This is a genomic window from Halobacteriovoraceae bacterium (assembly GCA_020635115.1).
Classification (GTDB): Bacteria; Bdellovibrionota; Bacteriovoracia; order Bacteriovoracales; family Bacteriovoracaceae; genus JACKAK01.
The window spans coordinates 288,358-403,700 of sequence record JACKAK010000002.1; the positions used below are offsets into that span (position 1 = coordinate 288,358).

Consider the following 115,343-nt stretch of genomic DNA (forward strand, 5'->3'; position numbering starts at 1 on the left):
CTTTTTTAAATTTTCTATTTTCTTTTTTGTCTCATTTGAAATTTCTTCAATGGTCACTTCTTCAATAGAGGGACGAATAGTGTTCTCTGGAGGAAGAGGGATACTCTTTACTCCACAGCTAGAACAAAAAATTAAAATAATCAATAGATTAAAATTCAAGAGTGAGTCCCGCGCTAATCATATCTATACCTACATCCCCTCTAACATACCATCCTGGCACTAGACGTCTTAACACTGAGGCCCCAAAAATAATATCTTTTTTTTCAATACTGTTAAGAATATCTGCTGCGGTATTGAGTTCAGCAGTTGTGGTTGCATTTTCTTCATAATTTGCACTTGCAACAACAACTCTATAGCCAAAATAAGGTTGCAAAATAAAATGAAACGGTGCTTCAACAGTGTATTTAATTCTCCCACTATAAGAAAATATGATAGTGTCGATATCAACAAGTGGAGTATCTCTGTGAATCCCTCTCGCGACTTGGGCCTCAATAAACGTATTGTCGGTGAGTTGATAAGACCAACTACCAGTGAAAATCATAATGGACTCAGCTGTATTTGTAGCATTAATTGAGCTAAAGTATGCAATTCCTCCATAGATGAGGTTATCATTTTTTACAACTCTATTCTTATTATCATCGAGTCCAATATCATCTTCAAGGAAGTTTATATCGTCGTAGAGATCTTCTTTTGAAAGAATGTCTTTTATTTCTTTTTCTTCTTCTTTGTTAGCTTCTTCTGCAACTTGAGGTTTGGATCGATAATAACTATCATCTCCTCTTAATATTTTTATTCGGGTTCCTCTTCTGAGTTTATCCCAAAGTTCCGTATTATAAATTTTTAAAATCTTAATTCCTGCCTTATTATTAAAAATTTTTGCACAGAGTGCTCTGGCCACAAGTTCTTTATTTAATACTAAGCTAATGTAGTCACCAGATGAAAATCCTTCAGAGTCGTGAGTGAGGATGAAAATTCTCTTATCTCCATCAATTGAGAATATGGATTCTTCAGGAAGTTCTGTTTCTTGTGTAACAATATTGCTAGAAGAATCGAGGGATTCAATAATAGATTGAGCAAATATGTCTGGAATAATCAAAAAAATAAAAGCGAGTTTAAGTATATGCATTAAATCTTCTCCCAGTACTTACTTACTTTTAAGTTTTCCCACCATTCATCATACATATAATTTTTAATGCAAACAATGGGGTAAAAAAATCAAGTATAGGTAAAAAATGTCATTATTTTTTTTTATAATAATATTATAAAAAAAATTAAATATTGAAACTCCTGACCCGACAAGTTTGTTGCAATAAAAGTGATGCGAGGAGAATTTTATGAAATTGAAGAAACTTTTGCCATTATTATTAATTTTTGTTTTTGTCACTGCGTGTTCAAATAATGAAACTAAAAAAGCTGGCGGAGATAACACGGCCTCAGAAGAGGCAGATTTTGTGGTTGATTCAGAAGGCGAACAGGATCTAGAGTTTGAGGAAAGTGAAGATGGCGAAGAAGATATGGCCATGAATGAAGAAAAAAGTGACGAAGGCGAAGCAGATAAAGGTGGTGAAGAGATGGCCCAAGCTAAAGACCAAAGCGAGGCCATGCAAGATGAAGGATACAGCGAAGCACCTGTTGCTATAGATGGTGGTTCTGTTTCATCCTACACTGTTAAAAGAGGCGATACTTTAATGCTAATTGCATTTAAAAATACTTGTGACTATGACAAGTGGAAAGAAATTAAACAAATGAATGGCCTATCGGGATCTAGCATTAGTCCAGGGCAGACATTAAAAATACCAACTGCTACATGTAATTTTAACCCTGAAGGATTACCTTACTTAATCATGAGAGGAGATACTTTAGGTAGTATATCTCAAGATAAATATGGAACAAAAAATAAATGGAGAAGTATCTTTAATAATAATAAACCAATGATTAAAAATCCAAATTTAATATTTGCTGGTTTTACACTATATTATTTACAAGACACTAGAGATATAGCTTCAGAATAAGTATTTCTTCAATTTTATTGCAATATAGATGCAAGGGCCCAAATATAGGGCCCTTTTGTCGTTTTCAAGAAGCTTGTGGCCTGCTAAAATCTGGACATGAAATTATTAATCTTATTAAGTGCATTTATAATAAATTCTTGTTCATATTTTAAGGCCATAAATGATATTCCGGCCTATACAAGACATGAAATACTTTCAAATGAAGATTATATTAGAATTTACAATAATTTAAGCGATGTATACAAAAGTGGTGTTAAAAATAGAATAATACCTCTGAGTAAGAAATCAAACTATTTCTTGGACAAAATATATAGAAGAATAGTTGAGAGAAATAGTAAAGCGCTTAACCTAAGTATCACGTCTGAAATTAAAGTTATTTCAGACGTGATACCCTATATATTTTCTCTTCCAAATGGTCGTATATTTTTTTCTTCTGGCCTAATAAACAAATATTTAAAAAATGAGGAAGTTTTTGTTGCAGCTCTTGCCTTTGAAATTTTCAAATCTCATCAGCTCATTTTTAGAAAACAATTTGTTATTCCAAAAGGAAATGTAACTTCTGATAGAATTTTGAGATTAGTTTCTATTGATAAAGAACAGAAATTAAAAATCAATGAATGGTGCTATAATCTTCTTATGAGATCTGGATATGATCCTTTTGTCTATTTAGTTTGGTTACAAATTCAAAATAAAAATGCATTAGATTTCTCGATGATGAACAGTTCAGAAAAGTTTATTTCAACAGAGGAGTATTCTTATAAAAAATTATTGACTCAAACAGGTAGAAATTTTGAATATGAAAGTGATGAGAAAATAAATTCATCTCAAGAATTTTATTATTTTGTAAGAGAAGTAGAAAAAAAGGCCAATGTAAATGAAACTAGAGCAATCTGAAAGATTATTTGTTGAAACTTTAATTACTGAGAATATGCAAAATATTCAAATTGATGATATTCAGAAATTAACAGGAGATGCTTCGACAAGGCGTTACTATAGAGTTTATACAAAAGCGGAAAATTTTGTAGCATGTTTAGACTCACCTATAGAAGAAGATATAGATCCTAACTTTGTTGTTTTACAGAAAGTACTTAAAGAAAATAATGTAAGAGTTCCAAATATTTTTTTTCGAGATAACAAAAAGGGTTTCATCTTAGAAGAAGATTTAGGCGATGAAACTTTTTTGTCTAGACTTGCAAAAATAAAAACATTATCTGAAGAATTAGAACTTTATAAAAAGGCAATTGATTTATTGGTTGATATCCATAGTATTGAGACTAATAACTATGAAAAAGATTCATTTGTAAGACTTAGATTTGATGAAGAAAAACTAATGAGTGAAGTTCGGTTATCAAATGAGTATTTTTTAAGAAAATATTTAAATATTACAGATGAAATTCTCGTCAAAGAAATCGAAGATATATTTAAAAACATTTGTAAAAAAATACAAGAAAAACAGGTAGTCTTAACTCATAGGGATTACCATTCCAGAAATATTATGATGTCACAGAATCAATTCGTCGTGATAGATTTTCAAGACGCAAGAATGGGAATACCTCAATATGATTTAGTCTCTCTTTTAGATGATTCATACTACAGAATTGATCCCACCAACAAATCAGAATTGAGAGAATATTATTGGAAATTAAGAGAAAAGAAATTGTCTTCGTTTAAAAGTGCTCAAGAATTTGAGCAATTTTATAATTACATGATGCTTCAAAGAACTTATAAAGCAATCGGTAGTTTTTGCTATATATTCGAAAAAAGAAATGATGCTCGCTATTTGAAATATATAAGTTGTGCTTTTGAAAACATTAAATCTGTTCTTTTCAAATTGGATGAATTTTCAGATTTGAAAACACCTCTTTTTAAGTTGTATTATGAAAGCTGAAAATTTTTTCATTCTATCAGCAGGTCTCGGCACGAGAATGTATGAAATCGGGAAGATACTTCCAAAAGTTGCTTGGCCCATTTTTGAAAAAACGTTAATTGAATTGCAAATTTTATATGCAAAAAAACTTGGTGCAAAAAAAATATTTATAAATTTACATGCAAACTGTGAATTACTCAGACAACTCATTTTAAATAAATTTTCTGCTGACAAATCAATATATATTCTCCATGAAAAAATTTTACTTGATAGTGGAGGAGCTTTTCATAATTTAAAAAAAAATTATGATCTAGGAAATGGTTTAGTATTTATAATGAATGCAGATATTTTTAATTTCTCTAAAAATCTCTCAAATAATATTGATTTGGGAGATGGAAAAGCATGTTTGTTTTCTAAAAAAATAACAAAAAAAAATAAATATAATAAACTATTGATTAAAGGAGATTGTCTCAGTGGAATTCTAAGCTCATCATCTCTTGAAGGAGAATATACATATAGTGGTAATGGAATAGTTGATATGAACCAAGTTGAGATTATAGAAGGGCCTTCAAAATTTTTTCAGAGTGTTTGTAATCCTGAAAAAGATAAAATTATTATTAAGCATTTAGAACAACAAGAATATTGGGATTTTGGAACATCTGATCTCTATTACGAAAATATTCAAAAACTTTGTCATATTGAAAATGTTCAAAATTTGGCCTTATTTGATTTCTTAAAAGCTTCTAAGGCCATAATAACTAAAAATTTTCAAGAGAATAGTTATTATAGTGAAAATTTTAAAATTGCAGGGCAGAGTATTTACCTAGATGGGAATGACAAAAGAGAAAAAGATACAGGGATATATTATAAACATGTGTTTAATCACTATCCACATTGATAAGCTTTATACAGTTTACTGGACAAATATGGATACAAATACTGCAAAGGGTACAGGCCCATTCTTCAATAAGATAGTTTTCTTTAATTTTTAAAATGGCATTATCAGGGCACAGTAGTCTACATGCGTCACATGAAATGCATCGGTCATTTATTTCAAGATGTGGTGTCATATTCTTTCCTGAAAGATATCTTATTAAAGATTATAAGGTATTTCTTTAAGAGAGTATTTAGAGTAAAATTTTTACCGCTCTCTAGTTGAGGTGAGAATATGAGACTTGAATTATTTCATAAAAGTATTTTAATGAAAAACTTAATTATATATTTATTGATTTCACCATTTTTTTTGCACATTATCTCTAGTATAGATAGTGGTTACAGTGCATTTGATGAAAATCATTTCAAAGAATTTTTTTTCTCATATTATTGGATATTTATACTTTCAATACTAACAAGTCGGATGGTTTTTTTAGCAAGATCTTATTCGAGAATTTTCATTTTCTTTCACTCACTTGCCATTTTAGGATTAAGTGTTAGTTTTTTTTGGGGAAATTTCAACAAATTTATTCTGATTCTTATTTTTCTTTTTACTCTGTTTTCTTTTCTCTTTTTTCTTCTGTGGAAATTAGAATTAAATGAACCCTATCTAAGACCAAACTTTGATATATACCAAATAGGAGATAAATCTCTCATTAAAATAAATTGTATTCTTAAAATGAAAGAAGTTAGCTATGTAGGACATTTAACAAATTGGGATCAATTAGGGTGCTTCATGTATATTTTCAATCCGATTACTGAACTTTATCAAACCGCTATTTTGGAAGTTGAGTTTGAAGGTCAAATATTTTCTCAGAACTGTACGATAGTTTCAAAATATGAAAATGCGGTGGGATTAAGATTTATACTCCAAAAAACAAACAGTTTTTTTGGGCATGAATGGCCGGATTTTTATGCTATAATTGCCCACAGAGGATACTTGCCAGGATAGCATCCAAAGGAATTGAAAATGTTTAGAAATTTGTTGGCCCTTTTATGTATTATTTTGTTGAACTCATGCCAAAAAGAAATAAAAGCGCCCGATGATGTTCTCAAGGAGTTTATCAGATACCGATTTAAACCAGGGCAAATCGCGAATAAACAAGATTTTCAAAGATATTTAGATGGAGAAATGATGGCCATTGTAGAATCTCTTGATGAGTCACAATTTAAAAAATTCACTGAACTTGAAGGTATGAAGCTCAAAGAACTTGATATAAATAATCAAACTTGCGAAGAAAAAAGATGTTTCATAACTTACACAGTCTCTTATGAACAATCTAATAATGGTAAGGCCTCCTACCTAGTTGATACAAAAAAAATTGCCAAACTTGTATTAAATAACGAAAAAGAATGGAAGATCGTTTCTGTCACAAATATAAAATCTTATCTAGATAATCAGCAACCATTACCACAGTAAAATATTAATTTTAGAATTTCATTTGTTAACCGATAGAAATATCGTGAGTACAAAAAATGACTTAATAGATTTAATGATCCAGGAAACTTTTGCCAATACTATAGATGATAGTACAATAGTTGATGATATCAATGATCCCATAGTCGAAATTCTTTCGAGACTTACGGTTAGGTATTATTTGGGAACATATATCCCAAAATTTAAAATATTCAATTTCAATTTTGGAGAAGACAAATTAATGAGCTTTCCTGAAAATTGGGGAATATTTAAAGAATTGAGAGGCCTAGAAGGTGATCGACCATATAAATGTCGGACTGTACTATCTATAGATGAAGATCACCTTGGCGAAATATTAAACCAGTATTTTAATACCGATACTAACTTTCTTTTTATTCACTTTTATGAAAAATATTTTCTCTGCCTCTCAGATGATATATCTGAAATTCAGGAAGCAATAAACTCTCTCTTTGAAAGAAAAGTTGCTTAGAGCGAGAGATAGTAGTCTTTAAGCATCTTTGCGTCTTTTTCTAAATTTGGACTATTACAGACCACATAACCGGCCGCATTCTTTTCCTTAAGAGCTTCCATAAGCTCCTTCCAGTTAAAGTCAGAGCTTCCAAGATTAAGATGCTTTAAGTCTCCCTTAGAGTTTGATGAAATTCCAGAGATATGAATGTGCATATTATCAATCGAATCTCTACCTATTTCACTTTCTAAAAAGTCGAGTATTTCAATAAACTCACTTTTCGAGTTATACTTTCCTGTTCTTGCATAGAGATGCGAGAAATCCATACAAGGAGAGCAAGAAGGAACACTTTTAGTTAAGCTAATAAGCTCTTCTAGTGAACCAAATTGAGATGTTTTACCAGTGAGCTCAGGGCGCAATTCGATTTCAATATCAAGTCGACTTAGTCGCTCTTCAATGACATTTAAACTTTTTTCAACCAAATCAAAAACATCAAATGGGGAATCTTTCATGTAAAAAGCAGCATGAAAAGTCATTGACTCTGCTCCACATAAATCTGAAATTTTTGCTGTTTGTATGATTCTTTCAACAGAAGAGTCAATTTTATCTTGTTCTCTGGCATTGAGATTGATGTAGTAGGGGCCGTGACTTGTGAGTGGAACTCCTAGTTCATAAGAAATTTTTCTCAGTCCAGATGATACTTCTTCTTTCATTCTTACGCCGTGAGCAAACTCTAATTGCATGCAATCCAGCCCAAGTCCATGAATTTGTTTCACACCCTCAATTGGGTTGTTCTTTTTGGGTGTTGAATTTGGAACACCAGCAGTACCAAAAAGTAAACGTTCAAAATGCATTCGGTCGCTCCCGTGGTAATAATAGCTAAAAGATCTGGCACTATAGCAGTAATTGCGCATGAATTCAAAAACACTGCGCGTCATCAATATTTCAGTCTTATATAGCCTGGTAGCTGATTATTGTCTATAATTTAGCGACTCTATGTAATATATGGTGTTGTTTATAGGCATATTTTGTGTAAAGGAGTGAGGGATTAAATTAATATTAGTGATGATTATTTGTACTTGCTCCATTGTTTTGCCCTTTGAAGTTTTTTCTTTTTTTTTATTACCGATAGGATTTAAACATTTTGGTCTTTTATTTGGCGTTTTAATTTGCTTGGTGCATCTTTCAATAATAGATAAATATTTATTATTGAAAATGTGGAGCAGACCTATAGAAAAAAGTTCCAAACTTAATCAGATACTCCAAAACCTTATTGTAAGAGGTGATATCGAAAATGTTGATATATTTATATCTTCAAAATATTCAGTTGGAATTCTACTTCTTGGGGGTGTATTCGGTAAAAATATCATTGTCGTAGGGCATGAGACTGAAAAAAGTCTTTCATCTGAAGAATTGAGATCTCTTATCTGGGCCGCACTTTTAGAAACAAAGAAAATCTCATATAAATTTCGCTTGATTGCTGGCTATTTGTATGCGCCAATTCTTTTTCCTCTTGCCTTTATCAAAAATAAAAAAGTTGGTCTATTTATAATTGGCTACACTTATTTTTCATTACCTTATAAAATCTTACTTACTAAACTAATTGCTAGGCCATGTATTAATGAAAAAACTTTTTATAACTATGGTTCAAAAGATATTTCATATAATCATTTTCTTTCTGCCTTAAATAAACTCAAATCTCGTGGGGCCCAAGAAGAAAAAATTTTTATTTCAGAGCTTGTAGATGTTTTTCAATTTTATGAAACACCGTTTTCATACTTTTCTTCACGTTATTATCTTTCAAAAAATAGGGCAGAAAAATGTTAAAAAATATCTCACGTTTAGCAACGATGACATATTTATATCCAATTGTTTTTACCTTATTTTTTTTAATTCTATTGATGCAGTACAATTTTTCAACTATGGAGAGTTTTCTCTATGATCTTAGAGCTAAATTAGATTTTAACGTAAAATATTCTAACAATATTGTTGTTGTAACTTTAGATGAAGAAAGTGATGAATTTTTGGGAGAATCACTCCCTTATACATTTGCGACATATAATAGACTTTTAGATAGAATCTTGCCTGAAAAACCCCTCATAATCAGCTTTTTAAGCTCTTATCAAAACATTAGCGAAAAGAATCTCTTCCATTATGAAAAATTTATCGAGAAGTTAAAACAGTTCCAAGAAAATGGGGGAAATATTAAAATTGGAGTAGAAAAATATAGAACATTTAATTATTTTCTACCTAAAAAAATTGAAGATTTTGGAATAAGTGAATTTCAATTAAGTGAAGACAACTTTGTATTCTCTAAAGATGATGTTGTAAGAAGAGTTGCAATTAATTTTTCAGGTGAAGACTCATTACATTTAGAAATTGCAAATACTTGGAGAAAATTAAATGGTTTAGTATCTCTAGATTCGTCTTCAATAAACGGTAGCTATTATTCTAAAGAAGATGATTCGATTAAAACAATTTTTAGATATATGACAGATCCAATTGAACGCAAAGGTAATATAATAAATATCCCTTTTCATAGAGTGATTGTCGGAAATTATCCACCGGGTACATTTGAAAATAAAGTGATACTAATTGGTTCAAAATATTTATCTAATATAAGAGATTACGTGCTTACACCTTTTAATAGTGAAGACTATATTACACCAAGAATTTTTGTAGACGCACTCCAAATTGATTCCCTCATACAAGGGAAAACGATTTCAAAACTACCCAGACACTTATCAATGATACTGTGTATTGCTTTGGCATTTTTACTCTCTTTTGTCATTTCACAAGCAAACCCGATCAAGGGACTCATTATTACTGTAAGCACTTTTTTTGGCCTTCTTGGCGTCTCGCATTTACTTTTTTCAGTCTTTGGACTTTGGCTTTATTCTGTACATATTATGCTTACAATTTTTGTCATCTATTATATTTGGGTTCCCTATAGAGCAATCGCTGAATATCAGCAACGATATGCTATTCAAGAAGAAACAAAACTCCTTAAAAAAGTTGAAGGTTTGAAACAAAATTTTATTTCACTAATGTCACACGATTTAAAAACGCCAGTTGCAAAAATAGCAGGCATTGTAGATATTTTAAAAAGAGAACACAATGTTGATGATAAGCTTAAAAAATATCATGAAATGCTGGCCGACTCTACACAGGAACTCAATAGGTTCATTACATCAATTCTTGATCTTACTAAAATTGAGTCTAATAATCTCAAATTACAAATTATTTCAAGAGATGTAAATTCAATTATTGAGACTGTTGTCGAAGACTTAAAATATGAAATTAATGAAAAGCAAATGAACGTTTCTTTAGAACTTGGACCTTTGTACCCCATTAATATTGATGTCATACTCATAAAAAGAGTTATATCTAATATTGTTGAAAACTCATTAAAATATGCAGGTATTGGAAAAAATATCTCTATCAAAACTTGGGATGATGAGCAATGGACCTATATTGAAATTTCAGACAATGGTGTTGGAATTAAAAATGAAGACTTAGAACACATTTTTGAACGATTTTACAGAGTGAAAAATGATGCAAATTATGAAATAAAAGGCTCAGGTCTTGGTTTATATCTTGTAAGATATTTTATAAGATTGCACGGTGGAGATATCGCTGTTAAATCAGAAATTGAAAAAGGAACTAGTTTTTTAATAAACTTGAAAAACACTTAGTTGAGGAGAATCATTATGCACAAAGTATTAGTAGTTGATGATGACACAGTTTTGCAAGAGTCTGTTAAAAACGCATTAGAATACCATTATTTTAAAGTTGATGTTGCAAACAATGGAAAAGAGGCCATAAATGCTGTTACAAACGCTAAATATGACCTTGTTGTAATGGATGTTAACATGCCTGAAATGAATGGTATTGAGGCCCTTACACATATTAAACAATACGATCCTTCTATCATCGTTCTTATACTAACTGCTTATTCAAATGTTAGTGACGCCGTTAAGGCCGTAAAAGAAGGAGCTTACAATTATCTTGAAAAGCCAATTTCTTCTGAAAATTTAGTAGCGCTTATTAAAAGGGCCCTGAAGGCCAGAAGTCTAGTCGAAACTTCCTTTTTCTCTGCTCCCTCACTCTCACTTGGATCAGAAAACTCTGATAAATTTGTAGGCGAGTCAGATGAAATGAAAAAAGTATTTAACATCATTTCAAAGCTGGCACAAGTAAACACTCCTGTTTTGATTCGAGGAGAATCCGGAACTGGTAAAGAACTTGTTGCAAAAGCAATTCATTACAATGGGCCAAGAAAAGATGAAAAATTTATAACTGTTAACCTTGCGGCCATTCAGGATGAACTTATCGAATCAGAACTCTTTGGCCATGAAAAAGGTGCTTTTACTGGAGCAACAGACCGTAAGATCGGTAAATTTCAATATGCTGATGGAGGAACATTATTTCTAGATGAAATTGGTGATATTTCTCCATCAATGCAAGTAAAACTCCTTAGGGTATTGCAGGAAAAACGATTTACTCCTGTTGGTTCTAATAGAGATATTGAAATAGACGTAAGAATTATCGCTGCTTCTCATAAACCTTTTGAAGAAATGATTAAAAATGGATCATTTAGAGAAGATCTTTTCTATAGATTGAATGTCTTGCCAGTCTATTTGCCACCATTAAGACAAAGAAAATCAGATATTCCTCATCTCGTTGACTACTATATTCGATATTTTAATAATGTTCACGGACTTAATATCCAAGGTCCAACACCTGAAGCAATGGTGGTATTGAAAGATTATAATTGGCCAGGTAATATTCGTGAACTAAGAAATGTAATAGAACATGGATTTATTATTGAATCATCTGACTACATAAGAATAAATTCACTTCCTGAAACTTTGAGAAAATCAAAAGATGGGCCAGAAGAAGAGCGAAATGATGTCATTGATTTTCAAGGAATAATGAACTCAGTTTTAGATGAGGGCGAAAATTCTAAAAATATTCCTGACGCTGACGATTCGTTTGTGTTCAATTTTGGAGAAGTGAGTAAAGATAATGAAATAAAATTAGATTTTCAAATGGCAAAAGACAAATTTGAAAATGAATTTATCATACAAGCACTTAAACTAAATCATGGGAAAATAAATCAAACTGCATTAAAAGCAAATATTCCCAAAAAAACTTTGCTAAGAAAAATTGAAAAATATTGTATTAATCCAAAAGACTATTATTAGGGTTTATAAATGAAAAATATATGGATTGTTTCACTACTCGCAACGTTTATTATTTTAGTTGATCAATTTACCAAAGGTATTATTCAAGCAAAATTCGCTTTGGGAGAATCTATTAAAGTTATAGATGGATTTTTTAGTTTTACTTATGTGAGAAACGCAGGTGCCGCTTTTGGTATGGCCGCAAATTATAACGAATTATGGAGACTATTATTGCTAAAAATTGGGCCCGTTATAGTTGTGTTCATTCTTATATACCTTATCTATACCCACAGGAATAAATCATTATGGATTTGTGTATCTTATGGGCTAATCACATCAGGGGCCATAGGTAATTTAATCGATCGTTTTTCCATGGATTATGTTGTCGACTTTTTGGATTTCTACATTGGTTCATCACATTTTCCTGCTTTTAATGTTGCTGATTCCGTCATTAATATTGGTGTTGCAATGATACTGATAGAAGAACTAATTCTAAAAAAGAATGATAAAAAGACTAAAATTAAAGAGGTGTAGTAATTGCTTCCTTTCATATTTGAAACCAAGTATTTTATTCTCTATACCTATCCACTTATTGTAGGGATCGCATGGGGGGTATCTTATGATTGGACAAATTCAGTTCTAAAAAGAAACGGAGTTGAACCAGTCAAAATCAAAATTTTATTTTTTGGTTCATTTTTAAGTGCTTGGTTTGGTGCAAAGTTGTTTTTTCTTTTTTATTCAGCAGGAAATTATCTTCAAAAACTTTCCTTAAGTTTTTCTTTTTGGGTAGGTGGAGGGATGGTTTTTTATGGAGGATTAATATTTGCAACTCTTTTTGTTTTCGTATTTTCAATATATCTCAAAAAAATTGAATTTAAAAAAGTGTCTTTAACTTTGCCAATTCTCGCCTTTTGTCATGGCATCGGTAGACTCGCTTGTCTAGCAGCTGGTTGTTGTTATGGAAGTGAGACAAATTTCCCCCTGACGATTCATTTACATAATGCAAATCGGCATCCAGTGCAACTTTATGAATCAATTTGTTTGTTTGTTCTTAGTTATATTCTTTTTCAAATAGTTAAAAAAAAATCATCAACGTCTGAATTGGTTTTAACCTATTTTATTGGGTACTCAGTAATTAGATTTTTATTAGAATTTTTACGTGGAGACAAAATTAGAGGGATACACGCCTACAATTTATCTACTTCTCAAGGATTGTCTCTTTTCATTTTTTGTCTATCAATTACTTTTATTATCTTTAATAAAAATAGCCTCAAATTTAGAAGCTATTAATTTAAAAATTTCCGACGTTTTTCTTCATTGTATCAACTGAATCTTCAGATACGTAGAGTTGCGACTTTAGAGTTTCTTCACCCCACGCTAAAAATGCATGTTCGCTATTATACATATTTATAGTTTCCCAGGGACAATCTTGGGAACAGTTTTGGCAACCAATACATCTGGCCAGGTCAATTTCTACCATTTGTCCATATTCTGGATTTTCAGGAATTGGCCCTGGAACAAGTTCGATAGAATCTACCGGACATCCTGCAATACAGACCTCACACCCTGTACAACCACTTTGGTGGACGACTGCTAAAAGCTTAGGTGGTTTTTTACCTTTTCTCACTGGCTTTAACCTGGCCGTATGAAAAGGGTTTTCCACTATAATCTGTCTTTCATCACTCATTTACTTTAACCCGTTAGATAGTATGTTACATGTTTTGAATATAACTGATTTTTTTCATTCATTCAAAGAGAGAAGTACTATCCATGAAAATAACTTAGTGCAATGTACTGATTTTATTTCTAGAATAATTGTTGTATAGTCCTGCAGTCCTGCACTTGGAGTTGAATATATGACGTCTTTAAGATTTGTTACGGCCGCAAGTTTATTTGATGGCCATGATGTGTCAATTAATATTATGCGTAGACTTTTACAAACTAAGGGTGTCGAGGTTATCCATCTAGGACATAATCGATCTGCTAAAGAAGTTGTTGACGCTGCTATAATGGAAGATGCGCATGCCGTAGCATTAAGTTCCTATCAAGGAGGGCATAACGAGTACTTCACATATATTAGAAAGCTACTAGATGAGCAGGGTGCGAGTGAAGTAAAAATATTTGGAGGAGGGGGAGGAGTCATCACTCCAAGTGAAGTTAAACACCTTGAGTCCAATGGTATTACAAAAATCTATACACCAGAAGATGGTATGAAATTAGGTCTTGAAGGCATAATTGATGATATGATCCTAAAGGCCAGTTATTCCACATTAGATAATTTTGAATTTAAATTTCAAAAAAATCCAAGCTCAAGAGAAATTGGTAAAGTAATAACATATATAGAGAATTGTAAAGTAGAACCTTTTAGTTTCCCATTGGGAAAGACTCCTGTTATGGGTATCACTGGAACAGGTGGGGCCGGAAAATCTTCTGTTATTGATGAATTATTATTTCGTTTTCATAGATATTTTCCTGAAAAAAAAATTGGATTAATATCTGTAGATCCGACTAAGAAAAAAACAAAAGGAGCCTTGCTAGGGGACAGAATCAGACTTGGAAGTGCTAGTTTTGAGAATTTTTATATCAGATCATTGGCCACACGTGATTCAGGAACAGAATTAAGTCCTGAAATAAGTAAATGTGTGAACTATTTAAAGTCTCTAAGTTTTGATCTTATCATTGTTGAGACTTCAGGTATTGGTCAGGCCTCTGATGAAATCACTAAAGTTTCAGATTTTTGCGCTTACGTAATGACTCCCGAATTTGGGGCCCAGACACAACTTGAAAAAATTGAAATGTTAGAACAAGCAGATTTCATTATTTTAAATAAATTTGAAAGGCCACGTTCTGAAGATGCACTTAGAGATATTCGAAAACAATATAGGAGAGAACATAAACTTTTCGCAAATCATCAAAATTCTCCTGAAGATAACGATTTACCTATATATGGAACAATGGCATCTAAATTTAACGATTCAGGAATAAATGCTTTATTTATAGATATATTGAAAAAACTAAATTTTAAGAATAATGAATTAACTAAATTACAAATTGATAAATCTCCTACAAATAAAAAACAAATTATACCACCAGACAGAGTAAATTATCTTAGAGAAATTTCCAAAACAGTTAGAAATTACAATCAGAAGACTATATCAAATATTGAACTTTTACGAGATTATGAGGCCTTGGAAATTGTATGTGGAATGAAAGAAGCTGAAAGTTCAATAAAAAATAAATTTAATGAAATCAAAAAAGAAATTTCAAGCGAAGTTTTTAAAGATATTGAAACATTTGAAGAAACTGTTAATCAGTTTGATAGTGGTCTTTTTACATATATTGTAAGGGATAAGAAAATTGAAGTTCCAACAAAATTCACTTCATTATCTTTTCAAAAAATTTCTAAAGTGGCCTATCCAAAATACATTTCTTTAGTTGAAAAATATAAATTTATAAAAAAAGAAAATCTTCCAGGGTATTTTCCATATGCTCAAGGTATTTTTCCATTCAAAAGAAAAGATGAAGATCCTAAGAGGATGTTTGCCGGAGAAGGTGGGCCAGCTAGAACGAATAAACGTTTTCATTATCTTAGCTCCAATGATCTTGCAAAAAGACTGTCCACTGCTTTTGATAGTGTTACACTCTATGGGGAAGATCCTGGAGATAGACCTGATATTTTTGGAAAAATAGGTGAAGCTGGAGTAAGTATTGCAACACTTGATGATATGAAGCTCCTCTATAATGGATTTGATTTGACTTCCACGGCCACCTCAGTTTCCATGACTATAAATGGGCCGGCACCAATTATTTTGGCCATGTTTATGAATACTGCAATATCTCAAAAATTGGTTGATAAAGATTATTGGGATCAGAAAAAAAGAATCGAAATAATGAGACAAGTCAGAGGAACAGTTCAAGCTGACATTTTAAAGGAAGATCAGGCCCAGAACACTTGTATTTTTTCTTTAGAGTTTGCTCTTAAAATGATGGGAGATATTCAAGAATATTTCTCAAATAATAAAATAAATAATTATTATACCGTCTCAGTTTCCGGTTACCATATTGCAGAGGCCGGAGCAAACCCAATTACTCAATTGGCGTTGACTTTAAGTAATGGACTAACTCTCGTAGAATATTATCTCTCTCGTGGTTTGAAAATTGATGATTTTTGCCAAAATCTTTCTTTCTTTTTTAGCAATGGACTTGATCCTGAATATACAGTAATCGGAAGAGTTGCCAGGAAAGTATGGGCAATAATTATGAGAGATCGTTATGGGGCAAGTGAGAAATCTCAAAAATTTAAATATCATATTCAAACCTCTGGTCGTTCATTGCATGCACAAGAAGTTGATTTTAACGATATAAGAACAACATTACAGGCCTTCTTGGCCATTAGTGATAATTGTAATTCGTTGCATACCAATGCCTATGATGAGGCCATCACTACTCCAACGCAAGAGAGTGTAAGAAGAGCAATGGCCATTCAGATGATCATAAATAGAGAATTTGGACCTAATCAAACTGACAATCCTCTTCAAGGTTCTTTTTTAGTGGATGAATTAACTGATCTAGTTGAAGAGGCCCTACTTTGCGAATTTGAGAGAATTTCAGATAAAGGAGGTGTTCTAGGTGCCATGGAGAGCAATTACCAAAGATCAAAGATCCAAGAGGAATCGCTTTACTACGAGGGACTTAAAGATTCTGGTAAGCTACCTATCATTGGAGTCAATACTTATATTGCTGACAATATTGAAGAACAACTCAATCAAGAAATTGAAATATCTAGATGTACAGATGATGAAAAGCAAGAACAAATTGACCGACTAAATAATTTCAAAGGAAAAAATAAAGATAATTCTCAAAAAGCAATAAAAGATTTAGTTGATGTTATTTTGAGCGATGGAAATATATTTGAAGAACTATTATCAACTGTCAATTATTGCTCTCTTGGCGAAATTACAAATACTCTCTATGAATACGGCGGTAAATACAGAAGGAATATGTAATGAATAAAATTTATACTAAAAAAGGAGATCAAGGAAGTACATCACTAGTGGATGGGAGTATTGTTTCAAAAGGTGATCATCGTATCAAAATATATGGATCGATAGATGAGTTGAATTCGCATATTGGTCTTGTCGTGTGCGAAGTACATCTTATTTTACCCGAATTTCTTTCAATATTAAAGAAAACTCAAAATGAACTTTTCAATATTGGAAGTAATCTTGCTTGCCCTGAAGAAAAAAGAAGAAAATTTAATCTTCCCCAATTAGATAAGCAAATTATTAGTGATTATGAAAATAATATTGATGAAATGACAAAAGATTTGCCTGAGCTTAAAAATTTTATATTACCTGGTGGACACCGTGCTGCATGTGTTTCTCATATAGTAAGAACAAAAATTAGATCAATTGAGCGAGATTTAGTTACATATAAACGAGAACATCCAGATGAGATTCCACCTGAATATATTAAACTCTTTAATAGGATGTCTGATTTTTTCTTTGTTTTTAGTAGGTATATTAATTTGCATCAAGAAATTTCTGAAGAAAAATGGGCGCCATAGCCGTTATTCATTTTCCTCGAATTCTTCATCTTCTTTATTTTCTTTTTTCTTACCAAAAGGATGAAGTATCTTTTGAAGTAGGCTTGGTTTTTCTTCTTCAACAAAGCTAGGCCTTCGAATTCTTGTTTTTGTTTCAATCATCTCTTTTCGAATATTTTTCATAATTTGAGAATCACCTTCTCTTTTCATACTATCTTTAGTGATTTTTGTTTTCGGTCGATTTGAATGCAAAAGCATCTCTTCTTGAGTTAGTGACTCTGTATCAATAGTCAGCGAAGTGTTTCCAATTGTGATGACATCTTCAAGATGAATCCTGCAGGCCTCGATAGGAGACTCATTTAAAAAAGTACCGTTTGTAGTACCAATATCTGAAACAGATGCCTTTCCATTTACAAGTGTTACAATGCAATGTTTGCCAGAAACAAGAGAATCTTTTATTTGAATATCACAACTTTTAGATCGTCCAAGAATAATAGATTCTTCGGAAAGTTCAAATTTAAAGTGTTGATCTTCATTTTGCACTATTAGTTTTATGGCCACAACCCCCCCCACCTTTTAATAGTATCGAAGGGTTTAGTATAGAGATATAGGGGTAAATATTTCTTAAAGAGTATGAATAGATTCAAAAATTGAGCGATAATGTATGATATTTTCAAACCATTCTATTTCACTCTTCCATGTCTTCAGCTTTGTGTATAGTCCAAATGAGCTCCTATCGAGAAGAAATAATTCTTTTGCAGGAGATTTTCTATTTTTCATATCAATACTTTTTAAGAATTGAGTAATTTTATGAACAGGATTTTCATCAATTACTTTAAATTTCCCAGATTTTGTATAGGGCCCATAGATATCTTTAATTAAATTAAAATGTTTTAATAGATGTTCCTCTTTTTCACTAGGCCTAACAAGACCTAAATCTTGTGCAGCTAATTGATAAAGAATGAAATCGTTTTGTTCTACAGATTTCAAAAGTTTTATATATGATGAAATAAAATGTGGTGAAAAACTTCGGGTTGAACCGTAATCTAACAAAATGATTTGGTCTCGATTGAAAAGGTAGTTTCCATTTTGCGGGTCTGTATGCAAAATATTATGCACGTAAAAAGAATATTGGAAAGATCTATAGAGAATATCTCCAAGAAAGTCTCTTTCTTCTTGAGAATATTTTAGAGTATCCTCAAAAGTATCACCTTCCATGAATTCCATCGTAAGAATTTCTTTCGTTGAAAAAAGAGGGAAAGCTTTAGGCACTTTAATATTGCTAAAATTTTGATAAATATATGCAAAATGATTCATATTTTTTATTTCATTTTCATAATCACATTCAGTGATGATACTCTCAGCGATTTCATCTATAATACTTTTAATATTTGGTACATTGGGAAAGATAAGTTTAAATAAATGATAAATTTTATCAATATTTTTAAAATCATTTTTTATTGCTGTGACAATTTTTGGATATTGAACTTTGATTGCAACCTTTGTTCCATCTTTTAAATAACCACAATGGACTTGACCAATTGAAGCTGAAGCAATTGGTTGGTAATCAAAATCTATAAAAATATCAGTAGGTAGTTTCCCAAAGTTTTTTTTAAATATTAAATTTACTTCACTCTGAGGCATACTGGGTGATTTGGTTTGAAGTCCATTGAATAAAGCGCTGATTTCTTTTGGAAGGATAAGATCTTCTGAAATCGAAATCATTTGACCAATTTTCATCAAAGCACCCTTGAGCTCTCCCATCGTCTCAATGATTTCTTTCGTCGCAGCAATCTTAGCACTTAGGTTTTTTATATTTTCATTTTTATCAATAATATCAGAGGTTTTATTTCTTGCGGTTCTTATTGCATATTTTCCAGTTGCTTTGAGGATCGATGTTCCAATACCGGTTAACCTACTGATTTTTCCAGATTTAAAGTTCTTTGGCATAAATCATTCTCGTTTATAGACTATTGTATAATCCTGTTTAATACTATAATAAGATGTATGGAATAAAAAGCTAATCATATAGACACTAGAGGGTACATATGTCAGTAATTGAAAATGGTGAAATAATAAATATTACGCAAAAAGCTGTCACACAGATACTCACAATTTTTAAAACTGATTCAAATTCAAAAGGTAAAGGCCTGCGAGTTGGAGTTGTAGGAGGTGGCTGTTCAGGTCTATCTTATAAAATTGATTTTGATGAAAAACGCGAAAAAGATAACGTTCTATCTTTTGATGGTGTCGAAGTTTATATTGATCCAAAATCTTCTGTATATCTTAAAGGTGTGATTTTAGATTTCAAAGATGGATTAAAAGGAAAGGGTTTTGTATTTGATAATCCATCTGCTAAAAATACTTGTGGTTGTGGAGAGTCCTTTTCTGTATGAATTCTTTTTTTGCGGATCTTTTTTTCAATATTCAAAATACATATATCAAATCAAATCAATTTGATCATATCATAGTCTCAGGTCCCGATGCTAAAAACTTTCTTCAGGGTCAAGTGACACAGAATGTTTTTAAGATAAGTAAATCTGAAGGTTTGATCTCTTGTCGTTTGAATCGAACCGGACTAATACAATCTTCGTTTTATCTTTGGGGTGAAAATGAAGTATTTAATATTCTTATTCCTAAAAAATTATCTTATGATCTTACGGAGGATTTAAAAAAATATATTATTATGGAAGATGTCACTCTAGAGTTAATTAGATCTCCATTAATATATTTTATTTTTTCTCATGAACAAATTTCAAATTCTGTTTCTATCCCTTTATATGGAATGAATGTCAGATTATTATTTAATTTTGAAATGAGTGATTCTTTTAAAGAGCTTGAAAATTTAAAAATAAAACATCTTGAATTTGTCAGTACATGGCCAGAAAATTTTGGAGAGGGAGATAAAAATCTCTTAGTTAATAACTCCGTATTTAACGATATAGGAGTTGATTACTCCAAAGGTTGTTTTTTAGGACAAGAAACTGCTTCTAAAATAAATAATAATCGAGGGGCTTCAAAGAAGGTTGTTATTTTTAAGATCAATGACTTTATGAATTTTGATTCCAATTCTTCGGTATTGCTTGGTAATAAGCAAATCAAATTTGAAGGATTCTTAAATATTGAAAATATCACTTATATCTCAATCAGAGTTGGTAGAGAGTTTATGGTGATTGGAAAGGACTATAGAATAAATATTGATGGGAAAGAGTTTTTTGCTCGATGTAATGATCCTTTTAGTTATGCAAATCTTAATTTAGATTCAGTTTCTGAAGTGTTATATGATCGTGCGTTAGAATTATACCATAGAGAAGACTATATTTTAGCAACTTCTTACTTAGAATTACTATTAGAATATAACCCATTTTATTATGATGCTTATGAAATAATTGGTGTTATATACGGTCGGTTGGAAAAATACCAACAGGCCATTGATTGGATGGATAGACTTTTAGAAAAAGTACCTAACTCTGTTATGGGCCATACTAATAAGTCACTTTACTACATGAAAATTGGTGAAATTGAGAAGGCCGAGGAAGAAAAAGCATTGGCAACAATCGCTAGTTTCGAAGAAAATGGTGAAATTGCTAAGAAAAAGAAAGAAGCAATTGAAAAAGTAAATCGAGATAAAGAGGAATTGCAAAAAAGAAAAACAATGTTTGAACAGGTTTTAGATATTGATCCTGATGATCAGCTTGCAAATTACGGCCTCGCTGATATTGCCTTTACAAATAATGAATTTGGCCAGGCAAAAAATTATCTCGAAAAAGTATTGGAAGTTGATGAGAATTACTCTGTCGCGTATTTAAAGCTTGGGGAAACATTGATTGCTCTAAATGAATCATCTCATGCCAAGAAAATTTTTAAAAAAGGTATAGAAGTAGCTGTAAAAAAAGGAGATATGATGCCTGCTAATAAAATGCAGTCTCTTTTACACAAGCTCTGAATATAACTTGTCTTGTTCTTTTTTAAAAATTTGATACTTCTCTAAATTCAATTCATCTAAAGAATCTTCTTTTATTGAGATTTTCAGATTAAGTTGCTGGATGGTATTTTCACATTCTTTTAAAAACTTGATACCAGGTGATAGTATTTTATCTAGTTGAGCAGATCTCATAAGTTCTTTGTAACATAGCTCAAGCATGTAATTTTCTTCGAGATATCGGCGTTTTGCTTTTTGGTAGAGATTTTGAGGTAAATCAATTGAGTTATTTGAAATTAAAATGCTACTAAAAAGTCGATGGGCCCAGGCAAATGTTAAATAGGCATGAAAAATTCCTCTAATTGGGCGCAATGATTTTCGCCAAGGACTGTAAAATATTTTTTCATCATCTTCATCAATCAGCTCTTCAATATTTAAATGATAATTTAAGAAATGATGACCATTTTCATGTAGAAGGTCATCGAGTAGATCAAGGTTATCTCTTGTATAAAAATTTATTGTACTGACAAATGGTAGCTCTTGTTGAGAAAAGCTTACAATATCAGCAGCATCTGTGGAGACAAAGATTTTTGTACATGATTGCAAAGATTCATAAAGAGAATGGTCCAAAATATTAATGTCATTCAATGCATTTTTTATTCTATTGATAGTTTTACTTGCAGTATCTTTGTCCTCGGAAGCATTTGCTCTGAATTCAAAACCTGAAAATACGTTTGTTTGAGGGATTTGCTTTATTTCAACAACGATTTCATGATCCCCACTTGAATAGGTGAACAGATTGTTTCTATAATCAATTTGTTTTATACATACACTTGGAAGTGTTTCAGGAGTTTCGTCAAGAGTTACAAAGTGGCCTTGCTTTAAATAAATTGTCTTTTCATTTTCACCAAGTTCAGAGATTAGATTATAAATAAGATCAAATTTTCCATCGAGTCCTTCTTTGGAAATCTTTGTGAAGTAAAAAGACAAAATTTGATTTTTTAGAATTTGTACAAATTCAATTGAAATTTGTAGTAGATTCTGGCCGTCCTCTATAAGCTCAAAAAGTCCTTCTGCAAGTTCCGTATTTTGCCAAAAATGAAAAAGTTCATCCTCGCATTCACTTCTTTCTTCACTTGATAAAGTCTTATTTTTTTCAAGTTCATCTATTGATTCTAATATAAAAAAAGTATTTTCAACTAAATTGATTAAATAGAAATTACTAGCGTTAAAATCCGTTAGTTCAGTAGTAAAAATAATTTTATTAAACAAGCCAAAGAAATCACTGTCAACTTTAGATAAATCTTTAAGTCCATTTGAAGTGAAATCTCTGATGTCGGTTAAACGTTCAGCAAAGGCAATTTGGTTTTTATTCAGTAACTTTTTCAAACATAGATCCTGTTGGTAAGTAAATGTCATAATGTGAAATTTCAGTGTTTTCAAAATTTTCTTTGAAAGTGAAAACAAAGCGTTTTAAATCTTGCAATTCATAGGGACTAATAAATTCATATTTGTAATTTGGGCAATTTCGATTGAGAAAATCAGAAGAATTTTCAAATTGTTCAATGTTTTTCATCACAAGAGTTTCGTCAGCTCCTTGTTCAGAATTTGTATCTCCGATAAAGTTTCGAGCAGTATAATCTAACAATGTAATGTAGTTTCTAATAGCATCGGAATAAATATCAATTGATGTGAGAATTCTCTTTTCACTTTCAGAGAGTGCCATCTTCCCTGTTTCAAACGTGAGCGCCTCGAAAAGTAAATAAAAAGTTAAAATCGTAAAACTTGAAGGAAGAATTTTTTTCTTAATCATATCTCCCAAGTGTCTTAGCCTTTTAAATCTTTTTTCCTTTTTAACTTTATCAGTTGCATCTTCGGCCTTATTTGCGGCATTACTTGAATTATTATTATCATCATTTTCTTTTTTTTCTTTTTTCTCTAAATACATTCGATATGAAATACTCGCCACAAGTGTTGCCATTGCTCCAAATATTAATGTTCTAATATCTTTACTTAAGTCAGGAACAACTCTATGGGCATTGATAATTTCTCTAATGTCATTTGGGGTACTACTTTCATTTTCAATAATAGCTTTAGCAGTATTGATATCCATAACAAAGTCATTACTTCGTTCACTCATCTCAAGAGCTTCTGAATCAAGCCCTAACTCTTCATATAATTTTATATTTGCATTCTTAATACTAGTAAGAGCTGTAATTTCTTGAAGAGACATTTTTAAATGCAAACTAATTGAGTTGAAATTATTCATATCATTAATTCTATTCATAAGAACTGTAGCATAATAGTCAGTTCTTAATTTGTATTCTTCACAAACTTGGGGAGTGGCCGGAATGTTTTGCTCGGAATTAGGGTTTGAAATAGGGGACTTTGGAAGACCATCTGCTGCCTGTATTGGTGAAAGAATGGCAGAGTAAAGAAAACAGATAAATGTAAGTATTCTCATATAATTTTCCTTTGAACAACATTGCCATTATAACTATTTGATTTCATTTAATATATCAAGTCTGTATCTTTTACGGCCCTGTTTGCTTTCTCATCACTAGTCAACTATCTAAAAATACGTTGTAATGTGCCGATAAAAGGATTATGAATTTGGACAATGCAGTAAGTATTTTGACTTTATTTTGTTTATCTTGGATTTTCGCTTGGAATGCTCCTATAGGACCAGTAACTCCTACCGCAAGGTGTCCTGCTTCTAAACTTGTAGACTGTATGACTTCCACTAAAAACCTTTTATTAGTACTTCCAAAAAAATCTTTTTCAAAAGTTTCTCGTTATTTCGAAACTCTTAGTGCCACTAGTTTTAATAATCCAGAATATTTGCTTGAACGCAAAAAAATGTTCGTTAGTTATGAGCACGGAGATTACACTCCCTTTTATCCTGAGAATTTAAAGACTCCTGAGCAGTTTTTATCCTTCATCAGTATTGCCCTTGAGCAAGAAGGTAAAACTTTGGATATGAAGCTCTCCAATATGAACCTATATAGACGTTGGAGAGCAAACGTAAATATGAAGCAATTGATTAATGGAGAATTTGATCGATCTGATTATGAGCTTTACCTTATGATCTTTCTTGAACATTTAAATAACGGAAAGTTTTCTTTTTTAAATACATTAACGAAAAATCCATATACTTCAAAGGGCCAACAGAAATTATTAGAACATTTGGCCGAAGAACAAATGCTCTATGTCTTCCTTGAAAACTATAGTGAAGTATTTGCTAAAAACGGCCCTATTAAAAGGTTACAAAGTAAAATCGGTAAAAACGTTATGCCTGTACCAAACTTCACGATTAACCTCTTTTTTAATGCATTAATTTGGGACTTTTTACCTATTAAATACCCGTTAATAGCTTATTTTTATGATGCCAATAGGCCACATCTGATTAATGGAAACTATGGAAAAATAGGTGCAAGGGAAAGATATAACTTTTGGAAAACATATGTATCGCCGGCAATGTTTATTTATTTCATGTACTCTCTGTCAAACCCTGATGAACAAAAGGTAGAAGAAATTGAAGAGCAAAATAAAATCTTTGAGTCAGCTGGGCAAAAAATAGAAGAGAAAATAAGAGGAATGGAAAAACTTACTCAAGAAATGGAGTCCATTATTAAAAATGAAAATGATGATTGGGCCTTTAAATGTAGCTTATTTGTTAAATGTTTAGAACTTCATAAAAATAGTCTGGATGAACTTCCAAGTAAGGATGATGAATCTTTTAAAAAATGTCTGACTTGGCTTATTCCAGAACTGCGTCCTTTTTGCTCGAACTTTTAAATCTCTACGTAAAATTATTAACTTATAAACTTTATGATGTTTAAATTTTGGACAGTTAGAATACTCGCTTTGTAAATTCTTCAATGACCCTACAGCAAAATAAGCTTATTTGATAAAACAATATATATTATTGAAAAAAACTGAGGTGTTTTATGAAATATAATTTACTTACAAATGTCACATTAAGTTTGCTTACTCTACTTGTTAGTTGTGGTGGCGAGAAACGCCAAGTTGATCATTCTCCAAGAAACGTTAATCAATATACTGAACAATATTTAGAAAGCTTAAGTTACTCAGAAATTGAGGAATTACAAACATTAGAAACACTTATTGGAAAAGATGTGAGAGTTAGTGTTAGAGATGAAAATGTTTTTTTGGAAACAAGACAAGGTGTATGTGAGTTTAAATATCCAGCAAATCTATCACAAACAAAAGGTATTAGAGGTACATATTTTTCTCAAGGTGTCAGAATTAAAAAAAATAATATCGTAGAAGATTTTGTTATCAATAGAATTAATGATATTAGTGCAACTTTAGGAGGGAGAGTTGAAAGCTCTAAAGATGAAAACACTATTGAACTAAAAGATGATTCGGCCGCAATAAAAATTGAGAAACGTTTATGTTCTGAAATTAGTTTATCTGTAAATTCTTTGAAAAATTTTACTCAAAATACAGTCGTATTTAGCTTCAGTGGTTTCAATATCGCTAATCCAAAAATTTTCACAATTAATCCATTTGAAAAATTTATAATTAGTTCTCCTGTAAAGAAAATGAGTACTCCGCTTAATATAATTTACAGAAGTGAAAATAGAACAATTTCCATGAGTGAGAGGTTAAATTCTAATGACAGCGATGTTAGAAAATTTGAAAAATCATTTTCAAATATACCCGTTGAAGTTTCATTACAAAAAGTAATGTGGGCCAGTTATATAAACACTTCAACTCTTTCATTCAACTTTCAAAAAGGTGATAAATACTTTAGTGCTTTTGGAAAATTTAATACCGAAGAAATATTTGATCGTAGTCTAAAACTTAAATTTAATTATAAGGCCAGAAACTATGAAGTAGATGGAATCAATACCATTCTATTTTGGAATAAATTTGCAAAGTATGATCTTGAAGAAGTTGAAGTTTACTTGAAACAAGAAACTCTTGAGGCCTATATGGTTGGTCTAAGCGGTGAAAAAATAACTATTAAAACAGATGATGAAGATTTAAATGCAACTTTTATCCTAAGATAAAATTAATAAAGGAGAGGACATTTCCTCTCCTTTATTAATGTTTCATAATTTTATCAAGCTGGTCAGTTTTTAACTTAAAGGTTTTTTTCGATATAATTTCAATTTCTAATTCACCAGTTTTCTCATTTTTAGAAATTACTTTAACTTTTCCTTCCTTTGAATTTACCTTTCCTGAAAAATCAGAATCATTACAACCCGCCTTTTTGTAAAAGTAGTCTACAAGTAACATTTCTTCATCTGTACCAACAAGAGCGACTCTTTTTGATCCTGAATCAGTATTTTGGCAGTTGAAAAAATGTGCAATATTATTTGAAAGTTCAACGCTATAAAGTAGCTGAGGTGCACAGAATATTAGAATTAAAATGAAGGAGCGATAGAGGTTCATTATTCAATCCTTGGTTTAGATGGTGGGTGAGTCAAATAGAAGAATATCATGTAATAGAACCTAATACTTGTTTGAATATGTGAAGTTTTATTCGTAATTAATAAGTTTCAGATAATTCAAAGGAATAATTAAAATTTTCTTAAAACTTAAAGTGAGTAAATTGTCTCGAAATTCTTTAAGTTTAGATGTTTAATCTTTTCACTTAAAGTAAGTCTAAAGATGCATTAAAATTAACTCTTTTATCCATAATTTTGTATTTATGATATTATGTTAACACATACTTTAAAGGAGTTTGTTTATGTCTAACGAACAATTGATTAGAATGTTTGCTGGAAGTTTTATATTAATCGGGCTTCTATTATCTCATTTTGTTCATTATTATTTTATCGGACTAGTATATTTTGTTGGTCTCAATCTCTTGCAAAGTAGCTTTACTAAATTTTGCCCATTAGAGAAAATTCTCATAAAGTTTAGAGGTCCCTCAACATAGAAGTGATAAAAAATATCGTTAATAAAATTTTTAATATCTTGAGAACTATCGTTCATTTTGAATCTGAGAAAAATCTCTTTTTAAGCATTTCAGTTTCTGCTAAAAGTTTTTTTTTGCTTAAGCACTCAAACATTAATGCAATTTCTTCTTCGTTTATTAGACCAAGTTCTTCCATATAATTGTTTTGATGGTCTTTTTTGAGAACTTTGTTTTGCTTTGAACCTCTAATGTTTCTTAATATGTTTTAACTTTTGAGTATACATGAACATGTGGCGCTCCGTGTTCTCTAGGAGTTGAATAGATCTTGATTTTCCATTATTATTCTCTATAGCAGTTCCTTTTGTCATACATATACTCCAATATACATTAGTATGATTATTAATATGGGCGCTGTATGTATATGATAAAAAATATAGTGATCATATGTAATCACAAGAGATCATATTAAATAAAATTAAGTAACAGAAAGTTAGGATTAGCCGGGTTGGAGTGGCCCTACTATAACACTGGAATTATTAATAGATTGGAAAATCTAACTACTAATCTGCCCTTTTATTCTTTATGGCCTCAACTAAGAGCTGTCTTACTATACTGGCCTTTGAGTTGGCCTGTAATTTAGATAAAGATTCAATTTCAGCTGCAAGCCAAGTTGGAATAGAAATAGGTGGTAATTTTACTGTTGTTGATAATCCTTCATTAACAATTCCTTCAGAAAAATCAATTTCGACGTCGCCATTATCAAACTCTATATCAAAGTCCTTTAGATTTTGCTTTTTGTTTTTCTGCATTTCTAGATCTCCTTACAGAAATGATTCTAATTTTATCATCTCTTATTGTGAAAATACCTGTGTAGTATTTGCCATTGTATTTTCCTATAATTGCATGCCGTTGTTCTTCTTTATCATAGGCCACATTCATTACTGTTATATTTCTATCTTCAAAAATATAGTCTCTCGCTTCTTCGAAGCTAATTCCATGTTTAGTTTTATTTGAAGTACTTTTGTGCTCATCCCATGCGTACATAGTTATATCATATCACAATGAATATTATATTCAAGAGATATGATTTCAATATAAAAATGATATAATTACTTTAAACGGACTTCAATAGAGCTGTGTGATCACTTGATATCACTAGAGATCATATAAGATGACGTTAAATAGCAGGAAGTTAGAAATGGCTGGGGTGGAGGGATTCGAACCCACGACCAATAGATTAACAGTCTACTGCGCTAACCACTGCGCCACACCCCAATCGTGAATTTAGTGTATCGTTTATAGTAAATTTAGAGGTGCTCTGTCTATAGCAAAATTGTGGATGAACTCAAAAAAAGATGGATGCGGAACGCGTAATTCTTTGAAATTAAATGAAATTAATTAAAATGCTCAAGTATTTGATACAATGGACGATAAGATTATTGGAGATTTATAATGGACAATCGTCTCGGAGAACAAGTCATTCATAATCTTCTCAGTGTCATGACTCTAGAGCTGATTGAAGAACTAACGACTGCGTCAATGGGTGTAGAGAAAATGTCACTCACTCAGATGATGGAAGGTAAGTTCTCAGGCGTTGACCTCGATCCCTTTAGTAAAAAAAACCGAGCAAAAATATTACCATTTGAATCCAAGGAAGAGGACATAGAAGAAATTGCTAGTGATTCAGTAGTTGTTCAAACTGCTGTAGGGGATGGAATATCTCATTCAGTACCAGTCACACAAGAGCTTTCAAAAGAAATAGATTCTCAAAAATTTAAAGATCCTCTTTACATTGAAGAACCCCCTGAAGAAGTTAAGTATGAGCATAGTACTTCAGATTTTATTTTAATTGAGAAAGAAAGATTGAAAATTTCTCAAGATAAACTCAAAAAGAAAACAGTACTTGAAACTTATCATAAAGTCTCATCAGTTGACCTTGAGCAAGAAAAGGCAAATAAGGATAACCTAAAGAACTCTGCAAATAGCGGAGTTCTCATTAACAAAAGACAATTTTAGCTTAGTCCTGGAATATTATCCAAATCAACTTCTCCCATAGTTGTAACTTCTAGTGATGACATTGGATACACACATGCATCTATAGTAGAAACAGCTGCAGGCCTGTAATTTCCTGAATTTTTAACCCCTCCAAAAGGTAGTTGTGAACTAGCTCCGACTGTTGATCGATTATAATTTAGCAATCCAGTCTCTATTTCCTCTACACATTTATTGTAAAGAGATTTGTCCGCAGTATAAATAGCACTGGCCAAACCATATTCAGTAGAATTCGCAATGTTTATTGCCTCTTCAATATTTTCATAACTGATAAATGTACAATTTGGACCAAATAACTCATTGGTTAGAAATATACTTTTGTGATTAAAATGATCAGTGTAATGGATTGAGGGAGTAACATAATGGCCTCGATACTTTCTTTCGATTGATTTTCCACGCATTATTTCTTCGATACCTTCACGTTTGGCCATCCCTACAAAATTTAAATAGGTATTCACTGCAGATTCATCAATAAGGGGTCCCATAAAAGGCATTTTTTCATGATCGATAGGATGATCAATGATAATTCTTTTTGCGAGTTTGTGAAACCTTGAAATAAATTCGTCCTTAATATCGTTATGAATTGCAACGAGTGCCGTTGATGTGCACCTTTGTCCACTAGTTAAAAAACTTGCTTTTAATAACTCTGATAGAGCAAAATCAATATTTGCGTCTTTATGAATAATGGAAGTATTTTTCCCTCCTAATTCGAGGCATACTAATTTAGATAAATCAGAGTATGTATTTTCTAGTATTTTGAGACCAATTTCTTTTGAACCAGTAAAGAAAATACCTTTTAATGGCCTAGATTTTGTGAGCCTAGAAGCGACTTCACCATCACCTTGGATTAAATTGATAACCCCTTTAGGAAATTGAGCTTGGTGAAAACATTCAATTAAAAGTTGAGCACTGTAACAAGTTTTTTCAGAAGGTTTAAAAATAACTGAATTTCCAGCAATGAGCGCACTTAAAATCTGTCCATTCGCGAGATGACAGGGAAAGTTAAATGGCCCTATCACAAGAGATGGCCCTATTGGCCTATAAAAAACATGTCCATTTGCATCAGGGGTTATATTTTCTATGTGCTCATCTCTAACTCTGGGAAGTGAATCGTTTATTGTTACATCAACTTTTGAAATAATAGCAGCTGATTCAGTAAGTGCTTCCCATAATGGTTTACCAGTTTCTAAGGCAATTGCTTTTGCAATTTCTTCTTTTCTACCGAGGACTTGTTCTTGATATTTTTTGAGGTAACTGATTCTGTCTTCGATTGCAGTTTTCTTCCAAACTTTAAAACCATTTACAGCTGATTCAATGACATTATCGATTACATTATATTCTATAGGACATCGCCAGAGTGTTTCGTCAAGATTTGCAGGAGATTGTTTTACTATATATTTTTCTACTGCGTGTAAACCTTCTGTTGCAGGAAATACAAATTCTCCATTAAAATAATTTCCCTTAAGTTCAAAATTCATATCTATCTCCTATAAATAGATTGCGCTAATTTTTATTGTATCATTAATATCAAGATCTACTAAAAATTTTTGTTCAGGCACAATTTTGAGTAAATCCCTATCATTTACAATATTAACATTCATTTTATATGCCTGAAATAAATTTTGACCATTATCTATTTTTGCCAAAATAGTTCTACTTTGCTCAGGATCAAAATTTGACTTGGTATCAATAATTCCATGAATCATATTTTTTATAGGAAGTATGTCCTTTGTTAAGCAACGATAATGTGGCCCTCCATCAAAAGGATCAACTTCTTCAGCATATTTAAAACCTATACTTTCAAGCATTTTCTTTACCGGAAGTGTGTCTTTTCCGACTTCTCCAATTGAGTTTCTGGCCTCAATTGGTAGTAGCGTTTCGTAGATAGTTTCAGATGGATATAAAGAAAGAATGAATTCTTTATTTGTTCTACTGAGAATGTCAGCATCTTGATAATCCATATTTAAAAATCTCCTTCCAATTGCTTCCCAAAGGGGAGAATTTCCTTTTTGATCAAGTGGAGGCATCAATTCAGAGTGAACAACTTCTTTAAAATAATCTAGATGTAATCCAATATATAAAAATCTGACAAAAGAAAGCAATTTTCCAAGCTTTTCTTTATGTGATCTGTAATCCTCTCTTAAAATTAATCCACCAATCTCAGTCGGGCCATCAGTTTCATAATCTAGTTTTAATGTGCCATGAATGAAGCCAGTGTTGAGAGTTTTTGAATATTTATGCTCTCTACCAACTGAGAGATAAAAATGTGGCTCAACTTCTGTTCCATGTTGTGCATGGATCATAGAGGCACCAATTACTTTATCTAACTCTCGATCTTCAAGGACAAAAAGGTAGAGTCCATCAAATATGTTTTTATTTAAACCTTTAAAGGATTTGATGGATTTACTTATCTTATGTTGAATGATTTCTCTATTGGGAGGTAAGTTTATAAATGTAACAGAGCAACTTAGATCATAAAGATCTTCGAGGTCTTTTTCTTCTACTGCACGAATTAAAAACATATTTATTCCTTAAATTCTGTAATTGTTTTTCTTATAAGATCAAATATTTCAGAAATGTGTTCATCATTTAATGAAAGAGGTAATAACATCCTTATACGACATGGATTACTTCCGGCCATAAAAGAAATAATTCCGTTTTCGAAGAGTTGCTGGATAAACTTGGTTGTTTTATCTTTTGATTCGTCCTCAATACCAAAGGCGATCATTGTTCCGATACAACCTATATAGCTTATCACTCCTTCTGATTTTTTGAGTTCATTTAATTTTTTTATAAAAATATTTTCGAGTTGTTTTACTCTACCTTCTGGGCCATAAAAATTACCTTTTTGTAAATAATCAAGAGTTTTGCTCCCACAAATCAGAGCAGATATCGAACCATTAAATGTACCTGCTATTAGACCAGGTTTGGGATTTAAATCTTCTGTGTAAAGAGTTCCACATGCTTGAAGTGCTTTCCCAACTGTGACGACATCTACAAATTCATCTAGACCAAATTTTTGAAATGCAAAAAGTTCATCTGTTCTGCCAAAAGTTTGCACTTCATCAACCCAAATATATAGCCCTTTAGATTTTGCCCATTTGAAAATTTCTTTATAGTAAATTTCGTCACCAAAAATGATGCCCCCTTCTCCTTGGACAAGCTCAAGTGTGATAGCACAGTGTTGATTTGGATATTTCGCTGTCACTTCTTCTAGGGCCTGCATTGTTTTTTCTAAAGATGTATCTGGATTGTATTGATCGAAATGTGGAACATGGTCTACTTCAATCATTTGAGGCATGTTTTCTCTGTAAGCAGAGTTTTCGGTGACTTCTTGCATTGCTATACTTCTTCCTGCAAAGGATTTCTTAAAAGCAATGAGTCTGTATTTTGGAGCAGTTTTTTGCCATATTATTTTTAATGCTGTGTCGTTTGCAAAACTTCCTGATCCTGCAAACCAAAAATGCTTTAATCTACTTTTTGAAACTGCCCCCAATATTTTCTTTGTTAAATCAATTGCAGGTGTATATGTCTGAAGATTTCCACACATAATCGTGTCGTATAATGCGGCCTCAAGATGAGATTTAATATAGAGGGGATGTCCATGTCCAAGAAGATTAACTCCTATGCCTCCGATAAGATCAAATTTTACTGAACCATCCATCAATTCACAAAATGGCCCATATCCTTTTCCTTCAGAAATATAATTGAAGAAAATATTTCGACCTTTCATACTTATATATTTCTCTAGAAGCTCCTTTTGAAACTTGCTCTTATCTTTGTCTGAAGATTTTATTTCTGTATAAATATCTTGAGATTCCAATATTGCACTGAAAAGCTGATTTTGTAGGTTTTGAATTAAGTCACTATGTGTCATGCTATTGTTCCTTTTTTTTGAGATAACAACTTGATTTCTCCTAAGGCCATGAAGATAATGGGAAAATGATCAATCAAGATAATACAATTAATAGCACATTAAAGTCATTAGAGGATCTCTACCTTGAAAAAAAGTATGACGCACTAATAGACAACCTCATCGAACATAAGAATGTTTTTTATACCGGGCATTTTCATTACAATTTGGGAACTGTTTACCTTAAAAAAGGAAACTATCCAGCAGCTCGATATCAGTTTGAGATGGCCCTCAAAAGTAATTTTAAAAGGCAGGAAGTTTTTCATAATTTAAAGTTCGTTGAAGAATCTTTGAAAAAGTCTAAGGGTGCAGATGATTTAATAATTCATAAGGAAATACAAGAAGTCGTTTTTGATTATGTTGAATCAGTACCGTTTTCATACTATTTAAGTCTAAGCTTATTTTTTGTAGTTGTATTTTTGATTTTAAGAAAAATTCGTATTAATGCAGGACTAACTTTAAAAATATTCTTCACATTTTTAGTTATTTTCCCTTTAGGTTTATCATACTTTTCCACCAACGATTTAGGTCATGCAATCTCTTTAAAAGAAGTTTCAGTAAAGGAAGGCCCTTCAGATATTTATGAAGAAATTTACCGGATGTCGCCAGGAACAAAAATAATGTTTAATAAGGTAAAAGATCAGTGGCTATATATTTCTAGACCTAGTGCACTTGCGGGCTGGGTAAAAAAAGAAGATCTTGCAACGTTTTGAGGTATTATGAGCTATGAGAAAGATATTTTACAATCTATCCAAGATGGGGAGTCCCTTCCGCAAAAAGTTGATCTAAACATTCTGAAATATTTTTGGCAAGCATCTCCTGTATTTGGAGCAAAGAAACAAAATATTCCCAAATTTTTAAGAGCGATTGATGTCTTTAAGAACTTTACAGACAATGAGCTCAGAATTTTATGTCGACATTTTCATTTAAGAAAGTTTGATTCCAAGGAAATTATCTTTAAACAACTCGATCTTGGGGTAGGATTTTATCTTATTTACTCAGGGACAGTTGATATAATTGTGGAAGACAGTAACAGAATTGATGAAGAAGATGAGAAGACGCCTAGACTTGTAGTAAGCTTGGATTCTGGAGATTATTTTGGTGAACTTGCACTCTTACAAGAAAATAGTTTGAGAAATGCTTCTGCTATTTCAAGAGACAACACCCTATTATTGGGTATTTTCAAGCCAGATGTAGAAGAGTTAATTAACATACATCCAATCATTGCGACCAAATTACTCCAATCTATTTCAATAATCATAGCAAATAGATTGTATTCATTGACCAAAGAGGCCAGATCGATGAAGCAAAAATTATTTGAACTTGAAAAAGAATTGGAAGACAAACAATGACTTCAAAAAGTAAGTCTTTAAGTACGCTTAAATCATCTAGATACATTTTTTTCTTTTCAATATTTGTTCTCGTATTTGTTGTTTTATATTCAATGCCCAGGTTGTCAGTGCCTCTTGGTGTGGCCTATGTCTTTTATCTTGTTTTAAGTCCAATCGTTCCATTTTTTGAAAAATTCGGAGTAAATAGAGGGGCCATTTTAGGAATAGTATTAACTCTTTTTCTGTTTTTTTCATTTTACCCTATTATCAAGGTTTCAACATCAGTATTTAATGAAGCACAAAAGTTTCAGTACTATCTTCCTAAAGTTGAAAAATTTCTTACAAGTAACTTTGAATATATCTCCACCATGATAGAAGATAAGACCGGCTTTAAGTTAGATACAACATACATTGATAACTTCTTATCAACTTCAAAAAATACAATTGGCAGTTTTATCTATAAAATACCTAATTACCTGGCCTCTGTCGTAGAGTGGGTCTTTCTCGTTCCATTATTTCTTTTTTTCTTCCTAAGAGATGGAAGAAAACTAAGAAATCTCTTACTCAACATGACTCCTAATACTATGTTTGAAAGGTTTTATTTCTTTATCTATCAATTTAATAAAAAACTAGGTGGCTATATTTTTGCAAAATTTGTTGAGGCCAGTTTGATTGGGTTTATTATCACTCTTGGGCTTCTGATTATGAAAGTGCGCTTTGCATTTCTTTTGGGAATCGTTGCTGGACTAACAAATGTTATACCCTATGTAGGCCCATTTTTTGGAGCAATTCCGGCCCTCATATTTGCTGCCACTGAATACTCAATGAATGATCCAAAATTTAGTGGAGTTATATTTTTGTACGTTATTGCAAATGCAATTGATATTGCTCTTATATTTCCTATTCTGGTTTCAAGAATTGTAGATCTTCATCCAATTGTAGTTGTCATTAGTGTTGTTCTAGGCTCTCAATTGTTTGGTGTTGTCGGTATGATTATTTCTATTCCCATGGCCGTTGCCATTAAGCTTATCTTCTCCGAAATCTATCATGAAATTTATGCTTCAAGGCATTAAAATACTTTGATTTTCGAATATTATTTTGCTGGATAATCTCCAAAATGCTAAACTCTAACGAATTTTATGGAGAGCGTTATGTTGAAAAAGTTGTTTTATATTGCTGTAGTTTTGTTTTTATATTCATGTGCAACAGAAAGACCTACTGGCAACACAGAGGCCGAAGTGATTTACAAAGAGGCACAAGAGCTAATGGAAGGTGGTCGATATCTCTTAGCAATTGAAAAGGTTAATTTAATTAAAACTCAGTTCCCTTACAGCTTTTATGCGAGTTATGCTGAACTACTTTATGCCGACATCCTTTTCGAACAAGATAATTTTGAAGAAGCTGCTGGTACCTATATCTTGTTCAAAGATTTTCATCCTAAACACAAAAAGGTAGAGTACGTACATTACAGAATTGCAGAATCTTATTTCAGACAACTTCCTTCTACTTTCGATCGAGATTTATCTGTTGCAGATCAGGCGATATCATTTTATGAAGATCTTGTTCAAAAATTCCCAAATACAAATTATAAAAAAGAAGCAATAGAAAAAATCAATAAATGTAAAAAAATGAAAAGAGACAGAGAGCAATATATTGCAGACTTCTATTTTAAAACAGAAGTTTATGATTCTGCTGTCTATAGATATAATGAAATTCTTAAAACCTATAGGGAAAAAGATCTTAGGGTTCATTCAATAGTAAGACTCGTTCAGAGTTTTGCATTTCTAAAAAACAAGGAAGAGTGTCATAACAACTTTAACCTCTATCAGAGCGAATTAAGTGGAAAACGATTAGATGAGCTTAAAGAAGTTGTAAAAACTTGTAAATAGGAAGCATAATGGAAAAACTAACAGAAAAGACCCTCGTAGAAAAAGGGATACAACTTTATAAAGATGGGGAATTTAAAAAATCAAAAAAAGTTTTTAGTGAACTCATTGAGATAAATCCAAAAAGTGTTGATGGTTTTTTCTATTTAGCAAATATTTTCCATATTCAAGGTGAAGTTGGTAAGGCAATAAAGGCATTTAGCAAGGTTTTAGAGATTGACCCTTCACATACTGATGCTTCAATAAGTTTATCTGTTCTTTACAACGATATAGGGAAATATGAACAAGGAAAAAAAATCTTTGAAATGGCCAATGAAAGAATAAAGGTTAATAAGGCCAATTCGACAATTGAAGATAATCATATAAACAAAAAATTTTCTTTTAAACATTACGAACTTGCTGATCTCTACATGACTTACAATCGATATGATGAAGCTCTATTTGAGTTTAATAAGGCCTTTAATTTAGATCCTGAAAATTTAGATGCGAGAATAAAAATGGCCAAAGTATATGCAAAAAAAGGTTTTATTGGAAAAGCATTTGACGAGTTAAAAAGGTTAAAAAATGAACAACCCCACTATATACCAGCGAAGATTGCTCTAGGAGTATTATACTACGGAAATGGTCGGGTAGTAGAGGCCCAGAATGAATGGGAGAAGGTTCTTTCACAAGATCCTAATAATAAAGAGGCCGGTATGTATCTAAATCTTTCACAAACTGCGACAGAAACTACCCTGTAAAGTTATTTTAGTTTCATTCCTATTTTGTCGATAGGCATGAATGTTGAGAAAAATAAAAATATTTGACTGTGCATTGGTTCGACTGAATTCTTTTTTACAAAATAGATATTCTGATTCTGAATCAAAACAAATTTGCCTGAATTTTGAGTCTCATCTTGCAGTTGTATTATCAACAGGCATATTGATGTGGACTTATGCTTTCATAGCTCTTTTTGCATTTAAAAATCCAATTCCTGCGTATGTTGGTTTTGGTGCTTCGGTCATACATCTGCTGAGTCCATTAACTTTTCTTGTAACAAAAAATACTTTTATTACAAGTTTATTTGTCCTTATTCCAGGTATCGTTCATCAATCTACGTTTGCTTATTATTCGGGTGGAGCAAAAAGTGATATATTACTTTGGTTCAGTGTTCTTCCCTTAGTTGCTGGAATTTTATCAAATATTGCCACCGTAATATTTTGGTTTATAACTTGTTCTGTAATATCTTTTTTGTTTTTATATGCGCAAGGCACAGGATATATATTCCCGATGGAAATAAGTACAGAAGGGTACTATCTTTCAAGGAACATTCTTATGTTTGGGAATATATTTCTGTCAACGATTCTCATCTCAGCTTATTTGAAATTTGATTCATTGATTAAAAAAAACTTAGAATCAAAAAATTTAAAAGTACATAATCTCTTGCGTATTCTACTGCATGATATTTCAACTCCGATCTCTATTATTAAAAATTCATCGAAAAACTTAGTAAACAGTAAACGGGATCAAAAAGAACAAAAAAGTTTTGATAAAATTATGAACTCGATGAATATAATCGAAACTATACTCTCTAGTGTCAGACAAATGTATGCCGTAGATATTGGTAAAACTCAACTTACACTCAAAAAATATTGTATTAGTGATATTAAAAAATTTCTCGAATTTATGTTTGATCAGAGATTAAAAGATAAAGATTTAATGTTCAAATTTAGTTTTAATAATCTTGAAAATGAAAATATTTTTGTGGATAAGGTTATATTTCAGAACCAAATTCTGGCGAATATTGTTTCAAATTCAATCAAATTCTCTCATCACAAAAGCTCTATCGATATTGAGGTTTATAAATCTCAGAATGCTCAAAATATGGTTCACATTAAAATTTCCGATCATGGAATTGGAATGAATGCAGAACTCATTAGCAAAATATTTGATCCAAAGTTATCAACATCACGATTGGGAACATCTGGAGAAAAAGGTACTGGCCTAGGAATGGTGATTGTAAAATCTCTTATTGGAAAAATGGATGGAGAAATTGAAGTTCAATCTATTGAGGGCACCGGTACAACGTTTATATTATCCCTGCCTGCCTATGTAGGAAGTGAGTCTTTTAGTGAATCTGAAGTGGCCTAAGCGTTCTGTTCAGGTAATTTAATTTCAGCGTTTTCAGTAGTGGTTTCTTCTATTGTCGTTTGAGTTCTTTGTCTTTGGACGTTGGTTCTTTTGGTATCATCAGAAGAAAATGAAACAATGTACTTTTTGAGATCAGTGTACATTGGGTGTTTCACTTCAAGTTTGCTATCTTGAAGAACAATTTGTCTAGCAATTTTCTTTTGATTGTTAATAACAAGTGGAGCTTTCAAATTAGCAGACATGTCTGTGACATTCTGAGGTATAGTTAAAATCGAGTAAATACTCGCTTGGTTTAAGTTTTCAAGTTCTAGAGAGGCCATTTCTGCAGGCAATAAATTGACCTTATAATCATGAACAAAAATTCTTGGTTCTAAAATAGGGAAAGCAATCTCTGGCCTTTCAGTTGATTGAAGCCATAAAATGAGCGTTTGGTCATTAGGGTCGACGATAAAGAAAGAAGTGAGTTCATCAAATCCTAGTAAACCCTCTTTCAATCTAATGATATCCTTTTTGTCGACTTCAAGTTCTCCAAATCTCGTCGTATTTACTTTCACTTGCATGGCCTCCGTTGCAATGGCCTTTCTTGGCCCCTAAGGTCTAGATTAGACCTTCGAAGATTGTAGCGGCCAGAGGACTGTGTACGCAAGAAGGAAATTCTTGCATTGAAGTAGAAAAATTATTGAAATATGTAAGGAAATATTGGGCGTTTAGTCGTTTTTCTTGCCAAGTTCTTCTGCTAGTTTATGAATTCCTTCCATATCCGTTTGAGAGGCCTCTGTATTTTGCTGCTGAATTGCCTGATAAACTTCTTCTCTATGTATTTTAGTTTCTTTAGGCGCTTTAATTCCTAGTCTTACCTGTTTACCTTTAATTTGAACAACAACTATCTTGATATGATCATCAATTGCAATGCTTTCCCCAAGCTTCCTTGTTAAAACTAGCATATCTACCTCAGATTTTGGCCCTTACTGCGCCGTCTCTAGTCACTTTTATGTAGGTCATCGTATATGATCGTCCCCAAAAAAAGGCAAGTAAAAAATGTAAGGTTTCCCTAAAAATCTTACTCAAGATATACAATTGACTATAGAAAATAAAGGTATAAAAGCGAGAAACTTTTTTACCTTAAAAAATCTAATAGTTTTTTGTTGAGCATATTCGAGCCCGACTTATAAGTAGTCTCAAGTATATCCTTTTGCCTTGATATTTCAGAAAATAAATCAACAATGTCCGCGTCTACTAATTTGCTCTTTCTTTCTGCTGTATTTAATTTATTGACCTCAACACCTTCTTGCGCATTTTCAATTGAGTTGATTATAGAACCAACTCTTGTGCGCAGAGTAATTAAATTGGTAATAGACCTATCAAGACGTTCGAGCAAATCTTGAACGACTTGTGGTTCATTGTTTTCAAGTGCTGAGACAAAATTTGAGAGTTGAGCAAAAATATTATCTTTTGTCGTGTAGGCCTGTTCTTCAATGGAATCTTCACTCGCAAGATCTCTTTCGATCATTCTGGATTGCTTTTCTTTTCCAAGTTTAAGCTCAGGAATATCTTTTAAAGGGTGGCTAGATTTATTAATATTTAAATCTGCTCCATAAAAAACTTCTTTTCCTGTCAAATTGATAGGAACAAAAAAATCTTTTGATACTTCAAGGTTGATTTTACCATTACTACCTAAATACTCCCCATCAATATCAAAGGGCCTTGAGAGTGTTGAATGACCAGCAAATATAAATCTTTGCCCAACACGTCTGTTTGCAATTGCTAGGGCCTGATTTCTTAATTGTATAACTTCATTTGAAACATTTGACCTGACATTCTTATCATAGAAATCAGATGATTGCTGAATGGCAAGTTCTTTGGCCTTAACGAGTATATTTGTGATTTGTTCTAAGGCCTCTTCTGTTGTATTAAGTTGCATAAGAGCATATGATGAGTTTCTTAAGTACTGCTCATTATCCTTTTGAACTGAACCAAGAGATAATGCTTCAACATTTGCAACAGGATCATCTGAAGGTTTACGAATTCTTTTAAGTGTAGAACCCTTAAGTTGCAAATCTTCCATTTTTGCCTTTGCTTTTTTTATAGAATTTTGCAATGCATTTGTAGCACTATTTTCTGATACTCTCGTCATATATTATCCAAGACCTCTATTTTTTGAGCGCTAATACCGTTTTAAACATATCATCAGCTGTACTCATTACTTTTGCTGATGCTTCGTATGCATGCTGAAATCTCACAAGGTTTGATGTTTCTTCATCAATGGAGACTCCTGACACTCTTTCTTTTATAGTCTGACTCTGGGTAAGCAATCCTTCGGCCTGCTCCTGATCTAGTCTCGACTTTCCTGTCTCCATCCCTACATTTCCGATAGATTGTAGATATTTTTCTTCTAGTGTCGTTGTGCCATTATCTAGAATTTTTTCATGTTGTAATTTTGAAATGGCCAATGCAATACGGTTATCCCCTGGAGAATTCACATCAAGAGCTGTAATAATATTGCTTAAATCTTCCTTAACTTCATAGGAGAGTTCAATTTTCTCTGCCGCTCCTTTAACATTTTTAATATCTTCAAAAAAATTAATTTGCCCTGTTGGCCCTCGTCGATCAAACTTTACTGGTTCTTCACCATCTATGATGTCAATTTCTCGGTTTACAAATCCTCTTCTATGAATAGCGTTAACCGATTTAGTTGTGTTGTAGGCAATTTGATCAATTTGTGACTTTAAAGCATCTAAATCACCATCTCTGACAGATATAAGTGCCCCAATTTTTCCCCCTCTTATTTTTGAAGTGACGGGAAAAGATTTTCTATCTTCAAAAAAAATGTCAATAGAGCCCTGATTATTTGGTGCTGTACCATCTGGATTAGTTCCAAAATTTAATGACTGCACCTCTCCTGCAGCAACAAGAGTCCCAACACCTTGAATAGAAACGACAAAACGATTTTTTTCGTCTTGGTAAGTATGAACATCAAAATATTCAGCAATTGTCCGAATATGTTGATCTCGTTTGTCTCTTAAATCACCCGTTTCATCTCCAGATGCTTCCATGGTGGTAATTTTTGTATTTAACTCTGCGATATGTTTGGCGGCAATATTCACTTCGTCCAAACTTTGAATAATATTTCGATCTATATTTTTTGTGAGATCACCTAATGTTTCACGAATTCTTTTAAAATCTTTTACGATTAATTGAGCATTATCTCTTACCACAGATCTAATGGTTTCATTTTCTGGTTGGTTCGCTAATTCTCTAAAAGAATTAAAAAAACGATTGAGTATTTTATTTAAACCCTCATTGTCGATTTCATTAAAGATCATTTCAACTTGTTCTAACTGTCCTGTTCTATTTTCGAAGTATTTTGAACTTGATAGGTTGGAAACTAATCTTTTTTCAATATAAGGATCATGAATTCTATTTATATCTTTAACACGAACGCCATTGCCTTGATTCAATCCAGATTGGGTGACAGGAGAAGTTGATTGCAAATTTATCCTTTGCCTAGTGTATCCCTCAGTATTTGCATTTGCAATGTTATGACCAGTTGTCTCAAGGGCCTTTTTGGCCGCAAATAATCCAGAATTTCCAATGTTAAGTAAGTCCGCCACCTTAAAACCTTTAAGTAAAAAGTATTCATAAATAAATTATGCGTGTAGCGGTACAAAGAACCATTTATTTTGCAGTGGTTCTTCCGGCCTCATTGTAAGTTGCATACTTTTTCTCACCCATTACATCTTGTCTGATTTCTTTGAGTGATAGTATCGCTTTATTCAAAAACAACTGATTCTTCTTATTTTGAAGTTGAATCTTCTCAATTATATCAATTAAAAGTGAATTAAATCTAGATAGGTGACTTTGTCCTATGCTGTCTTCAAATTTTCGCATTAAACTAAGTAAATCATTTACTGAACTCACTTTTTGATTTGAATAGTTTTCATTAACCTTTTTGATGAGATCCTGACGAATTTCTTCAAGTGTTCTTATATTTTGGACTACTTGATCTTTTTTAGAAATGACTCGCTCTAAATCCTCAATTTGAGAATCTAAAAGCAGGGCATACTCTTCACAAGTTAGATCTAAAAGAGTGTTATGTTCTTCACAAAACCTTTTCCAAACATCGATAATTTGGAAATATGTCAACATCATTTCTTTATTTTCCATATTTAGCTCTTTCTTCATTGCAGTATTCATTAGAACTCACTCTCTAGAATTTTATCCGCTAGTTTTTCATAATCTATAGCATACTGACCACTATCAATTTGCTGTTTTAATGCTTTTACACGCTCAGAATTATCAATTTCGGGCGAAGCGTCAACAGCTTTTTTAATCCGTGAAAAATCTTTAATCGCACTAGAGATATCTACTTTAGAGTCTCTTTCACTCATTTCTTCTAGCTCTTTCTTTCTTTCTTCATTGTTTCTTCTAAGCAAGGAAGGGTCTAGTTTTTTAGAGGCCTTAGTGTATTGCGTTTTATTTCCTGGAAAAAAAGGTGATCGATTATCAATATTGTTACTCATAGACTTTCTCCTTAAGTCTTATTTGTTCTTTAGAATCTTTAGTTTGTGGTTCTAAATCTATATTTTTTATAAGTTGACCCTTGTCTTTGTTAATTTGTATTTGTTTATTTCTCTGTGAGATTTTTTGTAAGGCCTGCTCATTGGCCATGTAACGTTTATAATTTTCCTGTGTCCTTTGATTTTTAGGATATATTTGCTCAAGAATCAACCGTTGAAGTCCCAGGCCCCCGTCTTTTTCTGTTAGGATCCTTGCTCTTTCGCTATCTTGTAATGATTTATAGAATTGTTCACCTGATGATTGAGTTTCATCTCCAACAGTTTTGTTCATTTGTTGAATCATAAAATCTGCAAATTGTCTTTCCATGCCAGCCGCAACTTTTTTATACGGATCAGGAACTAAATGTAGATTATCAAGCTGATTGAGGGTTTGGCTTCGTTTAATTGGTGATTTGACCATTTCACCTAAATTACTTGCTTTTATTGACATCCTACATCCTTGTAAGTGACCGCCAGAATCATTCTAGCATCTATATTTTTTCAATCATAGATATTTTGACCTATCTATAAAAAATACTTAGATTAATTCTATTTCACCAATAAGTGCTCCATTTTTTTGAAGTGCTTGAAAAATTGAAATCACATCATCAGGTTTAGTGCCTAGTGCATTTAGTCCTTTAACAAGATCTTGTAGAGTTGTGCTTTCTGGCATGAAGTAGAGATGTTTTGGCCCAGCATTAGCTCCTGCTTGAGGATCCTCTCCTCCTATTTGGATAGTGAGATCACCATGTCCAATGGCCACGGGATTGATTTTAACATCTCCTCCAGCAACAATTGTTCCTGTTTTTTCGTTAATTACTATTTTTGCTTTGAGATCTTGATAAACTTTAAAATTTTCAATTATGGCGAGTAAGGGGACAATTTTTCTTTTGTAGTGCATAGGTATAATGAGATCAACAGTGGTGGCATCTTGAGCACTTGCATATTTACCACCTAATTCCTGATTGATCACCTTTTCTATTCTGGCCGCCGTTGTAAAATCTGGTCTTTTTAAACTTAACCTTAGACTATTTTTTTTGTTAAATTGCAAATCTAACTCTTTTTCAATAGTCGCTCCTCCATTTATAAGACCTCTTGTCGGAAAACGTTGTCCTGTAGTAATACCCCCTATAGATACTGGACCACTTGCAACTGCATAGATATTTCCATCACCACCCTTAAGTGGTGAAACTAAAAGTGTACCGCCGGCCAGCGATGAAGCATCAGCAATAGAAGAAACGGTGACATCAACTTTTTGTCCTGTTCTCGCAAATGGTGGAAGATTTGCAGTGACAACAACAGCTGCTACATTTTTAGAGCTAATTTCATTTTGGGGATTTAGTCCAAGTTTTTGAAACATTTTTTTTAGTGAATTATTGGTAATTTCTCCACCTGAATCTCCTGTTCCGTTTAATCCAATGACGAGACCATATCCAATAATTGGATTTGATCGAACACCTTTTACATCAACCAAATCTTTTAGCCTACTTGGAAGAGGGTAAATATTGAAACTGAGTAAGAATAAAAGCAGATATTTCATAAATTACCTCAATACATTGATTGTTGACTCTAATATATTCTTTGATGAGATTTCATCATTATCATTAATGTCTCTTCTATTAACAAGTGCATGTACTTCTACTGTGCGCTTCTGATTTTTAAAGAGTACTTGTTTTCTTCCCTTAACCAGTAAATGATTTTTATTAATTTCTTCAATAACCACGGCCGAAATCTTATCGATTACTTCTTGCTGAGGAGCTTGAGGTACTTGGGATGGAATTTGTGGAGAAGGAGGAGTACTGGACACTTTCTTCTTTTCTCCTTCTTTATTCTCTTTTGGCTTTTCTTCTTCCTCTTCTTTGTCTTTCTTTGGAGGATCTGGAAACGCTCTTTTTAATTCAAGTGAAATTTCATTTTTAAGTTTATCAAAAACATTAATGAGTACAATATCTCCTCTTTGCTTAGATGTATCAGTTGAGAAGAGAAAATTTTCTTTTCCGGCCACGGCCCAAATACTTCCTGAAGTATCATTATCCAAAAGATCTTCAGCTCTATATCGCTTTCTTGACTGTTGCGCGGGAACGTATTGTCTTTGAACATTTGGTGGAAGATTTTGTGTTGTTTGAGTTGAAGTTCCAGAATACCTGGAGTTATTGTCATTATTTTGGAGAGGATTTGAAGAATGGTTAAAAGAACTTTCGTTAGTTTGGTCATATGGTTTTCTATAGAGATCAAATTTATCATTATTACTTATCGTCTTTTGATTGTCTTTATCTAAATCATCATAAAATCCATCAACCATTGATGAACAAGATGTGAATAATAAAATAGATAAAAAATAGATGTATGAATTGATCACAAGTCCACCTCTGCCTTGTTAAAATTGGTAACTTTTCCATATATTATTCTTTTATTATCAAGAGTTCTTAATCTTATAATGTCACCAAGTTTTCCATGAGACATTGGAATAACCTTTGAAATGACATTTAACCTTCCCTTTTTATACTCTAACGTAAGAGGAGTTCCTGCTTTAACGAGGTTTATTTGAGCAATATCGTTTAGTTTGAGATAATCATTTGCTTTGAGATTTCTAATTACTTTATAAAATTGTATATTTTCCAAATCTTGAAGATATATTTCGGGAGTAGATGTCTTTAACTTCACAGAAATAAATTGTGATTGGTTTAAACTTGGAGTTAATGGATTAATGTTGTATTTCAATTTAATTGCGCTAATTTCACTAAGGATATTTACCTGGATAAAATATTTCTCTATGATACTATTGTTTCGAACATGGTTAATTTGGATTGTGGTTTTTCCTAGCTTTTCGCAAGAAGAACAGATCGTTTCAAGATGATCATTTTTTTTCAAGCTAATGGCCGTTTTTTTTGGAAATTTTAAGACTGAAAAATGATATTGCTCAGAGATTTCTTTTCTTATGGTGTCGTTCAAAGTGATGATATTAACATTGTCATTTTTAACGATAATTTTTTCGCTTGGAAAATCTTCATTTATAAGTGACTCAATATATTTTCCATTCACAATACCAATATATTCTAATATTCTCTCATTAAATTGATTTTTGATTAATTCATTACAATTGGAATTTATGATTACATCTTTGGATTTAACTTCGATCATGTCTCTTAAAAGATAGATTGATTGACCAGTCTCAACCTCACAGGCATATGCATATTGTATAAAAATAAATATGAGTAATGAAATGAACTTCATTTTTACCTTATATTATTTACTGTTTGTAACATTTGATCTGCTACAGTCATTACTTTCGAATTCATTTCATATGCTCTTTGTGCTTTTATTAAGTTAGTCATTTCATTCATAATGCTTACATTTGAGAGCTCAAGTGCTCCTTGCTGTATAAATCCTGAACTATTTTCACCGGCCACATTTTGAAAAGCTTCTCCACTAGAAGCTGTTTTTAAAAATAAATTTTTCCCTGCAGATTTAAGCCCAACTGGATTTGTAAAAGTAAATACTGGAATTTGCCCTAAACCAACAGGTTCTGTTTCTCCTGAAACGAAGGCATCTACATCACCTTTTTCTGAAACACTGACACTTTTTGTATTAGGAGGGAGTTGAATTGCAGGAAATATTGCATGGCCATCTTTAGTGACAATTTTACCAGTATTATCCACGTTAAAAGCTCCATCTCTAGTATACCTAACTTCACCATTTGGCATTATAATTCCAAAAAATCCCTCACCATTGAGCATCAGATCAAAAGGATTGTTTGTAATCTGTGGACTACCTTGAGTAAATTCCTTTCTCGTTGCAGAAACCTTTGAACCCGATCCTACTTGAATACCCACGTTTCTGATCGTATTATCAGATGTTGCAGCTCCAGGTTCATCTATTGTTTCATAATAAAGATCTTCAAACTCTGTTCTTGATTTCTTAAAACCCACTGTGTTTACGTTTGCAATATTGTTTGAAATATTATTTACATTTTCATCTTGTGATTTCATTCCTGTAGCTGCTGTATTAAGAGCTCTTATCATTATTGTCTCCTAGAATTTAATAATTTCGTTCACCGATTTATTTGCGATATTATCATATGTTTTAATAACCCTCTGAATAGATTCAAATTGTCTATTTGCTTTTATAAGTTCTGACATTTCTTCAACAGCATTTACATTGGATTCCTCGATAAAACCTTGATGTACAGTACTCGCAATCTCTTTTGTTTTTAAATTTGAAATATTACTATTTATATATAAAGAGTTTCCTTGCTTCTGTAAGTTATCTAAATTTTCAAATTCAACAATTGAAAGATCTCCAAGAGGTGATCCATTTACAAAGATCTTACCTTGTATATTCACTGATAAATTACCAGAGGGAAGTTGTATTATTCTTTCTTCTGGAGTCGGTAATGGTTTATCTTGAGCTGTACTTTCTTCAGGCAGATCTAAATGCTTTAGAACTTTGTATCCATCAGCAGTTATTAATTCGCCTTGATTGCTAATTGTAAAAGACCCATTTCTAGTGTATCGCAGCCCTTGTGGAGTTAAGACTTCAAACATTCCTTTGCCATTTATAGCAAAGTCAAATAAATTTGAAGTTGGTCGAAGCTGGCCTTGGATAAATTTGGTGTGTGAACCACTAACTTTTACAAACGCATGCTCGGCACCATAAGATTTGTAAAAATCCTCAGGTGCCCACTCTTTTCGTGGAATATCGATATCAAGATCTTTACCAGTCAGAGCTGATAAATGTTCCTTAAAAATTAAGTGATCTTTCTTAAATCCGGGAGTATTTGAGTTCGCAATATTATTTGCGATTGTGTCAACTTTTTTTTGTTGAGCAATTGCCCCTGAAAGGGGAACCCATAATTCCTTCATTTCACCCTCCTGGTGGGCGTTACTATTTAATGCTACCAGTTAGGGTGCCATATTTTCCACACGGGCAAAATTGACCAGGTATATCTTGCCTATTTATGGATACTTTTTCTTGATAATTCACCAAAAACCTTCAGAATTTAGAGCAATTAGGTTAAAGTCTTAAAAAGATGTGTCAAATAATAGACAAGGTTAAATGTTGGTTTAAAGAGTTGGAAATTTATGCCCGGTGAAAATACATTTGAAAATACACTAGAAGAACTTGAAAAAATTGTTGGGGAACTAGAAGCTGGAAACGTGGGCCTTGATGATGGTCTTAAACTCTACGAAAAGGGTGTCAATCTATATAAAATTTGTAAAATCAAAATAGATAAGGCCGAGAAAAAAATTCAAAAACTTGACGATGACCTCAACGAGGTTGATATTGAAACAGATTAGTTTTTTCATTATAGTTTTTATTTTATTTAGCTGCGCTAATGTACAAAATAGAAATGAAGTTTCTACAATTATAGTTAATGATGAAACAGAGGCCATTCCAACGGCCAAGACAGAAATTGCCCAAGAAGCGATTGTCAAAGATACATATGATGTACCTGTCAGCTCAGATTATTTTTATGAAAATGAATTAGAGAAACAAGCAAAAAATGTAATTGGTATTTACTTTTCTGGTGGTCTGTACAACACTTTTTATCATCTCGCCGTGTTGAAATATCTAAATGAAAATGGGATTGTTCCCCATGTTGTTAGTGGTGAGGGGAGCGGACTGTTTATAGCAGCAATGTATGCAGCAGGAAAAACAGTTGATGAAATGGAGTGGGTATTTTTTAAACTTAATAGTATGATAGAAAAAATTGAAGATAAAAAAGATTGGCTAAATCTTATTGCAAAATATGTTATTGATTCTATTCCTAATAAAAGTATTCAGATTTTTGAGAAAACTTTTTTTATCAATGACAAAAAGATGCGAAAAAACATACTATCAGGTAATATTGATGAACTTTTGAAAGAATACACTCTAGATGAAACTCGTGCTGAAAGATATTCCTTACGGGAAATGTATAAAGAGTTTGGAGTTGATCTTGTATACTTATCAAGTGTGGTTCCAACAAGCAATATCATAGACTTTGATGTCAATATAAAAACAAATAGCTATGATCCAGAACTCAATATGTCGAAAAAGGCAAATTTGCACTCAATAATGAAAGAGTTAATTATAGAAAAAAATAAGGTAAAAGATGAAGTCAAACATTATTAAGGTATTCATCGTATTGATTGGACTTGGGGTTGTTGGTGTGGCCATCATTGGGCTTGCAATTGGTTATTACTCATTAACTTTACCAAAAATTAGTTCTTTGGCCGATTACCACCCTCCTATTCCATCAAAAATTTTGGCAAAAGATGGAACAGTTCTTACCGAAATTGGTATACATAATCGAGTGATAGCAAAATTTGAAGAGATTCCAAAACGAATTGTAGATGCTTTTCTTTCGGCGGAAGACAGCTCTTTTTTTGAACACACTGGAGTGGATTATTTAGGCGTATTAAGAGCTCTATATGCAAATATTAAGGCGGGTAAAGTCGTACAGGGTGGTAGTACTATCACTCAACAAGTTGCAAAATCTTTACTATTAACTTCTGAGAGATCTATAAGTCGAAAAATTAAAGACTTTTTATTGGCCCAAAAAATTGAGAAAAAATTTTCAAAAGAAGATATACTCTTTCTCTATCTTAATCAGGTCTATTTAGGAGGTGGATATTACGGAGTTAAATCAGCATTTAGAGGTTATTTTAGAAAAGAATTAAGTGAGGCCAGTGTGGCCGAATCTGCTATGATTGCAGGTCTACTTGTTGCTCCAGGAAGATATTCTCCCTATAGAAATCCACTGTATGCAAAAAGAAGACAGGCCTATGTTTTAAAAAGAATGTTTGAAACAGGAAAAATTTCTGAAAGTGAATATAAATTGGCTTTACAAGAAAAAATCAAATATTTCACTAGAGAAGGAAGTGTTTTTAAAGCACCTTATTTTACTGAATGGATTCGTCAAAAAGTTGTTGATATTGTAGGAGAAGATAATTTTAAGGAAAATGGATTTATTGTTCAAACCACCCTGGATTGGGATCTGCAAAATAGGGCAGAGATAGCAATTGCTCAAGGTGTTAAAGAAATTGATAAACGACAAGGTTTTAAAGGTCCGTTACAACATTTAGAAACTGATGAAGAAATTGAAAAATTTATTATTGAATATAGAAAAAATTTACTCGAAGAGAAGTCTGAATACTTCATATTGGATGGAGACAGTAAAAAACAATATGAATTTGAATATAATGAAGAAGAATATTTAAAAGTTAAAAATGATTATTTTTCAAGTATTGAGAAAATTAATTCAAATGATTTTGAATGGAATTCAAATGATCCAATGTTAGATTTACTTGAAGTAGGTAAAGATTATAAGGCCGTTGTAATAAAGGTACATGATTCATCTAGGATGGTTTACGTAAACCTTGCTGGAGTTCATGGGATGATACCCTACGAACAGTTTAGATGGGCACATGAAAGAGTACTTGATTCAGAGAAAAATTTTTGGAGTTATGTCGTTAGACCTTCTCAAATATTAAAAAGAGGGGACATTGTCTATGTACAAATCGAGAAAAAAAGTGAATCATTGAGCTTTAGATTGTATAAAGATTTTAAAGATCCTTTTTTCAACAGAAATAAAAATAGAAAAGAATTACTAGAAAAATTAAAAACTGAAAAAATGCCTCTCTTGAGACTTGAACAACAATCCGATGTACAAGCAGCGCTATTTTCAATTGATCCTCTGAATGGAGAAATTATTTCTTTCGTTGGAGGAGCCGATTTTAACAACTCAAAGTTTATTAGAACGATTCAATCAAATCGTCAACCAGGGTCGGCCTTTAAACCATTTATATATGCAGCAGGATTAGAAAAAGGCTTTACTCCGGCAAGTATAATATTAGATTCTCCAGAGGCGCTTAGTGGAGTAGATGAGTCATTGAATTGGAAACCTAGAAATTATGATGGGGAGTTTAAAGGACCCATGACTTATCGGAACGCACTAGAACAATCTAGGAACGTGCCTGCCATAAAACTTTCTGAAAAAATTGGTCTAAGTAACATCAAAAAATTTGTTGATAGAATAGGGCTGAATGTAGAACTTGGTGAGGACCTAACATCTGCACTTGGATCATTTGGTGTCAATTTGAAAGAACTCGTTTCTGCTTATGCGATATTTCCTAATGGTGGAAGGAAAGTAAAAGTAAAATTTATAAAATCTATTATCGATAGATTTGGTACTACTTATCCGACAGAAGTCAATGAGTTAGATGAAAAATTGAAAACTGAAGAAAAAGGGGCTCCTTTACTTAAAGCTGCGGAAAATGAGGAAATTGAAAAAAAAGAGATTCTACCTGAAGAACCAATCAAATCAAATCCTTATCTTGATTCTCTTGGAGGAGATCAAGTTTATGACAAAAGACTTGCTTACATAATGACAAACCTTTTAAGAGGAGTTGTGTTACATGGAACTGCAAAAAATGCAAAAGAAGTAAGCACGTTTTTAGGGGGCAAAACAGGGACAACTAATAGTTTCGTCGATGCTTGGTTTGTAGGGTTTACAAGTAACATCGTGGCAGGAGTATGGACAGGTTTCGACGATAATCAAACATTAGGTTACGCTGAAAGTGGATCTCGAGCTGCTCTTCCTATTTGGAAAGATTATATGTCTGAAGTTGTTAGAAAATATGGAGAAAGTGAATTTGTAATTCCTGAAGGTGTGACAAATATACTTATCGATAAGGAGACTGGAAAGTTGGCCAATGACCAAACTAAAACGACTTTTATGGAAACTTTTGTCAGCGGTACAGGCCCTGTTGAGGAAACTGATGAGATTATTAATAATCAATTAGATGCAAATGGCGATGAGAATATCAAAGATGGGGATAAAACTATTTGGTATGATGATATATATAATGAATAGTATTTGTATATATCAATTCTTAACTCATTATAATTACAGGACTGTCTAAAGTTTAGACATTTCTTAATTTGATTCTCCTTAATCCAGAATATGATATAATAGTTTTTTCAAAGGTATGAGCTCTTAAATTAGTAAAAAAAGTGCACATTTGGTCGATAAGTTAAGGTCGTAGGACCTTTTTCCACGGGTGAATATGAATTCAGGTGTTGGACTTAAAAGAAAAATGAATGCATCCTTCAAGAAAACACTTGTCATCTCCCTTATTATTCATATCGTTATTGTTTTTATAAATATACATGAAAGATCTCAAACTGATAAGCTTGGTAGTTATAATCAACAAAAAAGTAAAACAATCACAGTAAAGCTCGCTCCAAATGATGATAGGAAAAAAAGACAGATTGTAAAAACTGAAAATAAAGGCAATGAAAAGATTAATGATAACACTAAATATCTAAGTGAATTTGATAGAACTGTCTCGAAGGAAAGTGTTGCTGCTGGTACTGGTAAATTTAATAAGGCCGGAATAGGTCGAAGAGATGGGCAAGAAAAGGTGAGCGTTCCCGCACCTCCTCAGATTAAAAAAATTACTAAAAAGGATACTAATCCTGAATCAAAACTAGCCAAATTAGCACAATTAACACAGGCAATGGATGTAGCGGTACCAACTCCTAAAGTTCAACCAACATCATCGGTAGCAAAGGGTCTTAAAAATGGAGATCTAAAATCGAGAGGAATGTCATCAACGAGTGATTTTGTGGAAGATGTTCCACTGGGTGACTTTACAGAACTTAATACAAAAAGATTTAAATATTTTTCTTTTTATGATCGTATACGTAAACAATTAGAAAATCATTGGGGAAGAAATATTCGTCAAAAGGCCAGAAGACTTTTTTCCAGGGGCGGAAGACTACCGGCCAGTGAGAATTTTATAACTTCACTTAGGATCGTTCTCGATTCAAAGGGAAATATTATAAACGTACTTATTAATAGCTCTAGCGGAATTAGGGAGTTAGATGAAGCAGCAGTAGATTCCTTTAACAAAGCAGGGCCATTTCCAAATCCTCCTCAGGAATTAGTAAAAAATGGAAGCGCTGTTATAGAATGGGGATTTGTGGTAAATTCCTAGAATCAATTTTCACAATCTTTAAAAACATTTTTAATTCTAGAATATTTAAAAAATAATACTCATTATTCATTTCATGTTTAGATTTATATTCAAATCCCTTCACTTATATTTTAAAAATATTAAGCGCTTAGATGTTTGAAAATATATCAATTATTTTTCATAACTGTAATTTTTACAAAAATCCTCCATAGATTTATTTTTTGATTATACTCTGTTCGAAAAACAAACAAATTTTTTTCTGACAAAGTGAGGAATTATGAAAAAGATAAACACAAAACTTTTAGGTTTACTTGTAATCGGTATGAACATCTCTCCTTCTACATATGCTTCTGGAAAATTACTTTCTGAGTTTGATAATATATTAAATTCAGTAAAAGAAAGCATGAAAGGTGAGTCTAATATTGTAAAGGCTTACAAACTAAGAAAAGAAACTGATAGGTTAACTAAAGAAAGATTTGAAAGACAAATCAATTTTTTAAATTCTTTGAAACTTGAAATACCTAAAAAAAAGTTGAAAGGAATTGGCGCAAAGGTTGACGGAGATAAAATTGCGATCAATCTTAGTGAGAAATATGTAGACGAGTTAACTAAAATAGATGAAATTTTTGTACTATACGCTGATCAATATGAGCATCTTCTTGTTGATTACCTATCTGAACATTATAGAATGACCTCATCATCTGGATTCTATTCTGAATTCGCACAAGCTCTTCATGAGATTGAATCAAAAGGCACTATCGACAAAATTACAGGTAAAGAAACGGTTACTGAAATTTTTGCAAAATCATATCTTCAAATTAAAAAACCAACAGTTGTCAAAAAATTTGGGAATACATATGAAGAACAAAAAACAATAAAAGAAAAACAGAAAATTATTTCAGAAAACTTAAATGCATATAAAAAAGCAGTTGTTGAACTGAAAAACAAAGAAAAAGGCTTTATCACTTATGATGAGATGAGAAAAACATACATTGAAGCTGAAAGGCTTTATAATGGTTTTTGGAATTCTGGTATTGAAATCAGAGATGAATTAAGAGCATCAGCTCAACTTTTAAAGCTAAGAAACTGGAAATTGGAGAGTTTTGAAAATACTTTAAGAGGATTTAGTATAATAGATTCTAGTGCCAAAAATTTTAACCAAACAGTTTTAAACTTCCATAAAGAGCTCAATGAGGTATTAAAGGTATCAAATAATAAGCAAATTATTAAAATAACTAAAAACGCCATAACTTCAAAGGTAAATAATGAAGTGAAAAGACTTCTTTCTTCTGAAATCGAAGAACCAGTTGAAGATTTTATTAAACTTTATGTCAGCGTCCGAAATTTGCATAGGACAAATCCGAGTTTTGTGGCAGATGAAGTTTTAGACTTAACAAATGAAGTATTGGATTTTAAAATTATTGAAAATGGTATGAGTGTACAAGAACTTGAAGCAAAAGGGATTGTTTTAAATAAAAATAATATTGATTCACTTTTTAATGTTGAAAATGATGGAAAATGGGAAACTGTTAGATCAATCGTATCAAGTAAAAGTGAAGTTACAGAAATTGCAAGCAGTGACTTATTTGAAAATTTTGTGGATATGAACGATACTCTTCGAATGCTAGAACATGTATATGCAGATAAGTCGATTTACAATTCTGAAATTCTTAAAAAAGTAAATGATGAGTTTATCCCTGAAGTAGCTCAAACGTTTATAGCATTTTCAAAAAATGTGAGCGAACAAGGCCTTATGAAAAATGCAACATTTGTATCTCACTACACCGAAGTATTTCTAAGAATTATTGATACAATTGTAAAACATCTCAAAGGAATAGAAGTAACAAAGACAGTTGCATCAAAAGGTTATAATAGTAGAACATCTTATACAAAGACTTTAAATGCAGTACTCGATAGTTCTCCATCTGAGGAAGCTAGAGAGAAATTAATTGCCTCTTTTATCGATACTGTTGATAAAAATGAATTACATTATCTTTTTGATGACTCTAGGATTTCAAAAATTGTTAAATCTGATTATTTCAACGAGGAATATCTACCAAAAAAATAATAAATAACTACTGACCGGGAATTAAAACTCCCGGTTTTTAATTTTTAAATAGTTAAGTGAAATTGTTTTCTGCGTCTAGGTGTATGTTGTTTAAGTTTTTGAGAAAACTATATAATTTCGACATAGTCTGCTTGATTCACAAATGTTTTATGATAATTAGACATCTTACAAATAATAAATTCTTGAGGTTATTATGAGCAATTTATATTTAAGTTTATTTATAATATTTAGTATTTTCTTAGGTCAGGCCCATGCTTTTAATCCCATAGAGTTTTTTAATAATAACAAAATTGTAAAAAAAATCAAAAAGGGTCTTGAAAAGGATGCTAAGCTTTCGGATATGATTTTGGCAAACAAACAAAGAAATTTTTATCGCCAGAATTTTTTAACTAAAATTGAGGATGAATATTCAGAATTAATTAACATATCTGAATCCTATACTGTTGCAGATAATTTTAGAAATTTATTTTCATCTGATATTCTAACAATGAGAGAATATAAGGACTTAGAAAAAGCAATAAAATCTTTAAAAATTGATGAATTTGAAAGTGAGCGTTTTTTTAGTGCAATATCCAAATTTGAGACTGCGTATTTTGATCGTAAAAAAGAGATTCTAAATGTTGGTCATTATAGAGTTCTTGAAAAAGTAATTACGGGAAAAATAAATAAACAAGTAGTCGAGGTTTTTAGAAGAAATATCCAACTTTCACAAGAAGCTTCAATAAATGATTTTATTCGATTGTATGTAAACATTCGCTATATTTTTAAAACATCTCTTGATAAAAATATTGGAATCGATGTGATCTCAAAAGACGCCTTAGGCCTATCCCAGGATCTTTTAGATTATAAATTAAAACAATTGGGAAGTCTTGATAGAGGTATAACTTCAGGTGGAATAAAGTTTAATGTATCATATTTGGATACTTTAATTGGTTTAGAAAACTTCAGATACAGAAATGATGGTTGGGAATATGTAAATAATGGAAATGTTAAAGAATTATTTTTTAAAAACTTTAGCAATGATGGAGCACCTATTATTTCAATGGACCTATACAGTGCTCACACTGAAATGTTAAGTACTATACAGGCCCTACATGAAGTTTATCCAGAAATTAAAAATGAACTTGTACATAGTGATTTAGTTGAACTAATAGGAAAGGATTTTATCAATAGATTTGTAAGAGGTTTTATTTCATACAACAAAATAATTAATGAACAAGAGCATATCTTAAAAAATCCAAGTCTGTTAACTGCAATAGTTCAAGAATTTTTCAATATTTTTAAAGCAACCTATCGTCTTTTACGCTATGGAACTAAGGCCGTAGGTATGCAAGAAATCTCTTATGGTGTTTATAATGGAAAATCATTTCAAAATGCTTTAACAGAAACGATGAAAATCCAAAATAATGAGTTAAGAGAAGAGCTTATTGAATCTTTTATGGCCACTGTTGAAAAAAATAATTTATATTATCTTTTGGACGAAGCGAATCTTTCAGAAATTTTAAAGGCAGATGAGTATTTTTATTCAAGATATATCATTTCAATTTAATTGAAATGCTATTGTTTTTTTAGCATATCTTTAAGTTGTGAAATACCTTCCATCATGACATAGTCATTCCAGATTTTGTCTAACTCACGAATAGTTTCAATAATCTGTATGGCCGCTTGATCTCTTGATATTTTTTGAGACTCGGCCAGTGAGTCTATGGCCATCGTTAAGGCACTAACAGAAGGCGATGCACATGTCTTTTCTAACCGTTCCTCATATGAAGCATCGATTTTTCTTTCTTTGCTTTTAATGATTGCAGTATTAAGCAGTTGAATGGATTCTTTATTGTCTATCATAGTCGCAAATAATTCACTAATTAGATTGATGGCCGAAGTATGGGGTTTTTGGCATCTTTCGTAAAGTGAAAAACGAATCTCACTTCTAATTATTTAAAAATTATAAAAAAAATATGTATTCAAAAACTAATATTGAAAAAATTAACGCCTTTAAGATAGCTCGTTGCATAAGTCAATGTAATCCGAGGAACTGAGTAAACTTTGAACCTCATCTTCATTTGAAAGTTTTATCTTTATTATCCATGAATCATAGGGATTTTGATTACATTGCTCTGGAGAAGACTCAATATCATTATTTACTTCTATAATTTCTCCACTGAGTGGAGAGTACAGGTCACTAACAGATTTAATAGATTCTACGACACCAAAGGTCTCATTTTGATCAACAACTCTTCCCACATCAGGAAGTTCTACAAAAACGATATCGCCTAGAGAAGATTGGGCGAAATCAGTAATTCCAATTGTGGCGATATCTCCATCTATATGAGCCCATTCGTGTTCATTAGTATATAGTAATTGGCCAGGGGTTTTGTGTGACATTTATTTTGCTCCTAATACATAAAAAGGTTTAACTTGAATTTTTGCCGGAAATAACTTGCCTCTTATATCAACAAAAATGGGTTTAGTTGAATCAAATTTTTCAATATTTAATCTTGCTAAAGCAATTCCCTTATTAAGTGTTGGAGACATTGTTCCAGAAGTTACCACTCCAATATTTGTTTTGTCTTCAAGTGTCACGGGATAACCTTCTCTTGGAATTCCCTTATCCAGTGAAATTTTAACTAATTTTGACCTCTGCTGTGAGTTTAAAATTGAATTTTTTCCTATAAAATCTCTCCCTTCAGGTTTTATCGTCCAGTTAAGATTGCATTCGTTAGGAAGAACATCATCACTGAGTTCATGCCCGTATAGCGGATAACAGACTTCTAACCTGAGAACGTCTCTTGCGGCCAATCCACAGGGGATAACCTTATTTTCAATCAACTTTTTCCAAATAGTTTCAACCATCTCATTTTTTATAAATATCTCAAAGCCATCTTCTCCCGTATATCCAGTTCGAGCTATAATTACCAGAGAGTTTTGAAAGTGTCCTTCAGTTGCACTATAGTAAGGTAAATTGTGTTCAATTTCGAGCCCAATTTTTTCAAGATTTTCTATCGTTTTTGAACCTTGGACCGCGAGCAGAGAATATTCAGCCGAGGAATTTATAAGTTCGATATCGAATTGTTTTTCATTTTGAACAGACGTGATCCATTTCCAATCTTTTTCTATGTTTGATGCATTTACACACAATAGAACTCTTTCAGGTGTTAATTTGTACGCAATGAAGTCATCAATGATAGTACCATCATGTCTACAAAGAGGTGAGTACACGGCCTTATTCATTGGCACAGATGCAAAACTATTCGTCATAAGATAATCAACAAATGAAATTGCATCTTTACCTGTAACGAAAAACTCTCCCATATGTGAAACATCGAAGACACCACAGTTATTTCTGACTGCATACACTTCATTTTTAACAGATGTATATTGAACGGGCATTGAATAACCTGCAAATGGGACCATTTTGGCATTGAGTTTTACATGTTCTTCAAATAATGAAGTTTTTTTAAGATTCATTTTTTCTCACTTTGATTTTTTGCCGCTAGTATTAGATTTTGAGCAAGTCCAAGAATTGTCATTGGACCTACTCCGCCTGGAACTGGAGTTATGGCCTTTACAAGAGGTTGCACTCTATCAAAATCAATATCCCCACATAGAACACCTTTTTCATCATGATTAATTCCTACATCAATAACAACTTGTTCTTTATTATTGCTAAAGTATTCACTTGTTAAAAATCGAGGGTTCCCAATTGCAGAGATAATAATGTCGGCCTTAAGAGTATGTTCTTTTAGGTTTTTAGTTTTAGAGTGGCAAAGAGTTACTGTCGCATCATAGTTACACATTAAAAGAGATAATGGTTTTCCAACAATTGCACTTCTACCAATAATGACAACATTTTTTCCTGTTAATTCAATCTTATAATATTTAAGAATTTCAATAATGCCCTTGGGAGTACAGGGAATAAGCGAATGATCACCTCGATGTCCGTTTAAAAGATTTCCAAATGAAAAAGATGATAGGCCATCAACATCTTTATCATTCACAATCAAATTTCCAACATCAATTTTCTGAAGATGTGTTGGAAGTGGAAGTTGTACAAACAGTCCATGGACCAAATGATCTAAATTGAGTTGATTGATGAGATTTTTTAGTTCGTCCTCTGAAGTCGACTCTTTAAGATGCAAAATCTCACATTTTGCTCCAATACTCTCAATGAATTTTTTCTTATTTCGGGTATAGATTAAACTCGGAGCGTAATGACCAACAAGAATGACTTTTAGATTTGGAATGATTCCACCCTTTAGAAGTTTTTCCACTTCCTGGGCAAGCTCGACTGTTCTCTTTTCTTTAATAGGTTTTGAGAGAAGTAAATTTTCCATGAATAATCCTGTGCAGATGAATTTAGCAGAAAGATTTTCGCCCTACAAGTTCTACATTACAATTTTATACTTCAAATTTGACACAATACTAAGCACGATGTAGTGATAACAAAGTTCTATAAAGGATGAATGATGTCTTTTTATATTGGTCTTGGCATGCAACTTGTTGGTTTTTCTTCAGTGGGGATCTGTCTTTTTTCAGGTCTATCTGAAGGAGATTATGGTAAAATGGAACTTGTTCAGTTTCTTGGAGGAAGCGCGTTGTTCTACTTAGGGCAAATCCTAAAACAAAGGTATAGTGCTTAATTATAATTTACCCTGGAAGGTAAAAAATGAAAATTCTTGGGATTGATCCTGGATCGTTGAAAATGGGTTATGCCATCATTAAATCTGAATGTCGCATCGTGAGATATATTAATTCTGGAGTACAAAAGTTTCCAAAAAAGCAAAATATAGCCGAAAGATTACCCATTATTTTTGATTTTTGTATGAAATTAGAAAAGATCTATAAACCAGATGCTGTGTCCATTGAATCGTTAGTCTTTATTAAAAATCCAAACTCCCTTGCCAAATTAGCGCAGGCCAGAGGGGCCATCCTGGCCGCTTTTCCTGGAGTTCAAGTTTTTGAATATTCTCCAAACTTGGTAAAGTCATCAGTTAGTGGACATGGACACGCTACCAAAGAGTCTGTTGAAAAATCACTAAGGTTGATTTTTCCAAAAGACTTGCAAAACTATAAATTTCAAACAGATGATGAATCCGACGCTTTAAGTATTGCTCTTTGCCATGCACTTCATTTAAAGTCTCAGTCAAATAAACGGCCCTTAAATACAGGGAGCAGATCTTTAGCTTCCTCCTTGGCCCATAAAATTTAGGTATATTATGATAGGTTTTATTCAAGGAACTGTCCTTTTTTGTGATGGTGTTGAACTTATTGCAAAGACACAAAGTGGTGTAGGATACCAAATATTTTGTAATAAGATATTTTCAGAAGGTGCATCTATTGAACTTTTTATCTCACATATTGTTAAAGAAACTTCAGAAGACCTTTATGGCTTTTCTACTTTATTAGAAAAAAAAATTTTTGAACTCCTTCTTTCTGTCAAAGGTGTAGGACCAAAATCCGCTCATTCTTTACTTTCAAGTTTAAATGTTGAAGAACTCATTTTTGCTGTCAAATCTGAAGATAAAAAAAAGCTTTCTTCTGCTCAGGGAATAGGAACAAAAGCTGCAGCACAGATCATTTTAGATCTCCAGAATAAAATAGATAGAATTCAGATGTACACAGTTGGATATTCATACGTTCCTAAAAATATACTCATTGAACAAAAAAACACAGATCATAGTGGTCTTATAGAAAATGATTACACTGTGAATAACTCTGAAATATATAATGAGGCCATTTTGGCCTGTACAGAACTAGGTTTTTCAGAGAAAAAAATTATACCTATGGCCAGAAAAATTCTAGAGTCAAATAATATTTCAAAAGCGGAACAACTCGTTCACTTAGTCTTAAAGGAACTTTAAATGTTTGATGAAAACATATTTGATGAAAAAACTAATGATCAAGAAATCCAATACGAGGTTCAACTACGTCCTCAAAATTTCAGTGAATATGTTGGACAGAAGAAAATTTTAGACAATGTTTCAGTTATGGTGGAATCAGCTAAAAAGCGTGGCCAGGCCATGGATCATATACTTTTGTCCGGCCCTCCAGGTTTAGGAAAGACCTCTCTGGCCATGATCGTTTCACAACATTTAGGAACTGAATTACATGTAATTTCAGGCCCGGCGATTGAAAAAAAAGGTGATTTAGCAGCAGTTCTAACAAACTTAGCTCCAAAAGATGTTCTTTTCATTGATGAAATTCATCGTATGCATATTTCAGTAGAAGAAATTCTTTATTCAGCTATGGAAGACTTTAGACTTGATATTCTTATTGGACAGGGACCAAGTGCTAGAACGATGCAAATAGATATTGCACCCTTTAGTCTAATCGGTGCTACAACGAGATCAGGACTACTATCAAATCCCCTTAGAGATAGATTTATGGCCCATTTACATTTTGATTTTTATTCACCTTGTGAATTATCAAAAATTATTAAAAATAATGCTTCTAAAATGGGGCTAAGGCTTTTTGAAGATGCTCTGAATATAATGGCCAAATGTTCTAGAGGAACACCTCGTATAGCAAACAGAATACTTAGAAGAGTCAGAGATTTTGCTGTTGTAAATGACACTTTGGCAGTTTCTGAAAATTTTGTAATGAATGCATTGAAGCTTTTAGAAATTGATTCTTGCGGTTTAGATCGAATGGATAGAAAAATATTAAATGTTATTAACGATTACTATTCAGGTGGACCAGTTGGGATAGAGGCCCTTTGCGCGACTCTATCTGAAGATAGGACAACAATAGAGGATGTCTATGAACCCTTTCTCCTAAAAGAGGGATTTCTTATTCGTACTCCTAGGGGGAGGATGATTTCACAGAAGGGAATTGATCACCTTTTTCTTGGGTAAATATATTCCCATTTTCAATTAATATATTCTCGAGCTAATATGTTGATATGGACGGAATTAGAAAATCTGTAAGATATGAGTCAGACAAAAATAGGCCTGTGAAAGTTTCTTTTACTGACGATCGACCAGTGGAAGAAGAGGATCTAATAGGTCTTGTTGTTAATTTGTCATTTAACGGTTCTTGTCTAGTATTTACTGGTACAACCTATTTGGCCCAAGACCAAACTGTTGCTATTAAAATAGAAAATTTTCCATCAGTGCTGGCCAGAGTTGCCTGGGTAAAAGAGTTGGCCGAGAAAGTATATATGTGCGGTTTTGAACATATTAAAGACATTTTATAAAAGTCTTAAGTTTTGAAATAGAAGTTACATCTCCCTGTTCATTAAATGTTTTAATTTCCCATAAGTGAGTACTTCTACCGAGATGCACGGGTCTTGCTGTCCCTGTTACTTGTCCCTTTGTAACTACTTTTAGATGATCTGTGTAAATATTAAGTCCAACAGCAATTTGCTCTTTATTGTTCAAGCAAAAATTTGAAGCACAACTACCTAGAGTTTCTCCCATAAAACAATTGAGACCTCCATGAAAAAGTCCTAAAGGCTGAATTGTTTTGGGTGAAACCTCCATATATCCACTTAGAGTTGAATCCGTAATTTGAGTAAAGATAAAACCTAAGTATTCTAAAGAGTTACCTCTTTCAGTTTTCCTTATGTCTTCGAGACTTAAATTCTTATTAAACCAAATTGCCATTTAAAAAATCCCATAAAAAGTTGTCTATACTTATTAAATCTCGCCAGTATCACTATTTTATTCATTTATGACAAAGATTATTTGCACTTACGCGTAATGTGCGTAATGTTAATCTCTTTATTTATTGCCTCTAACTATGCGTATATATAGACATTATTCTCAATATGTGTTATGGCCCTATCTTCAGTTCGTACTTAGTAGGTAAAATTTAATAGATGGCCCTAGGGAACAAAAGTTTATTACCCTATAAGTCGAATAGGGAAATGTTGGGAGAGAGATTTATTTTTTTACCTTTGGCCGTTGGCATAAAAAAGGTATGGTTTTTTTCTAACTCATAAACTAGAATGGACAAGTATCCATTTTTTAAGGTATGGCATGTTGCTTCAAAGAACTATTACTAAGCAAGTTCAGGTAACTGGACTTGGACTTCACACAGGCAGAAAGATAACCCTCAAGCTCTCTCCAATGGGAACTGATTCTGGAGTATGCTTTAGGAGATCAGATATTAAAAATTCACCTATTCTAAAGGCCGATGCTAGGTCTGTAGGGGCCACAGAGAATAATACTACTCTTGGAGAGGGTGTAGGTGCGATACACACTGTAGAACATTTATTATCGGTTCTCTATGGACTTGGAATAGATAATATACTTTGTGAAGTTGACGGGCCAGAAATCCCAATAATGGATGGTTCTGGAGCATCGTTTGTTTTTCTACTTAAAGAAGTTGGAGTTGAGCCACTTAATAAAGTTAAAACTTTTTTAGTCGTTACTGAAGAAGTTGAAGTTCACAAAGATGGAAAATGGGCAAAAATTTCACCGGCCAGTTCTCTTGTAGTTGATTCAACCATTATATTTCCTCACTCCATGATAAAAAAGCAACAAAGAACTTTCAAATTTTCTTGCGAAAGCTTTATCGATGAAGTTAGCAGAGCTAGAACTTTTGGAATGCTTAAAGATGTTGATATGTTGAAGCGAAAGGGACTCATTAAAGGCGGATCATTGGATAATGCTATAGTCTTAGACGATTACAAAGTTTTGAATCCTGAAGGACTTAGATTTGTGGATGAATTTATTCGACACAAAATTCTAGATCTAATAGGAGATTTCAGCCTTTTAGGCCATGAGATTGCTGGTAAAATTACGACCTATAAATCAGGACATAATATCCATAATCTATTGTGTAGAAAATTACTTGATACTCCAACTGCTTATAAAATTGTCTCGGCCTCCGATCTAGAAATGAGAGAAGAAGCTGTTAGTGCATTTGTTCTTCCATCAGAGCTTGCTCCAAGCTTTTCAAATTAAACATGGCGCATTGCGCAAGTTTCTAATATGCTAGTCATATTGTACAAGTTGATGTAGCAACTGAAGGTCTTTCTATTTAAGGTGTGATTATGAAATTATCGACTGGTTTTTGGCAAACTTATAAGGAATCTCCAGCTGACGCTGAAATAGTATCTCACAAATTGATGATGAGGGCCGGACTATTACATAAAACTGCTGCCGGTATTTATACCTATCTGCCTATGATGGTAAGGATTTTAAGAAAAATTGAAAATATAATTCGAAATGAGCATGATAAAAATAATTGTTTTGAAATTACAATGAGTGTTGTAACTCCTGCTGAATTATGGAAAGAATCCGGTCGTTGGGAATCCTTTGGTCCTCAGATTTTAAAAGCAAAAGATAGGGCCGAAAGAGACCTTTGCCTTTCTCCTACTAATGAAGAGTCAGTGGTTGATGTTTTTAGAAAAAACATCAAATCATACAAACAACTCCCACTGAATTTATATCAAATAAATACCAAGTTTCGTGATGAAATTCGTCCACGTTTTGGTGTCATGAGAGGTCGTGAATTTACGATGAAGGATGCCTACTCTTTTCACATAGATAAGAAATGCTTAGATACAGAGTATGATAAAATGTACTCAATATATGAGAATATTTGTAGACGAATGGGACTAGAATTCATAGCTGTTGAAGCTGATGCAGGTGCAATGGCCCAAGGGGAGGCCAAAACTCACGAATTTCAAGTGCTGGCCAATTCTGGAGAAGATAAAGTCATTAAATGCAATAACTGCACTTACTCGGCCAATGTGGAAAGAGCAAAAACAACAGCGTCATTAACAAAGAGAACTGTAACCAAAAATGAATTAATTATTGTTGATACACCTGAGAAGCAAACAATATCTGAAGTTTGTGAATTTCTAAAAATTCAAGAGGAAGGTTCTCTTAAGTCTCTTATTTATAAAGGTATTTCAGGTGAAACAGAGGACTTCTATCTTTGTCTTCTTTTAGGCAATGATTCTATGAATGAGGTTAAGTTTAAAAATATATCTGGTCACGAAATTGTAACTCCTGCAACAGATAATGAACTTTTAAAATTAGGACTATTAAAAGGGTTTATTGGCCCGGTTGGTTCTTTAGACAAAAATCTAAAAGTGATTGTAGATTCATCTGTAGATTTAAGTCTTGATTATGTTGTTGGAGCTAATCAAAAAGATAAACATTTCAAAAATTTTATTTTTTCCAGAGATTGCAAATTAGAGTTTACTCACAATGATCTTCGGGAGTCAAAAGAAGGTGATGATTGCTTAGTTTGTAAAAAAAGTAAAAGTATCAAGGAAATTAGAGGAATAGAAGTTGGTCATATTTTTCAGCTTGGAGATAAATATACGAAGTCTATGAACGTGACTGTATTAGACCAAAATGGTAAGGCCGTGAATCCAATCATGGGGTGTTATGGAATCGGAGTTTCAAGAATGGCCGCAGCTGCGATTGAACAGCATCACGATGACAAGGGAATAATTTGGCCAATAAGCATAGCTCCATATGAAATCTATTTTGCTTCCATATGTAAATCTGAAGAATATGTAGATTTATCTAATGAAATATTTGTAGAGCTGAGAGAAAAAGGTTTTGAAGTATTATACGATGATAGAAATGCTGGCGCAGGTTTTAAATTTAAGGATGCCGAACTTATTGGTTGTCCTTTTATTCTAGTTTTTGGAGAGAGAGATTTTAAAGAAAGTGGAGTTTTAGAAATCAGAACAAGAAAAACAGGGGACTCTATCAAAGTAAGTAAAAACGAAATTTTCTCAAAATTGGAAAAAATGATTATGGAAGAAAGGAAAAAATTTGAGCTCTGACATTGTATATGGTTTGCATTCAATTGTTGAGGCCTTACAGAATAAAAATCGAGAGGGCCATGTTCTTTACGTTACAAAAGAGTCTTTAGAAGAAATTAAAAAAAATCTTAAAAAAAATTTTTTAGATGAAGCACAAGTCATTATTCGAGACAGTGCTAAAGTTCAAGAAATGGCAGAAAAAATCTGTAAGGAATTAAATTTTAAATACCAAAGGGCCCCAGGGAATATGTTTCTAAAAACATCGCTTCTTGAAATTTCTGGGCCAGAAAAAATATTCAAGGCCATTGAAGAAAAAAAGACGATTAAAATCATTTGTCTTGATCAAGTGACAGATGCACACAATGCAGCGGCCATCATTAGAAGTGCTGCTTTCTACGGTGTAAATTATATTGTCTTTGCTCAAAAAGGAAACTTTGGACAAGGTCCTACTTTGAATCGCATTTCTTCTGGAGCAATGGAGCATATTCAATTAGTTCGTTGTTCCTCTTTAACTAAGTTTGTTCAAAAAGTTTCAAGTCTTGGAGTCTATTGTGTTGGACTTTCAGAGCATGCAGATGCCCAATTAAATGCTCCCAAAGATGAGAGTGTATGTCTTGTTCTTGGAGCAGAAGATGTAGGAATTTCACATGCTGTGAAGAGAATTATTCCTCATTGGATGTCACTTAAGCCATGCGGCAAAATAAAATCTCTCAATGTTTCAGTTGCTTCCGCAGTGGCCATGGATAGAATATTTACTTCTTAATTTTCTCCACAAAAAAGACTTGCCAGTCTTTGTTGAAATCCTTATAAAGAGTATCCAACACGTTAGAACAATGCTGGCTTAGCTCAGTTGGTAGAGCATCGGTTTTGTAAACCGACGGTCGTAGGTTCGAATCCTATAGCCAGCTCCAGTTTCTGATGATGTAATCGTTACGAAAGTGATGAGAAGATGGCGAGATTGCCGAGCGGCCAAAGGCAACAGACTGTAAATCTGTCGGTGTATACCTTCGATGGTTCGAATCCATCTCTCGCCACCATTCAAGACTTTTGCGGGTGTAACTCAGTTGGTAGAGTGCCAGCCTTCCAAGCTGGATGTCGCGCGTTCGAACCGCGTCGCCCGCTCCATTTTTTTTATTCATTCAACTTCCCTAAGAACCTGTTTTTCAATCTATACTCTTTGTCGTAAAATCCCTCTTGGTGTGTTTTCTAAGGATATAAAGTTGAAAAAAGTGTCAGGTTTTACTTTTATAAAAAATGGTCTATCTCTTGGATACCCAATACTTGAGAGCATTCAAAGTATTACCCCCTTATGTGATGAAATTATTATCAATATTGGCTTTGATGATCCCGACTTATGTAAGGATGATGGAACACAAGAGTATCTGAAAGATAACCTTAAAGGTGAAAAATATAAATTCTTAAAGTCATGGTGGGACCCTTCTAAAAGTTCCAGAGGTTTAATTTTATCAGAACAAACAAATATTGCTCTTGAAAAGTGTAGTGGAGAAGTCTGTCAATATATCCAGGGTGATGAAGTTATACATGAAGAAGATCTTCCAAAAATTGAAAATGGTATAAGGGATCTTTTTGATAGAAAAGAATTACAAGCACTCGTTTTTAATTACCTTCACTTTTTCGGAAATGTTGATATCTATAAATATACTCGTTCAATCTATAGACGAGAAGTTAGAACGATCAAAAATGGAATCGGTCTAAAGAGCTTTCTCGATGCCCAAGGCTTTCGTTTTGAAGATGAAACAAAGCCATTGGCCAAACTAATTGATGCCCGAATTTTTCATTATGGCTGGGCCAGAAAAGAAAGTGTCATGGCAAAAAAAATTGAAAAAATGGATAAACTATATCATGGCGAGAATTTCGAACAAAAAAGTACCTTCGAATATAAAAAAGTATTTGGACTTAAAAAGTTTTGTGAAACACATCCTCTAATAATGTCTAATTGGATTGAAGATCATCGGAACGAGTTGAATTTAGATACATTGCAATCTGATTTTAAATTAAAACACATTAATCTCTTTTTTTCAGATCTTTTCGAAAACTTAACTGGTTACAGATTTGGAGAATTTAAAAATTATAGGTTGATAAAATGACCAAAAAAAATGTGGCCTTCTTTAACCAATATTCCTTATGGGGAGGTGGTGAGAAGTGGCATTTTGAAATGGCATTGTATTTGAAAAATAAAGGACATCAAGTATTTATATTCACTCCAATTACTGGTGAATTGGGCAAAAGATCATCACAAAAAGGACTTACAGTTATTGATGTTAACATAGCAAAACTTACATATTTAAATATTTTCTTTCTTTTTAAACTATATATGCAAATCAAAAAACTCAATTTGAATTCGATTGTTTTTAACTCTTTTTTAGATGTGAGAGTTGCAGCTTTTGTAAGTAAATTGGCCTGTGTAAAAAATGTAATCTTAAGATGTGGAATGCCGATTGCTCCCAAACAAAACTGGGCCTATAAACTAGCATTCAAAAAAGGACTCACAAGACTTGTCCCCATTACCTACGCCATCCGGGAGGAATTTCAAAAAAATGCTCCCCAACTGATTAAAGAAATTCCTTCTGACAAAATCATTTATAATGCAATAGATTTAAATAAGTTTTCACCAATTGAAAATCACAATGAAATATTTACGATTGGAAACGCTGTGAGATTAACAGATCAAAAGGGCCTAGATTTGCTTTTAAAATCATTGAAGATTTTAAAAGATAAAGGAATAAAATTTAAGGCCAAAATAGCGGGAACAGGAGAGTTAGAAAAAGATCTTAAGCAATTATCAAATGATTTAGGCCTTACTGAACAAGTTTCTTTTTTAGGCTTTATAGAGGATATACCAAGCTTTATGAGAAGTATTGATCTTTTGGCCTTTAGCTCAAGATACGAGGGAGCAGCTCGTACAATTTTGGAAGCAATGGCATGTAATGTGCCAGTAGTAGCTTTTAATACATCTTCAATGTCCGAAATGATTGAATCAAACAAGACCGGACTACTCGTGAAAGCTTTTGATCAAATTGAATATGCACATCGTCTACAGCAAATGATTAATGATAAGTTTCTCAGAGATCAAATTGTAAAAAATGCAAGACAATATGTATTGCAAAATTTTGATCAGTCTATAGTTTATAAAAAGTGGGTAGGGATTATTTTTGAAAATGATTAACCTAAGTATTTTTGTTCAAATTTATTTGTAGAACCTTGTTTAAAATGTTCTTGGTTGAAAAGGTATAATTTAACAAGTGATCGTGAAAAGGCCGACATTAGTGCCATATTGATTCCCATTTTTCCCATTCTCCACGATTTGAACCACATTTGAAAAAAAGTACCTACAAAGTTAATGAGCACAAGTGCTGCATTTGATTGTTTGTTCCTTTTAAGTTTTTCCTGTGCTACGAAAATTGTAAATCTTGGTAATTTTTGTAGCCATTCATCCATTCCATATTCTTGATCATGAAGAATTCTAAGTGAAAAAGGAAAATCGGTCATATGAGGATCACCTTCTTCAAGAATTTTACCATCCACAATATGTCTATGATGAGCTCCTCCTGTATAAGTGATCATGTCCCTTCGAAAGAGTCTTTCTTGATAATTTGATCTTCCATGGCCAGAAGTTATTTCAATGCCTTCAAAAAATTCTGAACGTACACATCGATACATAATAATGTTGGGATCATTTTTCTTAACAGCAGTAAATATTTCTTGGGCGAGTTCTGGCGTACAACATTCATCAGCATCAATCATGAAACACCACTCTTTTGAAGCATGCTTAATGGATACATTTCTCTGTTCAGTAAATCCTGGCCATGGATTTGTGATAAATTTAACATTTTGGTAGTTTTCACAAATTTCTTTAGAATTATCGGTTGAACCACCATCAACGATAATAATTTCTTCAAAGCGTTTTAAAGAATTCAAACACCTTTTAATTCTATGGGCCTCGTTTTGAGCAATGATTAAAACTGAAACAGGGATAATTTCCATATTTACCTGATGAGAATGGAGCTCACGACGGGATTTGAACCCGTGACCTCTTCCTTACCAAGGAAGTGCTCTACCCCTGAGCCACGTGAGCATAAAGTTAAGTTTTATTAATAATGGTATGTGATTGAAAAGACAAATATTTTCATTCGAGTTAAATATTGTTCAAAAGTGGCCATATTGAGTTATAAATTTTTATAAAAGGTATTTTCTTTAAATGAAAATAGGAGAGGATGATGCGCTGTTTCAGGTGGAGCGATGTGCTATTTTGCTCAATTTTTTACCTTTTTCTCTTGTCAGCAAACTTTTTATCTAAGATACTGTTGACGCTTTTTAAATAACATTTTATATGGACTCATATAGTTAGCCGTTCATTGAAGGAGACAGAGAGATGTCAAAAGAAAAATTTGATCGTAGTAAACCACACGTAAACATCGGTACAATTGGTCACGTTGACCATGGTAAAACAACTTTAACTGCAGCAATATCAAAAACACTTGCAGAGGCCTCAGGTAAGGTAGCTAAAAGATTTGATGAAATTGACTCTGCTCCTGAAGAAAAAGCTAGAGGTATTACGATTAATACTTCTCATATCGAGTATGAAACAGCAAATAGACATTATGCTCACGTAGATTGTCCAGGTCACGCTGACTATGTAAAAAATATGATTACTGGTGCTGCTCAAATGGATGGCGCTATTTTAGTTTGTTCTGCTGCTGACGGCCCAATGCCTCAAACAAGAGAGCACATTCTTCTTGCAAGACAAGTTGGTGTTCCAGCTATCGTTGTCTTTCTAAATAAAGTTGACCAAGTAGATGATGAAGAACTACTAGAACTTGTTGAAATGGAAATTAGAGAACTTCTTTCTTCTTATGATTTCCCAGGGGATGATATTCCTATCGTTGCAGGTTCAGCTCTAGCAGCACTAGAAGGAAGAGATGATGAGATTGGTAAAAACAAAGTTCTTGAACTTATGGCCGCAGTTGATGAATACATTCCAACTCCAAAAAGAGATGTTGAAAAAGACTTCCTTATGCCAGTTGAAGATGTATTTTCAATTTCTGGACGTGGTACAGTTGTAACAGGAAGAATTGAAAGAGGGATTGTTAAAGTTGGTGAAGAAGTTGAAATTATCGGTATCAGAGATCTTCAAAAGACAACTGTTACAGGTGTTGAAATGTTCAGAAAACTTCTTGATCAAGGTGAGGCCGGAGATAACGTTGGTCTTCTTCTTAGAGGTCTTAAGAGAGAAGATGTTGAAAGAGGTCAGTGTCTTATTAAACCAGGTACTGTAACTCCTCACGCTGAATTTTCTTGTGAAGTTTATATTCTTACAAAAGATGAAGGTGGACGTCATACTCCAATCTTCAAAGGATATAAGCCACAATTCTATTTCAGAACAACAGATGTTACTGGTGAAGTAACTCTCCCAGATGGAACAGAGATGATTATGCCAGGTGATAACACAAGCTTCAAAGTGAAGCTTATCACTAAGATAGCAATGGAAAAAGGTCTTCGTTTCGCTATCCGTGAAGGTGGTAGAACAATCGGTGCTGGAACAGTATCTGATATTCTTGACTAATTTATTGTTTTTTCTAGACATTAAAATATTTGGGGTAGCAAAAGCTACCCCTTTTTTTTAGTTTCATTCTGAAATAACATACCTATATGTGGTTCTATGTCCTCATTTTATTTATATCTTTTGCGGCCCATGCAAACACATTAGTTAAGAAGAATTTTTTAGATCAATTTTCTTCATCCTTGGGTTTGGTAAATATTAGTTTTGCTGAAAATCAGTCAACACTCACAAATGAAGATGCGACAACAACAACCGCAGCACAAGGTAATAATAGCAATATTGCTTTGAATGTTAATTATAACATTCCACTTAATCTTAATGGATCAGTTTTTTCACAAGCTACCGTTCCCGTTGTTACAAATGATGGTTCAGGACTTTTTACAGTTGGTGCTGGCTATAATTATTTTATTTCTTCCGTTTCAGGTAGAAGCAAAGTTATTGATCCAAATGTAAAACTTTCATTAACTCCAGATATTCGATACTATATTGGCGGCCAACTTAACCTAGGCTACTTAATTTATGTTTCTGAAACGGCCAGAAAGAGTGATGTGTTGATTGAATTAGGAATACAAGCTGGTATCATTTATAATTTTAAAAAGTCTCTGGCCATTAAGGCAGAAGCTATGATGGGACGAGGAATTGGAGTTTCAACGGCCACAACAAATACAAAATTCTTTGCAGGCATTTCTATTGACCTCGATAGGTATATGCTAATTTTTTAATCAAATTGACTTCTCACTGAATCAAGTATAACTTAAGCGTCTTAGAACTAGGGCGTATGGCTCCAATGGTAGAGCGGCTGATTCCAAATCAGTAGGTTGGGGGTTCGAGTCCCTCTGCGCCCGCCACTTTTCTACGAACCAAAACTTTTTCACATTTACGTAGTTTTATCAGATAACGAATGCTGAATAAATCAATTTCAACTGATTTAAATTCAAGTTTTTCTCCATTCTTATTATATGGAACAAGAACCATTTCCTTAATGCCGTAGTTCATAATGAAAAGATCAATTATATGAGCTTTTCTTGTAAAAATCTTTCTAAAAGTGAGTATATCATTCTGTGGAAAAGGTAATTCAAAAAGATTTCCATAGGAATCACTTGTAAGCAATCTTCTATTTTCCGTATCAATTAGATAGCTACTAATGTAGCTCTCGAATTGATACCAAGAATTATTTTCTTCAGTATAAAGTCGAAGACCATACTTATTGTTTATAGACATCAAATAGTTTGAAAAACGAAATATCTGTGTCGTTCCATTTGAATTTTTAGTTTTTCTCCACTTATTATTATTTTGATCATAATAATATACCTTACTTTTGTGAATTCTAAATGTCTTTATACCACTTAACTCTACAGAAGATGGGACTGATATACTATTCTGTTTCTGCGAAAAATCAGAGTTAGCAAATAGCTCAGAGGATGAGAAAACGAAAAAAACATATAGTATGAATACTTTCATAAATGGACCTTAATTTTGATGTATTGGTTTTTATATCATACCAAATGGTAATTTTAAGAAATAAGAATGTGATGGAGAAACTTTTATATATTTGATTCTAGTAGAATTATTGAATAAAAACTAAAAAATATTTTGTACCTGGGTAATATCAGTTTAATTTTATTTTATTATTTAAAAAATTTTATTTGTTATATATCAATATTTAACTTTGTGAAAACAACGAGCTCCTCCTCCCGTATATGGTTCATCGTGACCATTTTGAAAGACTTTCTCAAAATTAGGTAAACCCCAATATAACGACCATCTTGATGATGGGATATCTAAACGGCGAATTGAACTAAAGGATCCTCCTACCATTAGATAGCGATGATCTTCAAAATCATCTGATAACCCATCAAATACTTTTTTGGTAATATGAATATAATCCTGATAATCAATGATATCCATTTTTGATTTAAAATCATTAAGTAAATACGTTCCTGCAGGACATACGCTCGCCACATCTTTAAAGGAAAGACCTGTTAGAGGTGAGATACATGGTGTGCTGATATTTGTGTATTCATACCTACTTCCCCAGCTAGGTATAAAGTCCCAGTCTAAATCTAAAGAATCTGGATCTATTTGTTCAATTGAATAATTTGGTCGTTTGTAAGTATTGCTTAGATCGAAATTTTCAAAATTCCAACTTGGAAAATCTGGATCATCGTAATTCATATAGTTTGTTGTCCATTCCCAAGCATTGCCAAGCAAGTCTTGAATTCCGTATTTTGAAGTACATTCTCGTCCACTCCTATCTGTAACTATAAGTGATGGGCCATTAGTATTACAATCACCGGGTCTTTCAATATCAACAGATGCCAGCATAAAAATATTTCGATTAAGAAGGGTGTGATGAATATCATTTTGAACTATTGAAGGATAACTAATTTGTCTCGAATCACAATAGTTTATAGCGGTATCAACATCATCAAATAAATAGGGTATACCAGGAGCGTTTGAGAATTCTCCAGAAGAATACTTATTTTCAAACTTGTCTATAATGATATCAGACTCAATATCAAAGCGACTATTTGCTGAACCAATGCCATCTAGTGGACAGGAATTTCCTAAAAATCTAAATAACTCAACCGGTGTTTTTCCTAGTTCTTGCAAACATGTTCTAGTATTTACTGTTAATCTATGCATTAGTGCCATATTCTCAGTAGGCATTATAACCCTAATTTCTTGATCTCCCTCTTTGCTCTTTAAGGGAAATAGTCCATCGTTGTTGTTTATATTAAACACTCCTTCGACTCTGTACATATAAACTTCTCCGGCCTCCAATAAAGGGTAGTCCGGGTCTGATTCAGAAATTTCATTATCAGTATATTGAATGAATGGAATAATATTTTCAATTTCTGTAGGATCTACAAGGTCTGAATTTATTGGATGATCGGGATAAACTCCGTTGAATTTTCGTCTATAAACGTTGTAGCCTACAATATTTGTCTTGTCTGGGGCCTTAGTTGTTATTGGTTTCCACTTAATATTTACAAATTGATTAGAATTTATAGACTGTCCTTCTGCAAGTACTTCTCTCCATCCATTAAAAATGGCATCTGGAGCTTTTGAGTTTCCTATTAATACCGCTCGCTTTGTTTCGTATTCTGTATCTTCAGGATAACGTTTATAAGTAATATAAACGCACATCCCACTTAGTTTATTTATTAACCTAGGCGTGAATTTAACTTTAAATCCACATTTATCACCAAAGTTGAATTCAGAATTAGTTACACATGTGTTATCAAAGAATTCAAAATCATCAATTAATCCATCAATTCTTTCATAATCGGACCATTTCGATGACACAATTTGAGTATTCGTACAATCTCCAACTCCCCAAGACTCAACTGTTGGAATTGTGAGAAGAGTACCAGTTTTTGCACCATCTGCAGTAGCTTCAACTATAAATTCTTTTGTTACTTGTTCATTTAACTCAGGTTCACCAAAGTCAACAAACATCAATCCTCCCGTTCTATTTGGTAGGATATCAATTTTTGCCCATGGTATACCTGAACCCCAAATATATGAAAATCTATCATCACAATCTGAATTTCCGAGGCAATCTACCCAACTATATTTTTTATAACTTGATGTATTGAGATAATCTACTTCGACTCTCGCTATGTGAGGGCCATCTGTTGGTGGAGTAAAATTTACCTCTATTTCACAAAAGTCTCCATTAGGGCCAATGTCAATTTTTAAATACTGATCGTCTACAACTTCAAGAATGGTGCAACTTGCACTTGAGGTTCCTAACCTATTTCCAAATACGAATTCGTTATTTGGACTTCCATTTATTCTAAGATTAAGAACTTCTCCATATGAAGATGCCGTAACATGACCTTCATTTCGAATTTTCACTTTCTGAGTTTCTGCCTGAACACCTTTCGAAACAAGAGGAAATGCTGCTGCATAGTAGATTGGTGTCCCAGATGGTGTAATATGCACATCACCTTTTTCAATAGCAATACTTGGATTAAGGCCACCTGCATGGCCATTTAGATCAATAATCAGTTCTGTTAAAGGTTCGGCCTGTTCTTCTCCACTACCATGATATCTCATAACAAGCTGTGCATTTTTAGCAATAACAGTTTCGGGAACGACATAATGCATTTCTACTAGGATATCTGTTGTTATTAGGCCATTAATAGTCGGAGTTATGTTATCAATAACAAAAGAGTCTTTGTCTGGTCCAATAATTTCATAAGAAAAATCAGTTAGATTCCATAGGCCAACTCTATTAACAGTAAATGTCTCATTATAGTAATATGGCTCAAATCCTCTTGCTGAAGGTAAGCTAACTTCTTGAGCTTCAAATTCTACAGAACCATCGGGAAAAGACAAAATTGACGGATCTACTACTGCTCTATTAATAGAATATTCTAATATCTGATAATTATCATCATTCGCATCTAATCCATTGTTTGTTATAAAATCTATTCTCTGTTCATCATAGACACCAAACGGAGTGTCTTTAGTATTTTTCATAAAATCAACTTGAAATGTACAGTTTTCGTATCTCTGAAGTACTTTTCCTGTACAGTTATCTTTAGCAGAATCTATTGAGAAATAAGAATTTGGTGTTTTAATTGTATAGTTTGCTAAAACAGGAGATGCTCCAGAATTTTCGATCAATATTACAGATGAACGAATATGGTTCTTGTTTGGTAAAGAAGGAAGTACGTGTGACTCATTATCTAAAGGTTTGACATCAACTGAGATTACAGGAATTGGAACGTCTCGAGTTGGAATATCTATTGTATATGACTTTGTATCAGCTCCATTATTATATGTGACCTTGAGTTGATAATCCTGGTCCGTGTTATATGGGACTTCATTTTTAGGACTATATTTTAAATAAAGTATTCTATACATTGATGAAGCAAGTGCTTTTGGACAAGAATTGGATTCAAGGCAATCAAGCTTTAGGTACCCATTATTAGGGATGATTTCAAATGTCATATTTGATACTTCTATGCGTTCATTTGGAAATCTTCCATTGTAGATAAGTATCTCTTGCGTTTTAGTTGATGAGCCGATTGTAACAGTCATATCATCACGTGAAAAAGAAACGTTGTCAGTTACGTCTAATAGGGATTCATTGTTAAGCATTGGATTGGTGGTTTCTGTACCCTTATAAAAAATTAAATGACCTCTTTGTTGAGTCAACGTATTTAGTTTTAATGGTTCAGTTTCAACAGTTCTTTTTTGATCGTTGTAAGAAAAAATAATATCAACAAATTCTTCTTTTTTAGGGAACGTTGTTTCGATAGGATAATTTGGAGAAAAGCTAAATTTTTTTTGACAGCTTTCATTTACGAGCAATTCAGAATTACATGTATTGCTAATTTCGGAAACATAAGACTGTAATTCACTAAAAGTTTTTGCGGCCAACTCAGTTGCTTTGTTGTAACCTATATTTTCAAATGTTATAGTGAATTCTGGTCGACTTCCAACTACAGGATTATTGACTACTGCTTCAAGCTCTTTTTTATCAATACTAACTTTAATTTTAGCTGCCAATTCGCGGGCCTTTACTTTTAAATCTGTATCGATAGATTTTGTAAGTGTCGGATCGGTGTAAAAGACAGAAAATTTTCCATAAACTTCAAGTTCATTTCTAATAGGACTTGCAATAATATCAAGTAGACAAGTTTGTCCCCAGCCTAATACAGTTCCACAAGTACCGTTGGTTCCAGGATATTTCCCTCCATTAAAAGAAAATACTCCTTTGTCTGCAGAATTTTCTGTTGCAAAAGTAACCGAAAGATTTAAGGCATCCATGTCTCCAGAGTTTTTTAATTTAAATAAGTGATTACTTTTAGTTAAGGGCTCAACTTCTCCATAATCGTATGGGGCCGTAACCTCATCAATGACTTCTAGGTCTGCAGGGTATCCTGATCTTGCAGTTAGGTGAATTTCTCGAGTTAAAATTTCAGCAATACCATTATTGAAACTTAAAGTAATAATTTTATCATATTGACCAACTTCATTTCCTATAAAAATAAACTCTATCTCGCAACTTTCGTTTGAGGGGAGATCATTACCGCAATTCCCTTTTTCACCAGGATATTCTCCTGAGTCACCAGAGTATCTAAAAGGAGAGCTACCAAGATTAGTTTCAGAAACTTGAATATTTAAAGCAGGTAGTTTCCCTGGGTTTGTAAATCTTACCTTAAATTTATATGGTTTTGATAAACTATGAAAACCAATATCATACAGTCCATTATTTGGAGAGATAAGATCCGATTTCGTATTTGGTTCAAATACAACTTGTTTTGACATTGGGTCTGGCATATTACAGCCACTAAGAATCACAAGTGTAAGAAGAATATTTATGAATGTTTTCATTACTAAAACCTTCTTCTAGTTTGTAGGTATTCCATCAACTGCTTCAATAAAACCACCGGGTGCAATTTTAATTTTCACACCACATCTAATTCTTGTTTGATTATTTTTATTTTCAATATCTTCCCACTCAAATCGTGCTCGTTTAGAAATATTTGTTTCATTTACAGCAAAGGCATCCACGTCAATTGAAGGTCTAAAAATAAATGAATATTGCTCACTTATATTTCCCCACGCAGGAGTTGTTCCATCATGAAATAAATACTTAGCTGATACATCTCCAACGACAAGAGCTTCACGTGTCCCTGAATATATTGTTCGTGAGAAAAATTCTCCGAAACCTAATATATCTGGATAAGAATAATTCACGTTATCATCAGTTGGATGACAGTCTGGTTGACCCATACGACATAGGAGTGATTGTCCAATAACATGCGAAAATTGTGAATTTTTAAGCGGATACCATATACTTGAAGCACTCGCTTCAACATTTGTAATATTCGGATATAAAGGGATTCCATCGTTATAATCATATTGATTTCCCATATCGTTAGTACCTGGATCACCTGGTTCAGGATCATATTTTTCCGAGCTATGTGTAAATCTACCAAAGTGATTGTCATCCTCACTATCGTATTTTAACCAATAGAATTCCTTCTCAAATCCATTTTTATATATAACTCCATTATCTGCAATTTCCTTAAAAGAGGGACTTGATCCGAAACGTCCAAAGGGCCAATTTGTTCCATTATATTTTGCACTAAATATACCTGACAAAAGGGAGTCTGAAGGAGCCGTATAACACTTTTCATTTGCTTGTCCAGATCCATCTGTAATACCTTCACACACTGCCTGGTCACTTAAGAACTCTCTGTAACCAATATAATCCTGAATTCCAAAACGACTAACACACTTATAACCAGATGTTGGATCTGCATCATTAAACATTGGATAATGACCTGTCCCTCTTTGATTTCGGTTTCTTCTAGTATCAGCACCAAAAAAACCGTTTTCAATACTGCTTGTTGAATAAGTATGCCTCATTGTTGAATAATACGTTGAAATAAGCCCTGTTGTACAATTTCCAACGACGTCTGAGGCCAATCCTTTTTCCAACGTATTAATTTGTTCAGTCGTTAGAAATTTTGATGGCTCTAGAGATAAATTCTTTTCTCTTGCATTCAATAGTCTTTTTCTAATTGGTGAGGAAACTTCTGAAGAACCTGTTTGAATTTGTATTGAATGACTTAAACATAAAGACTGCGCCTGAGGTTGGTGTACGTTTACAAGTGGTGGTAACATTGAATCATTTGATGAAATAACATTTCCATAGCCATTGATATCACCAAAATTTGTATAATTTCTCCCAAGTATTTCATCGGAAACAGGAGTGACAATTAAGCTCGAAGTTGGAGGCTCGAGTGTTTTTCCTGTGCTTGCTTCAGTTAAATTGTTTGTAGTATCTACAGTATAACCTTTAACTCGTGCGCTGATACCATTAAATGTACTGTCTATATAATTGATTGGCTGCCAGTTTTTGAGATTTGATGAGGCATAAATTGTATCTTCAGTAATTTCAGCTATTCTTAAATGACAAGTATTATTCCAGGTAGAGTATGCTACTGATGCACCTTTGTGTGCGTACATTGTAGAAATAGAACCAGTATATGTAGAACTATATAAACCTGCAGAGATACAATCACCAGCTGTAGAGCCTGCGACACTGGTTGTACTAAATGGAACAGTTGTAGAACCTGCTTGAATACATTTATTAGTCTCATAATGTCTTGAAATATTACAACCTAAGTGAAATCTGTCTATAAGTATATGTCCATCGGTATCGTAATATCTATTGTTATCTTCTGCGTCAAGGATAGAACCAAGTCCACCATAAATACATCGATAGTTATTGTTTCTATCAATCTCCTTATCCATCCTATCGCAAAATATTTTGTTTGCAATCCATCGATGTATAAAGGCCATATTTGCAGGAGGAATAACTACTTCAGCGAATACATCCTTAAATTGTGATTCTGTAAATTCTAAAAGTTTCCCGCAGTTTCTATATCTAACTGTATACATCGCTAGTCTTCCACGATTTGCTCTTTCTCTAAAGCTAATGCCTGAAGTACTATCCTTTATTGGATGTATTCCATCGATATAATCTATAAATGTTTTATTATCAGTAGATTTACCTAGTTCAGTCCAACCAGAGCCTCCTCCTATTTGAACTAAGTTAAGTTGGGCCTTAATTTGATCATCTGAAGTTGGAAATCCTGAAAGCTTTCGATAGACATAAAATCCATCATTAGCAGCTTCTGTTATATCTGAGCACGTTAATTCATTTGCTTTTATTCCAGTTGTAGTGCTTGGCATTTTCCATTCCAAACGAATGATACCTTCATCAGACTCATTGCTCCCATCTGGTGTTCGTTTTACTAAAATGTAAGAATTATCTGAACTCATAGACTCGAATTCCACACCATTTGTAGGAAGTGATCTATTAGATAAAGAAGAGCTAGAGATAGTTGCATAATCATTAACGGCCAAATCTGCAGGGTTTTCTGCCCCGTCAAACATTCCGTTAATACGTGGGCCAGTCGCCATAATATCATTCCAGCCGTCCCAGATAAGTTTTCTTTTTGAAGTTTTACAATTGATAACAACTTTTCCATTGTCATAGTATTTTTCTGACGTCTTTGGATCTTCAATAAATGTTTTAACTAATATTCTATATCTAGTATCTGATTTTAATGATTGGATACTAGCAGTGTTGACAAGAGCATCTTTTGACATCCATTTGAAACCGTTAGCTGGTATACTCCCACTTGCAACACCTGCACTATGGTAACTGACTGCCATTGATTCCCATTCACTTGCAGAAGTTGTTTCTTCATCTGGATATTCTCTATAAAAAACAAAAAATTTCTCAAACATTCCTCCAGATGGAATTGTCCAGTCAACTTGGAGTTTCGTTCCACCTTCAGTTGAAGTACAAACAGGTGCGTTAGCAAAAACAGGTCTTATAAAAGCTATAGAGTCACATTTTTCAACAATTTCGTTTGTTGGCTGTTTAATTGGATTATCGAATGTCCCATATTCTACAGAGGCCCTGAAGCAATAAGGTGTATTTGGTGTTAGATTTGAAATTGTAACACTGTCCTTATCACATGTCGTTCCGCCAGTTTCATTTGCATCTCCTCCTAGACAAATAGAATTGTCTCCAGATTCAAGATCAGCACATTTTTTTAAGACTTCACCACCTCTTTCAATTCTAATACGAGAACAAACTCCCTGAGTTGTGGCAGGTTTTGACCATTTCAGTTTCGCTGAAGAAAGTCCTTGAACACCATCCAATGGAGTCATTCCTGTTATTCCACCGAAAGGAGCTAAAGGAGGTGATGTTTTTCCAAATCCCTTTAAATTTTCTCCCTTGTATTGAGCACAACTTCCTCCACTTAAGTTGCAAGCAACCACAAATATGGCATAAGTTGTATGTTCTTTGTCTAGACTTATAATTGCAGATGTTTTGGTGATATCGCTGATTTCAGCTTTGTGGTAACAAGGAGGAGAAGAAGGATTGCAAGCAGGTGAATATTCTACTCTATTCGGATCAATAGATTTAATTCCATAGTTTGGATCATCCTCCGCGATCGCAATAATCCTATAATTATTAAAGTCTCCAGAGGCCATATTCCATTTAACATTTAAAGAGCTTAAACCAGAAGTGTCAGGAGGAGTTGCAACTGACAAAACACCATCAAATTCAATTGGCTTAGAGATACTTGTGGCCTTTGCTATGACAAAATCATTAAGTTCTTCTCTACCACCTTCATCTAAGGCCCTGACTAAGAAGTGATAGGATTCACCTGGTAGAAGACCCGATTTAACATAAGTAGTAATAGGATTTTGTCTGTCTTCTAGAACTGTTTCTATGAGTTCCATATCTTCTGGTCTTCCAGATGAAGTGCCCATATAGATATTGTAGGCATGTATTTTATATCCACTTACAACAGATATACCTCCATATTGAAGATTTGTTGGGAGGGCAGTGTTCCATATTATTTTTAATTTATTATGCCCTTCAATTCCAGGATAGTTTTCGACTTCTAGAATACCGTTAAATGCAGGGTGGTAATCACTCATCGTACGACATCTAACTGTTACAAAGTTTCCATCTCTTGCATTATTAACAGGTTCATAAACTCTTACTGAAAATGTGTAATCAGAGTTACGATTTAGATTTTCAACGACTATATGAAAATTCCCATCAAAATCTTTATAAAGATCTTTTTTGAGCATTGAAGCTTTTGGTTCATCATAATCACCATTCACAAAGATTTGATAGATAAAATCATCGATGTTAGCAGATCCTTTAAGAAGCGATGCTTCGGAAAAGACAACATCGATTTTATTGTGTGAAATTGCTTTACAATGTTTTGCTCCATCGAAAGAAAGTTCCAGTGGTCTTTTAATAGTTGATTTATCAATTTTAGTTGTATCCTCAATTGTACCTACACAAGAATTAAGGAAGAAAACTAAGAAAAACAAAATCAGTCTAGTAATCAGATTGGGTTTTGTTTTTAATATCAGTTTCATAATTACCTCAAACGTTCAATATAACTGACTTTTCGGGAAATACCCGAGTAATCCTTAGTATTATTTTACTTGAAGACGATCAAATAACAGATTTGTAATATCGATTTAAAAACTTAATCTTAAGATCTTTAGAATGAAAACATATGGTTAAAAGTTTAATCTAAGGATTTTTTTTGAAATTTTTATGAACTGAGAATAATCTTCAAAAAAGGAACTGCCTACAAAATGTGCGTTTTCTTAGATTTGAAGTGTTTAAACGTGAATATATTAGATTTTAAAATTCACTACGAAAAAGTGAAAGAAAATCCACCTATGGCAAGTTTTTCCTTTGCTTAGAGAAGAAATGTAAAAACTTTGGCCGTCAATAAATTTGTCGAAAAGATGTAAGAGGAGTAAAAAATGAAACTGTTTTTTGTGTTTATATCTATATTTGTATCGTCAGAAGTATTTGCTTCTAAGTTCAAAGTTACTTCTAACCCAGCAGAAGCAGAAGTATTTGTTAGATCTCCAGACAACCAAAACTACAGGAAAGTTGGAAAAACGCCTATTGATATGGATATTAGTGAATTTATAAGCGCCTATTCCACTTCAAATAACTTCTTTATTAAGATTACCAAGCCTGGACATGAAGATTTCAAAGCATTAATTGCAAGAGGCAATAAAACTTCAATTGAACTTGATGTACGTTTAGATCAATCTCAAGATGTTGTATTAATGAAAAAATTTGATTCAATTCACAAAAAACTATTTGAATCTCAAAGACTAATACGAATAAAAAGCTATGATCAGGCAATCAAAATGTTAGAGAATATTGAGATTGATTTTATTCCAGTATCTGCTGTCTATGAAATGCTTGGTAGTGCTTTTTATCTAAAGAAAGATTTTAAAAATTCATTAAATTATTATAGAAAGGCATTCAGTTTAAATGCTGATAATCTAGATGCATATGCCATGATGGCCTATCTTGAAAAATCTTTAGGAGTTGCAACAGGAAGGGGCAAATGAATGGATTTAAATTAGTTTTACGTTTATTTATTATTTTAATTTTTTTAAGCACTGGGAAAATTGCAATGTCTGAAATGGGGGGAGAGGGAAAAGTCCTTCCATCGTTAGATTGGCAGAAGATGGAGCTAGAAGAAAAAATTAGTGAAAAAATCAAAAGAGGTTTAGATGCAATTATCACTTCGAAACAGTATATTATAGATGTTGATATTGTTGTGACAGAACCTACAAAACCAGATTTTACTCATACACCACCACCTCCTCCAAAGAATGTAAGATTTTCGAATGCCTCTTCAGAAAGTGCACCCAAGGATTATATTGTATTTTCTCAATTGGGTTTAGAAGCTCCTCTTATAAGTGAGTTTGAAGAGAGTGAAAATAAAAAATCAGAATATGAATATCTTTGGAAATATAATGAAAATCTCGATATTTTTAAAAACATCGAAGAAGTGAATATTAAAGTATCCTTAAGTGAAAAGCTTTTAGATGAGACAAAAAATAGTATAAAAAAAATAGTCGAGAATTTGAAATTTGGCATTTCAGAAATAACTCCAACTATAAATATAGAGTATATAGATTTAGAAGAGAAAATTGATGGAGGTAAGAAAAAGTCCACAGGTGAAAGCCCACTAAGTTTTAGAGAAAAATTAGATTTAATGACAAGATTTGGAAATGCTTTGGGATTGATATTAGCAGTTATTCTTCTGGGAATGATTGCTTATTTTCTATTTAAAATGTATGAAAAAATTCAACAAGGACATAAGGAAACTGCACCTCCACAAATGCAACCTCCATTACCTAGAGAAGAAGACAAAAAAGAAGATTTACCAGAAGAAGCTAAAGGTGGTGGGGCCGGTGAAGTTACTGAAGATGATGAAACTGATCTTTTTAGTGGAGTGGAAAGATTTAAACAATTCTGGCAAAAATCGGAACGAGATGCCTTAATACTTGTAAAAAAATGGATAGTTGAAGACACAGAAATGTCAAGGAAAGCATTATCAGCTCTTGTACAACAAATGGAAAATCCTGATCTGATTAAATTATTTCAGTCTTTAGGTGCTGTAGAAAGAGATAATTGGAGATCTGTTATAGAGCAAGAAGGCAAGATAAAAGACTTGAAGGAAGTAAATAACTTTATCTCACGACAAATCATTGAAGATATGATTGTTCCACCCGCGGTTCAAGATTTAGAAACTGTAGACTTACTGATGACATTGGAAGAAACAAGTGCAGCTTTACTTATAAAAGATCATCCATCAGAAGGAGCAATGCTCTTAAATATTATGAATACAAAGTATGTTGGTAAAATTCTTGAATACTTGACCGCAGATGAAATCAATCAAGTGATGGAATATAGTTTTGCAGTGAATAAAGATATTATAAAAAAGAATATAGTTCAATTCAAAGAAATCTTAAGAAAATATTCTGCTAAAAAAGTTGATAGAGAATTTGTGAGTAAAGTATTTCAATTAATTCCTCTCGCTAATGTTGAGACAGAAACAGTTTTATATAGAAATTTAGCATTACAATGTGATAGAGAACAGTTAGAGCATTTTGCAAGAAAATATTATCCAGCAGAAATAATTAAAGTCAAATTTGAAGATGATATCAAAGAAAATCTACTCAAATCATATCCCATGAATAAAAAAACGGAGTTAATTGCTTCAATTACTGATGAGGAAGAAAAATTAGATTTGCTCGATAGTTTTGCACCATCAGGCTCAACTGCAAGAGAAATGATTGAATTTGAGTTAGAAAAATATGAAGATGATCCGGCACTACAAAAAAGTATTTTTGAAAGAAGAGATGAAATATGGCGGGAATATATTGATCACTGTCGAAAGGTAATCAAATCAGATGCTTCCTTTAAACAAGAATCCGAAATTTATTTGGAAGAGTGGATAAATGAGGTAAGCGTATTAGAAGAAATCAGACAGGCCGCTTAATATAAAAGGCACGATGGGATCAAAATGAGTAATCGAATATTGATTGTTGATGACGATATTGATTTTTCTACGTTGCTAGAAAGACAACTTATAAAAGGAAATTTTGAAGTTGATCATTGCACAAGCACTCAACAGGCCATTAATAGTTTAGAAATTAAAGAATATGGTTGTATATTATTGGATATTTTTTTAGGCTCAGATAAAACATCTGTGGATCTAATAAAATATATAAAATCTAGAGACTTGAATTACAAAACTCCCATTGTTGTAATGAGTGCGAATATAGATAATAATTTCAAAGAAATACTATCAAAGAAAAAGGATGTTTCTTTTGTAGTAAAAAAACCTTTTCCAAAAAATGAAATATATTCAATTGTTGATTATTTAATGAGAGAAAAAATATTTATTTTTGATGATGATTCAGATTTTATAAAGCTTATTAAAGTGAAAATTGAAAAACATAATATAAGACTCGATCATTCTTTAGAAACTAATGAAAGTATTAAAAAAATATCACTGAATAGATATAAAGGAGCAATATTTGACATTTTAGTTGATCAAAATAAAACTTCTGATCAAGTTTTAAAATATCTTGAAAGTGAAAGTAATAAATTCAATATTGATATACCAATAGCTTTTATGAGCGCTTATCTTAGCGATGAACTTATTGGTAAGCTATCTAAAAAATATGAGAATCTTATCGGGGCGTATAAAAAACCACTAAATAATGATGATATATTAGATTTTATAGAGGGCGTTGAAAATTACTGGAAATTTGTATTATCTAAAAACTTGGCAGATTCAACTATGAATAATACGGAATCACAAATAGATGATTCATTTTCTTTCTCTATGGACAAACTCGAAGATGAAATTATTAAAATTAATGGAGGAAAACCTTTAGAAGAAAAAAGTGAATATCAATTAAGGGCCGATAAAATGCAAAAGGAAGAAGAAAATATGAGAGTCAAAGGACTCTCGTTTCAAACTTCTAAAGGTATACAGAATTTAAGTATGACAGAACTAATTCAAAAAATTGAGGAAGATCCAAATTTTAGATATGATGGGAATGAGACTGTCTTAATGCTCGCTGTAAAGCAAAACCTTGAATTTTTAGTCGAACTTTGTTTTAAGTATGGAAGTGATCTAAACCTTAAAAATAAAAATGGTGATAGTGCAATTGTTTTTGCCGTGCAAAGGAAAAATTATGAACTTGTTGAAAAGCTCGCCTCTGCTGGTACTCATTTAAAAAGTAAAAATTCACATGGAATGGATGTTTTATATTATGCTCTTAGAAATAATGATATGAAAATGGTTGAGCTTCTGCATAAATTCGGAGCAAATATTCGAGGACGTTATAAAGGAAAAAATTACTTAATGTTGGCCCTCAAAGGCTGCAAAGATGAAGTCGTCAACTATTTGGTCAAGGCCGGAATCCCGATATCTGAAACTGATGATTATGGAAACGATGCAAACTTCTATGCAAAAAAACATAAAAGATCAAATTTATTAGTGAAGAAATAAATAACTTATGACATTAATCAAGATATTGAAAATGCAGAAATTACATTGAATTCAATTAATTAAACTAGATAGAACTCTAATCTTACAAAATTTTTGGCCCTGAATACAGGAAATATTCTTAGTTCTATTTTACATGTAGAGTATAATTAATACGAAAATGGAGATATTTATGAAAATACTAATAGTAGATGATTCTAAAATGTTTCGCCTGGCCTTAAAGCAAAATATCTCCCCTCTTGTCGATACCATAATAGAGGCACAAGATGGAGAGGAATGTCTAAAACAAATAATTGAAGAAAAACCAAATATTGCCATTATCGATTTAAATATGCCTAAGATTGGAGGTATCGAAGTCCTTGAGAAAATAAAAAATTATACTAACAACCCTCAAATAGTGATTTATACCGCCGACTCCCAACAATCAATAAAAGATGAATGCTTAAGGAAAGGAGCTAAGTACGTTTTTTATAAACCAAGTTTCATGAAAGAGGGAAATGGCGATTTTGATTTGTTAAAAAGTTTAATCAATCAAGAGGGCAAATATGACAACGTTTAATAGTGATCAGTTGGACGATCTTAGAGAGCTAATGAATTTGGGCCTGGGTTCTTCAGCTAAGGCCATGGAAGAACTATTACATACGCAAATTCAAATATTCATCCCAGAGATGTATTCTTCTTTAAAAGAATTACAAGATGCTACAAATGCTGATGAAAAATATTCTATTTGCGAAATGAAATTTACAGGAGATTTAAGTGGTGTGTGTACTGTTCTTTTTCCAATTAAATTTGTCAGAAAGCTTTTAGAAAAAGTTTCTCCTGGTGGAAATTTACAAGATAATCTTGAAGACAAAATTGATATACTTATTGAGGTTGGAAACATTATTCTAACAGGATTTACAAGTACAATATTTGATATAACTCAATGCCATACTATTTATCATCAACCTGTTTATACTGAGGAAAAATTTGTAAATATTTGGAACAATTTTAAACCAGTAGAGGAAAAATGTATTTTTGCAAAAAGTGATTTCAAGCTCATCGATGATGATTGTATTTGCTATCTACTACTTGAAGTTGGAGAAATATCGGCCATGAATTTATACGAAGGAATTCGAAAACATTATGGAGTAAATTTTTGAACAAAAATGGACTTGAATCTATATTGAAAGTCTTCGATTTACATCCAGAAGGGATAGTAGTTGTTACTCAGAGTTATGAGATTGTATTTTGGAATAAACAATTAGAAATTTCTTCAAACATTAATTCTTCTGAACTAAAGGGAAGTGTTTTATTTGAGAGATTTCCAAAGTTTGAAAATCCTATTATCAAAACGAGATTAGATAGTATTTTTCTTGGCGCACCAGTAGCTACTTTTACAGCGGCAATACACCATCATTTTATACCCATTATTGATGAAAAAACTGAAAAGTTTCGTAAACAAAAAATGAATGCTCATAAATTTACGTTTGAAGATGAGAATTTTCTTGTACTTATAATTTATGATTTAACAAATGCAGAAAAGAAAAATGAAATTATTAAAGAACTGAAAAAAAATGCTGAAGAAGCTTCAATGATGAAATCTCTCTTTATCGCCAATATAAGTCATGAAATTAGAACCCCTTTAAATTCAATTATAGGTATATCGGAAGTATTATCTGGAGAAGTTAGTCTTAAAGAGATTTCAAAATTTTCGAAGATCTTAAATAGAGTATCGAATATTTTACTAAGTTTAGTGAATAATGTTCTTGATCTTTCTAAAATTGAGGCCGGTGAAATGACGATTGAAAATTCAAGTTTTGACTTAAAAAATCTACTCACTGGATGTAAAGAGATATTTGAATCTGAATGTGATAATAAAAAAAATACCTTTCAGCTAGTTATAGATGAAGATATACCTCGGTATATTATCGGGGATTCAACGAGATTGACACAAGTTCTTATAAATTTATTAAGTAATGCAATTAAATTTACCTCGGAAGGAAAAATAATTTTGTTTGTCACCAAAAATGATGAAAATGAAAATGTTTTTATCGTAACTGATACAGGGGTTGGCATCGAGGAAGACAAATTGGACTCAATTTTTGAACTCTATATTCAAGAAGACGCCTCTATTGAAAGAAAATATGGAGGAACAGGATTGGGTCTCAATATCTCTCGTAATATTGTTAGATTAATGGGAGGAGAACTCCAAGTGGAATCGTTGAAGGGCCAGGGAGCAACTTTTTATTTTTCAATTCCCTTGAAAGAGGATCATTCGGTCAAAGAATTGAATACTAACTTAATAAATTCTAATAAGGATATGTTAGAAATATTATTAGTTGATGACGAAGTTGAAATACTTGAATTTACAAAAAATGATCTTGAATCATTAGGGTTTGCTGTTACATGTGTTCATTCAGCAGAAGAGGCCCTTGGAATATTAGATGATAACGTTATTTTTGATCTTATTATTAGTGATATAAAATTACCTAAAATTGGTGGAATAGAGCTGTACAAAATTCTTAGAAGTAAACATATTATTACTCCTTTTATCTTTTTTTCGGGTTTTGTAGATAGTGATACAATAAAGAATCATATTAAAATTGAAAGTCTTAATTTTATCAATAAGCCAGTGGATGTTTCTGAAGATTATGAATTACAAGACTTGCTATTGAATCTGGCCGATAAAGGCCGGAGAAATCGTCAACTTCAAGAATATATTTTGAGTATAAGTAAGATCACCCCGATTTCAATCCTTTACATAGATGATTCACTAGATAATATAATTCTGTTAGAAACATTTCTTTCTAACATTGGAGTTAGTATAGAATCTTGCTTAGATGGAAAAGAAGGTTTGCAGAAACTAATGGAAAATGATTATTCTCTTGCAATAATTGATCTTCAAATGCCTGGGCCATCGGGTTTTGATATAATTCAAGAATTAAGAAAATTTGAAGAAAAAACTAATAAAAAAAGAATCCCCTCGATTGCTTTTAGTGCAAGTATGACTATAGGAAAAGTTAAACAATCTCAAAATGCTGGTTTTGATCTTTACTTACCAAAACCGGCCTCTAAATTGTCAATATTTAAGGCCATCAATGATTTACTGATTAATAATACTTAGTCAAAGTAAACTCCTAGCCCCAACTTGTATTTTTTTTCTGTTTTTTTCAAGGGTTTGATTACCTTTATAACAACTCTTCTATTCATTCTAATATTTTCCTCTAGTGGGAGTCCTTTTTTATCAGTATTAGGTAATACTGGCCTAGTATCACCATGTGAAACGGCCCGTAGGTTTTTAGGATCAAAACCAAAGTATTCAAACCTTTCTATCACCGAAGCGGCCCTAGCTCCTGCCAGGGCCCAGTGAGATTTAAATGGTATATTTTTAGGAATAGGCCCGTTATCGCTATGACCTTCAACTATAATCTGATAATTTTCATTGAGTGTTTTGATAATATCAATCATCGAATCTAATAGAAGTGATACTTCAGGAGTTAGTGTCCATCCTCCATCTTCGAAAAGAACAGTAGAACTGAAATTAATTATTACTTCACTATCATGGACAGTAATTTTAGTCATGTCCTTCATCTTAGGATGTTTTGCAATTTCTTCAGTCAATTCATCCATTTTTGTCATGGAATTTTTAAATTTGTCTTTGTTAAAATGTTGAGCTACAACTTTTGTTTTTTCAGTAAAACCAACTGGATCATAATGGGCAAAGGCCATCATTAAAATAAAAAAACATGCAACTAAGGTCATCATATCTGCATAGGAAAGTAGCCATAACTCGCCTTCTTCTTCTTCCTCTTCTAACATCTTTCCCTTTCGTTTAGAATCAGACATTCTTATCCCACTATTTCTTTTCGATCTAGACGATCTTTAGGTTGTAAAAAAGAATTAAGTTCAATTGCAACTACGATTGGATTTGTTTTTTTAAGTAGTAACTTCACTCCTTCTACAATTATTCTATTTTTTAAATATTGTTCTCTTGTATTATCGTTCAAATTTTCAGCAATAGGTATGATGATAAGGTTTGCAATAGCAACACCATACATTGTTGTAATAAGACAGACACCCATCGCAGGACCAATCATTTTTATAGCATCTTCCCCCCCAAGATTTGCAAGTAATACGATCATCCCTATGGTCGTTCCCATCATTCCGAATGCTGGAGGATATTTACTGATTGATTTTATTTTTCTTGTTTCTTCTGATTGAGTAATCATCATATTTTCAGCTCTATTTTCGATCACTTCTAGAAGGTGCTCTGTATCCAAGATATTTTCGACGATAAGTTCGAGGGCATCTTTTAGAAAAGGATCATGCGTTCGACCTATGAAATTATCTAAAGATTCACCTCTTCTATACGCCTCAGCAATTCTCATCATTTCCTTAATTGTATCTTTGTATTGAAAACGTTGACCTTTAATAACTCTAATAAAAAAAACTTTAAATAGAGTGACTAGTCTATTGAGCTGAAATGAAATAGAAGTAGCTGCAAAAGTTCCTCCAAGAACGATAAAAACACTTGGAAAATCAAGAAATATACTTAAATTGTCACTCGATAATTTAAGTCCTCCAATTAAAACACCTATGGCCAGCGAAAACCCAATTATTTGATAAATATTCATGGAAATCCTTTTTTAGTCACAATAAAAGTCTAGAAAACTATAAGAAAATTGGCAATAATATTACAAGATATATATCAATTTGGAGTTATCATTGACCGACTTAAATAGACTGATATTATGCTTTCTAATTTTTTTCTCCAATATTGTTTGTGCTGAAACATATATTAGGATTGTTGCCCCAGAATTATCAAATTTCGAAGACAAGTTTGTATTTGAACAAGCTAGAAAAATGGCCTTAAGTGTACTTGTAAAAAATGAAAAATATAAAATTTTATTAAGTGAAACTGATCAACTCTTTTCTAAAATCAAAGTTGAAAATTTGAAAATGGAATTATTTAAAAATTCGCTAGAGGAATATGAGCTTAAATTTTATATTGAGGATATTAAAACATCCAAAGAAATCAAGCATGTTTGGGCAAAAAAGATTCCAAAAAGATTTTTATTATTACAAACTCGGATGTCATTATATGAACTTTTCTATGGAAGAGAGTATGTTTTAAAAAATTTTGAGAAGATAGAGTCAGAGATAGAGTCAAGTCTTGATAAAAAGAAAGTAGATGAAAAAAAAAATGATAGTGAAACCAAATTAAATAATATAGATATAGAAAATAAAAAAAAAAAAATAAAAACAGATCTCACCTTGAATAATCAATCTTTATATTTCAGTTCAAATATAGAATCTTCTCTTTTTATAAAAAAAAAAAATAATAAACTCATAAAAATTGATGAGACAGAAATTAAGCGTATTTCACAATTAGAAAAGATTAGAAAATTAAAGAAATTAAGAGAAGATGAATTAATTGACTTGAGTCAATTAAAAAAAGACGTACAGAGTAGTTTATTTAAGGCAAGAAATCACAGTCCAAAAGAATTAAGTGCTACCACTAAAGACGAAGATGAAGACAATGATAATGGAAGTAATGATTCAGAGTCAGAAGAAAAGGACGGCAGTTTTGAAAATTCTCTAGGATTTTCAAATGAAAAAAAAGATGAATTAATCTTTGATAAGCCAAGAAGACCAAGAATTCCAAGATATATTTTTGAAATTGAAGCGATGAGTTTTAAAACAAAATCTACTTATCAACTCATTGATTTGGTTAATAACTTCAATTACCTTGGTGCTAAGTTTAATTATAGACATCCTATATCTGGTACAAAAGGTGATGATTTCGAGTTTTCATTAAAAACTTTGTACCCCTTAACAAAAAAAGAAGATTTTCAAATACCACAGGTTTATAACGCACATATGATATACCTCTCTTCACCTGACTTTTTGCCATTTGACTTTTATATCGGACTTCATTATGAAAACATATTCTTCATTAATCAACCCGTTCTTGGTGAGGGTCTCGTTCTTGGAGAAAATAAAATTCTTTGGGTGCAAATGGGTATCGAACGTATTTTAAATATGTTTGGTATATCAATCTATTTACAAGGCTCATTTGCAAAGAATGTATATTCAACTAGTGATTATTTGGCGAATGGTGAACTCAAACTAGATGCCACAAAATATGAGGGACATATTCAGTTCGTTTTTTTACAAAATTTTAGGGCAGGAATACGTTATATGAGGGACGTACTTACCTCCCCTAATGAATCAACATTTTCAGTTGACCAGTCAGCTTTATTTGTTACAGGTGCCTATATATTCAGATAATAAAGTATTATTTTAGTACATTTTGCTAAAAAGCTAAATTTTTAATAGACATTCCATTTCATTTACAGCATATAGTTCTAACTTATACTAGTGTAGAACTTTTTAACTTATCGATAAGGACATTTATGAGTGGTCTTGATGCAAAAGACAGTAAGAAAGTAATAAATGCTTTTGTGGCCATCGTTTCAATGATTTCGGCCTATGTTTTCGTAAGATTTTTCTCTCAACTTGGAGAGTGGTTTGATTTAGAAGCAAAAATATCAAATTTCAATGGTGTTTCTCAGGGAATTGGTGGAGCAATTGGTTTAATTGCCTTTCTGGCCGTAACGAAAAATTCTAAAGCTTCTAAGTATATGGCAGAGGTTTACAGCGAGTTAACAAAGGTCGTGTGGCCTAATAAAGATGAAATTGTGAAAGTTACGGTTGGGATCGTCATCGGAGTTACTATTACGAGTTTGTTTTTTGTATTAATAGATTGGCTCACGAGAGAATTTCTTACGTTGCTTTACTAATAAGGTTGGATTTCACTATGTCTGAAGAAAACATAAAAGAAAAAAATGAAGTTGAAATGGGTGAAATAACAGAGAAAGACCAAAATTTGTTATCCACTTCTGAAAGTATGAATAACAGCTTAAATTTCAAATGGTTTGTTATAAGGACGCTAACCGGCCAAGAGAATAAAGTTGTGAAGGCCTTGAAAGAGCGAGTTGTGAATTTCAACCAATCAGAGTTTTTTCAAGACATCATAACTCCAGAAGAAACCGTTGTAACTAATACTAATGGTAAAAAAAGAAAGATTAAAAAGAAATTTTTTCCAGGATATGTCTTGATTAAGATGGTTATGAATGATAAGACATGGCACCTTGTCAAGGATACTGATAAAATTACTGGTTTTGTGGGCGGAACTGCTGATCGCCCAGAGCCAATTTCGGACGAAGAAGCTTTATATATGCTGAATCAGGCCGAAGAAGGACATAAAAAACCTAGAGCGAGTGTTAACTTTTCAGAGGGAGAAACTGTTAAAGTTATAGAAGGCCCTTTTGCTTCTTTCGTGGGAACAATTGAGTCAGTGAATGAAAAAGGTAAAATTAAGGTTTCGGTCTCAATCTTTGGTAGACCTACTCCTGTTGAATTAGATTTTACGCAAGTAGAAAAAGTATAATTAAAAATTAGTTGGAGTCGTAAATGGCGAAAAAAGTAACAGGTTTTATTAAATTACAAATCGAAGGCGGAAAGGCCAACCCAGCACCACCTATTGGACCAGCTCTTGGACAAAAAGGTGTAAATATTATGGAGTTCTGTAAGGCCTTTAATGCAAAAACACAAAAGGAAGCGGGAGTTGTACTACCAACAATTATCACTGTTTATTCAGATAGATCATTTACGTTTATAACTAAAACTCCTCCGGCAACTTATTTGTTGAAAACAAAACTTAAGCTAAAGTCTGGTGCAAATAAGCCTGGGCATGAGGTTGCTGGTACTGTTGGTGCGAATGTCGTTAGAGAAGTTGCTGAAACAAAAATGCCAGACCTATCAGCAGGAAGTGTTGAAGCGGGAATGAGAACTATCGAAGGCTCTGTGCGATCAATGGGACTCAAGTTAGATTATAAATAGTGAGTGAATTCGGGAGATAATTCTTAAAATTATCGAATGTACCGAGAGGAGATGTAGTGAAAAAACGCGGAAAACGTTATTTAAGTCTTTTAAAAGATCTTGATTTAGAGAAAAATTATTCAATTAATGACGCCATTTCTACAGTGAAAAACGCAGCAAATGCAAAGTTTGATGAAACTGTAGATCTTGCTTTTCGTTTAGGTGTAGATCCTAGACATGCAGATCAAATGATAAGAGGCGCTATTGCTCTTCCTGCTGGAACAGGAAAAGAAGTTAGAGTTTGTGTCATTACTTCTGGCGAAAAAATCACTGATGCTGAAAAGGCCGGTGCTGATTTTGTTGGAGGAGATGATATTATTACTAAAATTCAAGGTGGTTGGTTGGATTTTGATAGAGTAATCGCTTCACCTGAAATGATGGGGAAAATTGGTAGAATTGGTCGTATTCTTGGACCTAGAGGTCTTATGCCAAACCCAAAACTTGGAACAGTTACTCCTGATGTCGCTAAGGCCGTCAGTGAGCAAAAATCTGGTAAAGTAGAATACAGAACAGAGAAAAATGGTATTATCCATGTTCCAATTGGAAAAAAATCTTTTGAAGAAAGTAAATTAAGAGAAAATTTTAACGCTATTGTTGGTGCTATCCTAAAGGCCAAGCCATCTACTGCTAAAGGAACTTATTTAAGATCTCTTACAATTAGTACGACGATGGGGCCAGGTATAAAAATAGACACTCTCGAAGCGAGTACTATACTGTAGATTTTGAAGAGGTTGATGAAGGTCGGTTCCATATAAGGTATAAAGCCTGCCTGAAATCTCCCTCCTTTTGTTGTGGAGGTATTGATGTTAACAAAAGCTGAGAAAAACGGCATTATCGAGGATTTGAAAACAGATCTAGATAAAGCTCAGGCCATCTTCCTTACTAACTTGATAGGTATATCCGCAAACGATTCAGTTAAGATTCGTAAGGAAATACGTGAAGTTAATGGGAAAGTGGTTGTAACGAGAAACACTCTTTTCTCTAAGGCCGCAAAAGGGCATATTGCCGAAGGACTTCTCTCGAATTTAAAAGGTCCTCACGCAGTTGCATTTGCTTTTGATGATGCTGCGGCGGTTGCTAAAGCGATTAAAAAAGCAGGCGATTCTCTTGAGAAAGTTGAATTTAAGGGTGGTATTTTAGATGGAAAAGTTCTCTCATTAGCAGAGGTTCAAGAACTTGCAAATTTACCATCAAAAGACCAGATGTTAGCGACTTTATTGGCAACTTTCAACGCACCAATCTCAGCGTTGGCCAGAGTCCTTTTTGCAATCCAAGAAAAGAAAGTAGAAGGTGGTGAAGCTGCTCCTGCTCAAGCAGAAGCGCAAGCCGAACAAGAAATTAAAACTGAAGAAGAGTAGAATTAAATTACAGGGGAATTTATTATGAGTATTACAAATGAACAATTAATCGACCATATTTCTAGTATGAGTGTCTTAGATGTAGCGAATCTAGTTAAGCAATTAGAGGAAAAATTTGGCGTTTCTGCCGCTCCTGTTGCTGTAGCTGGTGCTGCTGTTGCTGGTGAAGCAGCTGAGGAAAAAACTGAATTTACAGTTGTACTCGCTGATGCCGGTGACAAGAAAATCAATGTCATTAAGGAAGTTAGAGGGATTACTGGACTTGGGCTTAAAGAAGCAAAAGCACTTGTTGAAGGTGCACCAAAACCAATTAAAGAAGGCGTTGACAAAGCTGAGGCCGAAGAACTCAAGAAAAAACTTGAAGCTGCTGGTGCCAAAGTTGAGCTTAAATAATTTATTTAATTGTTATACATACTTTTAAATTGAGGTGTGAGGGTATACTGTATCTTCACACCTTTTTGTACGTTTATACATTGATCAATTTATTTTGATTACAGAACACTAACTATACTTTAGGGGACCTTATTATGACTCAGGTTTTCTCGCCAAATAAATGGCATCGAAAGGACTTTAGTAAATCACCAAAAGTTCTCGATACTCCTTCTCTTATGCATCTTCAAATTAATTCCTATGAGGAATTCCTGCAGAAGGATGTACCACCGGCCAAAAGAAAAGATATTGGTTTACAGGCCGTTTTTAAGTCAGTTTTTCCAATCCATGATTTTAATAAAACTGTCTCTCTTGAATTTGTTAGCTATTCTCTTGAAGAGCCTAAATATACAGTTATTGAATGTAGACAAAGAGGACTAAGCTATGAAGCTCCTCTGAAAGTTGTTGTTCGTTTAGTTTTCTACGAAGTTAATGTAGACAAAGATGGTAGTGAACAGAGAACAGTTTCACAAATAAAAGAACAGGAAGTTTACCTTGGAAATATCCCACTTATGGCGGATACCGGTTCGTTTGTTTATAATGGTACCGAGCGAGTAATCGTATCTCAATTACATAGGTCTCCAGGGATTATTTTCGAACATGACAGTGGAAAAAAACATTCAAGTGGAAAACTTTTATATTCTGCCAGAATTATACCTCATAGAGGATCTTGGCTTGATTTCGAATTTGACCATAAGAATGTCCTCTTTGCTCGTATAGATAGAAAAAGAAAACTTCATGCAACTGTTGTTCTTAAAGCAATGGGATACAGTACAGAAGAACTGCTTGAAATGTTTTATAAAAAAGAGATCTTGAATCTTTCGAAAGAGGGATTTACAAGAAAACTAGATTTTTCTCTGCTTATTGGTACGCGTTCGGAAAATGATATTCTTGATCCAAAAACGGGAAAGCATATAGTTAAAAAGGGAAAGAAGTTTACTAAACTATCAGCTCATAAACTTTCTGAAGTAGGAATAACAGAGATTCCGATTTCTGTAGATAATATTGTAGGAAAAATTGTAGCAGAAGATATTTTCGATGAATCTACTGGAGAGGTTCTTTGTCTGGCCAATGAGGCCTTAAGTGAAGGGAAAATACACGACCTACTAAATGCCGGTATAAAAGAAGTTAAACTTTTATATATTGATATGATCAATTATGGTGACCAGATTAGAAATACGCTCTTGTTAGATAAAACCGACTCTAAAGAAGATGCTCTAATTAAAATTTTTGAAAGATTAAGACCTGGCGAGCCACCTTCAGTTGAGGCAGCAGAACTATTGTTTAACTCTCTCTTCTTTGATGCAGATAAATATGATCTGTCCAAAGTTGGAAGAATGAAAATAAACTACAAATTTGGAATGAATGTTCCTGTAGATCAAACCGTTCTAACAAAAGATGATATTCTCACAACTGTAAATTACCTAGTTGAACTAAATAATGGGAAAGGTAAGGTTGATGATATTGATCATCTTGGTAATAGAAGAGTTCGAGCAGTAGGTGAGCTTCTTGAAAATCAATTTAGAGTTGGCCTAGTAAGGATGGAAAGGGCCGTAAAAGAAAGAATGGCCATACAAGAAATTGAAACACTTATGCCATATGATTTAGTTAATCAAAAACCTGTGGCAGCAGCGGTAAAAGAATTCTTTGGATCTTCACAATTATCTCAGTTTATGGATCAAACAAATCCACTTTCTGAAATTACTCATAAAAGAAGACTGTCTGCTTTAGGACCTGGAGGTCTTACTAGAGAAAGAGCTGGATTTGAAGTTCGTGACGTCCATAGTACTCACTATGGGAGAATGTGTCCTGTTGAAACACCAGAGGGACCAAATATTGGTCTAATAACATCCTTGGCAACATATGCTAAAGTCTCAGAATACGGATTTATTGAAACTCCTTATCTTGTATTAAACAAAGATAAAACATTTCAAAAAGAACCAAAATACTTCACTGCTTTCGAAGAAGAAGGGCGTGTTATAGCTCAGATTAGTGAGAAACATTTACAAAATGATAGATTACAAGGTGAACATATTCCTGCCAGGGCTGCAGGTGAGTTTACAATTGTTAAGGATGAAGACGTTGAGCTAATGGACGTTTCTCCAACGCAGATGATTTCGATTGCAACTTCTCTCATTCCATTTCTCGAACATGACGATGCTAACCGAGCTCTAATGGGTTCAAATATGATGAGACAGGCGGTGCCTGTTGTAATTACTGATGCCCCTATCGTTGGTACTGGTGTTGAATCTATTATTGCACATGATTCAGGTGCAATAATAACTGCAAAAGATTCTGGAAAAGTAATATTTGTTGACTCAACTCGCATTGTTATTCAAAAAGATAATTTTGGTGAAGGTGAGTCAGGTGTTCAAATATACAAATTAACCAAATACCAAAGAACCAACCAAAATACATGCTTCAACCAAAAAGCACTTGTAAAAGAAGGGGATAGGGTTGAACGCGGATCTGTTATTGCAGATGGGCCAGCAACTGATCAAGGAGATTTAGCACTAGGACAAAATGTACTCGTCGCATTTATGCCTTGGGGTGGATACAATTACGAAGACTCAATTTTGATATCAGAATCGATGCTTGCTCAAGATGTTTTTACTTCTGTTCATATTGAAAGCTTCGAAGTTGAGGCCAGAGATACTAAACTTGGTAAAGAAGAAATTACTCGTGACATTCCTAATGTGTCAGAGGAAGCTTTAAAAGATCTCGATGAAGCTGGTATCATTAGAGTTGGTGCTATCGTAAAACCTGGTGATATTCTTGTTGGAAAAATTACCCCAAAAGGTGAAACACAATTATCTCCGGAAGAGAAATTACTAAAAGCTATCTTCGGAGACAAAGCAGGTGATGTAAAAGATACTTCTCTGAGAATACCTTCAAGTGTCAGAGGAACAGTTGTAGATGCTAAAGTCTACACTCGAGAAGGTGTTGAACTAGATAAAAGATCTAAACAAATCATAGATGAAGAGACGACCTTAATACGTAGAGATGAGAAAATTGAAGTTAAAGCAATTCAATCTTCTGCCATATTTAAAATTGCAGCAATGCTAGAAGGACAGTTGACTATTGATGCTTTAATTTCTGAGGATGGTTCTACTGAGTTAATTCCTAAAGGGGCGAAAATCACTTCAGAAACTTTGGCCGTTATTCCTTTTGAATTAATAGGTTATATTCCGTTAAAACCAGAAGTTGAAGAGAAATTATCTGAGTATTTTGCAGACGTTAGAAACAGAATAAATCGAGTTCGCACAAAAGCAAACGATGAAATTGCTAAATTACATAGGGGTGATGAATTACCTCCAGGTGTTATCAAAAAAGTAATTGTTTACGTCGCTATAAAAAGGAAATTGCAACCTGGTGATAAAATGGCCGGTAGACACGGTAATAAAGGTGTTATTTCAAATGTTGTTCCACAAGAGGATATGCCATTTTTAGCTGACGGAACTCCAGTTGAAATTGTTCTCAATCCTTTAGGTGTTCCTTCACGTATGAATATTGGGCAACTTCTTGAATTACATTTAGGATGGGCAGGACGTGGTTTAGGTGAAAAAATTAAAGAAATGTTAGAGGATCAGATCGCTATAAATGAGCTTAAAGATTATATCTACAGAGTATTTAAAACTACTGAGGTTCAAAACTGGTTGAAAAAAGCTAGCGATAAGGAAGTTCAAAGAGTCGCAAAACAGCTATCTAAAGGAATTAGATTTTCAACAAAAGTTTTTGATGGTGCTAAAGAGTCTGATATTGAAGAAATGTTAGAACTTGCCGGATTAAATAAGAATGGAAAGACAACTTTGTTTGATGGGAAAACAGGGGATGCCTTTGCTGAACAAGTAACTGTTGGAACAATGTACATGCTAAAACTTCATCATCTAGTTGATGAAAAAATACATGCACGTTCAACTGGTCCTTATTCTCTTGTCACTCAACAGCCACTAGGCGGTAAAGCTCAATTTGGTGGTCAAAGACTAGGGGAAATGGAAGTTTGGGCACTTGAAGCATACGGTGCTGCTTATACACTCCAGGAATTTTTAACTGTAAAGTCAGATGATGTTATTGGTAGAACACGGATGTATGAGTCAATTGTAAAAGGTGAACAAGTACTTGAACCAGGATTACCCGAATCGTTTAACGTTTTAATCCGAGAGCTGCAAGCTCTTTGCTTGGATGTTAAATTAGAGGAAGGCACGATTGGTGAAGAAGCATTATCTTAAGAAAAACGAATATTAGATACAAGGGGCTTAGCTCGTGAAAGATTTACTTAATTTTTTTGATAAACCAAAAGATCCCATTAGCGTAGAGGCCGTTTCTGTGAAAATGGCCTCACCTGACACAATAAGAGAATGGTCATTTGGTGAAGTAAAGAAACCTGAAACTATTAACTATAGAACTTTTAAACCAGAGAGAGATGGTCTGTTTTGTGCAAAGATTTTTGGACCGATAAAGGACTATGAATGCATTTGCGGAAAATACAAAAGAATGAAACACAGAGGCGTTGTTTGTGAAAAATGTGGCGTTGAAGTTACACTTTCCAAAGTAAGACGTGAAAGATGTGGTCATATTGAGCTTGCTGCTCCTGTTGCTCACATTTGGTTTTTACGATCGTTGCCTTCTCGATTAGGAGCCCTCCTAAATTTAACCCTCAAAGAATTAGAAAAAGTTCTTTATTATGAAGCTTATATCGTTACAAAATCTGCAACAGATGGAGTTGACGGTGGGCTTGATGTCGGAAGAGTTATCTCTGAACAACAATATCATGAATTAAAGTCCTCAGGAGTTGACTTTGAAGCAGGAATGGGTGGAGAAACAATCAAAGAATTATTAAGAAAAGTTGATCTTGATATCAGTAATAAAGAGTTGCGAAGAGGTCTTAGATCAGCAACGACAGATGTATCAAGACAAAAAATCATTAAAAGACTAAAGGTTGTGGAATCTTTATTGAAATCTGATAACAGACCTGAGTGGTTTATGATGGATGTCATTCCCGTTTTACCACCAGATCTTAGACCATTAGTTCCCCTAGAAGCGGGAAGATTTGCAACTTCAGATTTAAATGATCTTTATAGACGTGTCATTAATAGAAACAACCGTTTAAAGAGATTAAAAGAACTAAATGCTCCTGAAATTATAATCAGAAACGAAAAACGAATGTTACAAGAATCTGTTGATGCACTTTTCGATAATGGAAGAAGAGGAAAAGTATTTACAGGTGCTAACAAAAGGCCATTAAGATCACTCTCTGACATGCTAAAAGGTAAACAAGGGCGATTCCGTCAAAACCTTCTCGGTAAACGTGTTGATTATTCAGGCAGATCAGTTATTGTCGTTGGCCCAAATTTAAGATTGCATCAATGTGGATTACCAAAATTGATGGCCCTTGAGCTCTTTAAACCATTTATTTACAATAAATTAATTGACAAGGGGCATTGTACAACGATCAAAGTTGCTAAAAGAATGGTTGATCACCAAAAACAAGAAGTGTGGGATATCTTAGAGGAAGTTGTACAAGAACATCCTGTTTTATTAAACAGAGCTCCTACTCTTCACAGACTTGGGATCCAAGGCTTCGAACCAGTTTTAATAGAAGGAAAAGCAATTCGTTTGCATCCTCTGGTTTGTACTGCGTTTAATGCAGACTTTGATGGTGACCAGATGGCCGTTCACGTTCCACTATCACTTGAAGCACAGGTAGAATGTCGTGTTTTATGTATGTCTACTAATAATATTCTATCACCCAAAGATGGAACTCCAATAATAGTTCCAACTCAAGATATTGTTCTTGGTCTGTATTATATGACAAGAATCCGTCCTTTTGCTCGTGGATATGGAAAACTCTTTTCTTCAAAAGAAGAAGCACAATTTGCTTACCACACTGGTAATGTTCATTTGCAAGCACCAATAAAGATTAGGTTAAATGGGCAATTAGTAGAAACTACTGTCGGCCGTACTTTCGTGTACAATGAAGTGCCTGACTGTCTTGAGTATTCTGATATAAACAAAGTGCTTGGTAAAAAAGCACTTGGGAAACTGATTGATTTAACATATAGAAAAGGTTCTGAAAAAGACACCGTTTTACTTGCTGACTCAATTATGAGACTTGGTTACTACATGGCAACCAAAGCAGGTATTTCAATTAATGTTAAAGACATGGAAATTCCCAAAGAAAAAGAAGGAATTCTTGCAGATGCATATGCAGAGGTTGATGGTATAACAGAAGAATATAATGAAGGTTCCATAACAAATGGCGAAAGATATAACAAAATAGTAGATGTATGGGCCCAAACCAACGAAAAACTTACAAAAGTTATGATTGAAAGTCTTTCTACAGATGAATTCGTAAGTGAAGATGGAAAAGAAAAAGACACAGCTCCATCATTCAATTCACTTTTTATGATGGCCGACTCTGGTGCTAGGGGTTCAACTGCTCAGATTAGACAATTGGCAGGTATGCGTGGTTTGATGGCCAAACCATCTGGTGAAATTATTGAAACACCTATCACATCAAATTTCCGTGAAGGCTTGTCAGTTCTACAATATTTTGCTTCTACTCACGGAGCACGTAAAGGACTGGCCGATACAGCTCTTAAAACAGCAAACTCAGGTTACCTAACTCGAAGACTAGTTGATGTTGCTCAAGATGGTATTATCAGAAACACAGATTGTGGAACAACTGATGGTATAACTTTAACATCTCTAGTTGAGGCAGGAGAGATAGTTGAACACGTTGCGGATAGAGCAATGGGTAGAGTTACAGCACAAGCAATTGTAGATTCGACAGGGACAGAGATTTATCCTAGAAATTTTTTACTGACTGAAGAGCAAAAAGAAGTTCTCATAGAAAGAGGAGTTGATCAAATTAAAGTCAGATCAGTTTTAACTTGTGAAGAGAGACATGGTTTTTGCGCTAGCTGTTTTGGTAGAGACTTGGCCAGAGGTGGAATGGTAAGCATTGGAGAGACTGTAGGAGTAATTGCAGCTCAATCAATTGGTGAGCCAGGTACACAGCTAACGATGAGAACATTCCACGTTGGAGGAACGGCTACCGCAGGTGCTCAAGTAAATAAATCAGAAGTTAGAACTAGTGGTATCATTCATTTTGAAAATGTCACGGTTACCGAGACTAAAGAAGGCAAAACTGTTGTCATGAATAAAATCGGGGAGATTATAATCAAAACTGCCCAAGGTGAAGAAAAAGAAAGACATGCTGCCATTTATGGATCAAGACTGTTCTGTAAGGCAGGTGATACTGTTAACGTAGGGGACACAATCCTTGAATGGGATCCATTTGCAATTCCAATATTATCAGAAGTAAAAGGTTTTGCGAAATATGAAGACTTAGTTGTTGGTGGTACCGTAAATGAACAAGTGGATTCAGTAACAGGATTAGCTCATAAAGTGATAGTTGAATCCAAAGATACACAACTTCAACCAAGAGTTACTGTTGTAGATGAAAATGGTGACCCAATAATAATTCCAGGAACTAAACGTCATGCAAGTTATCGTCTCCCTGTTGGAGCAAATATCTCAGTTGACGAAGGTGCCGAGGTAGATGCTGGTGTCGCTATTGCAAAAGTTCAGCGTGAAACAACTAAAACGAAAGATATTACGGGTGGTTTACCAAGAGTAGCAGAACTATTTGAGGCCAGAAAGCCTGCTAATGCAGCTCAAATTTCTGATGTTTCTGGAACTATTGAATTTGGTTCTGAGGTAAGAGGTAATAGAAGAATTATTGTTAAACCAGAAGATGGAACTGATCCAATTACATATACGATTCCTAAAGGTCGATATGTAATAGTGAATGAGGGTGACTATGTGAGAGCTGGTGACCCTATTATGGATGGCCCTTCGAACCCTCATGATATTTTACGTGTTATGGGTGTCAAGGAACTTGCTAAATATATTGTTGATGAAATTCAGGAAGTTTATAGACTACAAGGTGTTAAAATTGATGATAAGCACATTGAAGTTATTGTCTCGCAAATGCTCAAAAAAGTTGAAATTACTGATGCTGGAGATTCCACTCTCATCGTAGGTGATTCGATTTTGAAAGGACAACTGAAAGAAATCAATGATGATTTAATTGCTAATGGTGAAGAACCTGCAAAAGGAAGACCCTTATTACTAGGGATCACAAAAGCATCATTGACAACTGAATCATTTATATCTGCTGCATCTTTCCAAGAAACCACTAAAGTGCTTACTCAGGCCGCTCTTGAGGGAAAAGCTGATACCCTGATGGGACTTAAAGAAAACGTTATCATGGGAAGATTAATTCCAGCAGGATCAGGTATTTCTAGATACAGAGATTTTGATGCTGTTTGTGAAAAAGAAGAAATTGTTGAAGATACTGTTACATTAACCATATAAAATACTTGCGATGGCCGGAGTGTTGTGATAATCACTCTGTCTATCGCATGATGTTGTGTGCTCTCTACGGTAAATAGATGTCGTTGAGGGTTTTGTTGAAGGAGTTGAAAGAGCATGCCTACTATTAACCAATTAATTAGAAAAGGTCGCATAGACAAGTATACAAAAACAAAGTCACCTGCGCTTAAGGCCTGTCCACAAAGAAGAGGTGTTTGCACAAGAGTTTATACGACCACTCCAAAAAAACCAAACTCTGCTATGAGAAAGGTTTGTAGGGTTCGTTTAACCAGCGGATTCGAAGTGACTTCATATATTGGAGGAGAAGGTCACAATCTCCAGGAACACTCAATTGTTTTGATTAGAGGTGGGAGAGTAAAAGATCTACCAGGTGTTCGCTATCACACAGTTAGGGGTTCATTAGATGCTACTGGCGTAGATAAAAGAAGACAAGCACGTTCAAAATATGGTGCTAAAAGACCTAAGAAATAATTAACCACTTGCCTATTTTATAAAGTAGGGAGAGTAATCCAAAATGTTGGGTGAAGAGGAGATAATATGAGTAGAAAACATAGAGCAACCCCACGTTTAGTGCTACCAGATTCTGTATATCAGGATGTAGTTGTTACTAAATTTGTTAATGCCTTGATGTTTGGAGGGAAGAAGTCTACCGCTGAAGGTGTTTTTTACGGTGCTTTAAGAATTGTTGAGGAAAGAACCGGCGAAGAGCCCCTTAAGACTTTTAAAAAAGCTCTTAGCAATGTAAAGCCAGCAGTAGAAGTGAAGTCTAGACGAATTGGTGGAACAACTTATCAAATTCCATCAGAGGTTAGGCCTCAAAGGCGTCAATCTTTGGCGATCCGTTGGATTAGAGACAACGCAAGAGATAGAAATGGTAAGTCCATGATGGTAAAGCTTGCAGATGAAATAATAGACGCTGCAAATAATCGCGGTGGATCTGTTAAGAAGAGAGAAGATGTATACAAAATGGCCGAGGCCAATAAAGCATTTGCTCATCTGAAGTGGTAGTAAGCAAACATTTTTAGAAATTATTCTAAACAATTAATAGCTTCTTGAGATTATATCTTAAGAAGCTATTTTTTTTTAAGAAGGTTTTATGAGTCAAGTCTCGCTAGATAAAGTTCGCAATATTGGGATCATGGCCCATATTGATGCTGGAAAAACCACAACCACAGAACGTATTTTATTTTATACTGGAAAAAACTATAAGATAGGAGAGGTTCATGATGGTGCGGCCACTATGGACTGGATGGTACAAGAGCAAGAACGAGGCATTACAATTACAAGTGCTGCAACAACATGTTTTTGGAAAGATGCCAATATTAATATCATTGACACACCTGGGCATGTTGATTTTACGATTGAAGTTGAGAGGTCTCTTCGTGTTCTCGATGGTGCAATTGGTGTCTTTGATGCAGTTTCAGGAGTTGAGCCTCAGTCGGAAACAGTGTGGGGACAAGCAGATAAATATAATGTACCAAGACTTGCGTTTGCAAATAAAATGGACAGAGTAGGTGCTAGCTTTTTTAATACTATAGATGAAATTCGAACAAAACTTAATAAAAAAGCTGCTGCTATCCAAATTCCGATTGGTAGTGAGTCAGATTTCGCAGGTGTTATTGACCTTGTCAGAATGAAGGCCATTTTTTTTCCAGAAGAGAATCAAGGACAACAAATTGTTGAAGAAGAAATTCCATCAGATATGATTGAAGATTCTAAATTGTACAGGGAAGAACTTATTGAAGTATTGTCTGATTATTTTGATGATATGGCGGAAAAGTTTTTAGATGGTTATGAATTTTTAGAAGATGAAATGCGAGATTATATTAGAAGGGCCGTCATTGAAAAAGAATTTGTTCCTGTTCTTTGTGGGAGTGCTTTTAAAAATAAAGGAGTGCAACCCTTACTTGATGCAGTTGTTTATTATCTTCCCTCGCCAATTGATAGAGGAGAGATAGCTGGTATCAGTGCTAAAGATAATGAAACAGAATTTACTCGAAAACCTGATGAAAAAGAATTATTTTCGGCCCTGGCTTTCAAAATTTCAAGTGATCCTTTTGTCGGGACCTTAACGTATATCAGAATTTATTCTGGAGAACTTAAATTAGGGCAGACGATCTTTAATCCTCTTAAAAAAAAGAAAGAAAAAATTTCAAAAATTTTACTTATGCATGCAAATAAACGAGAGGAATTGAAATCAGCAAAAGTTGGAGATATTGTTGCTTTGGCCGGTCTGAAGTATACGACTACTGGTGAGACATTATGTGCTGAACATAAACCAATTATTTTTGATCTAATGGATTTCCCTGAAGCTGTTATCTCTATAGCTATTGAACCTAAAACATCAAGTGATGAGGAAAAACTTGTAAGCGCTCTAGAAACATTAAAAATAGAAGATCCTTCTTTTGAGTTTAAAAACAATAAGGAAACAGGACAACTTCTGATTTATGGTATGGGTGAACTTCACCTTGAAATTATTGTTGATAGACTTACAAGAGATTTTAAGGTTGGAATAAATGTAGGAAGACCACAAGTTAGTTACAGAGAGAGTATAGTTTCTGAAAGAATTGAGGAAGAAACATTTAATAAAGAAGTAAGTGGTAAAGTTCAATTTGGACATTGTAAATTGAAAATTTCACCTTATGATTTTCAAAGTGGTGTCAAATTTGAAAGTATCCTTACAAAGCGTGATATTCCACAAAGTTATATAGATGAAATTGAAAAAAGTATACTTAACACTGCTCCTGGTGGAGCTTTAGCAGGCTACCCTTTCATAAATATTAAAGCAACATTGATTGAGGCAAAATTTGACGAGGTAAATTCAATTGAGCTGGCCTATGCGATTGCAGCATCTAAAGCTTTTACCGAAGCATGCAGAAAAGCAGGACTATGTTTATTAGAGCCGATTATGGACTTAGAAGTTGTTACACCTACAGAGTACAATGGAGAAGTTATTGCTGATGTAAATGCAAAAAGGGGCAAAATACTTGGAATGGAACCTAAAGGCGAAAAAGAGCAATTAAAGGCAGAGGTTCCTTTAGCAGAAATGTTTGGGTATAGTACAGATCTAAGATCGAAGACTCAAGGTAGAGCAAATTTTTCTATGACATTTAAAAAGTATGAAGAGATACCCTCAACCTTGGCCAAGAAAATTTTAGAGAAAAGAGGAATTTATATTTAGGATGCATAATATATTTTCAAAAAAAGTTAAAAAAAAAGAGTTTTAACTTGACAGGGGGCCTCAAAAAAAATAGATAACTGTGATCTAAAAAAGAGAAGGAAGAAAAATGAAAGCGACTCGTTTAAGAATCAAACTTAGAGCGTATGATTACAAATTACTAGATGTTTCTGTAGATGAAATTGTGCAAACCGCAAAAGATACCGGTGCAAGAGTTGCTGGACCAATACCTTTGCCAACAGAAATAAATAAATTTACAGTACTACGATCTCCTCACAAGGATAAGAAATCCAGAGAGCAGTTTGAAATGAGAACTCATAAGAGATTGATAGATATATTAGAACCTACTCAACAAACAATAGATAGTCTAATGAAGTTAGACTTGTCATCAGGTGTTGATGTAGAACTTAAATACTAGTTTACAAATTGAGCGCTTTCTCTTAGATTGATCGCTCTTTAAGTTAATAACCATGTATGCATCCCTTAGAGTAGGGTGATGCTATGGAGGAATAAATGTCTGAAAATGCTAAAGTAGATCTATCTGCTTTTTATGCAAAAAAAGCGGGTATGACCAGAATTTTTGATGAGCAGGGTAATCATATTCCTGTTACTGTTATCGAATTAATTCCAAATTTCATATCTCAAGTTAAAACCTCTGAAAAAGAAGGCTATACTGCCTATCAAGTTACATATGGAAATAAGCGTGAAAAATTAGTAAATAAACCTACTAAAGGTATTTTAGCTAAGGCCAAAATAGATTCAAATACTACAAAATTTTTTGAGGTTAAATCTAGTGAAGTTTCCGAGGAAAATCTTGGAAGAGAGTTGGATTTAAGCGCTTTCGAAAGTGGATCATATGTAGACATTACTGGGATCACTAAAGGAAAGGGTTTTCAAGGGACAATAAAACGTTTTAATTTTGCAGGGGGACCTGGATCACATGGTTCTCACTTTCATAGATCTCCTGGTTCAATCGGAAACAGAGCAACACCTGCTAGAGTTTTCAAACTTAAAAAAATGCCTGGACACATGGGGTCAATAAAGCAAACTACGCAAAATTTAAAAATAGTAGAAGTAAATACTGATCAAGGCTATATGTTGGTCAAAGGATCTGTTCCTGGATCTAAAAATAGCTTTGTTAAAATTTCAAAAGCTTTGAAGAAGTAAAGGTAATGGTATGACTGAGATAAACGTACTAAATTCAAAATTTGAAAACTCTGATGTGTTAAAGACTGATGTTAGTTTAACTCCAGAGAATATAAATGTTCCGGTTGTTCATCAAGTTGTAAAAGCGACACTGGCCGGAAGAAGACAAGGAAATTCTTGTACTAAAACTAGGGCTGAAGTTTCGGGTGGTGGTATAAAGCCATTTAAACAAAAAGGTACAGGGCGAGCAAGACAAGGTTCAATTCGTTCAGCAATTCAAGTTGGAGGAGGGAGAGCTCATGGCCCAAAACCAAGAAATTATGACCAAAAAGTTAATAAAAAAGTGGCTATTAAAGCAATTCAATCTGTAATCGCAGATAAGTTGCAGGCTGGAAAATTAACTGTTGTTGAAAAATTCAATTCCGATGGTAAAACAAAATCAATGTATAAATTGTTGAGTGAAAGAGGATTGTTGCCAGCATTAGTTGTTGCTCAGGATCGAAACGATCTAGCAATTAGAGCAGCAAGAAATCTTCAATGGGGAAAAGGTCAATCAGTTGAAGGCTTCAGTGTTTATGAAGCTGTCAAATATGAAAACCTTGTAATAGAGAAGGCCGCTTTGGAAAGTCTTCTGAAAAGGTTGGTGTAATTATGTTGTTGGAAGATGTACTATTAAAACCAGTTATTACTGAAAAAGCATCGGTTGTTACAGAAGAGACAAATCGATATGGATTCCAGGTTGCTTTAAAGGCCAATAAATTTCAGATAAAAAATGCTGTAGAGAAACTCTACGATGTGAAAGTACTTGATGTTAAAACAAGTGTAAGGCCAGGCAAAATGAAAAGATTTGGCAAAAGTGTAAAAAAATCACAAAAATCAAAAAGAGCTTTTATAAAATTGGCCGAAGGCCAGAAAATTGAGTTCTTTAGCGGTATTTAAAACGTTGTAAAAGTTGAGGTAGATATGGGAATCAAAAAATTTAAGCCTACAACACCTTCTAGAAGGGAAATGGCCGTTTTAAACAGCGATGAACTTACTAAAGGTGTCAAGGTGGAAAAATCACTTCTGGCACCACAGAAAACAATTGCTGGAAGAAATAATTATGGGAGAATTACGACTCGTCATAGAGGCGGTGGTGCGAAAAGAAGATACAGGGTTATTGACTTTAAGAGAAATAAATTGGATATTCCTGCAACTGTTAAGGCCATTGCATATGATCCTAATAGAACATGTAATATTGCACTACTTGCGTATGCGGATGGGGAAAAAACTTATATTCTTGCACCGCTTGGTTTAAAAGTTGGGGACAAAGTAATATCGTCACCTAATGCAGATATTACTGTTGGTAATGCAAAACGCTTAAAGGACATCCCAGTAGGGACTCTTGTTCACAATATAGAGCTAAATCCGGGAGCTGGTGGTCAACTTGCTCGTTCTGCAGGAAGTTATGCTCAAGTTATGGCAAAAGAGGGAATTGAAATACTTTTGAGACTACCTTCAGGAGAGCTTCGAAAAGTAAAAGATACTTGTATGGCGACTATCGGTCAGGTTGGAAATCTTGACCATGAAAAGCGAAATCTTGGTAAAGCGGGAGCTACACGTCATTTGGGTATCAGACCAACGGTACGTGGTGTTGCAATGAACCCAGTAGATCACCCACACGGAGGGGGAGAAGGTAGAACGTCAGGAGGTAGACATCCTGTATCACCTTGGGGCTTGCCAACAAAGGGATACAAAACAAGAAAAAATAAAAGAACTGAAAAGTTCATCGTTAAAAGACGTAAAAAATAAATAGGGAGTTGAAGTTATGGCCCGTTCATTAAAAAAAGGACCATTTGTTGATGAGCATTTGTTGAGAAAGGTTATGGCCCTACAAGACGATAGTGGAAAAGCAAATAAGGTAATAAAAACTTGGTCGAGAAGATCTACGATAGTTCCAGAGTTTATTGGCCTCACATTTGCGGTTCATAACGGGAAAAAATTTATACCTGTTTATGTTACAGATAATATGATTGGACATAAACTTGGTGAGTTTTCTTTAACGAGAACATTCTACGGACATGGTGCCGATAAGAAAAATAAAAAGTAATAGGAGCTCTAAATGGCCATTTTAGTAAAAAATAGAAGAGTTGGCGTGGCACCTAGAAAGGTAAGGGCCGTTTGTGACTTAATTCGAAAAAAGAAGGCTTCAGATGCATTAAAAGTATTAAGATTTTGTGAGAAGAAAGAGATTTCTTTGATGCTCACGAAACTTATTAATAGTGGACTAACTATTGCTTCTGATTCGGAAAAATATGACATAGATAATTTAATTATCTCAAAAATATCTGCTGATGATGGACCTACTCTGAAGAGAATTCGCCCGAGAGCGCAAGGTAGGGCTTTTCGAGTAAGAAAAAGAACGAGTCATGTAACAGTTGAACTTAAAGAAGCGTAGGTGAGAAATGGGTCAGAAAGTACATCCATATGGTTTTAGATTAGGTTATATTAAAGGTTGGCATTCTACATGGTATGACAAGAAAGGTTATGCTAGTAAATTGCATGAAGATCTAAAGATTAGACAATATATAGAAAAAGAAATGAAAAATGCAGCAGTTGCAAAAGTTGACATTGACAGAACTTCTGATCAAGTAAAAGTCACTGTACATACTGCCAAGCCTGGTGTGGCCATTGGTAAAAAAGGTACAGGTATTGACAAAATTAGAAATGAACTTAAAAAGCTTACCACAGGTAGTGTCATTTTTAATATTCAAGAAGTTAAAAGACCAGATGCGCACGCCAAATTAATTGCAGAAAATATTGCTTCACAGCTCGAAAAACGTGTTGCTTTTAGAAGAGCTATGAAAAAAGTAATGCAGTCTGCCTTTAGAGCGGGTGTTAAAGGTATCAGAGTTAGAACTGCTGGTCGACTTGGTGGAGCAGAGATGGCCCGATCAGAAGGATATACAGAGAGAAAGGTTCCTCTACATACACTTAGAGCTGATATTGATTATGATACTGCAGAGGCCCATACAACTTACGGGAAAATTGGTGTAAAAGTGTGGGTATATAAGGGTGAAATTTATAAATAACCACTGGTTTGAGGTGAAAAATGCTAAGTCCAAAAAAAGTTAAATGGAGAAAACAACAGAAAGGAAGAATGAAGGGTAAGGCTTACCGTGGAAATACTATCACCTTTGGTGAGTATGCCTTGCAAGCTACTAGCTGTGGTTATATAACGAACAGACAAATTGAATCTGCCCGTATTGCGATAAATAGACGTGCTAAAAGAGGTGGAGATGTATTTATAAAAATTTTCCCAGATAAAGTTCTGACTAAAAAGCCAGCAGAAGTGAGAATGGGAAAAGGAAAGGGTTCTCCAGAAAAGTGGGTCGCTGTAGTGAAGCCTGGAAGAGTTCTTTTTGAAATATCTGGAATAGAGAAGGAAGCAAGTATAGATGCGTTAAGACTTGCTTCATATAAACTCCCCGTTAAAACAAAAATTATTTCTAAAGAAACTCAGGCGTAGTTTTTTGCAGTTTGGAGAAGATAATGTTGAAGTTAAGCGAAATTAAAGAGATGGATGTAAAGTCGATAGATTTAAAGTTGGCAAGTGTACGTAAAGAGTTGTTCAATTTAAGAATTCAAAAAGGTACTTCTGGAGTAGAAAAACCACACTTATTTAAAACTTTAAAGAAAGATATTGCTAGATTGCTGACTGTTAGAAAGCTTAAAGGTGAATAATATGAGTACAGATGTAAAAAAGTTTAAGAGGCGTTTAACTGGTGAAGTTGTTAGTAATGCAAATGATAAAACTATCGTTGTAAATGTAGCAAGAAGATATAAACATCCAAAATACAGTAAATTTGTAACAAAAACAAAAAAGTATCACGCACACGATGAAAAAAATGAAGCTAATGTAGGTGATACTGTAACAATTATCGAATCAACACCATTTTCTAAATTAAAAAAATGGCAGTTGATGAACATTAGGTAGTAAGGAGAGTTGAACAATGATACAGATGCAAAGCAAACTAGATGTAGCTGACAACTCTGGTGCAAAAGAAGTAAAGTGTGTGAAAGTTTTGGGTGGATCAAAAAGGATGTCTGCTAGCTTGGGAGACATTATAGTTGTTGCGGTTCAACAAGCTCAACCTGGTGGAAAAATTAAAAAGGGCGAAGTGAAGAAGGCAGTAATAGTTCGAACATCATACCCTTTGAGAAGAGAAGATGGTTCTTACATTAGTTTTGATAATAATAGTGTCGTTATTTTAAATAATAATAATGAACCAATAGGCACTCGTATATTTGGGCCAGTTGCACGAGAGTTGAGAAATCGAAATTTCACAAAAATATGCTCTTTGGCACCTGAAGTTCTATAATTAATTGGTAGGGTTGTTATGCAAAAGCTTAAGTTGAATGATGAAGTAGTAGTTTTGACCGGAAAAGATAAAGGTAAAACTGGTAAAATTAAAAGAATTAACTTTAATAAGGGTAAGGTTCTTGTTGAAAATGTGAACGTTGTAAAAAAAGCGATACGTCCAACTCAACAAAATCCAGATGGTGGCCTCATAGATGTTGAAGTACCTGTGCACATTAGTAATGTGGCTGTAATTAGTCCAAAAACAAAAAAAGCAACACGAGTTAGGATCGAAACGAAAGATGGTAAGAGAGTTCGAATCGCTGTTTCTTGTGGCAGTGTCCTAGTATAAGGTGGTGAGAGATGAGCAGATTAGGTGAATTATACAAAAATGAAGTGGCCGGCAAAATGAGAGATAAGTTTGGTTACAAGAATGTAAATCAAATTCCTAAATTTGAAAAAGTTGTCGTTAACTGTGTTACCAAAGATGCTGTTTCAAACGGAAAAGTAGTCGAGAGTATATCTAAGGATCTCGGTTTAATCACCGGACAAAGACCGGTTGTGGCCAGAGCTAAAAATTCAATTGCAGGATTTAAACTAAGAGAGGGGCAAGCATTAGGGGCTTCAGTTACTCTTCGCGGTGAAAGAATGTTTGAATTTTTAGAAAGATTAATTTCTCTCTCTCTTCCTAGAGTTAGAGATTTCAGAGGTGTTTCAAGTAAGGGTTTTGATGGCCGTGGAAATTATACTTTAGGCTTAAAAGAGCAAATTATTTTCCCTGAAATCAATTATGATCAAGTTGATAAAATTAGAGGAATGGGGATTACGATAGTAACTTCTGCAAATACAAATGAAGAAGGAAAAGAATTATTAACACTGATTGGAATGCCATTCGGTAAGTAATAGGAAAGGTTAATGTTATGGCGAGACTAGCGAAAATTGTTGCATCTAAAAAAACTCCCAAATTTGCAGTTAGACAAAGAAATCGATGTGAAGTTTGTGGAAGACCACGTGGTTTTTTAAGACAGTTTAAACTTTGTAGAGTTTGTTTTAGAACCCTTTCTTTGAAAGGGATGTTACCTGGCGTTAGAAAGTCAAGCTGGTAGTAAGTAGGAGATTTAAGTTATGATGACAGATCCAGTAGCAGATATGCTAACAAGAATGAGAAATGCTATTCAAGCGGGCCATGACAGGGTTGAGTTTCCTGCAAGCAAGCTGAAAGCAAGTGTTTGCAAAGTTTTAAAGGATGAAGGTTATATACGTTCTTTTAAAATTATTGCTAAGGCAGCAAATGATATAAAAATAAAGGTACTCCTTAAGGAAAATGCAATCCTTGGGTTAGAAAAATATTCTACACCTGGTCTAAGGCAGTATAGAGGCTATAAATCACTACCAAGAGTTATATCGGGGTTAGGGATTTCAGTTGTCTCTACTTCGCAAGGTGTGCTTTCTTCACGTGAGGCCAAGAAAAGAAAAGTTGGTGGTGAAGTAATTTGTAATGTTTGGTAGGAGTTGAAAATGTCAAGAATTGGAAAAAACCCAGTTGTATTACCTGATAAAGTAGAAGTTAAAATAAACGGTGGAGAGGTATTGGCCAAGGGACCAAATGGACAACTCAACTTTACATTTCCACAGAATGTTACAATAGAACAAGTTGGGAAAGAAATTGTAATTAAGCCTTTGAATGACTCTA

Annotated in this window: 116 protein-coding genes and 6 tRNA genes (2 of these 122 only partly in view); 83 read left to right on the forward strand and 39 right to left on the reverse strand. The window is 33.3% G+C overall.

Going from position 1 to position 115,343, the window contains the following annotated elements; genetic code table 11:
- On the reverse strand, positions 1-159 hold the 5' portion of the coding sequence (locus H6622_03640) for a hypothetical protein (protein MCB9060597.1). The gene continues 6 nt to the left of window position 1, outside the view; 159 of the gene's 165 nt are visible here — the first part of the coding sequence; the start codon lies at positions 157-159; its stop codon lies beyond the left edge, outside the window.
- The gene (locus H6622_03645) at positions 149-1,126 is read right to left on the reverse strand and encodes a hypothetical protein (GenBank protein MCB9060598.1); all 978 of its coding nucleotides are present in this window, start codon (positions 1,124-1,126) and stop codon (positions 149-151) included. The genes H6622_03640 and H6622_03645 overlap by 11 nt, the downstream gene beginning before the upstream one ends.
- A 208-nt stretch (positions 1,127-1,334) precedes the next feature.
- Between H6622_03645 and H6622_03650 the strand changes: the two genes are divergently transcribed.
- From H6622_03650 to H6622_03665, 4 genes are all read left to right on the forward strand, one after another.
- Positions 1,335-2,012: a LysM peptidoglycan-binding domain-containing protein gene (locus H6622_03650; protein ID MCB9060599.1), complete on the forward strand. Its 678-nt coding sequence runs from the start codon at positions 1,335-1,337 to the stop codon at positions 2,010-2,012.
- 96 nt (positions 2,013-2,108) lie between these two features.
- The gene (locus tag H6622_03655) at positions 2,109-2,906 is read left to right on the forward strand and encodes a hypothetical protein (protein MCB9060600.1); all 798 of its coding nucleotides are present in this window, start codon (positions 2,109-2,111) and stop codon (positions 2,904-2,906) included.
- On the forward strand, positions 2,887-3,900 hold the full coding sequence (locus tag H6622_03660) for a phosphotransferase (protein MCB9060601.1): 1,014 nt from the start codon (positions 2,887-2,889) through the stop codon (positions 3,898-3,900). The genes H6622_03655 and H6622_03660 overlap by 20 nt, the downstream gene beginning before the upstream one ends.
- Complete coding sequence (locus H6622_03665) at positions 3,890-4,777, forward strand: hypothetical protein (protein MCB9060602.1); 888 nt, start codon at positions 3,890-3,892, stop codon at positions 4,775-4,777. The genes H6622_03660 and H6622_03665 overlap by 11 nt, the downstream gene beginning before the upstream one ends.
- Here the strand turns inward: H6622_03665 and H6622_03670 are convergent.
- Positions 4,758-4,949, reverse strand: a complete 192-nt coding sequence (locus H6622_03670) for a 4Fe-4S binding protein (GenBank protein ID MCB9060603.1) — start codon at positions 4,947-4,949, stop codon at positions 4,758-4,760. The two genes, H6622_03665 and H6622_03670, sit on opposite strands and share 20 nt — an antisense overlap.
- Positions 4,950-5,047: 98 nt before the next feature.
- Here H6622_03670 and H6622_03675 point away from each other — a divergent pair, with 98 nt between their 5' ends.
- The 3 genes from H6622_03675 to H6622_03685 are packed head-to-tail and all read left to right on the forward strand — an operon-like array spanning position 5,048 to position 6,719.
- On the forward strand, positions 5,048-5,764 hold the full coding sequence (locus H6622_03675; protein ID MCB9060604.1) for a hypothetical protein: 717 nt from the start codon (positions 5,048-5,050) through the stop codon (positions 5,762-5,764).
- A gap of 18 nt (positions 5,765-5,782) precedes the next feature.
- Positions 5,783-6,232, forward strand: a complete 450-nt coding sequence (locus H6622_03680) for a hypothetical protein (protein MCB9060605.1) — start codon at positions 5,783-5,785, stop codon at positions 6,230-6,232.
- 43 nt (positions 6,233-6,275) lie between these two features.
- The gene (locus H6622_03685; GenBank protein MCB9060606.1) at positions 6,276-6,719 is read left to right on the forward strand and encodes a hypothetical protein; all 444 of its coding nucleotides are present in this window, start codon (positions 6,276-6,278) and stop codon (positions 6,717-6,719) included.
- Here H6622_03685 and H6622_03690 read toward each other — a convergent pair.
- A complete protein-coding gene (locus tag H6622_03690) occupies positions 6,716-7,552 on the reverse strand; it encodes a TIM barrel protein (protein MCB9060607.1) in 837 nt (278 codons plus the stop codon). The two genes, H6622_03685 and H6622_03690, sit on opposite strands and share 4 nt — an antisense overlap.
- A 361-nt stretch (positions 7,553-7,913) precedes the next feature.
- Between H6622_03690 and H6622_03695 the strand changes: the two genes are divergently transcribed.
- From H6622_03695 to H6622_03715, 5 genes are read left to right on the forward strand one after another with little or no spacing between them, the layout of a single operon-like run.
- Positions 7,914-8,525, forward strand: coding sequence for a hypothetical protein (locus tag H6622_03695; protein ID MCB9060608.1), 612 nt, complete (start codon positions 7,914-7,916; stop codon positions 8,523-8,525).
- Complete coding sequence (locus H6622_03700; protein MCB9060609.1) at positions 8,519-10,393, forward strand: CHASE2 domain-containing protein; 1,875 nt, start codon at positions 8,519-8,521, stop codon at positions 10,391-10,393. The genes H6622_03695 and H6622_03700 overlap by 7 nt, the downstream gene beginning before the upstream one ends.
- A 15-nt stretch (positions 10,394-10,408) precedes the next feature.
- On the forward strand, positions 10,409-11,905 hold the full coding sequence (locus H6622_03705; protein MCB9060610.1) for a sigma-54-dependent Fis family transcriptional regulator: 1,497 nt from the start codon (positions 10,409-10,411) through the stop codon (positions 11,903-11,905).
- 9 nt (positions 11,906-11,914) lie between these two features.
- Complete coding sequence (gene lspA / locus H6622_03710; protein MCB9060611.1) at positions 11,915-12,418, forward strand: signal peptidase II; 504 nt, start codon at positions 11,915-11,917, stop codon at positions 12,416-12,418.
- Between the two features lie 3 nt (positions 12,419-12,421).
- A complete protein-coding gene (locus H6622_03715) occupies positions 12,422-13,174 on the forward strand; it encodes a prolipoprotein diacylglyceryl transferase (protein MCB9060612.1) in 753 nt (250 codons plus the stop codon).
- Position 13,175: 1 nt separating this feature from the next.
- On the opposite strand, the gene H6622_03720 is transcribed toward H6622_03715, so the two are convergent.
- Positions 13,176-13,571, reverse strand: a complete 396-nt coding sequence (locus H6622_03720) for a 4Fe-4S dicluster domain-containing protein (GenBank protein ID MCB9060613.1) — start codon at positions 13,569-13,571, stop codon at positions 13,176-13,178.
- A gap of 169 nt (positions 13,572-13,740) precedes the next feature.
- Between H6622_03720 and H6622_03725 the strand changes: the two genes are divergently transcribed.
- Positions 13,741-16,890 carry a methylmalonyl-CoA mutase family protein gene (locus H6622_03725; GenBank protein MCB9060614.1) on the forward strand — a complete coding sequence of 1,050 codons (3,150 nt, stop codon included), beginning with the start codon at positions 13,741-13,743 and terminating at the stop codon, positions 16,888-16,890.
- The gene (locus H6622_03730) at positions 16,890-17,450 is read left to right on the forward strand and encodes a cob(I)yrinic acid a,c-diamide adenosyltransferase (protein MCB9060615.1); all 561 of its coding nucleotides are present in this window, start codon (positions 16,890-16,892) and stop codon (positions 17,448-17,450) included. Before H6622_03725 ends, H6622_03730 begins: the two co-directional genes overlap by 1 nt.
- Before the next feature lie 3 nt (positions 17,451-17,453).
- Here the strand turns inward: H6622_03730 and H6622_03735 are convergent, their stop codons facing one another.
- Together H6622_03735 and H6622_03740 are read right to left on the reverse strand one after the other, a co-directional pair.
- Positions 17,454-17,990, reverse strand: coding sequence for an FHA domain-containing protein (locus H6622_03735; GenBank protein MCB9060616.1), 537 nt, complete (start codon positions 17,988-17,990; stop codon positions 17,454-17,456).
- 63 nt (positions 17,991-18,053) lie between these two features.
- Positions 18,054-19,379: an AarF/ABC1/UbiB kinase family protein gene (locus H6622_03740; protein MCB9060617.1), complete on the reverse strand. Its 1,326-nt coding sequence runs from the start codon at positions 19,377-19,379 to the stop codon at positions 18,054-18,056.
- 98 nt (positions 19,380-19,477) lie between these two features.
- On the opposite strand from H6622_03740, the gene H6622_03745 reads away from it, so the two are divergent.
- Positions 19,478-19,825, forward strand: a complete 348-nt coding sequence (locus tag H6622_03745; GenBank protein MCB9060618.1) for an iron-sulfur cluster assembly accessory protein — start codon at positions 19,478-19,480, stop codon at positions 19,823-19,825.
- Positions 19,822-21,375, forward strand: a complete 1,554-nt coding sequence (locus tag H6622_03750) for a hypothetical protein (GenBank protein ID MCB9060619.1) — start codon at positions 19,822-19,824, stop codon at positions 21,373-21,375. Before H6622_03745 ends, H6622_03750 begins: the two co-directional genes overlap by 4 nt.
- Here H6622_03750 and H6622_03755 read toward each other — a convergent pair.
- Together H6622_03755 and H6622_03760 are read right to left on the reverse strand one after the other, a co-directional pair.
- Positions 21,361-22,740, reverse strand: coding sequence for a hypothetical protein (locus H6622_03755; GenBank protein MCB9060620.1), 1,380 nt, complete (start codon positions 22,738-22,740; stop codon positions 21,361-21,363). The genes H6622_03750 and H6622_03755 overlap by 15 nt on opposite strands.
- Entirely contained in the window at positions 22,721-23,815 is a 1,095-nt protein-coding gene (locus H6622_03760; protein ID MCB9060621.1) for a hypothetical protein, read from the reverse strand. The genes H6622_03755 and H6622_03760 overlap by 20 nt, the downstream gene beginning before the upstream one ends.
- 143 nt (positions 23,816-23,958) lie before the next feature.
- Between H6622_03760 and H6622_03765 the strand changes: the two genes are divergently transcribed.
- Both H6622_03765 and H6622_03770 read left to right on the forward strand, forming a co-directional pair.
- Entirely contained in the window at positions 23,959-25,149 is a 1,191-nt protein-coding gene (locus H6622_03765; GenBank protein MCB9060622.1) for a hypothetical protein, read from the forward strand.
- Positions 25,150-25,301: 152 nt separating this feature from the next.
- The gene (locus H6622_03770; protein MCB9060623.1) at positions 25,302-26,390 is read left to right on the forward strand and encodes a hypothetical protein; all 1,089 of its coding nucleotides are present in this window, start codon (positions 25,302-25,304) and stop codon (positions 26,388-26,390) included.
- Between the two features lie 34 nt (positions 26,391-26,424).
- Here H6622_03770 and H6622_03775 read toward each other — a convergent pair whose 3' ends face one another.
- Entirely contained in the window at positions 26,425-26,775 is a 351-nt protein-coding gene (locus tag H6622_03775; GenBank protein MCB9060624.1) for a hypothetical protein, read from the reverse strand.
- A gap of 298 nt (positions 26,776-27,073) precedes the next feature.
- Between H6622_03775 and H6622_03780 the strand changes: the two genes are divergently transcribed.
- On the forward strand, positions 27,074-27,265 hold the full coding sequence (locus H6622_03780; GenBank protein ID MCB9060625.1) for a DUF2892 domain-containing protein: 192 nt from the start codon (positions 27,074-27,076) through the stop codon (positions 27,263-27,265).
- A 539-nt stretch (positions 27,266-27,804) separates the two neighbouring features.
- On the opposite strand, the gene H6622_03785 is transcribed toward H6622_03780, so the two are convergent.
- The 3 genes from H6622_03785 to H6622_03795 form a co-directional block, all read right to left on the reverse strand.
- On the reverse strand, positions 27,805-28,053 hold the full coding sequence (locus H6622_03785; protein ID MCB9060626.1) for a hypothetical protein: 249 nt from the start codon (positions 28,051-28,053) through the stop codon (positions 27,805-27,807).
- Positions 28,016-28,288 carry a BrnT family toxin gene (locus H6622_03790; protein MCB9060627.1) on the reverse strand — a complete coding sequence of 91 codons (273 nt, stop codon included), beginning with the start codon at positions 28,286-28,288 and terminating at the stop codon, positions 28,016-28,018. The genes H6622_03785 and H6622_03790 overlap by 38 nt, the downstream gene beginning before the upstream one ends.
- Before the next feature lie 155 nt (positions 28,289-28,443).
- Positions 28,444-28,519, reverse strand: a tRNA-Asn gene (locus tag H6622_03795).
- A gap of 177 nt (positions 28,520-28,696) precedes the next feature.
- Between H6622_03795 and H6622_03800 the strand changes: the two genes are divergently transcribed.
- On the forward strand, positions 28,697-29,260 hold the full coding sequence (locus H6622_03800) for a hypothetical protein (protein MCB9060628.1): 564 nt from the start codon (positions 28,697-28,699) through the stop codon (positions 29,258-29,260).
- Here H6622_03800 and H6622_03805 read toward each other — a convergent pair.
- The 3 genes from H6622_03805 to H6622_03815 are packed head-to-tail and all read right to left on the reverse strand — an operon-like array spanning position 29,257 to position 33,173.
- Entirely contained in the window at positions 29,257-30,774 is a 1,518-nt protein-coding gene (locus H6622_03805; GenBank protein MCB9060629.1) for an aldehyde dehydrogenase family protein, read from the reverse strand. The genes H6622_03800 and H6622_03805 overlap by 4 nt on opposite strands.
- A 9-nt stretch (positions 30,775-30,783) precedes the next feature.
- Entirely contained in the window at positions 30,784-31,818 is a 1,035-nt protein-coding gene (locus H6622_03810; GenBank protein MCB9060630.1) for an arginine N-succinyltransferase, read from the reverse strand.
- Between the two features lie 2 nt (positions 31,819-31,820).
- The gene (locus tag H6622_03815) at positions 31,821-33,173 is read right to left on the reverse strand and encodes an aminotransferase class III-fold pyridoxal phosphate-dependent enzyme (GenBank protein MCB9060631.1); all 1,353 of its coding nucleotides are present in this window, start codon (positions 33,171-33,173) and stop codon (positions 31,821-31,823) included.
- Between the two features lie 65 nt (positions 33,174-33,238).
- Here H6622_03815 and H6622_03820 point away from each other — a divergent pair, with 65 nt between their 5' ends.
- The 6 genes from H6622_03820 (at position 33,239) to H6622_03845 (ending at position 38,556) form a co-directional block, all read left to right on the forward strand.
- Positions 33,239-33,922, forward strand: coding sequence for a hypothetical protein (locus H6622_03820; GenBank protein MCB9060632.1), 684 nt, complete (start codon positions 33,239-33,241; stop codon positions 33,920-33,922).
- A gap of 6 nt (positions 33,923-33,928) precedes the next feature.
- Entirely contained in the window at positions 33,929-34,561 is a 633-nt protein-coding gene (locus tag H6622_03825) for a cyclic nucleotide-binding domain-containing protein (GenBank protein MCB9060633.1), read from the forward strand.
- Entirely contained in the window at positions 34,558-35,613 is a 1,056-nt protein-coding gene (locus H6622_03830; protein ID MCB9060634.1) for an AI-2E family transporter, read from the forward strand. The genes H6622_03825 and H6622_03830 overlap by 4 nt, the downstream gene beginning before the upstream one ends.
- A gap of 78 nt (positions 35,614-35,691) precedes the next feature.
- The gene (gene bamD / locus H6622_03835) at positions 35,692-36,429 is read left to right on the forward strand and encodes an outer membrane protein assembly factor BamD (protein MCB9060635.1); all 738 of its coding nucleotides are present in this window, start codon (positions 35,692-35,694) and stop codon (positions 36,427-36,429) included.
- Positions 36,430-36,437: 8 nt separating this feature from the next.
- Positions 36,438-37,166, forward strand: a complete 729-nt coding sequence (locus H6622_03840) for a tetratricopeptide repeat protein (protein ID MCB9060636.1) — start codon at positions 36,438-36,440, stop codon at positions 37,164-37,166.
- A gap of 40 nt (positions 37,167-37,206) precedes the next feature.
- Positions 37,207-38,556 (forward strand): HAMP domain-containing histidine kinase, encoded by a 1,350-nt coding sequence (locus tag H6622_03845; protein MCB9060637.1) that lies wholly within the window; start codon positions 37,207-37,209, stop codon positions 38,554-38,556.
- On the opposite strand, the gene H6622_03850 is transcribed toward H6622_03845, so the two are convergent.
- The 12 genes from H6622_03850 to flgF all read right to left on the reverse strand — a co-directional run bounded on the left by H6622_03850 (position 38,553) and on the right by flgF (position 47,974).
- A complete protein-coding gene (locus tag H6622_03850; protein ID MCB9060638.1) occupies positions 38,553-39,110 on the reverse strand; it encodes a flagellar assembly protein FliW in 558 nt (185 codons plus the stop codon). The two genes, H6622_03845 and H6622_03850, sit on opposite strands and share 4 nt — an antisense overlap.
- 153 nt (positions 39,111-39,263) lie before the next feature.
- Positions 39,264-39,500 (reverse strand): carbon storage regulator CsrA, encoded by a 237-nt coding sequence (gene csrA / locus H6622_03855; GenBank protein ID MCB9060639.1) that lies wholly within the window; start codon positions 39,498-39,500, stop codon positions 39,264-39,266.
- A 173-nt stretch (positions 39,501-39,673) separates the two neighbouring features.
- On the reverse strand, positions 39,674-40,690 hold the full coding sequence (gene flgL, locus H6622_03860) for a flagellar hook-associated protein FlgL (protein ID MCB9060640.1): 1,017 nt from the start codon (positions 40,688-40,690) through the stop codon (positions 39,674-39,676).
- Positions 40,691-40,706: 16 nt separating this feature from the next.
- Complete coding sequence (flgK, locus tag H6622_03865) at positions 40,707-42,167, reverse strand: flagellar hook-associated protein FlgK (protein MCB9060641.1); 1,461 nt, start codon at positions 42,165-42,167, stop codon at positions 40,707-40,709.
- A 64-nt stretch (positions 42,168-42,231) separates the two neighbouring features.
- A complete protein-coding gene (flgN, locus tag H6622_03870) occupies positions 42,232-42,750 on the reverse strand; it encodes a flagellar export chaperone FlgN (GenBank protein MCB9060642.1) in 519 nt (172 codons plus the stop codon).
- Positions 42,750-43,076: a flagellar biosynthesis anti-sigma factor FlgM gene (gene flgM, locus H6622_03875; GenBank protein MCB9060643.1), complete on the reverse strand. Its 327-nt coding sequence runs from the start codon at positions 43,074-43,076 to the stop codon at positions 42,750-42,752. Before flgM ends, flgN begins: the two co-directional genes overlap by 1 nt.
- Positions 43,069-43,563: a rod-binding protein gene (locus H6622_03880; protein MCB9060644.1), complete on the reverse strand. Its 495-nt coding sequence runs from the start codon at positions 43,561-43,563 to the stop codon at positions 43,069-43,071. Before H6622_03880 ends, flgM begins: the two co-directional genes overlap by 8 nt.
- Before the next feature lie 87 nt (positions 43,564-43,650).
- Positions 43,651-44,652, reverse strand: a complete 1,002-nt coding sequence (locus tag H6622_03885; GenBank protein MCB9060645.1) for a flagellar basal body P-ring protein FlgI — start codon at positions 44,650-44,652, stop codon at positions 43,651-43,653.
- 3 nt (positions 44,653-44,655) lie between these two features.
- A complete protein-coding gene (locus tag H6622_03890) occupies positions 44,656-45,471 on the reverse strand; it encodes a flagellar basal body L-ring protein FlgH (protein MCB9060646.1) in 816 nt (271 codons plus the stop codon).
- Positions 45,468-46,346 carry a flagellar basal body P-ring formation protein FlgA gene (gene flgA / locus H6622_03895; protein ID MCB9060647.1) on the reverse strand — a complete coding sequence of 293 codons (879 nt, stop codon included), beginning with the start codon at positions 46,344-46,346 and terminating at the stop codon, positions 45,468-45,470. Before flgA ends, H6622_03890 begins: the two co-directional genes overlap by 4 nt.
- A gap of 2 nt (positions 46,347-46,348) precedes the next feature.
- Entirely contained in the window at positions 46,349-47,134 is a 786-nt protein-coding gene (gene flgG, locus H6622_03900; protein ID MCB9060648.1) for a flagellar basal-body rod protein FlgG, read from the reverse strand.
- 9 nt (positions 47,135-47,143) lie between these two features.
- Positions 47,144-47,974, reverse strand: coding sequence for a flagellar basal-body rod protein FlgF (gene flgF, locus H6622_03905; GenBank protein ID MCB9060649.1), 831 nt, complete (start codon positions 47,972-47,974; stop codon positions 47,144-47,146).
- 219 nt (positions 47,975-48,193) lie between these two features.
- Here flgF and xseB point away from each other — a divergent pair, with 219 nt between their 5' ends.
- The 6 genes from xseB (at position 48,194) to H6622_03935 (ending at position 56,691) form a co-directional block, all read left to right on the forward strand.
- The gene (gene xseB, locus H6622_03910; protein MCB9060650.1) at positions 48,194-48,409 is read left to right on the forward strand and encodes an exodeoxyribonuclease VII small subunit; all 216 of its coding nucleotides are present in this window, start codon (positions 48,194-48,196) and stop codon (positions 48,407-48,409) included.
- On the forward strand, positions 48,396-49,226 hold the full coding sequence (locus H6622_03915) for a hypothetical protein (protein ID MCB9060651.1): 831 nt from the start codon (positions 48,396-48,398) through the stop codon (positions 49,224-49,226). The genes xseB and H6622_03915 overlap by 14 nt, the downstream gene beginning before the upstream one ends.
- Entirely contained in the window at positions 49,207-51,969 is a 2,763-nt protein-coding gene (locus H6622_03920; protein ID MCB9060652.1) for a PBP1A family penicillin-binding protein, read from the forward strand. The genes H6622_03915 and H6622_03920 overlap by 20 nt, the downstream gene beginning before the upstream one ends.
- Before the next feature lie 193 nt (positions 51,970-52,162).
- Positions 52,163-53,095: a TonB family protein gene (locus H6622_03925; protein ID MCB9060653.1), complete on the forward strand. Its 933-nt coding sequence runs from the start codon at positions 52,163-52,165 to the stop codon at positions 53,093-53,095.
- Positions 53,096-53,351: 256 nt separating this feature from the next.
- Positions 53,352-55,142, forward strand: a complete 1,791-nt coding sequence (locus H6622_03930; protein ID MCB9060654.1) for a hypothetical protein — start codon at positions 53,352-53,354, stop codon at positions 55,140-55,142.
- Between the two features lie 193 nt (positions 55,143-55,335).
- Positions 55,336-56,691: a hypothetical protein gene (locus H6622_03935; protein ID MCB9060655.1), complete on the forward strand. Its 1,356-nt coding sequence runs from the start codon at positions 55,336-55,338 to the stop codon at positions 56,689-56,691.
- An 8-nt stretch (positions 56,692-56,699) separates the two neighbouring features.
- Here H6622_03935 and H6622_03940 read toward each other — a convergent pair whose 3' ends face one another.
- The 4 genes from H6622_03940 to H6622_03955 form a co-directional block, all read right to left on the reverse strand.
- Entirely contained in the window at positions 56,700-56,987 is a 288-nt protein-coding gene (locus H6622_03940) for a hypothetical protein (protein MCB9060656.1), read from the reverse strand.
- 150 nt (positions 56,988-57,137) lie between these two features.
- Entirely contained in the window at positions 57,138-57,527 is a 390-nt protein-coding gene (gcvH, locus tag H6622_03945; protein ID MCB9060657.1) for a glycine cleavage system protein GcvH, read from the reverse strand.
- Complete coding sequence (gene gcvT, locus H6622_03950; protein ID MCB9060658.1) at positions 57,528-58,610, reverse strand: glycine cleavage system aminomethyltransferase GcvT; 1,083 nt, start codon at positions 58,608-58,610, stop codon at positions 57,528-57,530.
- Positions 58,607-59,476: a bifunctional 5,10-methylenetetrahydrofolate dehydrogenase/5,10-methenyltetrahydrofolate cyclohydrolase gene (locus H6622_03955; protein ID MCB9060659.1), complete on the reverse strand. Its 870-nt coding sequence runs from the start codon at positions 59,474-59,476 to the stop codon at positions 58,607-58,609. Before H6622_03955 ends, gcvT begins: the two co-directional genes overlap by 4 nt.
- Positions 59,477-59,608: 132 nt before the next feature.
- Here H6622_03955 and H6622_03960 point away from each other — a divergent pair, with 132 nt between their 5' ends.
- The 5 genes from H6622_03960 to H6622_03980 are packed head-to-tail and all read left to right on the forward strand — an operon-like array spanning position 59,609 to position 62,337.
- Entirely contained in the window at positions 59,609-59,782 is a 174-nt protein-coding gene (locus H6622_03960; GenBank protein ID MCB9060660.1) for a hypothetical protein, read from the forward strand.
- Between the two features lie 26 nt (positions 59,783-59,808).
- Positions 59,809-60,351 carry a crossover junction endodeoxyribonuclease RuvC gene (gene ruvC, locus H6622_03965; GenBank protein ID MCB9060661.1) on the forward strand — a complete coding sequence of 181 codons (543 nt, stop codon included), beginning with the start codon at positions 59,809-59,811 and terminating at the stop codon, positions 60,349-60,351.
- Between the two features lie 7 nt (positions 60,352-60,358).
- Positions 60,359-61,003, forward strand: coding sequence for a Holliday junction branch migration protein RuvA (locus H6622_03970; GenBank protein MCB9060662.1), 645 nt, complete (start codon positions 60,359-60,361; stop codon positions 61,001-61,003).
- On the forward strand, positions 61,004-61,996 hold the full coding sequence (gene ruvB / locus H6622_03975; GenBank protein ID MCB9060663.1) for a Holliday junction branch migration DNA helicase RuvB: 993 nt from the start codon (positions 61,004-61,006) through the stop codon (positions 61,994-61,996).
- Positions 61,997-62,043: 47 nt separating this feature from the next.
- Positions 62,044-62,337 (forward strand): hypothetical protein, encoded by a 294-nt coding sequence (locus H6622_03980; GenBank protein MCB9060664.1) that lies wholly within the window; start codon positions 62,044-62,046, stop codon positions 62,335-62,337.
- Here H6622_03980 and H6622_03985 read toward each other — a convergent pair.
- Complete coding sequence (locus tag H6622_03985; protein MCB9060665.1) at positions 62,321-62,746, reverse strand: hotdog fold thioesterase; 426 nt, start codon at positions 62,744-62,746, stop codon at positions 62,321-62,323. The genes H6622_03980 and H6622_03985 overlap by 17 nt on opposite strands.
- Before the next feature lie 375 nt (positions 62,747-63,121).
- On the opposite strand from H6622_03985, the gene H6622_03990 reads away from it, so the two are divergent.
- The 8 genes from H6622_03990 (at position 63,122) to H6622_04025 (ending at position 69,061) form a co-directional block, all read left to right on the forward strand.
- A complete protein-coding gene (locus H6622_03990; protein ID MCB9060666.1) occupies positions 63,122-64,051 on the forward strand; it encodes a UDP-3-O-acyl-N-acetylglucosamine deacetylase in 930 nt (309 codons plus the stop codon).
- Positions 64,052-64,140: 89 nt separating this feature from the next.
- On the forward strand, positions 64,141-65,895 hold the full coding sequence (locus H6622_03995) for a proline--tRNA ligase (GenBank protein ID MCB9060667.1): 1,755 nt from the start codon (positions 64,141-64,143) through the stop codon (positions 65,893-65,895).
- Entirely contained in the window at positions 65,885-66,637 is a 753-nt protein-coding gene (locus tag H6622_04000) for an RNA methyltransferase (GenBank protein MCB9060668.1), read from the forward strand. Before H6622_03995 ends, H6622_04000 begins: the two co-directional genes overlap by 11 nt.
- A 72-nt stretch (positions 66,638-66,709) precedes the next feature.
- Positions 66,710-66,785 (forward strand) — tRNA-Thr (locus H6622_04005).
- A gap of 40 nt (positions 66,786-66,825) precedes the next feature.
- Positions 66,826-66,911, forward strand: a tRNA-Tyr gene (locus tag H6622_04010).
- Positions 66,912-66,923: 12 nt separating this feature from the next.
- Positions 66,924-66,999 (forward strand) — tRNA-Gly (locus H6622_04015).
- A gap of 95 nt (positions 67,000-67,094) precedes the next feature.
- A complete protein-coding gene (locus H6622_04020; GenBank protein MCB9060669.1) occupies positions 67,095-67,982 on the forward strand; it encodes a hypothetical protein in 888 nt (295 codons plus the stop codon).
- Entirely contained in the window at positions 67,979-69,061 is a 1,083-nt protein-coding gene (locus H6622_04025; GenBank protein ID MCB9060670.1) for a glycosyltransferase, read from the forward strand. Before H6622_04020 ends, H6622_04025 begins: the two co-directional genes overlap by 4 nt.
- Here H6622_04025 and H6622_04030 read toward each other — a convergent pair.
- Both H6622_04030 and H6622_04035 read right to left on the reverse strand, forming a co-directional pair.
- Entirely contained in the window at positions 69,058-69,879 is an 822-nt protein-coding gene (locus H6622_04030) for a glycosyltransferase family 2 protein (GenBank protein MCB9060671.1), read from the reverse strand. The two genes, H6622_04025 and H6622_04030, sit on opposite strands and share 4 nt — an antisense overlap.
- Before the next feature lie 16 nt (positions 69,880-69,895).
- A tRNA-Thr gene (locus H6622_04035) sits at positions 69,896-69,970 on the reverse strand.
- A gap of 297 nt (positions 69,971-70,267) precedes the next feature.
- On the opposite strand from H6622_04035, the gene tuf reads away from it, so the two are divergent.
- The 3 genes from tuf to H6622_04050 all read left to right on the forward strand — a co-directional run bounded on the left by tuf (position 70,268) and on the right by H6622_04050 (position 72,303).
- Complete coding sequence (tuf, locus tag H6622_04040; GenBank protein MCB9060672.1) at positions 70,268-71,458, forward strand: elongation factor Tu; 1,191 nt, start codon at positions 70,268-70,270, stop codon at positions 71,456-71,458.
- A gap of 86 nt (positions 71,459-71,544) precedes the next feature.
- Complete coding sequence (locus H6622_04045) at positions 71,545-72,177, forward strand: hypothetical protein (GenBank protein MCB9060673.1); 633 nt, start codon at positions 71,545-71,547, stop codon at positions 72,175-72,177.
- A gap of 50 nt (positions 72,178-72,227) precedes the next feature.
- Positions 72,228-72,303: transfer RNA gene (locus H6622_04050), tRNA-Trp, on the forward strand.
- Between the two features lie 808 nt (positions 72,304-73,111).
- On the opposite strand, the gene H6622_04055 is transcribed toward H6622_04050, so the two are convergent.
- Both H6622_04055 and H6622_04060 read right to left on the reverse strand, forming a co-directional pair.
- Positions 73,112-77,809, reverse strand: coding sequence for a hypothetical protein (locus H6622_04055; protein ID MCB9060674.1), 4,698 nt, complete (start codon positions 77,807-77,809; stop codon positions 73,112-73,114).
- Between the two features lie 15 nt (positions 77,810-77,824).
- Complete coding sequence (locus H6622_04060; GenBank protein MCB9060675.1) at positions 77,825-82,405, reverse strand: hypothetical protein; 4,581 nt, start codon at positions 82,403-82,405, stop codon at positions 77,825-77,827.
- A 399-nt stretch (positions 82,406-82,804) separates the two neighbouring features.
- On the opposite strand from H6622_04060, the gene H6622_04065 reads away from it, so the two are divergent.
- From H6622_04065 to H6622_04090, 6 genes are all read left to right on the forward strand, one after another.
- The gene (locus H6622_04065; GenBank protein MCB9060676.1) at positions 82,805-83,410 is read left to right on the forward strand and encodes a hypothetical protein; all 606 of its coding nucleotides are present in this window, start codon (positions 82,805-82,807) and stop codon (positions 83,408-83,410) included.
- Positions 83,407-85,353: a hypothetical protein gene (locus H6622_04070; GenBank protein MCB9060677.1), complete on the forward strand. Its 1,947-nt coding sequence runs from the start codon at positions 83,407-83,409 to the stop codon at positions 85,351-85,353. Before H6622_04065 ends, H6622_04070 begins: the two co-directional genes overlap by 4 nt.
- A gap of 24 nt (positions 85,354-85,377) precedes the next feature.
- Entirely contained in the window at positions 85,378-86,877 is a 1,500-nt protein-coding gene (locus tag H6622_04075) for an ankyrin repeat domain-containing protein (protein ID MCB9060678.1), read from the forward strand.
- A gap of 169 nt (positions 86,878-87,046) precedes the next feature.
- Positions 87,047-87,433, forward strand: a complete 387-nt coding sequence (locus H6622_04080) for a response regulator (protein ID MCB9060679.1) — start codon at positions 87,047-87,049, stop codon at positions 87,431-87,433.
- Positions 87,420-88,016, forward strand: coding sequence for a hypothetical protein (locus H6622_04085; GenBank protein MCB9060680.1), 597 nt, complete (start codon positions 87,420-87,422; stop codon positions 88,014-88,016). Before H6622_04080 ends, H6622_04085 begins: the two co-directional genes overlap by 14 nt.
- The gene (locus H6622_04090) at positions 88,013-89,980 is read left to right on the forward strand and encodes a response regulator (GenBank protein ID MCB9060681.1); all 1,968 of its coding nucleotides are present in this window, start codon (positions 88,013-88,015) and stop codon (positions 89,978-89,980) included. The genes H6622_04085 and H6622_04090 overlap by 4 nt, the downstream gene beginning before the upstream one ends.
- On the opposite strand, the gene H6622_04095 is transcribed toward H6622_04090, so the two are convergent.
- Both H6622_04095 and H6622_04100 read right to left on the reverse strand, forming a co-directional pair.
- Positions 89,977-90,702, reverse strand: coding sequence for an OmpA family protein (locus H6622_04095; GenBank protein MCB9060682.1), 726 nt, complete (start codon positions 90,700-90,702; stop codon positions 89,977-89,979). The two genes, H6622_04090 and H6622_04095, sit on opposite strands and share 4 nt — an antisense overlap.
- A 2-nt stretch (positions 90,703-90,704) precedes the next feature.
- Complete coding sequence (locus tag H6622_04100) at positions 90,705-91,490, reverse strand: MotA/TolQ/ExbB proton channel family protein (GenBank protein ID MCB9060683.1); 786 nt, start codon at positions 91,488-91,490, stop codon at positions 90,705-90,707.
- A 91-nt stretch (positions 91,491-91,581) separates the two neighbouring features.
- Between H6622_04100 and H6622_04105 the strand changes: the two genes are divergently transcribed.
- The 29 genes from H6622_04105 to rplF form a co-directional block, all read left to right on the forward strand.
- Positions 91,582-93,147, forward strand: a complete 1,566-nt coding sequence (locus H6622_04105; GenBank protein ID MCB9060684.1) for a hypothetical protein — start codon at positions 91,582-91,584, stop codon at positions 93,145-93,147.
- Between the two features lie 125 nt (positions 93,148-93,272).
- Positions 93,273-93,659 carry a preprotein translocase subunit SecE gene (gene secE, locus H6622_04110; GenBank protein ID MCB9060685.1) on the forward strand — a complete coding sequence of 129 codons (387 nt, stop codon included), beginning with the start codon at positions 93,273-93,275 and terminating at the stop codon, positions 93,657-93,659.
- Between the two features lie 17 nt (positions 93,660-93,676).
- The gene (nusG, locus tag H6622_04115; protein ID MCB9060686.1) at positions 93,677-94,309 is read left to right on the forward strand and encodes a transcription termination/antitermination protein NusG; all 633 of its coding nucleotides are present in this window, start codon (positions 93,677-93,679) and stop codon (positions 94,307-94,309) included.
- A gap of 23 nt (positions 94,310-94,332) precedes the next feature.
- Positions 94,333-94,761 (forward strand): 50S ribosomal protein L11, encoded by a 429-nt coding sequence (rplK, locus tag H6622_04120; protein MCB9060687.1) that lies wholly within the window; start codon positions 94,333-94,335, stop codon positions 94,759-94,761.
- A gap of 56 nt (positions 94,762-94,817) precedes the next feature.
- The gene (locus tag H6622_04125; protein MCB9060688.1) at positions 94,818-95,519 is read left to right on the forward strand and encodes a 50S ribosomal protein L1; all 702 of its coding nucleotides are present in this window, start codon (positions 94,818-94,820) and stop codon (positions 95,517-95,519) included.
- An 84-nt stretch (positions 95,520-95,603) separates the two neighbouring features.
- On the forward strand, positions 95,604-96,158 hold the full coding sequence (locus H6622_04130; protein MCB9060689.1) for a 50S ribosomal protein L10: 555 nt from the start codon (positions 95,604-95,606) through the stop codon (positions 96,156-96,158).
- Between the two features lie 24 nt (positions 96,159-96,182).
- Positions 96,183-96,551 (forward strand): 50S ribosomal protein L7/L12, encoded by a 369-nt coding sequence (gene rplL, locus H6622_04135; protein ID MCB9060690.1) that lies wholly within the window; start codon positions 96,183-96,185, stop codon positions 96,549-96,551.
- A gap of 134 nt (positions 96,552-96,685) precedes the next feature.
- Positions 96,686-100,816, forward strand: coding sequence for a DNA-directed RNA polymerase subunit beta (rpoB, locus tag H6622_04140; GenBank protein MCB9060691.1), 4,131 nt, complete (start codon positions 96,686-96,688; stop codon positions 100,814-100,816).
- A gap of 34 nt (positions 100,817-100,850) precedes the next feature.
- Positions 100,851-104,969 carry a DNA-directed RNA polymerase subunit beta' gene (rpoC, locus tag H6622_04145; protein ID MCB9060692.1) on the forward strand — a complete coding sequence of 1,373 codons (4,119 nt, stop codon included), beginning with the start codon at positions 100,851-100,853 and terminating at the stop codon, positions 104,967-104,969.
- Positions 104,970-105,083: 114 nt separating this feature from the next.
- The gene (gene rpsL, locus H6622_04150; GenBank protein MCB9060693.1) at positions 105,084-105,458 is read left to right on the forward strand and encodes a 30S ribosomal protein S12; all 375 of its coding nucleotides are present in this window, start codon (positions 105,084-105,086) and stop codon (positions 105,456-105,458) included.
- Between the two features lie 66 nt (positions 105,459-105,524).
- Positions 105,525-105,995 carry a 30S ribosomal protein S7 gene (gene rpsG, locus H6622_04155; protein ID MCB9060694.1) on the forward strand — a complete coding sequence of 157 codons (471 nt, stop codon included), beginning with the start codon at positions 105,525-105,527 and terminating at the stop codon, positions 105,993-105,995.
- A gap of 88 nt (positions 105,996-106,083) precedes the next feature.
- Positions 106,084-108,168 (forward strand): elongation factor G, encoded by a 2,085-nt coding sequence (fusA, locus tag H6622_04160; protein ID MCB9060695.1) that lies wholly within the window; start codon positions 106,084-106,086, stop codon positions 108,166-108,168.
- Positions 108,169-108,274: 106 nt separating this feature from the next.
- Positions 108,275-108,583 (forward strand): 30S ribosomal protein S10, encoded by a 309-nt coding sequence (gene rpsJ / locus H6622_04165; GenBank protein ID MCB9060696.1) that lies wholly within the window; start codon positions 108,275-108,277, stop codon positions 108,581-108,583.
- A 95-nt stretch (positions 108,584-108,678) separates the two neighbouring features.
- Entirely contained in the window at positions 108,679-109,332 is a 654-nt protein-coding gene (gene rplC / locus H6622_04170) for a 50S ribosomal protein L3 (protein MCB9060697.1), read from the forward strand.
- A 10-nt stretch (positions 109,333-109,342) separates the two neighbouring features.
- Positions 109,343-109,960, forward strand: coding sequence for a 50S ribosomal protein L4 (gene rplD, locus H6622_04175; protein MCB9060698.1), 618 nt, complete (start codon positions 109,343-109,345; stop codon positions 109,958-109,960).
- A 2-nt stretch (positions 109,961-109,962) separates the two neighbouring features.
- Positions 109,963-110,250 carry a 50S ribosomal protein L23 gene (gene rplW / locus H6622_04180; GenBank protein MCB9060699.1) on the forward strand — a complete coding sequence of 96 codons (288 nt, stop codon included), beginning with the start codon at positions 109,963-109,965 and terminating at the stop codon, positions 110,248-110,250.
- 24 nt (positions 110,251-110,274) lie between these two features.
- Positions 110,275-111,102 (forward strand): 50S ribosomal protein L2, encoded by an 828-nt coding sequence (gene rplB, locus H6622_04185; GenBank protein ID MCB9060700.1) that lies wholly within the window; start codon positions 110,275-110,277, stop codon positions 111,100-111,102.
- Positions 111,103-111,118: 16 nt separating this feature from the next.
- Positions 111,119-111,400 carry a 30S ribosomal protein S19 gene (gene rpsS, locus H6622_04190; protein ID MCB9060701.1) on the forward strand — a complete coding sequence of 94 codons (282 nt, stop codon included), beginning with the start codon at positions 111,119-111,121 and terminating at the stop codon, positions 111,398-111,400.
- 12 nt (positions 111,401-111,412) lie between these two features.
- On the forward strand, positions 111,413-111,748 hold the full coding sequence (rplV, locus tag H6622_04195) for a 50S ribosomal protein L22 (protein ID MCB9060702.1): 336 nt from the start codon (positions 111,413-111,415) through the stop codon (positions 111,746-111,748).
- Between the two features lie 7 nt (positions 111,749-111,755).
- Positions 111,756-112,382 carry a 30S ribosomal protein S3 gene (gene rpsC / locus H6622_04200; GenBank protein MCB9060703.1) on the forward strand — a complete coding sequence of 209 codons (627 nt, stop codon included), beginning with the start codon at positions 111,756-111,758 and terminating at the stop codon, positions 112,380-112,382.
- Between the two features lie 20 nt (positions 112,383-112,402).
- The gene (rplP, locus tag H6622_04205; protein ID MCB9060704.1) at positions 112,403-112,819 is read left to right on the forward strand and encodes a 50S ribosomal protein L16; all 417 of its coding nucleotides are present in this window, start codon (positions 112,403-112,405) and stop codon (positions 112,817-112,819) included.
- 23 nt (positions 112,820-112,842) lie between these two features.
- Complete coding sequence (gene rpmC / locus H6622_04210; GenBank protein ID MCB9060705.1) at positions 112,843-113,034, forward strand: 50S ribosomal protein L29; 192 nt, start codon at positions 112,843-112,845, stop codon at positions 113,032-113,034.
- A gap of 1 nt (position 113,035) precedes the next feature.
- Positions 113,036-113,287, forward strand: coding sequence for a 30S ribosomal protein S17 (rpsQ, locus tag H6622_04215; protein ID MCB9060706.1), 252 nt, complete (start codon positions 113,036-113,038; stop codon positions 113,285-113,287).
- A gap of 16 nt (positions 113,288-113,303) precedes the next feature.
- Positions 113,304-113,672: a 50S ribosomal protein L14 gene (gene rplN, locus H6622_04220; protein ID MCB9060707.1), complete on the forward strand. Its 369-nt coding sequence runs from the start codon at positions 113,304-113,306 to the stop codon at positions 113,670-113,672.
- Positions 113,673-113,690: 18 nt separating this feature from the next.
- Entirely contained in the window at positions 113,691-114,002 is a 312-nt protein-coding gene (rplX, locus tag H6622_04225) for a 50S ribosomal protein L24 (protein MCB9060708.1), read from the forward strand.
- A gap of 11 nt (positions 114,003-114,013) precedes the next feature.
- Positions 114,014-114,553 carry a 50S ribosomal protein L5 gene (rplE, locus tag H6622_04230; GenBank protein MCB9060709.1) on the forward strand — a complete coding sequence of 180 codons (540 nt, stop codon included), beginning with the start codon at positions 114,014-114,016 and terminating at the stop codon, positions 114,551-114,553.
- A gap of 17 nt (positions 114,554-114,570) precedes the next feature.
- Entirely contained in the window at positions 114,571-114,756 is a 186-nt protein-coding gene (locus H6622_04235) for a type Z 30S ribosomal protein S14 (GenBank protein ID MCB9060710.1), read from the forward strand.
- 22 nt (positions 114,757-114,778) lie between these two features.
- Entirely contained in the window at positions 114,779-115,159 is a 381-nt protein-coding gene (gene rpsH / locus H6622_04240; protein MCB9060711.1) for a 30S ribosomal protein S8, read from the forward strand.
- 9 nt (positions 115,160-115,168) lie between these two features.
- A protein-coding gene (gene rplF / locus H6622_04245; protein MCB9060712.1) for a 50S ribosomal protein L6 crosses the window boundary here: on the forward strand, positions 115,169-115,343 show its 5' portion. 365 nt of this gene lie beyond the right edge of the window; only the first 175 of its 540 coding nucleotides appear in the window; it begins with the start codon at positions 115,169-115,171; its stop codon lies off the right edge, out of view.

Excerpts from the sequence above, each read along its gene's own strand:
- H6622_03645 (MCB9060598.1), bottom strand. The coding sequence starts at position 1,126 with ATGCATATACTTAAACTCGCTTTTATTTTTTTGATTATTCCAGACATA.
- H6622_03650 (MCB9060599.1), top strand. The coding sequence starts at position 1,335 with ATGAAATTGAAGAAACTTTTGCCATTATTATTAATTTTTGTTTTTGTC.
- H6622_03655 (MCB9060600.1), top strand. The coding sequence starts at position 2,109 with ATGAAATTATTAATCTTATTAAGTGCATTTATAATAAATTCTTGTTCA.
- H6622_03660 (MCB9060601.1), top strand. The coding sequence starts at position 2,887 with ATGAAACTAGAGCAATCTGAAAGATTATTTGTTGAAACTTTAATTACT.
- H6622_03665 (MCB9060602.1), top strand. The coding sequence starts at position 3,890 with ATGAAAGCTGAAAATTTTTTCATTCTATCAGCAGGTCTCGGCACGAGA.
- H6622_03670 (MCB9060603.1), bottom strand. The coding sequence starts at position 4,949 with ATGACACCACATCTTGAAATAAATGACCGATGCATTTCATGTGACGCA.
- H6622_03675 (MCB9060604.1), top strand. The coding sequence starts at position 5,048 with ATGAGACTTGAATTATTTCATAAAAGTATTTTAATGAAAAACTTAATT.
- H6622_03680 (MCB9060605.1), top strand. The coding sequence starts at position 5,783 with ATGTTTAGAAATTTGTTGGCCCTTTTATGTATTATTTTGTTGAACTCA.
- H6622_03690 (MCB9060607.1), bottom strand. The coding sequence starts at position 7,552 with ATGCATTTTGAACGTTTACTTTTTGGTACTGCTGGTGTTCCAAATTCA.
- H6622_03695 (MCB9060608.1), top strand. The coding sequence starts at position 7,914 with ATGTGGAGCAGACCTATAGAAAAAAGTTCCAAACTTAATCAGATACTC.
- H6622_03700 (MCB9060609.1), top strand. The coding sequence starts at position 8,519 with ATGTTAAAAAATATCTCACGTTTAGCAACGATGACATATTTATATCCA.
- H6622_03705 (MCB9060610.1), top strand. The coding sequence starts at position 10,409 with ATGCACAAAGTATTAGTAGTTGATGATGACACAGTTTTGCAAGAGTCT.
- lspA (MCB9060611.1), top strand. The coding sequence starts at position 11,915 with ATGAAAAATATATGGATTGTTTCACTACTCGCAACGTTTATTATTTTA.
- H6622_03720 (MCB9060613.1), bottom strand. The coding sequence starts at position 13,571 with ATGAGTGATGAAAGACAGATTATAGTGGAAAACCCTTTTCATACGGCC.
- H6622_03725 (MCB9060614.1), top strand. The coding sequence starts at position 13,741 with ATGACGTCTTTAAGATTTGTTACGGCCGCAAGTTTATTTGATGGCCAT.
- H6622_03730 (MCB9060615.1), top strand. The coding sequence starts at position 16,890 with ATGAATAAAATTTATACTAAAAAAGGAGATCAAGGAAGTACATCACTA.
- H6622_03740 (MCB9060617.1), bottom strand. The coding sequence starts at position 19,379 with ATGCCAAAGAACTTTAAATCTGGAAAAATCAGTAGGTTAACCGGTATT.
- H6622_03745 (MCB9060618.1), top strand. The coding sequence starts at position 19,478 with ATGTCAGTAATTGAAAATGGTGAAATAATAAATATTACGCAAAAAGCT.
- H6622_03750 (MCB9060619.1), top strand. The coding sequence starts at position 19,822 with ATGAATTCTTTTTTTGCGGATCTTTTTTTCAATATTCAAAATACATAT.
- H6622_03760 (MCB9060621.1), bottom strand. The coding sequence starts at position 23,815 with ATGAGAATACTTACATTTATCTGTTTTCTTTACTCTGCCATTCTTTCA.
- H6622_03765 (MCB9060622.1), top strand. The coding sequence starts at position 23,959 with ATGAATTTGGACAATGCAGTAAGTATTTTGACTTTATTTTGTTTATCT.
- H6622_03770 (MCB9060623.1), top strand. The coding sequence starts at position 25,302 with ATGAAATATAATTTACTTACAAATGTCACATTAAGTTTGCTTACTCTA.
- H6622_03775 (MCB9060624.1), bottom strand. The coding sequence starts at position 26,775 with ATGAACCTCTATCGCTCCTTCATTTTAATTCTAATATTCTGTGCACCT.
- H6622_03780 (MCB9060625.1), top strand. The coding sequence starts at position 27,074 with ATGTCTAACGAACAATTGATTAGAATGTTTGCTGGAAGTTTTATATTA.
- H6622_03785 (MCB9060626.1), bottom strand. The coding sequence starts at position 28,053 with ATGCAGAAAAACAAAAAGCAAAATCTAAAGGACTTTGATATAGAGTTT.
- H6622_03790 (MCB9060627.1), bottom strand. The coding sequence starts at position 28,288 with ATGTACGCATGGGATGAGCACAAAAGTACTTCAAATAAAACTAAACAT.
- H6622_03800 (MCB9060628.1), top strand. The coding sequence starts at position 28,697 with ATGGACAATCGTCTCGGAGAACAAGTCATTCATAATCTTCTCAGTGTC.
- H6622_03805 (MCB9060629.1), bottom strand. The coding sequence starts at position 30,774 with ATGAATTTTGAACTTAAGGGAAATTATTTTAATGGAGAATTTGTATTT.
- H6622_03810 (MCB9060630.1), bottom strand. The coding sequence starts at position 31,818 with ATGTTTTTAATTCGTGCAGTAGAAGAAAAAGACCTCGAAGATCTTTAT.
- H6622_03815 (MCB9060631.1), bottom strand. The coding sequence starts at position 33,173 with ATGACACATAGTGACTTAATTCAAAACCTACAAAATCAGCTTTTCAGT.
- H6622_03820 (MCB9060632.1), top strand. The coding sequence starts at position 33,239 with ATGATCAATCAAGATAATACAATTAATAGCACATTAAAGTCATTAGAG.
- H6622_03825 (MCB9060633.1), top strand. The coding sequence starts at position 33,929 with ATGAGCTATGAGAAAGATATTTTACAATCTATCCAAGATGGGGAGTCC.
- H6622_03830 (MCB9060634.1), top strand. The coding sequence starts at position 34,558 with ATGACTTCAAAAAGTAAGTCTTTAAGTACGCTTAAATCATCTAGATAC.
- bamD (MCB9060635.1), top strand. The coding sequence starts at position 35,692 with ATGTTGAAAAAGTTGTTTTATATTGCTGTAGTTTTGTTTTTATATTCA.
- H6622_03840 (MCB9060636.1), top strand. The coding sequence starts at position 36,438 with ATGGAAAAACTAACAGAAAAGACCCTCGTAGAAAAAGGGATACAACTT.
- H6622_03845 (MCB9060637.1), top strand. The coding sequence starts at position 37,207 with ATGTTGAGAAAAATAAAAATATTTGACTGTGCATTGGTTCGACTGAAT.
- csrA (MCB9060639.1), bottom strand. The coding sequence starts at position 39,500 with ATGCTAGTTTTAACAAGGAAGCTTGGGGAAAGCATTGCAATTGATGAT.
- flgL (MCB9060640.1), bottom strand. The coding sequence starts at position 40,690 with ATGACGAGAGTATCAGAAAATAGTGCTACAAATGCATTGCAAAATTCT.
- flgN (MCB9060642.1), bottom strand. The coding sequence starts at position 42,750 with ATGAATACTGCAATGAAGAAAGAGCTAAATATGGAAAATAAAGAAATG.
- flgM (MCB9060643.1), bottom strand. The coding sequence starts at position 43,076 with ATGAGTAACAATATTGATAATCGATCACCTTTTTTTCCAGGAAATAAA.
- H6622_03880 (MCB9060644.1), bottom strand. The coding sequence starts at position 43,563 with ATGTCAATAAAAGCAAGTAATTTAGGTGAAATGGTCAAATCACCAATT.
- H6622_03885 (MCB9060645.1), bottom strand. The coding sequence starts at position 44,652 with ATGAAATATCTGCTTTTATTCTTACTCAGTTTCAATATTTACCCTCTT.
- flgA (MCB9060647.1), bottom strand. The coding sequence starts at position 46,346 with ATGAAGTTCATTTCATTACTCATATTTATTTTTATACAATATGCATAT.
- flgG (MCB9060648.1), bottom strand. The coding sequence starts at position 47,134 with ATGATAAGAGCTCTTAATACAGCAGCTACAGGAATGAAATCACAAGAT.
- flgF (MCB9060649.1), bottom strand. The coding sequence starts at position 47,974 with ATGAAGGAATTATGGGTTCCCCTTTCAGGGGCAATTGCTCAACAAAAA.
- xseB (MCB9060650.1), top strand. The coding sequence starts at position 48,194 with ATGCCCGGTGAAAATACATTTGAAAATACACTAGAAGAACTTGAAAAA.
- H6622_03920 (MCB9060652.1), top strand. The coding sequence starts at position 49,207 with ATGAAGTCAAACATTATTAAGGTATTCATCGTATTGATTGGACTTGGG.
- H6622_03925 (MCB9060653.1), top strand. The coding sequence starts at position 52,163 with ATGAATTCAGGTGTTGGACTTAAAAGAAAAATGAATGCATCCTTCAAG.
- H6622_03930 (MCB9060654.1), top strand. The coding sequence starts at position 53,352 with ATGAAAAAGATAAACACAAAACTTTTAGGTTTACTTGTAATCGGTATG.
- H6622_03935 (MCB9060655.1), top strand. The coding sequence starts at position 55,336 with ATGAGCAATTTATATTTAAGTTTATTTATAATATTTAGTATTTTCTTA.
- H6622_03940 (MCB9060656.1), bottom strand. The coding sequence starts at position 56,987 with ATGATAGACAATAAAGAATCCATTCAACTGCTTAATACTGCAATCATT.
- gcvH (MCB9060657.1), bottom strand. The coding sequence starts at position 57,527 with ATGTCACACAAAACCCCTGGCCAATTACTATATACTAATGAACACGAA.
- gcvT (MCB9060658.1), bottom strand. The coding sequence starts at position 58,610 with ATGAATCTTAAAAAAACTTCATTATTTGAAGAACATGTAAAACTCAAT.
- H6622_03955 (MCB9060659.1), bottom strand. The coding sequence starts at position 59,476 with ATGGAAAATTTACTTCTCTCAAAACCTATTAAAGAAAAGAGAACAGTC.
- H6622_03960 (MCB9060660.1), top strand. The coding sequence starts at position 59,609 with ATGTCTTTTTATATTGGTCTTGGCATGCAACTTGTTGGTTTTTCTTCA.
- ruvC (MCB9060661.1), top strand. The coding sequence starts at position 59,809 with ATGAAAATTCTTGGGATTGATCCTGGATCGTTGAAAATGGGTTATGCC.
- H6622_03970 (MCB9060662.1), top strand. The coding sequence starts at position 60,359 with ATGATAGGTTTTATTCAAGGAACTGTCCTTTTTTGTGATGGTGTTGAA.
- ruvB (MCB9060663.1), top strand. The coding sequence starts at position 61,004 with ATGTTTGATGAAAACATATTTGATGAAAAAACTAATGATCAAGAAATC.
- H6622_03980 (MCB9060664.1), top strand. The coding sequence starts at position 62,044 with ATGGACGGAATTAGAAAATCTGTAAGATATGAGTCAGACAAAAATAGG.
- H6622_03985 (MCB9060665.1), bottom strand. The coding sequence starts at position 62,746 with ATGGCAATTTGGTTTAATAAGAATTTAAGTCTCGAAGACATAAGGAAA.
- H6622_03990 (MCB9060666.1), top strand. The coding sequence starts at position 63,122 with ATGTTGCTTCAAAGAACTATTACTAAGCAAGTTCAGGTAACTGGACTT.
- H6622_03995 (MCB9060667.1), top strand. The coding sequence starts at position 64,141 with ATGAAATTATCGACTGGTTTTTGGCAAACTTATAAGGAATCTCCAGCT.
- H6622_04025 (MCB9060670.1), top strand. The coding sequence starts at position 67,979 with ATGACCAAAAAAAATGTGGCCTTCTTTAACCAATATTCCTTATGGGGA.
- H6622_04030 (MCB9060671.1), bottom strand. The coding sequence starts at position 69,879 with ATGGAAATTATCCCTGTTTCAGTTTTAATCATTGCTCAAAACGAGGCC.
- tuf (MCB9060672.1), top strand. The coding sequence starts at position 70,268 with ATGTCAAAAGAAAAATTTGATCGTAGTAAACCACACGTAAACATCGGT.
- H6622_04045 (MCB9060673.1), top strand. The coding sequence starts at position 71,545 with ATGTGGTTCTATGTCCTCATTTTATTTATATCTTTTGCGGCCCATGCA.
- H6622_04055 (MCB9060674.1), bottom strand. The coding sequence starts at position 77,809 with ATGAAAACATTCATAAATATTCTTCTTACACTTGTGATTCTTAGTGGC.
- H6622_04060 (MCB9060675.1), bottom strand. The coding sequence starts at position 82,405 with ATGAAACTGATATTAAAAACAAAACCCAATCTGATTACTAGACTGATT.
- H6622_04065 (MCB9060676.1), top strand. The coding sequence starts at position 82,805 with ATGAAACTGTTTTTTGTGTTTATATCTATATTTGTATCGTCAGAAGTA.
- H6622_04070 (MCB9060677.1), top strand. The coding sequence starts at position 83,407 with ATGAATGGATTTAAATTAGTTTTACGTTTATTTATTATTTTAATTTTT.
- H6622_04075 (MCB9060678.1), top strand. The coding sequence starts at position 85,378 with ATGAGTAATCGAATATTGATTGTTGATGACGATATTGATTTTTCTACG.
- H6622_04080 (MCB9060679.1), top strand. The coding sequence starts at position 87,047 with ATGAAAATACTAATAGTAGATGATTCTAAAATGTTTCGCCTGGCCTTA.
- H6622_04085 (MCB9060680.1), top strand. The coding sequence starts at position 87,420 with ATGACAACGTTTAATAGTGATCAGTTGGACGATCTTAGAGAGCTAATG.
- H6622_04095 (MCB9060682.1), bottom strand. The coding sequence starts at position 90,702 with ATGTCTGATTCTAAACGAAAGGGAAAGATGTTAGAAGAGGAAGAAGAA.
- H6622_04100 (MCB9060683.1), bottom strand. The coding sequence starts at position 91,490 with ATGAATATTTATCAAATAATTGGGTTTTCGCTGGCCATAGGTGTTTTA.
- secE (MCB9060685.1), top strand. The coding sequence starts at position 93,273 with ATGAGTGGTCTTGATGCAAAAGACAGTAAGAAAGTAATAAATGCTTTT.
- nusG (MCB9060686.1), top strand. The coding sequence starts at position 93,677 with ATGTCTGAAGAAAACATAAAAGAAAAAAATGAAGTTGAAATGGGTGAA.
- rplK (MCB9060687.1), top strand. The coding sequence starts at position 94,333 with ATGGCGAAAAAAGTAACAGGTTTTATTAAATTACAAATCGAAGGCGGA.
- H6622_04130 (MCB9060689.1), top strand. The coding sequence starts at position 95,604 with ATGTTAACAAAAGCTGAGAAAAACGGCATTATCGAGGATTTGAAAACA.
- rplL (MCB9060690.1), top strand. The coding sequence starts at position 96,183 with ATGAGTATTACAAATGAACAATTAATCGACCATATTTCTAGTATGAGT.
- rpoB (MCB9060691.1), top strand. The coding sequence starts at position 96,686 with ATGACTCAGGTTTTCTCGCCAAATAAATGGCATCGAAAGGACTTTAGT.
- rpsL (MCB9060693.1), top strand. The coding sequence starts at position 105,084 with ATGCCTACTATTAACCAATTAATTAGAAAAGGTCGCATAGACAAGTAT.
- rpsG (MCB9060694.1), top strand. The coding sequence starts at position 105,525 with ATGAGTAGAAAACATAGAGCAACCCCACGTTTAGTGCTACCAGATTCT.
- fusA (MCB9060695.1), top strand. The coding sequence starts at position 106,084 with ATGAGTCAAGTCTCGCTAGATAAAGTTCGCAATATTGGGATCATGGCC.
- rpsJ (MCB9060696.1), top strand. The coding sequence starts at position 108,275 with ATGAAAGCGACTCGTTTAAGAATCAAACTTAGAGCGTATGATTACAAA.
- rplC (MCB9060697.1), top strand. The coding sequence starts at position 108,679 with ATGTCTGAAAATGCTAAAGTAGATCTATCTGCTTTTTATGCAAAAAAA.
- rplD (MCB9060698.1), top strand. The coding sequence starts at position 109,343 with ATGACTGAGATAAACGTACTAAATTCAAAATTTGAAAACTCTGATGTG.
- rplW (MCB9060699.1), top strand. The coding sequence starts at position 109,963 with ATGTTGTTGGAAGATGTACTATTAAAACCAGTTATTACTGAAAAAGCA.
- rplB (MCB9060700.1), top strand. The coding sequence starts at position 110,275 with ATGGGAATCAAAAAATTTAAGCCTACAACACCTTCTAGAAGGGAAATG.
- rpsS (MCB9060701.1), top strand. The coding sequence starts at position 111,119 with ATGGCCCGTTCATTAAAAAAAGGACCATTTGTTGATGAGCATTTGTTG.
- rplV (MCB9060702.1), top strand. The coding sequence starts at position 111,413 with ATGGCCATTTTAGTAAAAAATAGAAGAGTTGGCGTGGCACCTAGAAAG.
- rpsC (MCB9060703.1), top strand. The coding sequence starts at position 111,756 with ATGGGTCAGAAAGTACATCCATATGGTTTTAGATTAGGTTATATTAAA.
- rplP (MCB9060704.1), top strand. The coding sequence starts at position 112,403 with ATGCTAAGTCCAAAAAAAGTTAAATGGAGAAAACAACAGAAAGGAAGA.
- rpmC (MCB9060705.1), top strand. The coding sequence starts at position 112,843 with ATGTTGAAGTTAAGCGAAATTAAAGAGATGGATGTAAAGTCGATAGAT.
- rpsQ (MCB9060706.1), top strand. The coding sequence starts at position 113,036 with ATGAGTACAGATGTAAAAAAGTTTAAGAGGCGTTTAACTGGTGAAGTT.
- rplN (MCB9060707.1), top strand. The coding sequence starts at position 113,304 with ATGATACAGATGCAAAGCAAACTAGATGTAGCTGACAACTCTGGTGCA.
- rplX (MCB9060708.1), top strand. The coding sequence starts at position 113,691 with ATGCAAAAGCTTAAGTTGAATGATGAAGTAGTAGTTTTGACCGGAAAA.
- rplE (MCB9060709.1), top strand. The coding sequence starts at position 114,014 with ATGAGCAGATTAGGTGAATTATACAAAAATGAAGTGGCCGGCAAAATG.
- H6622_04235 (MCB9060710.1), top strand. The coding sequence starts at position 114,571 with ATGGCGAGACTAGCGAAAATTGTTGCATCTAAAAAAACTCCCAAATTT.
- rpsH (MCB9060711.1), top strand. The coding sequence starts at position 114,779 with ATGACAGATCCAGTAGCAGATATGCTAACAAGAATGAGAAATGCTATT.